Origin of the sequence: Wolbachia endosymbiont (group A) of Volucella inflata (genome assembly GCF_947250665.1) — a bacterium.
In the GTDB taxonomy this organism is placed as follows: Bacteria; Pseudomonadota; Alphaproteobacteria; order Rickettsiales; family Anaplasmataceae; genus Wolbachia; species Wolbachia pipientis.
On the sequence record NZ_OX366338.1, the window covers coordinates 1,326,444 to 1,441,786 of the forward strand.

At 35.5% G+C, this 115,343-nt stretch carries 104 protein-coding genes, 4 tRNA genes and 22 pseudogenes (1 of these 130 only partly in view); 65 read left to right on the forward strand and 65 right to left on the reverse strand.

Features of this window, described 5'->3' with window-relative positions:
* Positions 1 to 177: the final stretch of an NAD kinase gene (locus OOK85_RS06755; protein WP_264702985.1), read on the forward strand. 618 nt of this gene lie to the left of the window's left edge; 177 of the gene's 795 nt are visible here — the last part of the coding sequence; its start codon lies off the left edge, out of view; its stop codon occupies positions 175 to 177.
* 509 nt (positions 178 to 686) lie between these two features.
* Here OOK85_RS06755 and OOK85_RS06765 read toward each other — a convergent pair.
* Positions 687 to 830 carry a hypothetical protein gene (locus OOK85_RS06765; RefSeq protein WP_264702987.1) on the reverse strand — a complete coding sequence of 48 codons (144 nt, stop codon included), beginning with the start codon at positions 828 to 830 and terminating at the stop codon, positions 687 to 689.
* A gap of 4 nt (positions 831 to 834) precedes the next feature.
* Positions 835 to 1,587 (reverse strand): IS5 family transposase, encoded by a 753-nt coding sequence (locus OOK85_RS06770; protein WP_264702853.1) that lies wholly within the window; start codon positions 1,585 to 1,587, stop codon positions 835 to 837.
* Between the two features lie 79 nt (positions 1,588 to 1,666).
* Between OOK85_RS06770 and OOK85_RS06775 the strand changes: the two are divergent.
* Both OOK85_RS06775 and OOK85_RS06780 read left to right on the forward strand, forming a co-directional pair.
* Positions 1,667 to 2,017: pseudogene (locus OOK85_RS06775) on the forward strand (hypothetical protein); the annotation flags it as partial.
* Positions 2,018 to 2,178: 161 nt separating this feature from the next.
* A complete protein-coding gene (locus OOK85_RS06780; RefSeq protein WP_264702259.1) occupies positions 2,179 to 2,931 on the forward strand; it encodes an IS5 family transposase in 753 nt (250 codons plus the stop codon).
* A 204-nt stretch (positions 2,932 to 3,135) separates the two neighbouring features.
* Here the strand turns inward: OOK85_RS06780 and tnpC are convergent.
* The 4 genes and pseudogenes from tnpC to OOK85_RS06800 form a co-directional block, all read right to left on the reverse strand.
* A pseudogene (tnpC, locus tag OOK85_RS06785) lies at positions 3,136 to 4,498 on the reverse strand (IS66 family transposase).
* A gap of 205 nt (positions 4,499 to 4,703) precedes the next feature.
* Positions 4,704 to 6,971, reverse strand: coding sequence for a polyribonucleotide nucleotidyltransferase (gene pnp, locus OOK85_RS06790; protein ID WP_264702989.1), 2,268 nt, complete (start codon positions 6,969 to 6,971; stop codon positions 4,704 to 4,706).
* Positions 6,972 to 6,985: 14 nt separating this feature from the next.
* Positions 6,986 to 7,258 (reverse strand): 30S ribosomal protein S15, encoded by a 273-nt coding sequence (gene rpsO, locus OOK85_RS06795; protein ID WP_006279944.1) that lies wholly within the window; start codon positions 7,256 to 7,258, stop codon positions 6,986 to 6,988.
* Positions 7,259 to 7,270: 12 nt separating this feature from the next.
* On the reverse strand, positions 7,271 to 7,531 hold the full coding sequence (locus OOK85_RS06800; protein WP_264702991.1) for a hypothetical protein: 261 nt from the start codon (positions 7,529 to 7,531) through the stop codon (positions 7,271 to 7,273).
* Between the two features lie 145 nt (positions 7,532 to 7,676).
* Here OOK85_RS06800 and OOK85_RS06805 point away from each other — a divergent pair, with 145 nt between their 5' ends.
* Together OOK85_RS06805 and OOK85_RS06810 are read left to right on the forward strand one after the other, a co-directional pair.
* Positions 7,677 to 8,429, forward strand: coding sequence for an IS5 family transposase (locus OOK85_RS06805; protein WP_264702259.1), 753 nt, complete (start codon positions 7,677 to 7,679; stop codon positions 8,427 to 8,429).
* Entirely contained in the window at positions 8,417 to 8,572 is a 156-nt protein-coding gene (locus OOK85_RS06810; RefSeq protein WP_264704233.1) for a hypothetical protein, read from the forward strand. The genes OOK85_RS06805 and OOK85_RS06810 overlap by 13 nt, the downstream gene beginning before the upstream one ends.
* On the opposite strand, the gene OOK85_RS06815 is transcribed toward OOK85_RS06810, so the two are convergent.
* Positions 8,504 to 8,695, reverse strand: a complete 192-nt coding sequence (locus OOK85_RS06815; protein ID WP_264704220.1) for a hypothetical protein — start codon at positions 8,693 to 8,695, stop codon at positions 8,504 to 8,506. The two genes, OOK85_RS06810 and OOK85_RS06815, sit on opposite strands and share 69 nt — an antisense overlap.
* Positions 8,696 to 8,800: 105 nt before the next feature.
* Between OOK85_RS06815 and OOK85_RS06820 the strand changes: the two are divergent.
* Positions 8,801 to 10,199: pseudogene (locus OOK85_RS06820) on the forward strand (IS4 family transposase).
* 7 nt (positions 10,200 to 10,206) lie between these two features.
* On the opposite strand, the pseudogene OOK85_RS06825 reads toward OOK85_RS06820, so the two are convergent.
* Positions 10,207 to 10,792 (reverse strand): annotated as a pseudogene (locus tag OOK85_RS06825) (DUF6444 domain-containing protein); the annotation flags it as partial.
* Positions 10,793 to 11,247: 455 nt separating this feature from the next.
* Here OOK85_RS06825 and OOK85_RS06830 point away from each other — a divergent pair.
* Positions 11,248 to 12,273 (forward strand): extracellular solute-binding protein, encoded by a 1,026-nt coding sequence (locus tag OOK85_RS06830; RefSeq protein ID WP_264702994.1) that lies wholly within the window; start codon positions 11,248 to 11,250, stop codon positions 12,271 to 12,273.
* Between the two features lie 203 nt (positions 12,274 to 12,476).
* Positions 12,477 to 13,361, forward strand: a complete 885-nt coding sequence (locus tag OOK85_RS06835) for an aspartate carbamoyltransferase catalytic subunit (RefSeq protein ID WP_264702996.1) — start codon at positions 12,477 to 12,479, stop codon at positions 13,359 to 13,361.
* 836 nt (positions 13,362 to 14,197) lie between these two features.
* Here the strand turns inward: OOK85_RS06835 and OOK85_RS06840 are convergent.
* The 4 genes and pseudogenes from OOK85_RS06840 to OOK85_RS06855 all read right to left on the reverse strand — a co-directional run bounded on the left by OOK85_RS06840 (position 14,198) and on the right by OOK85_RS06855 (position 17,037).
* On the reverse strand, positions 14,198 to 14,950 hold the full coding sequence (locus OOK85_RS06840; protein WP_264702164.1) for an IS5 family transposase: 753 nt from the start codon (positions 14,948 to 14,950) through the stop codon (positions 14,198 to 14,200).
* Positions 14,951 to 15,030: 80 nt separating this feature from the next.
* Positions 15,031 to 15,960 (reverse strand): annotated as a pseudogene (locus tag OOK85_RS06845) (recombinase family protein); the annotation flags it as partial.
* Positions 15,953 to 16,147: pseudogene (locus OOK85_RS06850) on the reverse strand (DUF2924 domain-containing protein); the annotation flags it as partial. The pseudogenes OOK85_RS06845 and OOK85_RS06850, both read right to left, overlap by 8 nt.
* A gap of 30 nt (positions 16,148 to 16,177) precedes the next feature.
* Positions 16,178 to 17,037, reverse strand: a protein-coding gene (locus OOK85_RS06855; RefSeq protein ID WP_264702431.1) for an IS630 family transposase whose coding sequence is annotated in 2 segments (ribosomal slippage) — positions 16,178 to 16,713 and positions 16,713 to 17,037 — 861 coding nt in all. Because the reading frame shifts where the segments join, the coding sequence is not laid out codon by codon here.
* A 60-nt stretch (positions 17,038 to 17,097) separates the two neighbouring features.
* Between OOK85_RS06855 and OOK85_RS06860 the strand changes: the two are divergent.
* The 5 genes and pseudogenes from OOK85_RS06860 to OOK85_RS06880 all read left to right on the forward strand — a co-directional run.
* Positions 17,098 to 17,385 (forward strand): annotated as a pseudogene (locus tag OOK85_RS06860) (phage BR0599 family protein); the annotation flags it as partial.
* Positions 17,386 to 17,414: 29 nt separating this feature from the next.
* Positions 17,415 to 17,501 (forward strand) — tRNA-Ser (locus OOK85_RS06865).
* 769 nt (positions 17,502 to 18,270) lie between these two features.
* Complete coding sequence (locus tag OOK85_RS06870) at positions 18,271 to 19,023, forward strand: IS5 family transposase (RefSeq protein ID WP_264702164.1); 753 nt, start codon at positions 18,271 to 18,273, stop codon at positions 19,021 to 19,023.
* A gap of 14 nt (positions 19,024 to 19,037) precedes the next feature.
* Positions 19,038 to 19,706, forward strand: a pseudogene (locus OOK85_RS06875) (transposase); the annotation flags it as partial.
* A 237-nt stretch (positions 19,707 to 19,943) separates the two neighbouring features.
* On the forward strand, positions 19,944 to 20,819 hold the full coding sequence (locus OOK85_RS06880; RefSeq protein WP_264704221.1) for a recombinase family protein: 876 nt from the start codon (positions 19,944 to 19,946) through the stop codon (positions 20,817 to 20,819).
* Here OOK85_RS06880 and OOK85_RS06885 read toward each other — a convergent pair.
* Positions 20,785 to 21,537, reverse strand: a complete 753-nt coding sequence (locus tag OOK85_RS06885; protein ID WP_264702164.1) for an IS5 family transposase — start codon at positions 21,535 to 21,537, stop codon at positions 20,785 to 20,787. The two genes, OOK85_RS06880 and OOK85_RS06885, sit on opposite strands and share 35 nt — an antisense overlap.
* Positions 21,538 to 21,613: 76 nt before the next feature.
* On the opposite strand from OOK85_RS06885, the pseudogene OOK85_RS06890 reads away from it, so the two are divergent.
* Both OOK85_RS06890 and OOK85_RS06895 read left to right on the forward strand, forming a co-directional pair.
* Positions 21,614 to 22,176: pseudogene (locus OOK85_RS06890) on the forward strand (transposase); the annotation flags it as partial.
* Between the two features lie 190 nt (positions 22,177 to 22,366).
* Positions 22,367 to 23,317, forward strand: a complete 951-nt coding sequence (locus OOK85_RS06895; RefSeq protein WP_264702189.1) for an IS481 family transposase — start codon at positions 22,367 to 22,369, stop codon at positions 23,315 to 23,317.
* Here OOK85_RS06895 and OOK85_RS06900 read toward each other — a convergent pair.
* Positions 23,279 to 23,518 carry a helix-turn-helix domain-containing protein gene (locus OOK85_RS06900; RefSeq protein WP_319803678.1) on the reverse strand — a complete coding sequence of 80 codons (240 nt, stop codon included), beginning with the start codon at positions 23,516 to 23,518 and terminating at the stop codon, positions 23,279 to 23,281. The two genes, OOK85_RS06895 and OOK85_RS06900, sit on opposite strands and share 39 nt — an antisense overlap.
* A gap of 637 nt (positions 23,519 to 24,155) precedes the next feature.
* Here OOK85_RS06900 and OOK85_RS06905 point away from each other — a divergent pair.
* Positions 24,156 to 25,043 (forward strand): Rpn family recombination-promoting nuclease/putative transposase, encoded by an 888-nt coding sequence (locus tag OOK85_RS06905; RefSeq protein WP_264703000.1) that lies wholly within the window; start codon positions 24,156 to 24,158, stop codon positions 25,041 to 25,043.
* Positions 25,044 to 25,060: 17 nt separating this feature from the next.
* Entirely contained in the window at positions 25,061 to 25,573 is a 513-nt protein-coding gene (locus OOK85_RS06910) for a pyrimidine dimer DNA glycosylase/endonuclease V (RefSeq protein WP_264703003.1), read from the forward strand.
* A gap of 338 nt (positions 25,574 to 25,911) precedes the next feature.
* Here the strand turns inward: OOK85_RS06910 and OOK85_RS06915 are convergent, their stop codons facing one another.
* The gene (locus OOK85_RS06915) at positions 25,912 to 27,300 is read right to left on the reverse strand and encodes a DUF1601 domain-containing protein (RefSeq protein WP_264703005.1); all 1,389 of its coding nucleotides are present in this window, start codon (positions 27,298 to 27,300) and stop codon (positions 25,912 to 25,914) included.
* Between OOK85_RS06915 and OOK85_RS06920 the strand changes: the two genes are divergently transcribed.
* The 3 genes and pseudogenes from OOK85_RS06920 to OOK85_RS06930 all read left to right on the forward strand — a co-directional run.
* Positions 27,292 to 28,242: an IS481 family transposase gene (locus tag OOK85_RS06920; protein WP_264702189.1), complete on the forward strand. Its 951-nt coding sequence runs from the start codon at positions 27,292 to 27,294 to the stop codon at positions 28,240 to 28,242. The genes OOK85_RS06915 and OOK85_RS06920 overlap by 9 nt on opposite strands.
* Positions 28,243 to 28,370: 128 nt before the next feature.
* On the forward strand, positions 28,371 to 28,979 hold the full coding sequence (locus OOK85_RS06925) for a group II intron maturase-specific domain-containing protein (RefSeq protein WP_264703007.1): 609 nt from the start codon (positions 28,371 to 28,373) through the stop codon (positions 28,977 to 28,979).
* A gap of 622 nt (positions 28,980 to 29,601) precedes the next feature.
* A pseudogene (locus tag OOK85_RS06930) lies at positions 29,602 to 30,748 on the forward strand (IS110 family RNA-guided transposase); the annotation flags it as partial.
* Between the two features lie 8 nt (positions 30,749 to 30,756).
* Here OOK85_RS06930 and OOK85_RS06935 read toward each other — a convergent pair.
* The gene (locus tag OOK85_RS06935; protein WP_264702259.1) at positions 30,757 to 31,509 is read right to left on the reverse strand and encodes an IS5 family transposase; all 753 of its coding nucleotides are present in this window, start codon (positions 31,507 to 31,509) and stop codon (positions 30,757 to 30,759) included.
* A 78-nt stretch (positions 31,510 to 31,587) separates the two neighbouring features.
* Here OOK85_RS06935 and OOK85_RS06940 point away from each other — a divergent pair.
* The 8 genes and pseudogenes from OOK85_RS06940 to OOK85_RS06975 all read left to right on the forward strand — a co-directional run.
* Positions 31,588 to 32,388 (forward strand): annotated as a pseudogene (locus OOK85_RS06940) (IS110 family RNA-guided transposase); the annotation flags it as partial.
* A 492-nt stretch (positions 32,389 to 32,880) separates the two neighbouring features.
* Positions 32,881 to 33,192: pseudogene (locus OOK85_RS06945) on the forward strand (nuclease/transposase family protein); the annotation flags it as partial.
* A 222-nt stretch (positions 33,193 to 33,414) separates the two neighbouring features.
* The gene (locus OOK85_RS06950; protein ID WP_264703011.1) at positions 33,415 to 33,726 is read left to right on the forward strand and encodes a hypothetical protein; all 312 of its coding nucleotides are present in this window, start codon (positions 33,415 to 33,417) and stop codon (positions 33,724 to 33,726) included.
* Positions 33,727 to 34,362 (forward strand): hypothetical protein, encoded by a 636-nt coding sequence (locus OOK85_RS06955; RefSeq protein WP_264703013.1) that lies wholly within the window; start codon positions 33,727 to 33,729, stop codon positions 34,360 to 34,362.
* Between the two features lie 63 nt (positions 34,363 to 34,425).
* Positions 34,426 to 34,503 (forward strand) — tRNA-Arg (locus OOK85_RS06960).
* Between the two features lie 82 nt (positions 34,504 to 34,585).
* Positions 34,586 to 35,704 (forward strand): molecular chaperone DnaJ, encoded by a 1,119-nt coding sequence (gene dnaJ / locus OOK85_RS06965; RefSeq protein ID WP_264703015.1) that lies wholly within the window; start codon positions 34,586 to 34,588, stop codon positions 35,702 to 35,704.
* A 208-nt stretch (positions 35,705 to 35,912) separates the two neighbouring features.
* A complete protein-coding gene (locus OOK85_RS06970) occupies positions 35,913 to 37,547 on the forward strand; it encodes a ribonuclease J (protein WP_264704223.1) in 1,635 nt (544 codons plus the stop codon).
* Between the two features lie 5 nt (positions 37,548 to 37,552).
* Positions 37,553 to 38,815 (forward strand): Tol-Pal system protein TolB, encoded by a 1,263-nt coding sequence (locus tag OOK85_RS06975; RefSeq protein WP_015588777.1) that lies wholly within the window; start codon positions 37,553 to 37,555, stop codon positions 38,813 to 38,815.
* Between the two features lie 312 nt (positions 38,816 to 39,127).
* On the opposite strand, the gene gatC is transcribed toward OOK85_RS06975, so the two are convergent.
* Positions 39,128 to 39,481 carry an Asp-tRNA(Asn)/Glu-tRNA(Gln) amidotransferase subunit GatC gene (gatC, locus tag OOK85_RS06980; protein WP_264703019.1) on the reverse strand — a complete coding sequence of 118 codons (354 nt, stop codon included), beginning with the start codon at positions 39,479 to 39,481 and terminating at the stop codon, positions 39,128 to 39,130.
* Positions 39,471 to 40,397 (reverse strand): ribose-phosphate diphosphokinase, encoded by a 927-nt coding sequence (locus OOK85_RS06985; RefSeq protein ID WP_182365918.1) that lies wholly within the window; start codon positions 40,395 to 40,397, stop codon positions 39,471 to 39,473. The genes gatC and OOK85_RS06985 overlap by 11 nt, the downstream gene beginning before the upstream one ends.
* A 436-nt stretch (positions 40,398 to 40,833) precedes the next feature.
* Between OOK85_RS06985 and OOK85_RS06990 the strand changes: the two genes are divergently transcribed.
* Both OOK85_RS06990 and OOK85_RS06995 read left to right on the forward strand, forming a co-directional pair.
* The gene (locus tag OOK85_RS06990; RefSeq protein ID WP_264703025.1) at positions 40,834 to 41,586 is read left to right on the forward strand and encodes an IS5 family transposase; all 753 of its coding nucleotides are present in this window, start codon (positions 40,834 to 40,836) and stop codon (positions 41,584 to 41,586) included.
* A gap of 721 nt (positions 41,587 to 42,307) precedes the next feature.
* Positions 42,308 to 43,093, forward strand: coding sequence for an enoyl-ACP reductase FabI (locus tag OOK85_RS06995; protein WP_264703027.1), 786 nt, complete (start codon positions 42,308 to 42,310; stop codon positions 43,091 to 43,093).
* Here the strand turns inward: OOK85_RS06995 and secD are convergent.
* Together secD and OOK85_RS07005 are read right to left on the reverse strand one after the other, a co-directional pair.
* Complete coding sequence (gene secD, locus OOK85_RS07000; protein ID WP_264703029.1) at positions 43,090 to 44,598, reverse strand: protein translocase subunit SecD; 1,509 nt, start codon at positions 44,596 to 44,598, stop codon at positions 43,090 to 43,092. The genes OOK85_RS06995 and secD overlap by 4 nt on opposite strands.
* Before the next feature lie 175 nt (positions 44,599 to 44,773).
* Positions 44,774 to 45,232, reverse strand: a pseudogene (locus tag OOK85_RS07005) (IS630-like element ISWpi11 family transposase); the annotation flags it as partial.
* A gap of 70 nt (positions 45,233 to 45,302) precedes the next feature.
* On the opposite strand from OOK85_RS07005, the gene OOK85_RS07010 reads away from it, so the two are divergent.
* A complete protein-coding gene (locus tag OOK85_RS07010) occupies positions 45,303 to 46,055 on the forward strand; it encodes an IS5 family transposase (protein ID WP_264702164.1) in 753 nt (250 codons plus the stop codon).
* Positions 46,056 to 46,235: 180 nt separating this feature from the next.
* Here OOK85_RS07010 and guaB read toward each other — a convergent pair whose 3' ends face one another.
* Both guaB and rsmA read right to left on the reverse strand, forming a co-directional pair.
* A complete protein-coding gene (gene guaB / locus OOK85_RS07015; RefSeq protein ID WP_264703031.1) occupies positions 46,236 to 47,729 on the reverse strand; it encodes an IMP dehydrogenase in 1,494 nt (497 codons plus the stop codon).
* Positions 47,730 to 48,212: 483 nt separating this feature from the next.
* A complete protein-coding gene (rsmA, locus tag OOK85_RS07020; RefSeq protein WP_264704224.1) occupies positions 48,213 to 49,025 on the reverse strand; it encodes a 16S rRNA (adenine(1518)-N(6)/adenine(1519)-N(6))-dimethyltransferase RsmA in 813 nt (270 codons plus the stop codon).
* A 78-nt stretch (positions 49,026 to 49,103) separates the two neighbouring features.
* On the opposite strand from rsmA, the gene OOK85_RS07025 reads away from it, so the two are divergent.
* The 3 genes from OOK85_RS07025 to OOK85_RS07035 all read left to right on the forward strand — a co-directional run bounded on the left by OOK85_RS07025 (position 49,104) and on the right by OOK85_RS07035 (position 51,106).
* A tRNA-Thr gene (locus tag OOK85_RS07025) sits at positions 49,104 to 49,176 on the forward strand.
* Between the two features lie 24 nt (positions 49,177 to 49,200).
* Entirely contained in the window at positions 49,201 to 49,926 is a 726-nt protein-coding gene (locus OOK85_RS07030) for a triosephosphate isomerase (protein ID WP_264703033.1), read from the forward strand.
* A gap of 427 nt (positions 49,927 to 50,353) precedes the next feature.
* On the forward strand, positions 50,354 to 51,106 hold the full coding sequence (locus OOK85_RS07035; RefSeq protein WP_264702259.1) for an IS5 family transposase: 753 nt from the start codon (positions 50,354 to 50,356) through the stop codon (positions 51,104 to 51,106).
* Between the two features lie 17 nt (positions 51,107 to 51,123).
* Here OOK85_RS07035 and dprA read toward each other — a convergent pair whose 3' ends face one another.
* Complete coding sequence (gene dprA / locus OOK85_RS07040) at positions 51,124 to 52,212, reverse strand: DNA-processing protein DprA (protein WP_264703035.1); 1,089 nt, start codon at positions 52,210 to 52,212, stop codon at positions 51,124 to 51,126.
* Positions 52,213 to 52,273: 61 nt separating this feature from the next.
* On the opposite strand from dprA, the gene OOK85_RS07045 reads away from it, so the two are divergent.
* The 4 genes from OOK85_RS07045 (at position 52,274) to OOK85_RS07060 (ending at position 54,875) form a co-directional block, all read left to right on the forward strand.
* On the forward strand, positions 52,274 to 52,648 hold the full coding sequence (locus OOK85_RS07045; protein ID WP_264703038.1) for a ferredoxin family protein: 375 nt from the start codon (positions 52,274 to 52,276) through the stop codon (positions 52,646 to 52,648).
* Positions 52,649 to 52,763: 115 nt separating this feature from the next.
* Positions 52,764 to 53,069, forward strand: coding sequence for a hypothetical protein (locus OOK85_RS07050; RefSeq protein WP_264703041.1), 306 nt, complete (start codon positions 52,764 to 52,766; stop codon positions 53,067 to 53,069).
* 113 nt (positions 53,070 to 53,182) lie between these two features.
* Positions 53,183 to 54,136, forward strand: coding sequence for a D-alanine--D-alanine ligase (locus OOK85_RS07055; RefSeq protein ID WP_264703043.1), 954 nt, complete (start codon positions 53,183 to 53,185; stop codon positions 54,134 to 54,136).
* Positions 54,117 to 54,875, forward strand: a complete 759-nt coding sequence (locus OOK85_RS07060) for a cell division protein FtsQ/DivIB (RefSeq protein WP_264703045.1) — start codon at positions 54,117 to 54,119, stop codon at positions 54,873 to 54,875. Before OOK85_RS07055 ends, OOK85_RS07060 begins: the two co-directional genes overlap by 20 nt.
* A gap of 110 nt (positions 54,876 to 54,985) precedes the next feature.
* Here OOK85_RS07060 and OOK85_RS07065 read toward each other — a convergent pair whose 3' ends face one another.
* Positions 54,986 to 55,108, reverse strand: coding sequence for a hypothetical protein (locus tag OOK85_RS07065; protein ID WP_264703047.1), 123 nt, complete (start codon positions 55,106 to 55,108; stop codon positions 54,986 to 54,988).
* Between the two features lie 228 nt (positions 55,109 to 55,336).
* Here OOK85_RS07065 and OOK85_RS07070 point away from each other — a divergent pair, with 228 nt between their 5' ends.
* Positions 55,337 to 56,287 carry an IS481 family transposase gene (locus tag OOK85_RS07070; protein WP_264702189.1) on the forward strand — a complete coding sequence of 317 codons (951 nt, stop codon included), beginning with the start codon at positions 55,337 to 55,339 and terminating at the stop codon, positions 56,285 to 56,287.
* On the opposite strand, the pseudogene OOK85_RS07075 reads toward OOK85_RS07070, so the two are convergent.
* The 9 genes and pseudogenes from OOK85_RS07075 to OOK85_RS07115 all read right to left on the reverse strand — a co-directional run.
* Positions 56,285 to 56,644, reverse strand: a pseudogene (locus OOK85_RS07075) (phage portal protein); the annotation flags it as partial. The gene OOK85_RS07070 and the pseudogene OOK85_RS07075 sit on opposite strands and share 3 nt — an antisense overlap.
* Before the next feature lie 77 nt (positions 56,645 to 56,721).
* Entirely contained in the window at positions 56,722 to 56,988 is a 267-nt protein-coding gene (locus OOK85_RS07080) for a type II toxin-antitoxin system RelE family toxin (protein WP_264703049.1), read from the reverse strand.
* Positions 56,985 to 57,242: a hypothetical protein gene (locus tag OOK85_RS07085; RefSeq protein ID WP_264703051.1), complete on the reverse strand. Its 258-nt coding sequence runs from the start codon at positions 57,240 to 57,242 to the stop codon at positions 56,985 to 56,987. Before OOK85_RS07085 ends, OOK85_RS07080 begins: the two co-directional genes overlap by 4 nt.
* 39 nt (positions 57,243 to 57,281) lie before the next feature.
* On the reverse strand, positions 57,282 to 57,515 hold the full coding sequence (locus OOK85_RS07090; protein WP_264703053.1) for a gpW family protein: 234 nt from the start codon (positions 57,513 to 57,515) through the stop codon (positions 57,282 to 57,284).
* Positions 57,508 to 59,340, reverse strand: coding sequence for a phage terminase large subunit family protein (locus OOK85_RS07095; protein WP_264704225.1), 1,833 nt, complete (start codon positions 59,338 to 59,340; stop codon positions 57,508 to 57,510). The genes OOK85_RS07090 and OOK85_RS07095 overlap by 8 nt, the downstream gene beginning before the upstream one ends.
* The gene (locus OOK85_RS07100; RefSeq protein ID WP_264703055.1) at positions 59,337 to 60,818 is read right to left on the reverse strand and encodes an ankyrin repeat domain-containing protein; all 1,482 of its coding nucleotides are present in this window, start codon (positions 60,816 to 60,818) and stop codon (positions 59,337 to 59,339) included. The genes OOK85_RS07095 and OOK85_RS07100 overlap by 4 nt, the downstream gene beginning before the upstream one ends.
* A 2-nt stretch (positions 60,819 to 60,820) precedes the next feature.
* Complete coding sequence (locus OOK85_RS07105; protein ID WP_264704226.1) at positions 60,821 to 61,300, reverse strand: hypothetical protein; 480 nt, start codon at positions 61,298 to 61,300, stop codon at positions 60,821 to 60,823.
* 13 nt (positions 61,301 to 61,313) lie between these two features.
* On the reverse strand, positions 61,314 to 62,537 hold the full coding sequence (locus OOK85_RS07110) for a DNA modification methylase (RefSeq protein WP_264703057.1): 1,224 nt from the start codon (positions 62,535 to 62,537) through the stop codon (positions 61,314 to 61,316).
* Between the two features lie 113 nt (positions 62,538 to 62,650).
* Positions 62,651 to 62,740: pseudogene (locus tag OOK85_RS07115) on the reverse strand (Holliday junction resolvase); the annotation flags it as partial.
* Between the two features lie 78 nt (positions 62,741 to 62,818).
* Between OOK85_RS07115 and OOK85_RS07120 the strand changes: the two are divergent.
* Positions 62,819 to 63,571: an IS5 family transposase gene (locus OOK85_RS07120; protein WP_264702164.1), complete on the forward strand. Its 753-nt coding sequence runs from the start codon at positions 62,819 to 62,821 to the stop codon at positions 63,569 to 63,571.
* Here the strand turns inward: OOK85_RS07120 and OOK85_RS07125 are convergent.
* Entirely contained in the window at positions 63,537 to 63,968 is a 432-nt protein-coding gene (locus OOK85_RS07125; protein WP_264702385.1) for a Holliday junction resolvase, read from the reverse strand. The two genes, OOK85_RS07120 and OOK85_RS07125, sit on opposite strands and share 35 nt — an antisense overlap.
* 225 nt (positions 63,969 to 64,193) lie before the next feature.
* Here OOK85_RS07125 and OOK85_RS07130 point away from each other — a divergent pair, with 225 nt between their 5' ends.
* Genes OOK85_RS07130 through OOK85_RS07145 form a run of 4 tightly spaced genes read left to right on the forward strand, consistent with a single transcriptional unit; the run spans position 64,194 to position 67,297 of the window.
* On the forward strand, positions 64,194 to 64,541 hold the full coding sequence (locus OOK85_RS07130) for a hypothetical protein (protein ID WP_264702383.1): 348 nt from the start codon (positions 64,194 to 64,196) through the stop codon (positions 64,539 to 64,541).
* Positions 64,542 to 64,567: 26 nt separating this feature from the next.
* Positions 64,568 to 65,320 carry an IS5 family transposase gene (locus tag OOK85_RS07135; RefSeq protein ID WP_264702381.1) on the forward strand — a complete coding sequence of 251 codons (753 nt, stop codon included), beginning with the start codon at positions 64,568 to 64,570 and terminating at the stop codon, positions 65,318 to 65,320.
* Positions 65,308 to 66,279: a hypothetical protein gene (locus tag OOK85_RS07140; RefSeq protein ID WP_264703059.1), complete on the forward strand. Its 972-nt coding sequence runs from the start codon at positions 65,308 to 65,310 to the stop codon at positions 66,277 to 66,279. The genes OOK85_RS07135 and OOK85_RS07140 overlap by 13 nt, the downstream gene beginning before the upstream one ends.
* Entirely contained in the window at positions 66,245 to 67,297 is a 1,053-nt protein-coding gene (locus OOK85_RS07145) for a hypothetical protein (protein WP_264703061.1), read from the forward strand. The genes OOK85_RS07140 and OOK85_RS07145 overlap by 35 nt, the downstream gene beginning before the upstream one ends.
* Positions 67,298 to 67,881: 584 nt before the next feature.
* Here the strand turns inward: OOK85_RS07145 and OOK85_RS07150 are convergent.
* Complete coding sequence (locus tag OOK85_RS07150) at positions 67,882 to 69,300, reverse strand: AAA family ATPase (protein WP_264703067.1); 1,419 nt, start codon at positions 69,298 to 69,300, stop codon at positions 67,882 to 67,884.
* 850 nt (positions 69,301 to 70,150) lie between these two features.
* Between OOK85_RS07150 and OOK85_RS07155 the strand changes: the two are divergent.
* Positions 70,151 to 70,348: pseudogene (locus OOK85_RS07155) on the forward strand (IS481 family transposase); the annotation flags it as partial.
* Positions 70,349 to 70,366: 18 nt separating this feature from the next.
* On the opposite strand, the gene OOK85_RS07160 reads toward OOK85_RS07155, so the two are convergent.
* Positions 70,367 to 71,119 (reverse strand): IS5 family transposase, encoded by a 753-nt coding sequence (locus OOK85_RS07160; RefSeq protein ID WP_264702164.1) that lies wholly within the window; start codon positions 71,117 to 71,119, stop codon positions 70,367 to 70,369.
* A 76-nt stretch (positions 71,120 to 71,195) separates the two neighbouring features.
* Between OOK85_RS07160 and OOK85_RS07165 the strand changes: the two are divergent.
* Positions 71,196 to 71,954 (forward strand): annotated as a pseudogene (locus OOK85_RS07165) (IS481 family transposase); the annotation flags it as partial.
* Positions 71,955 to 72,223: 269 nt separating this feature from the next.
* Here the strand turns inward: OOK85_RS07165 and OOK85_RS07170 are convergent.
* Positions 72,224 to 73,367: pseudogene (locus tag OOK85_RS07170) on the reverse strand (IS4 family transposase).
* 347 nt (positions 73,368 to 73,714) lie between these two features.
* Between OOK85_RS07170 and OOK85_RS08045 the strand changes: the two are divergent.
* Positions 73,715 to 74,628, forward strand: a pseudogene (locus tag OOK85_RS08045) (IS110 family transposase).
* 64 nt (positions 74,629 to 74,692) lie between these two features.
* On the opposite strand, the gene OOK85_RS07180 reads toward OOK85_RS08045, so the two are convergent.
* From OOK85_RS07180 to OOK85_RS07190, 3 genes are all read right to left on the reverse strand, one after another.
* A complete protein-coding gene (locus OOK85_RS07180) occupies positions 74,693 to 75,037 on the reverse strand; it encodes a DMT family transporter (RefSeq protein ID WP_264703071.1) in 345 nt (114 codons plus the stop codon).
* 16 nt (positions 75,038 to 75,053) lie between these two features.
* Entirely contained in the window at positions 75,054 to 75,368 is a 315-nt protein-coding gene (locus OOK85_RS07185; protein WP_010082606.1) for a DMT family transporter, read from the reverse strand.
* Between the two features lie 99 nt (positions 75,369 to 75,467).
* Complete coding sequence (locus OOK85_RS07190) at positions 75,468 to 76,574, reverse strand: D-alanyl-D-alanine carboxypeptidase family protein (protein WP_264703074.1); 1,107 nt, start codon at positions 76,572 to 76,574, stop codon at positions 75,468 to 75,470.
* 654 nt (positions 76,575 to 77,228) lie between these two features.
* On the opposite strand from OOK85_RS07190, the gene OOK85_RS07195 reads away from it, so the two are divergent.
* The 3 genes from OOK85_RS07195 (at position 77,229) to OOK85_RS07205 (ending at position 80,194) form a co-directional block, all read left to right on the forward strand.
* Complete coding sequence (locus OOK85_RS07195; RefSeq protein ID WP_264702164.1) at positions 77,229 to 77,981, forward strand: IS5 family transposase; 753 nt, start codon at positions 77,229 to 77,231, stop codon at positions 77,979 to 77,981.
* A 359-nt stretch (positions 77,982 to 78,340) separates the two neighbouring features.
* On the forward strand, positions 78,341 to 79,063 hold the full coding sequence (locus OOK85_RS07200) for a reverse transcriptase N-terminal domain-containing protein (protein WP_264703076.1): 723 nt from the start codon (positions 78,341 to 78,343) through the stop codon (positions 79,061 to 79,063).
* A 15-nt stretch (positions 79,064 to 79,078) separates the two neighbouring features.
* Positions 79,079 to 80,194: a group II intron maturase-specific domain-containing protein gene (locus tag OOK85_RS07205; protein ID WP_264703078.1), complete on the forward strand. Its 1,116-nt coding sequence runs from the start codon at positions 79,079 to 79,081 to the stop codon at positions 80,192 to 80,194.
* A 150-nt stretch (positions 80,195 to 80,344) separates the two neighbouring features.
* On the opposite strand, the gene OOK85_RS07210 is transcribed toward OOK85_RS07205, so the two are convergent.
* Both OOK85_RS07210 and OOK85_RS07215 read right to left on the reverse strand, forming a co-directional pair.
* Complete coding sequence (locus tag OOK85_RS07210) at positions 80,345 to 80,980, reverse strand: DnaA ATPase domain-containing protein (RefSeq protein ID WP_077188602.1); 636 nt, start codon at positions 80,978 to 80,980, stop codon at positions 80,345 to 80,347.
* A 129-nt stretch (positions 80,981 to 81,109) separates the two neighbouring features.
* A complete protein-coding gene (locus OOK85_RS07215; protein ID WP_319803668.1) occupies positions 81,110 to 82,174 on the reverse strand; it encodes an AI-2E family transporter in 1,065 nt (354 codons plus the stop codon).
* A gap of 263 nt (positions 82,175 to 82,437) precedes the next feature.
* Here OOK85_RS07215 and ispD point away from each other — a divergent pair, with 263 nt between their 5' ends.
* The 3 genes from ispD to OOK85_RS07230 all read left to right on the forward strand — a co-directional run bounded on the left by ispD (position 82,438) and on the right by OOK85_RS07230 (position 86,824).
* Positions 82,438 to 83,631, forward strand: coding sequence for a 2-C-methyl-D-erythritol 4-phosphate cytidylyltransferase (ispD, locus tag OOK85_RS07220; protein WP_264703081.1), 1,194 nt, complete (start codon positions 82,438 to 82,440; stop codon positions 83,629 to 83,631).
* Positions 83,632 to 85,240: 1,609 nt separating this feature from the next.
* A complete protein-coding gene (gene mraY, locus OOK85_RS07225) occupies positions 85,241 to 86,221 on the forward strand; it encodes a phospho-N-acetylmuramoyl-pentapeptide-transferase (RefSeq protein WP_065094848.1) in 981 nt (326 codons plus the stop codon).
* A 6-nt stretch (positions 86,222 to 86,227) separates the two neighbouring features.
* Positions 86,228 to 86,824: a ribonuclease HII gene (locus OOK85_RS07230; protein ID WP_015589381.1), complete on the forward strand. Its 597-nt coding sequence runs from the start codon at positions 86,228 to 86,230 to the stop codon at positions 86,822 to 86,824.
* 14 nt (positions 86,825 to 86,838) lie between these two features.
* Here the strand turns inward: OOK85_RS07230 and virB9 are convergent, their stop codons facing one another.
* The 3 genes from virB9 to OOK85_RS07245 all read right to left on the reverse strand — a co-directional run bounded on the left by virB9 (position 86,839) and on the right by OOK85_RS07245 (position 88,584).
* Entirely contained in the window at positions 86,839 to 87,624 is a 786-nt protein-coding gene (gene virB9, locus OOK85_RS07235; protein ID WP_064125428.1) for a P-type conjugative transfer protein VirB9, read from the reverse strand.
* Positions 87,625 to 87,811: 187 nt separating this feature from the next.
* Positions 87,812 to 88,267: an outer membrane lipid asymmetry maintenance protein MlaD gene (mlaD, locus tag OOK85_RS07240; protein WP_264703084.1), complete on the reverse strand. Its 456-nt coding sequence runs from the start codon at positions 88,265 to 88,267 to the stop codon at positions 87,812 to 87,814.
* Between the two features lie 2 nt (positions 88,268 to 88,269).
* Positions 88,270 to 88,584, reverse strand: a complete 315-nt coding sequence (locus OOK85_RS07245) for an NADH-ubiquinone oxidoreductase subunit NDUFA12 family protein (RefSeq protein WP_264703086.1) — start codon at positions 88,582 to 88,584, stop codon at positions 88,270 to 88,272.
* 64 nt (positions 88,585 to 88,648) lie between these two features.
* On the opposite strand from OOK85_RS07245, the gene OOK85_RS07250 reads away from it, so the two are divergent.
* From OOK85_RS07250 to purF, 4 genes are all read left to right on the forward strand, one after another.
* Positions 88,649 to 90,115 (forward strand): proton-conducting transporter transmembrane domain-containing protein, encoded by a 1,467-nt coding sequence (locus OOK85_RS07250; protein ID WP_264703100.1) that lies wholly within the window; start codon positions 88,649 to 88,651, stop codon positions 90,113 to 90,115.
* A gap of 53 nt (positions 90,116 to 90,168) precedes the next feature.
* Positions 90,169 to 91,272 (forward strand): rod shape-determining protein RodA, encoded by a 1,104-nt coding sequence (gene rodA / locus OOK85_RS07255; RefSeq protein WP_264703102.1) that lies wholly within the window; start codon positions 90,169 to 90,171, stop codon positions 91,270 to 91,272.
* A gap of 111 nt (positions 91,273 to 91,383) precedes the next feature.
* A complete protein-coding gene (locus OOK85_RS07260) occupies positions 91,384 to 92,136 on the forward strand; it encodes an IS5 family transposase (RefSeq protein WP_264702164.1) in 753 nt (250 codons plus the stop codon).
* Positions 92,124 to 93,536: an amidophosphoribosyltransferase gene (purF, locus tag OOK85_RS07265; protein WP_264703104.1), complete on the forward strand. Its 1,413-nt coding sequence runs from the start codon at positions 92,124 to 92,126 to the stop codon at positions 93,534 to 93,536. The genes OOK85_RS07260 and purF overlap by 13 nt, the downstream gene beginning before the upstream one ends.
* A gap of 19 nt (positions 93,537 to 93,555) precedes the next feature.
* On the opposite strand, the gene OOK85_RS07270 is transcribed toward purF, so the two are convergent.
* The 6 genes from OOK85_RS07270 to rsfS form a co-directional block, all read right to left on the reverse strand.
* On the reverse strand, positions 93,556 to 94,065 hold the full coding sequence (locus OOK85_RS07270) for a DNA-3-methyladenine glycosylase (protein ID WP_264338836.1): 510 nt from the start codon (positions 94,063 to 94,065) through the stop codon (positions 93,556 to 93,558).
* 390 nt (positions 94,066 to 94,455) lie between these two features.
* Positions 94,456 to 95,436: a Holliday junction branch migration DNA helicase RuvB gene (ruvB, locus tag OOK85_RS07275; protein ID WP_264703107.1), complete on the reverse strand. Its 981-nt coding sequence runs from the start codon at positions 95,434 to 95,436 to the stop codon at positions 94,456 to 94,458.
* Entirely contained in the window at positions 95,433 to 96,014 is a 582-nt protein-coding gene (gene ruvA / locus OOK85_RS07280) for a Holliday junction branch migration protein RuvA (protein ID WP_264338838.1), read from the reverse strand. The genes ruvB and ruvA overlap by 4 nt, the downstream gene beginning before the upstream one ends.
* Before the next feature lie 320 nt (positions 96,015 to 96,334).
* Entirely contained in the window at positions 96,335 to 97,285 is a 951-nt protein-coding gene (locus tag OOK85_RS07285; RefSeq protein ID WP_264702189.1) for an IS481 family transposase, read from the reverse strand.
* Between the two features lie 547 nt (positions 97,286 to 97,832).
* On the reverse strand, positions 97,833 to 99,083 hold the full coding sequence (gene tyrS, locus OOK85_RS07290) for a tyrosine--tRNA ligase (RefSeq protein WP_007548582.1): 1,251 nt from the start codon (positions 99,081 to 99,083) through the stop codon (positions 97,833 to 97,835).
* Positions 99,084 to 99,314: 231 nt separating this feature from the next.
* A complete protein-coding gene (gene rsfS / locus OOK85_RS07295; RefSeq protein ID WP_319803669.1) occupies positions 99,315 to 99,632 on the reverse strand; it encodes a ribosome silencing factor in 318 nt (105 codons plus the stop codon).
* Between the two features lie 179 nt (positions 99,633 to 99,811).
* On the opposite strand from rsfS, the gene OOK85_RS07300 reads away from it, so the two are divergent.
* The 3 genes from OOK85_RS07300 to OOK85_RS07310 are packed head-to-tail and all read left to right on the forward strand — an operon-like array spanning position 99,812 to position 101,674.
* Positions 99,812 to 100,429, forward strand: a complete 618-nt coding sequence (locus OOK85_RS07300) for an AAA family ATPase (protein WP_264703112.1) — start codon at positions 99,812 to 99,814, stop codon at positions 100,427 to 100,429.
* 34 nt (positions 100,430 to 100,463) lie between these two features.
* Positions 100,464 to 100,910, forward strand: coding sequence for an RNA pyrophosphohydrolase (locus OOK85_RS07305; RefSeq protein ID WP_007548581.1), 447 nt, complete (start codon positions 100,464 to 100,466; stop codon positions 100,908 to 100,910).
* On the forward strand, positions 100,907 to 101,674 hold the full coding sequence (locus OOK85_RS07310; RefSeq protein ID WP_006280340.1) for a TatD family hydrolase: 768 nt from the start codon (positions 100,907 to 100,909) through the stop codon (positions 101,672 to 101,674). The genes OOK85_RS07305 and OOK85_RS07310 overlap by 4 nt, the downstream gene beginning before the upstream one ends.
* Before the next feature lie 27 nt (positions 101,675 to 101,701).
* Here OOK85_RS07310 and mdh read toward each other — a convergent pair whose 3' ends face one another.
* The 7 genes from mdh to OOK85_RS07345 are packed head-to-tail and all read right to left on the reverse strand — an operon-like array spanning position 101,702 to position 105,552.
* Entirely contained in the window at positions 101,702 to 102,652 is a 951-nt protein-coding gene (gene mdh / locus OOK85_RS07315) for a malate dehydrogenase (protein ID WP_264703117.1), read from the reverse strand.
* A 3-nt stretch (positions 102,653 to 102,655) separates the two neighbouring features.
* Positions 102,656 to 103,228: an NADH-quinone oxidoreductase subunit C gene (locus OOK85_RS07320; protein WP_264703119.1), complete on the reverse strand. Its 573-nt coding sequence runs from the start codon at positions 103,226 to 103,228 to the stop codon at positions 102,656 to 102,658.
* Positions 103,221 to 103,736 (reverse strand): NuoB/complex I 20 kDa subunit family protein, encoded by a 516-nt coding sequence (locus OOK85_RS07325; protein ID WP_096617324.1) that lies wholly within the window; start codon positions 103,734 to 103,736, stop codon positions 103,221 to 103,223. Before OOK85_RS07325 ends, OOK85_RS07320 begins: the two co-directional genes overlap by 8 nt.
* Before the next feature lie 3 nt (positions 103,737 to 103,739).
* A complete protein-coding gene (locus OOK85_RS07330; RefSeq protein WP_006279576.1) occupies positions 103,740 to 104,093 on the reverse strand; it encodes an NADH-quinone oxidoreductase subunit A in 354 nt (117 codons plus the stop codon).
* An 18-nt stretch (positions 104,094 to 104,111) separates the two neighbouring features.
* Positions 104,112 to 104,480, reverse strand: a complete 369-nt coding sequence (locus OOK85_RS07335) for an HIT domain-containing protein (RefSeq protein WP_264703122.1) — start codon at positions 104,478 to 104,480, stop codon at positions 104,112 to 104,114.
* A gap of 3 nt (positions 104,481 to 104,483) precedes the next feature.
* Entirely contained in the window at positions 104,484 to 104,741 is a 258-nt protein-coding gene (locus OOK85_RS07340; protein WP_264703124.1) for a hypothetical protein, read from the reverse strand.
* Positions 104,742 to 104,757: 16 nt separating this feature from the next.
* On the reverse strand, positions 104,758 to 105,552 hold the full coding sequence (locus OOK85_RS07345; RefSeq protein ID WP_264703126.1) for a hypothetical protein: 795 nt from the start codon (positions 105,550 to 105,552) through the stop codon (positions 104,758 to 104,760).
* Positions 105,553 to 105,735: 183 nt separating this feature from the next.
* On the opposite strand from OOK85_RS07345, the gene OOK85_RS07350 reads away from it, so the two are divergent.
* Together OOK85_RS07350 and OOK85_RS07355 are read left to right on the forward strand one after the other, a co-directional pair.
* Entirely contained in the window at positions 105,736 to 107,265 is a 1,530-nt protein-coding gene (locus tag OOK85_RS07350) for a UDP-N-acetylmuramoyl-tripeptide--D-alanyl-D-alanine ligase (RefSeq protein ID WP_264703128.1), read from the forward strand.
* Between the two features lie 50 nt (positions 107,266 to 107,315).
* Positions 107,316 to 108,266, forward strand: coding sequence for a complex I NDUFA9 subunit family protein (locus OOK85_RS07355; RefSeq protein WP_264703130.1), 951 nt, complete (start codon positions 107,316 to 107,318; stop codon positions 108,264 to 108,266).
* 8 nt (positions 108,267 to 108,274) lie between these two features.
* Here OOK85_RS07355 and OOK85_RS07360 read toward each other — a convergent pair.
* The 7 genes and pseudogenes from OOK85_RS07360 to OOK85_RS07390 all read right to left on the reverse strand — a co-directional run bounded on the left by OOK85_RS07360 (position 108,275) and on the right by OOK85_RS07390 (position 112,523).
* A tRNA-Arg gene (locus OOK85_RS07360) sits at positions 108,275 to 108,348 on the reverse strand.
* 418 nt (positions 108,349 to 108,766) lie between these two features.
* Positions 108,767 to 109,519 carry an IS5 family transposase gene (locus tag OOK85_RS07365; RefSeq protein WP_264702164.1) on the reverse strand — a complete coding sequence of 251 codons (753 nt, stop codon included), beginning with the start codon at positions 109,517 to 109,519 and terminating at the stop codon, positions 108,767 to 108,769.
* Between the two features lie 81 nt (positions 109,520 to 109,600).
* Positions 109,601 to 109,795, reverse strand: a pseudogene (locus OOK85_RS07370) (phage tail protein); the annotation flags it as partial.
* Position 109,796: 1 nt separating this feature from the next.
* Complete coding sequence (locus OOK85_RS07375; protein WP_264703132.1) at positions 109,797 to 110,111, reverse strand: head-tail joining protein; 315 nt, start codon at positions 110,109 to 110,111, stop codon at positions 109,797 to 109,799.
* Positions 110,108 to 111,444, reverse strand: a pseudogene (locus OOK85_RS07380) (IS110 family RNA-guided transposase). The gene OOK85_RS07375 and the pseudogene OOK85_RS07380 overlap by 4 nt, the downstream one beginning before the upstream one ends.
* Positions 111,445 to 111,710: 266 nt before the next feature.
* Positions 111,711 to 111,845, reverse strand: a pseudogene (locus OOK85_RS07385) (TrbC/VirB2 family protein); the annotation flags it as partial.
* A 324-nt stretch (positions 111,846 to 112,169) separates the two neighbouring features.
* Positions 112,170 to 112,523, reverse strand: a complete 354-nt coding sequence (locus OOK85_RS07390) for a TrbC/VirB2 family protein (protein ID WP_264703135.1) — start codon at positions 112,521 to 112,523, stop codon at positions 112,170 to 112,172.
* A 134-nt stretch (positions 112,524 to 112,657) separates the two neighbouring features.
* Here OOK85_RS07390 and OOK85_RS07395 point away from each other — a divergent pair, with 134 nt between their 5' ends.
* The 3 genes from OOK85_RS07395 (at position 112,658) to OOK85_RS07405 (ending at position 115,149) form a co-directional block, all read left to right on the forward strand.
* Positions 112,658 to 113,473 carry a YihY/virulence factor BrkB family protein gene (locus OOK85_RS07395; RefSeq protein WP_264703137.1) on the forward strand — a complete coding sequence of 272 codons (816 nt, stop codon included), beginning with the start codon at positions 112,658 to 112,660 and terminating at the stop codon, positions 113,471 to 113,473.
* Positions 113,460 to 114,215, forward strand: coding sequence for an SDR family oxidoreductase (locus OOK85_RS07400; RefSeq protein ID WP_264703139.1), 756 nt, complete (start codon positions 113,460 to 113,462; stop codon positions 114,213 to 114,215). Before OOK85_RS07395 ends, OOK85_RS07400 begins: the two co-directional genes overlap by 14 nt.
* Before the next feature lie 181 nt (positions 114,216 to 114,396).
* On the forward strand, positions 114,397 to 115,149 hold the full coding sequence (locus tag OOK85_RS07405; protein WP_264702164.1) for an IS5 family transposase: 753 nt from the start codon (positions 114,397 to 114,399) through the stop codon (positions 115,147 to 115,149).
* Positions 115,150 to 115,343 lie beyond the last annotated feature (194 nt).

The window sequence follows — 115,343 nt, forward strand, 5'->3', positions numbered from 1 at the left end:
CAAATTGACATTAACGACACAAAAAACCGTCCAGCACTTGTAGTATCAGATTACAAGGAGTTTCATAATATATCACAGATAAAAATACAAAAAGACCACGAAAACACAATAACTTTGCTTTTTGACAAAGATTACCCTCTGAATGAAAGGATCTTTGATAGACAATTTCTATACTAATAATGTATCTGTTCAGATACATGGCTAATGTACAAATATTGAAACAAAAATTCCAGTGCCCCTGTGATGTCATTCCAGTGCTTGACACTGGAATCCAGCTTTTGATCGAAAATGTTGTATAGTACACAATCAAATTTTCTGGATCCCAGTGTCTGGGCACTGGGATGACACCCATTTGTTCCTATAGTTGTCTTTTCTCGTCTACCTTATTTTGCCACTCTGCTAAACAGATACATTATCTGTAAATTGGTATTTACTACATCTTAATAACTATAGCGTAATCAATGCAGCATAGTAATTAACTTTGTAGTGAATATGCATGGGTCAGTCGAAAAATCAACAGTAAAATTAACTTCTTACGAACAAACAGGTGAAAATAGCAAGATAACACTAAAAGATCCACAATCGCCTGAAGAAGCAGGAAATGCTATCTCAAGTGTACTGAATGTAGTACCACGTGTGCAGGGAATGTCACATGAAGAATCAGATGATGAGGAAGTGGATCCTACTTATGCATCTGTAAATCGACAAAAAGATAGTGATGGAGCACCACCGATTTTGCCAAAAGCTCCAGGTTTACAAGACAAAGAAGACAAAAATTTGTTTGATCTTAGTACTGAAGTACTACCTCCTTCCCTAGGCTCTGTGGACAAAATTTTAGAGAAGCCATACAAGAGCTCCAACAAAATTGAGAAAACCCATAAAAACCTCAGCAGTTTTATCAAATCTGGAAAAAATGCGCCTAAAATTTTTAATTTTACCAAAAAAACACTCAATCAAATGACGTTCTTTGTAGATATGCTCATCGTAATACCTTTGCACTTTTCGATTCCGTTTTGGCGGAATAACTACTGTACATCCCTTGTCTTCAAGACTTGTAACAAAGGCATTGCTATCGTAGCCCTTGTCAGCTACTACAGTAGAGTTATAGATACTTTCGGTCAACACTTGTGCCTGCGTAATTTCATTTCTTTGACCAGGAGTCAGAGTAAATTTAAGTGGATTTCCAAGTGCATCGACAAGCGCATGTATTTTAGTTATAAAGCCACCTTTGCTCCTCCCTAAAGCTTCTTGATCCTTGGAGTTTTTTGTATATCCAGATGAACATGGATGGCCTCGGATGATCGTACCGTCGATTATAGCAACTTCTAAATCAGGCTCTTGTTTAGTATATTCAAGCAATTTTTTCCAGACATCTCTTTCACACCATCTTTTAAATCGCTTATGTATACTCCTGTAATTACCATAAGTTTTTGGTAAAAGTCTCCATTGGCAACCACTTCGCACTATGTACCACACTGCCTCTATGAATATTCTTAAACGTTTTTCATCTTTGCTGTGCATTCCTTTTACGCTTTTTATGAACTCTAAAATTTGTTTCCAATTTTCCTCTTTGATGTAATATTGCATATGGTAGTTTCTCCATTTTTTACCTATTAGGCTAAACTACCATCTTTTTCTCTCTTTTCATATTTTTTGTCCACAGAGCCTAGGGCTACTTGCAACACATGGTGTTAATGGTGTACAAAAATTTTACCAAAACCCTTTGACTAATAACATAGGATTATCATTACTTATAGGTTCTGGTATACTTGCATTACTCATTGTGGGTTTTGGCATACATTATTATAGAAAAACAAATTGCACTAATCTTATATATTCGCAGGAAAAGATTGACCCTGAAAGCGTTAACAAGAAATTCATTGAAGAAATAAAACACGAAAGAACAAATGTTCTTGGGGAAAACCACGGTAAAGACGCTAAACGCAGCAGCTTAACGCTTGAGCAAGTTGTGGTTCAATCTCATAATTGTAAGGATGTTGCTTATAGTGTCGGTTAATAAAATGCATGATATAGCTAGTGCAGCCCTACGTCATACCGCCGCAGACCGTCATACCGCGATTCATTCGCGGTATCTCTAGGCTCTGTGGACAAAAAATATGAAAAGAGAGAAAAAGATGGTAGTTTAGCCTAATAGGTAAAAAATGGAGAAACTACCATATGCAATATTACATCAAAGAGGAAAATTGGAAACAAATTTTAGAGTTCATAAAAAGCGTAAAAGGAATGCACAGCAAAGATGAAAAACGTTTAAGAATATTCATAGAGGCAGTGTGGTACATAGTGCGAAGTGGTTGCCAATGGAGACTTTTACCAAAAACTTATGGTAATTACAGGAGTATACATAAGCGATTTAAAAGATGGTGTGAAAGAGATGTCTGGAAAAAATTGCTTGAATATACTAAACAAGAGCCTGATTTAGAAGTTGCTATAATCGACGGTACGATCATCCGAGCCCATCCATGTTCATCTGGATATACAAAAAACTCCAAGGATCAAGAAGCTTTAGGGAGGAGCAAAGGTGGCTTTACAACTAAAATACATGCGCTTGTCGATGCACTTGGAAATCCACTTAAATTTACTCTGACTCCTGGTCAAAGAAATGAAATTACGCAGGCACAAGTGTTGACCGAAAGTATCTATAACTCTACTGTAGTAGCTGACAAGGGCTACGATAGCAATGCCTTTGTTACAAGTCTTGAAGACAAGGGATGTACAGTAGTTATTCCGCCAAAACGGAATCGAAAAGTGCAAAGGTATTACGATGAGCATATCTACAAAGAACGTCATTTGATTGAGTGTTTTTTTGGTAAAATTAAAAATTTTAGGCGCATTTTTTCCAGATTTGATAAAACTGCTGAGGTTTTTATGGGTTTTCTCAATTTTGTTGGAGCTCTTGTATGGCTTCTCTAAAATTTTGTCCACAGAGCCTAGATCCCGCTAACACGTAGCGGGATGACGATTGTCAGGGTAGCACCTCCCTCCCCTGTCATCCAAGTAGCTGACACTGGGATGACAAAAAAAGGAGCACTGGAATGACATCACAGGGGCACTGAAATGACATCCTCCTAGTAGAGATCGCTTTTGTAATTGCAACATTCACGTGTATCTGTTCAGCTAAGCGGTGTAAGAGATGATAGATAAGAGGTTTTGGAAAGGATTGAGACCCCTTTGTTTCCATGTCAAGTATAATGAAATTATCCGTTCAAGGAATGCATTTCCCCGCTTCGATTGGGTAAAATATGAATTTTTGCGATAAACGACATAATGCCGAATTTGCTGTTCAGCATGGTTATTTGTCAGCGGAATATTTTCTGGGTCATCTAAAAATTTCTACATCATTCTTTCAGATTTCAAAATATTCTTTGCAACTCGAGAAGCTCCAATTGCTTCAGGTAAGCGAGATATTTCCTTCAAATAATACCTTGTACGTTTTCGCAATTTTCTTGCACGTCTGGCAAATCTTAAAATGTCTATCTCATTTTTTAGTAAAGCTTTTTTTAGTGCAAATAATTCAGTAGCGACATCTCTTACATAACAGCCAAGAATCTTAACTTCAATGTTCCAGCTATGAGCCAGCCTTTCAAAATCTCTTATTAAATAAGCCCAGCAGATTTGCCTTTTCTTATCATTAAAGTAGTTGTAGGCTGAATATCTATCAGTTACTATCAAACTATTGCGATTGCAAAATGTGCTGTCTTGCAAAACCTTCATTCCTCTTGATTCTGTCAATTTTACAAAACTTGCCGTATTGCTTGCAAACATCCAACACCAGCCAAGTTTTCCTTTGTTATAGTGACTGGTTTCATCGATATGCAAAACCTCACTTCTGCTTATTTCTTGTTCGATTTGCTCATATGTTTTTTCGCATTTTAATGCAACTCTGTGTTCACTATTTGATATGCTGCCAACACTTATGTTCAAATTAAAAATGTCATTTATGATACTAGCCACTTCACGCTTTGAGTTTTTGTAAAATCCGCTGAGTGCTGCAATTATAGACTTAACCCTTGGACCAAATGTATCTGGCGTAACACCTTCTGGTAACTTGCTACTTTTTCTTTTTCTGCATCTCCGACAACGACCATGTTCCAATTACTACATAAGGCCTAATTTCCGGAAGATCAACTTTTTGGTGAACATAAGGTTTTTCGCATATTACAAGCTCTCCTCCGCATTCGCAAATATTAGGCAACTCTATTTTTACTACTTTATCCGCTTCCATTGTGGCATGAAAATTTCCTTTATGCCCAACCTGATCGCCAACATTCCTTTCGCTTTTTGGCTTGTCCTTTTTTGTTTTGTACAATTCTTTAGAGCTCGGTAGAGATGAATTTTTCGAGTTTAAACCAAGCCTTTCCTTTAATTCAGCGTTCTCTATCTTTAAAGCTTTATTTTCTGCTTTTAAGTTTTCTATCTCTGCTTCCAGTTTTTCTATTTTTTGCTGTAAATTTTTGCAAAGTTCTAAAAGGTTTACCACATTACCTCACTTTTGCTCTATGATTATCTTTTTAGATCACTTTGTCTACCTTATTCTACCACTCCGCTGAACGGATACCTTGAGTTAGCTATAGCTAACACCACAATTGTACTAACATTGTGATTTGAGAACAACCTTCATCAGAAAGGGTGTCATTCCAGTGTCAAGCACTGGAATGACGAGAGGTAACGCAAGAAGTTTACTCTTAATAAAAACCTGATGATGAATCATTATTACCAAATTTCGGCCTATTTCTGTTGCTGAAACGAGGACGAGGAGGCCTCTTATGGTGACTTCCTCCAGGTTTTCTACTAAATGAATTATTGTAATAATTATCCCTGTCATTTGGACCATCTTTCCTTTCCTCGTTGTAAAGCTCACCTTCAAAAAACTCTCCCGTCTCTTGATTAACCCGACGTCTTGACAACTTTGGACACCCACCTTTTTCGAAGTCAATTACTAGTGCTTTGAAAGTATCATCTTGTTTAAGTATGCTCTCTATAGAATCTATGTGTTCATTAGCTACTTCACTTATGTGCATTTTTCCTTTTCTGCCATTAAGAAATTCAAGCTCTACAATAGACTTCTCTATTCTTACAACCTTGACATCAACTATAGAACCTTGTTCTAGTTCTGTTATTGAATCAATCATCATACTCTTTGCAATTTCAGCTTCAGTGCCACTCGTAGCAAAAACAGAAACTTTACCATCATCTCCTATTTCAATTTTTGCATTACTTCTTTCACACACACTGCGTATATTTTTTCCCTTAGAACCTATAGCAGCAGAAATTTTGTCTTTATCTATGTAAAATGATAACATCCTTGGTGCATGGTCTTTGACGTCATCACTGTGTTCTGAAATCACTGCATTCATTTTTTCTAAAATATGTAATCTTCCAGCTTTTGCCTGTTCTAAAGATTTTTCAACAATTTCAAAGCTTATACCAGAAATTTTCATGTCCATTTGTAGCGCCGTAACCCCTTCACTAGTTCCTGCTACTTTAAAGTCCATATCACCAAGATAATCTTCATCACCCAATATATCGGAAAGTATCACATACTCGTCTTTATCTTTAATAAGGCCCATAGCAACTCCAGCAACAGGGGCCTTTATTGGCACACCTGTATCCATTAAAGCAAGAGAAGTCCCACAAACTGTTGCCATAGAAGAAGAACCATCAGACTCCAAAATTTCAGACACTACTCTTATTGTATAAGGAAATTCAGATTTATCGGGTAAAACAGGATGAATTGCTTTCCAAGCAAGTTTGCCATGACCGATTTCTCTTCTTCCTGGTGCACGTGCAGCAGAAGTTTCTCCAACAGCAAATGAGGGAAAGTTATAATGCAACATGAAATGCTCACGTCTATCCCCTTCAATATCATCCACAATTTGCTCATCTTGAGTAGTGCCAAGAGCAGTAACAACCAGTGCCTGAGTATTGCCTCTTGTAAATAGTGCAGAACCGTGAGTTTTGGACAGAATATCAACTTCAACTTCTATCTGACGTATCTCATCATGCTTACGACCGTCTATCCTTACACCTTTCTTCCTAATTATTTCACGTACTAAAGATCTTTCAAAGTTTTTTACTGCATACATAATTAACTTTTCGTCTTTTCCAGTTTCTTTAAGAGTATTCAATATATTCTCTCTGATCGCTTCTAAAGCTTGAACTCGCTCTTGTTTTACTGCTTGCGAATATGCTTTTTCAAAATCTTTACCGTATTTTTCGAGCTCTTGTGTTATATCTGATGTATCAATAGGAGCAAAGCTCTTAGGTTTATTGCCAATTGTATCAGCAAACTCTTTTATGAGCTTAATGACAGGCTTAAGGTGTTCATGGCCAAATTTTATTGCATTAAAAACATTTTCTTCAGAGAGCTCTTTCACTTCTGATTCAACCATTAAAATTGAATTTTCATCACCAGACAAAAACAGATCCAAGCTGCTTGCTTTCATCTCTTGAACAGAAGGGTTGAGTACATAGTTATTATTTTCATCACAACCAACCATCACTCCAGCTATAGTAAAGTGAAAGGGAACACCAGAAATTGCAAGAGCTGCAACAGCACCAATCAATGCTGGCACTTCAGGAGGATTGACTGTATCATAAGTTAATAGATTGCACACCACACTAATTTCATCATGAAATCCTTCTGGGAATAGTGGTCTTATACTTCTATCTATTACTCTTGAGATTAAAGTTTCTCTATCAGATGGCTTGCCTTCTCTTTTAAAAAACCCGCCAGGGATCTTACCCATGGCATAGCTTTTTGCGATAAACTGCACATTTAAAGGTAGGAAATCAACGCTTTCTTCCTTCTTTTTACGTACAACAGTTACTAAAACAGAAGTATCACCGTAATTTACAACTACTGAACCATGAGCTTGGCGTGCTATTTTTCCTGTTTCTAAAGATAAGGCACGACCACCCCACTCTATAGATTTTTTTATAATTTTAAACATATTAAATTCCTCGATTATTTTCTAATGCCTAACTTCTCTATTAATTCCTGATAGGCTTCATTACCAAATTTACGCTTTATATAATTTAAGTGCTTGCGTCTTCTACCTATCAATATAAGTAAACCACGCTTAGAGTGATGGTCATGCTTGTGCACTTTAAAATGCTCAGTTAAGTTACTGATCCTCTCGGTCAAAATTGCACATTGTACAAAAGATGAGCCTGTATCATCTTCTTTAATTGCATATATATTTATCAAACTCTTTTTCTTTTCGGATGTTATCGACATCTAAACCTCATTTTAAATATTAAAAACACGAATAGGTTTCACACAACCATAAATAAAACTGCAGATTGCAATAGGTACACTACCCACTATCGTACAACAAATATCATAATTCTTTAAATTACGCAAGTTATTTAATACAACTTCCTGACCTTTTCTGATTTTCCCCGCATCTTCTAGGGAAATTTCAACTTTGAACATCGATTTTAAAGCCGATTCAATGGGGATGACGAAACTTTTTGTATTACTCCCTGTCACTCCATCATCTTCTGTCATCCCAGTGCTTGACACTGGGATCAAGCCTATTTCATCACGAACATTGTTTTTGACATATGCTCCTAGGCTCTGTGGACAAAAAATATGAAAAGAGAGAAAAAGATGGTAGTTTAGCCTAATAGGTAAAAAATGGAGAAACTACCATATGCAATATTACATCAAAGAGGAAAATTGGAAACAAATTTTAGAGTTCATAAAAAGCGTAAAAGGAATGCACAGCAAAGATGAAAAACGTTTAAGAATATTCATAGAGGCAGTGTGGTACATAGTGCGAAGTGGTTGCCAATGGAGACTTTTACCAAAAACTTATGGTAATTACAGGAGTATACATAAGCGATTTAAAAGATGGTGTGAAAGAGATGTCTGGAAAAAATTGCTTGAATATACTAAACAAGAGCCTGATTTAGAAGTTGCTATAATCGACGGTACGATCATCCGAGCCCATCCATGTTCATCTGGATATACAAAAAACTCCAAGGATCAAGAAGCTTTAGGGAGGAGCAAAGGTGGCTTTACAACTAAAATACATGCGCTTGTCGATGCACTTGGAAATCCACTTAAATTTACTCTGACTCCTGGTCAAAGAAATGAAATTACGCAGGCACAAGTGTTGACCGAAAGTATCTATAACTCTACTGTAGTAGCTGACAAGGGCTACGATAGCAATGCCTTTGTTACAAGTCTTGAAGACAAGGGATGTACAGTAGTTATTCCGCCAAAACGGAATCGAAAAGTGCAAAGGTATTACGATGAGCATATCTACAAAGAACGTCATTTGATTGAGTGTTTTTTTGGTAAAATTAAAAATTTTAGGCGCATTTTTTCCAGATTTGATAAAACTGCTGAGGTTTTTATGGGTTTTCTCAATTTTGTTGGAGCTCTTGTATGGCTTCTCTAAAATTTTGTCCACAGAGCCTAGAATCTTTTGTCCATTACATGATTTGTAAGTATTTGTATATCTGGATCCCAGTGTCAAGCACTGGGATGACATCGGAGAGTAAGTTGTTGTGTTTTTTTAGTAAGTTGCTCAATTGTCACTGATTCATTTTCTCTAAAGTCACCTACCATAGTTCTTCTTAATTTTGTAATGTGTCCAAAACAATTTAATGCAATTCCAAGATCACGAGCAATTGATCTTACATATACACCACTACCGCATATCATAGAAAAATTTGCACTATTATTTATCTTACTATTACCCACAAATATAAATGGACTAAAAAGTAAAATATTACAATATTAAAGTTTGCAAATATTGAGGGTATAAAAATGGCAAACGAGAGTAATGAATGGGCTAAAAATGAATTTGGAGATGCTGTACTTGGAGATAAAAGATTAACTGACCGATTAGTAAAGATTGCTGATAGTTTGATAAGTTTACCTGAAAGCTCAATTAATGAGGCATGCGGAAGTTGGTCAGAAGCAAGAGCAGCATACCGTTTTTTTCAAAATGAGAATGTAAAAGAAGGTGATATTTTAGCTACACATATTAATAAGACGGTTGAGAGAACAAAAGCTCACAAGAGGGTTCTTGTCATTCAAGATACCAGTTACATTGTATATAATAACCATAAAAAAACAAGCGGATTAGCAAATTTGTCCAGTTATGATACTGCAAAAGGTATTATAATGCATACAGCTCTTGCCGTTAGTATAGAAGGTTTGGTACTAGGGATACTAGATCAAAAAGTTTATTCAAGACCTGAAGAAACTGAGAACCTTAAAAAAAAGAGCGATCGCATTGAAGATAAAGAAAGCGTAAAGTGGTTGGAAACTTTAAGAAAAACAAATAATATTATTGATCCAACTCAAACTGAGACTATAACTGTATGCGATAGAGAAGCAGATATATATGACTTTTTTGAGCTTACACATAATCTTAATTCGGCAGTGCTAGTTAGAGCATGCAGAGATAGAGCAGTAAATAGAAAATCTCGATATCCTGAAAAAGGTGAGCAGAAGTTATGGGCATTTATTAAATCCTCTCATTGTGCAGGTACGGTAGAAGTTGAAGTTCCTGTAAAAGATAATAAGCCAAAAAGAACAGCACGTTTGGAAGTTAGATTTGGAAAGTTTATGACGAATCCATCTAAGAATAATATTAGGCATAAGACGGAAGAACTACCTAAATTACCACTTTATGCAGTTTATGTTGTTGAGAAAACTTCCCTTCCCTTAAAAAAAACCGCTAGAATGGATGCTATTAACGAATCTTTCAGTTAATACTTTCGATGAAGCTGTTGAAAAAATTAGTTGGTATTGCCTTAGATGGAAAATAGAGATATTACATAAAATTTTAAATCCGGTCTCAAAGTTGAAGAATGTAGGCTTGGAATAGCAGAAAGACTAATGAGATATCTAACAGTTGTGAGTATTATTGCTTGGAGGATCTTCTTTATTACATCAATTGCAAGAGCTAACCCAACATTACCATGTACTACCTTATTAGCTGAAGAGGAATGGAAAGTTTTATACGTTAAAATACACAGAAAACCATGTCCAAGTGTAGTTTCCAACATAAAAGAAGCTGTTTCATGAACTTGGAGGCCATTTAGCAAGAAAAAATGACCCAGAACCAGGACCTTATGTTCTTTGGAAAGGGTGGAGACGTCTCTTTGATCTAGCAGAAGGATGGAGACTTGCTCATGAACCTCATATTTGTGGGTAATAGTAAGATTTGATATGCTGCCAACACTTATGTTCAAATTAAAAATGTCATTTATGATACTAGCCACTTCACGCTTTGAGTTTTTGTAAAATCCGCTGAGTGCTGCAATTATAGACTTAACCCTTGGACCAAATGTATCTGGCGTAACACCTTCTGGTAACTTGCTACTTTTTCTTTTTCTGCATCTCCGACAACGACCATGTTCCAATTACTACATAAGGCCTAATTTCCGGAAGATCAACTTTTTGGTGAACATAAGGTTTTTCGCATATTACAAGCTCTCCTCCGCATTCGCAAATATTAGGCAACTCTATTTTTACTACTTTATCCGCTTCCATTGTGGCATGAAAATTTCCTTTATGCCCAACCTGATCGCCAACATTCCTTTCGCTTTTTGGCTTGTCCTTTTTTGTTTTGTACAATTCTTTAGAGCTCGGTAGAGATGAATTTTTCGAGTTTAAACCAAGCCTCTCTTTCAACTCAGCGTTCTCAATCCTCAAGGCCTTATTTTCTGCCTCTAACTCTTCTATCCTCCCTTCCAACTTTTCTATTTTTTGCTGTAAATTTTTGCAGAGTTCTAAAAGGTTTACCACATTACCTCACTTTTGCTCTATGATTATCTTTATTATCTTGCTTTGTCTACCTTATTCTACCACTCCGCTGAACGGATACAATTTACTAAACAGAAAAAAAGGCAAAAGAAACCCTAGGGTAGCTAGTTATTCACTATCCATTTTTTAAGTTGGCGTTTTTTAATGTTTTAAATAGCGCATTTCAGCTTATATTAGGTAAAAACCTAGAAATTTTATAAAGACATAAGGTGCACATAGTGCAAAAAATTAAGCATGATTTACGCCAAATACATTAAGTTTTTTGTCATTAATCCACTGCAGAGATTGCGAAGATAAATAAATAGCTTCAGTGTTATAATAAGGGGGCTGGCGAAGCTTGTCAAGGAAGTTTTTATGATTTATCTAACGAACTTTACACTTGCTAAAGTTGTACCATCTTGGTAACTTTAACTGAAAGAAGTTATTTTTTATCCAATATGAAAAAAGCCTTTATATTCACATCCTTAATAGCAATTATATTGATAGTTATTACTTATTTATACAGAAACGACGGAACTAATGACTCACAAGTGGTAAATGTTTATTCATCGCGCAAAGAAGAATTAGTACGTACTTTGTTTGATGAATTCACGAAAAATACAGGCATTAAAGTACGTTACATCATTGATGATTATTCTCAGCTACTTTCACGAATAGAAAACGGTGGTGAAGCTGACTTATTTTTGACTGCTGATGCAATCAACTTAATTCTAGCAAAAAAAAGAGGACTTTTATCTCAAGTAGATTCAGAGGTTTTAAAAAGTGTTATACCTGCAAGATTTAAAGACAGTGAAGATTATTGGTTTGGTCTTACAAAAAGAGCTAGGATATTGGTTTACAATAAAGAGTCAGTAGACCCTAAGGACTTAAGTACTTATGAAGATTTAGCAAATGAAAAATGGAAAGGAAAAATATTAGTGCGTTCTTCTACAAGTCCATATAACAGATCGTTAATTGCTTTTATGATTGCAAATAATGGTTTTGAAAAGACGAAAGAATGGGTAAGCGGAATTGTGAGCAATATGGCAAGAAAACCAAGTGGTGGTGATACTGATCAAATTTACGCCGTAGCAGCTGGTGAGGGAGATGTTGCAATAGTAAACAGCTACTACTTTGCGAGAATTCTTTCATCAGAAAATAAAAAGAATGTTGCAGACAAGCTAGGGGCTTTTTTTCCTAATCGCAACGATCACGGTGTAATGGTAAACATCAGTGGTGCAGCAGTAACAAAAAACGCAAAAAACAGGGAAAATGCTATAGTCTTATTGGAATTTTTAGTAAGCAAGCAGGCTCAAGAGTTATACGCTAAAAAAAACCAAGAATATCCTATTATTGAAGGCGTTGAAACTTCCGATATACTAAAATCTTGGGGAAATTATTCACAAAGTGATTTGCCTCTAAGTGAACTTGAGAAGCATCTTTTTGAGGCTGTTATGATAGCGGATGAGTGTAAGTGGAAGTAATCCCCAGCGCCACTAAACATTGGGATGAAAGATTTATGCTAATATACCTTACTCTTGACTCGCTGAACTTTTTCTTCCTTCTAACTTAATTTTGACTTTACTATCTTTTTCCGTTCTTTCACCAAAACAATTGCTGCACAAGAAGTCTATTGAAAAAAGGTAATAAGAAAGTAGAATAGGTTCAAGTAGTTGAAAAGGAAACTATGAACAAGAGAAGGAATTTGTTAAACATCTCAGACCTTACAGTCGATGATGTAGAAAATATAACTAAGTTGGCCAACCAGTACCTTAAAAAAGAAGTTGCAAATAGTCATATCTTGGAAAATAAGACAGTAATAAATTTATTCTTTGAAGATTCAACGCGTACACTTGCGTCTTTTGAAATAGCAGCAAAAAGCCTTGGAGCAAATGTTGTAACTTTGCCAATAAGATCTTCTTCTATTAACAAGGGAGAAGATCTAAAAGACATGATCAAAACATTAAATGCAATGAATCCTGATTACATAATAATCAGGCATAAAAGTAGTGGTATCATTAATACACTGGCAAAGTATGTTAACTGCTCGCTAATCAATGCAGGCGATGGAAGTAGTGAACATCCAACTCAAGCTCTTGCAGACTATCTTGTAATCAGCAATCACAAAAAGCAAATAAAGGACCTCAAAGTTGTGATATGTGGAGATATTCTGCACAGCAGAGTTGCAAGGTCAAATATAAGGTTGCTAAAAATGTTTGGAGCAGAGATAAACTTGGTCGCACCACCAACTTTGATTTGTAAGCATTTTCCTGAAGTAGCTTCAGTCCATTATTCATTAATTGAAGGTATAAAGGATGCTGACGTAATTATGCTTTTGAGATTGCAGAAAGAGCGCATGAATAATAGTTCTTCAGAGAAAGAATATTTTTATTTGTATGGACTTGATTCACAAAAGCTATCATACGCAAAACCAGATGCGATTGTTATGCACCCAGGGCCAATAAACAGAGGGATTGAGATTAGCAGTGATGTAGCAGATTGTGTTATTTTACAGCAAATAGAATTCGGATTGGCAATACGTAAGGCAGTGCTGCACTATTATAGATATTAAAAAATGCTACACAACTAATGCGAAAGAAGGGTTTTTTCATGAAATGACGAGAATGGCCACTAAGATGTTAAGGCTGAGGATATGATGTGGAATTTTTTACGAAAGCCTGAAGTCAACCAACAACCTTGCAGAACGGCAAATTAGACGGCTATCGTAAAAACAGCTTTTTCACCTGGTCAGAATGTGGGGAAAGGTTCGTGAAAAGAATGTTGTCGATATTTTTGACATCACGTCTCAATGGCCAAAATCCCTTCCAAAAGTTACGACTGCTTAGTTCTTTATTCATTCTCACAATCCGTGAACGGTTACAATCTGGATTCCAGTGGGCTTTGTTGCATCGCTAGCTATGATGGATTAAAGATAAAAAAGATAGGGAATATCAGTAGCTTATTATTCTGGTATTTATAACAAGAACGGTCAATGAATACCTAAATTTGAGTAAAAGAAATTTCACTACCATTTACCAATCCGGCTAAAATTCAAGAATTTCAATGCTTTAGCTATTTTCAATAGAATTAAATTTATTAATATAAATAACAAATTACTATTCTTAAATTTGATCAGATTGATTGCAAAAAAACAAGATTTTCAATAGGTTGCTTATAATCCTAACTATAGTTAGCCTTTCATAAGTAGCGATGCAACAAAGCCATTCCAGTGTCAGCTACTTTCATAACACCATATTACCTTAACAAAAGCAAATGTTCGTACAGATGTGCATCAGCTACTTTCATCTGCCACCTGCAAATTGCAATGTTCGTACAGTTAGTGCGACCCGAAAGTCGTGATTTTGTGATGGTTAAATTCCATCTTCCCTAGGCTCTGTGGACAAAATTTTAGAGAAGCCATACAAGAGCTCCAACAAAATTGAGAAAACCCATAAAAACCTCAGCAGTTTTATCAAATCTGGAAAAAATGCGCCTAAAATTTTTAATTTTACCAAAAAAACACTCAATCAAATGACGTTCTTTGTAGATATGCTCATCGTAATACCTTTGCACTTTTCGATTCCGTTTTGGCGGAATAACTACTGTACATCCCTTGTCTTCAAGACTTGTAACAAAGGCATTGCTATCGTAGCCCTTGTCAGCTACTACAGTAGAGTTATAGATACTTTCGGTCAACACTTGTGCCTGCGTAATTTCATTTCTTTGACCAGGAGTCAGAGTAAATTTAAGTGGATTTCCAAGTGCATCGACAAGCGCATGTATTTTAGTTGTAAAGCCACCTTTGCTCCTCCCTAAAGCTTCTTGATCCTTGGAGTTTTTTGTATATCCAGATGAACATGGATGGCCTCGGATGATCGTACCGTCGATTATAGCAACTTCTAAATCAGGCTCTTGTTTAGTATATTCAAGCAATTTTTTCCAGACATCTCTTTCACACCATCTTTTAAATCGCTTATGTATACTCCTGTAATTACCATAAGTTTTTGGTAAAAGTCTCCATTGGCAACCACTTCGCACTATGTACCACACTGCCTCTATGAATATTCTTAAACGTTTTTCATCTTTGCTGTGCATTCCTTTTACGCTTTTTATGAACTCTAAAATTTGTTTCCAATTTTCCTCTTTGATGTAATATTGCATATGGTAGTTTCTCCATTTTTTACCTATTAGGCTAAACTACCATCTTTTTCTCTCTTTTCATATTTTTTGTCCACAGAGCCTAGATGATTGTTACATACATAGTATCGATATCTCTTATTCTCCTTTTTTGCATATGTCAGTGTCATATTTACACCGCAGCTCTTGCACTTAATTATTCCCTTTAGCAGCGCTTCCTCATATTTTGCTTTTCTATATGGTTGATTCTTTATTAATTTCTGTACTTTTTGCCATTTTTCTTCCTCTATTATTGCCTCATGCTTTCCCTCATACTGTTTCTCATAATGCCGTATTTTTCCCATATATATTGGATTTGTTATTATTCTTCTCACCGTTGCCTTTTTAAAGATATCTGATTTTGTTCGATATCCTTCTCTGTTTAACTCTCTTGTCAGTTCTGCCATTGACTTCAGCTCCACATATCTTTCAAATATATGCTTCACTGTCTTTGCTTCTTTCTCATTGATTATTAATTCCTTATCTTTTACATCATACCCAAGTGGCAAAGTTCCACCCATCCATAACCCTTGTTCTTTTGATGTTGCTATTTTATTTTTTACTCTCTCTACTATCATCTCTCTTTCTAGTTGTGCTGCTCCTGATAACACTGTTTGTACAAACTTTCCCATTGGCGTATTATTGTCAAATATCTGCGTTACTGCTATAAAATTTACTCGATGCCTTCTAAAAAATGACGTTACTTCAATGCTGTCTTTTGTTTCCCTTGATAACCTGTCTAGCGTATATACTACCACACAATCTACTTCTCCTGTCTTTACATCTTCAAACAACTCCTTTATCGCTGGTCTTTCTAAATTTTTCCCTGAATATCCTCCATTATCGTACCTTTTGGCCAATGCTACCCAGCCTTCTTTGCTCTTTATATACTTTTCACATGCTACTCGCTGCGCATCTAAACTATTAAACTTTTGCTCCAGACCGTCTTCATTTGACTTTCTCGTATATATTCCACATCTTATCCCTTTACACATTTTCCTTTCCCTTTTGATCACGCAAACCAAATAGGAGCGGCCCATTGTAACTCATTCCCATTATTTTTCCAGCTACTGCTGACAATGACGTGAAAAATTCTTCTCGGTAGATTAAACCCTTATCTGTTACCATTACTGTATGAGTCTCTTCCCCTCTCTCTAGTATTAATTCTGTCCCTTCTACTGGTATAGCTCTTTTCATAATAGTCCGGAAAGTTCATAGAAAAGCAGAATCAACAGCATGACGAAAAGATGTGAATAGAGGAATGTTTTTCCTAGCTCTGTTTTTTATAGCAAACCAATGATGCTCAATTTTGTTAAAATCGGGAGAATAAGGCGGTAGATATAAAATTTCTGCACCAACTCCTTTAGCAAGTTCAGTAATCTTATTAGACTTATGAAAAGTAGCATTATCAAGGATAACAGTTTGTCCAGGTTCCAAAATCGGTGTTAGGAACTGCTCAAACCATTTATTAAAGATATCCATATTACAGTGGCCTTCAAATGTTAACGGAACAACTATTTTTCTGCCGTTTAAGGCTGCAATCATACTGATTCGTTGAATTTTTTTACCAGATTTTAGAGCATAAAACCGCTGTCCTTTCTGAGAATATCCATAGGGATAGTCTTCGGTATTATCAATACCAGATTCATCTATATATACTAAGTTTTGAGGTTCTTTTGTTGCTATAATTTTCAAAAATTCAGCACGTTTTTCTTCATTCCTTTCTTTGTATCCATATGTCTTTTTTTGCGTGTGAGTCCAATTTTTTTAAGAGCTCGATGAATCGTTGGGATACTAACATTACTCCAAAGCTTAGCCATTTCCGATAGAGTTTTTCCACCATGTTTTTTGGCAAATTCAGTAAATTTATTCCAGTCGGTAATTTTGTGATTATAACCTCCATTTCCAAGTTTTTTCGACTGAAAATCTCCTGTTTCTTTTTTTCTTTGCTGCCACTCCCATAATGTAGTTCTTCCAATTTTAAATCTTGCTGCTACCGTTTCTCTGCTTTCCCCTTCGTCTAGCACTTCCATTGCTTTTTTTCTTAAATCATAACTATATGCTGCTGGCATACTTACCTTCACTACTATAAACTCTTATTTTAACCCGTTTGGACCATTATGAAAAGAGCTATAATAGACGAAAGAAGATTTGAAGACACGAATTTAACTGAGAGTGATGAATATTATAAGCACGGAGTAGTGAAATTCTTTGGCTCAACAGCGTTTGAAGGTGTAGTAAAAGAATATAAAAATAAAGTAGTTACGTTGTTTACTTCGCCTCCATACCAAATTTCTGCTGGAGATAAATATTCAATACTTGCAGGTTGCGATAAAACATTTCCAACTTGCAGAAGCAAGTTTAACAATACTGTAAATTTTCGTGGTGAACCCTATATACCAGGTTTTTATATTGTTTAGCAGCACAATTTTCAATATCATGAATACATGGAAAGGTGGCTGAGTGGTCTAAAGCACACGCTTGGAAAGCGTGCACATATGAAAATATGTCGGGGGTTCGAATCCCCCCTTTTCCGCATATTACTTCTAGAATAGTATAAAACCCTCGGTCGCGCACAGTTATCTAAGTGGAGAAAGTCACCTCTCCCCACTCGACTTCAAAACCGGACTTGTGACTTTCACCACATCCGGCTTCTCTCTAACTTGGTGTTTGTTATACATACTTCTCCATGTAATTAACATTTCAAAGCTTGGTAAATTTGTTTTTATAGCTTAAATACAGCATTCTCTATATTACTAGAGAAGTCGTATTCATTCATACCTAACACTTAATGTTGGCTCATAACATATTAACCACTACTCACAACTTTACCTTCCAAATTACAGTGTCCACGTCAGCATATCTTAAACATTACTTTAGGCCTTGGCTTCTTAGACAATCCCTCATTATAGGTGCATACGGGTGGCTCCCTGCTTAAAGAATAAGAGCATCTATAATGTTACTCCGTTCCATGAAATTGTTTCATGTTAGACTTAGGTTCCAACTTTTTGCCGGGAGATGGGAAACATCTTAATCAGACCAGTCAAGTTCTAATTATCCACTTTCTCCGTACCTTTTGGTCTATGCGTTAACCAACCTTATTTCGCATATCGTTCGTTACGACAATTCAGGCATTGGTTCCTCTCGTAACCATATCTAACTCTGTTTGCAGGGATTCACTATAAGGTTTAGTGTTACCTGCTTTTATCTCATGCTTGCATCCTAGGCTCTGTGGACAAAAAATATGAAAAGAGAGAAAAAGATGGTAGTTTAGCCTAATAGGTAAAAAATGGAGAAACTACCATATGCAATATTACATCAAAGAGGAAAATTGGAAACAAATTTTAGAGTTCATAAAAAGCGTAAAAGGAATGCACAGCAAAGATGAAAAACGTTTAAGAATATTCATAGAGGCAGTGTGGTACATAGTGCGAAGTGGTTGCCAATGGAGACTTTTACCAAAAACTTATGGTAATTACAGGAGTATACATAAGCGATTTAAAAGATGGTGTGAAAGAGATGTCTGGAAAAAATTGCTTGAATATACTAAACAAGAGCCTGATTTAGAAGTTGCTATAATCGACGGTACGATCATCCGAGGCCATCCATGTTCATCTGGATATACAAAAAACTCCAAGGATCAAGAAGCTTTAGGGAGGAGCAAAGGTGGCTTTACAACTAAAATACATGCGCTTGTCGATGCACTTGGAAATCCACTTAAATTTACTCTGACTCCTGGTCAAAGAAATGAAATTACGCAGGCACAAGTGTTGACCGAAAGTATCTATAACTCTACTGTAGTAGCTGACAAGGGCTACGATAGCAATGCCTTTGTTACAAGTCTTGAAGACAAGGGATGTACAGTAGTTATTCCGCCAAAACGGAATCGAAAAGTGCAAAGGTATTACGATGAGCATATCTACAAAGAACGTCATTTGATTGAGTGTTTTTTTGGTAAAATTAAAAATTTTAGGCGCATTTTTTCCAGATTTGATAAAACTGCTGAGGTTTTTATGGGTTTTCTCAATTTTGTTGGAGCTCTTGTATGGCTTCTCTAAAATTTTGTCCACAGAGCCTAGCAAAGTCTGATAGATCAGATGCAAGAGCTCTTGCTCAATATGGATTTGAACGCCATAGAACTATCTCTCTATTTGTACCTACCTCTACAGAACAATCAACTTTGGCTGCACTTTGTCAACGTCGTGATGATATTACGCAAATGAGAACTCAAGAAAAATGCAGACTTGAAGCACCGGAAAATGATCATATAAAAGAAAGCTGTCAAAAGACCATTGAGTTTTTCGATAGTCAAATAAACGAACTCAATGATACTATACAAAAGATTATTGATGAAAGCCGCGAATTACAACAACGCCAAAAAATTCTTAAAACAGTTCCTGGAATAGGTAAAAAGTTATCACAAGATTTTTTGTGTTTAATGCCAGAGCTTGGTTACTTAAACAGAAAAGAAGTAGCAAGTCTTGCCGGAGTTGCACCGCATCCAAAAGAAAGTGGTAAAGCTGTTGGTTACCGAAGGATTACAGGTGGTAGAAGTAACGTTCGTTCAAAGCTCTTTACAGCCGCTATGGCTGCTACAAGGTCAAAATCTATACTTGGCGCCTTTTATTCTAAGCTTGTTGAAAGTGGTAAGAAGAAGATGGTGGCTATAACAGCCCTAATGCTTAAAATTATAGTAATTGCTAATACAAGACTTAAAGAAGCAATTAATTTGCATACTTAAAAATCTTCACAACGGTAACTGAAATCGGCTAATGAATATGTGCGTCCACACAGACTTAAAGCACATATTCATTAGCTTAAGCAGAAATTGCTGTGGTAGCTGTTTGATATAAAATTCTATTTCTATGACAAACGGGTTTTTATTGCCCATATAATTTGCAAAATTACACAAATAAAAAAATTTTTAAAAAACATAGTTGATACAATAGCAAGCCAAATTACTGCTATAGAGAATAAGATTAGTGCTGATGGACATAAATTACTAAGTGAATATAAATTTATTGATAATTGTTATAGTGGCTCTGATATAATACGTCCTAGTTTAGAAAAATTAAGAGATCAAATAGCAGAAGGTAATATTAATAAGGTTTATATCCATTCTCCTGATCGTTTGGCTCGCAAATATGTACATCAAATGTTATTAGTTGATGAATTTAAGAAATTGGGTGTAGAAACAGTTTTCTTGAATTGTCAAATTGACGATAATCCAGAATCTCAATTACTATTACAAATACAGGGTATGATAGCAGAATATGAACGTGCAAAAATTATGGAACGAAGTCGTAGAGGCAAGATTCACGCAGCCAATAAAGGCAGTATAAATGTAATGAGTGGAGCTCCTTATGGCTATCGTTATATAAATAAGCATATAGGAGGAGGACAAGCCTTTTTTGAAATTAATGAAGAGGAAGCTGAAGTCATTCGTAAAATGTTTTTTTGGGTGGGAAGGGGAAGAGTAAGCATTGGAGAAGTATGTCATAGATTAAGAGCTATGTCCATCGTAACACGAACAGGAAAAAGGTATTGGGATAGGAGTGTAGTCTGTCGTCTATTACAAAATCCTGCTTATAAAGGACAAGCAGCATTCGGTAAAAAAAAGCTAGGAGTAAAATTAAAACACGTAAGACCACAGAAACGCTCTTGTGAGCAACTGAAAGACAATTATTCTACTTTTCGTACTGATAAAGAAAATTGGATTTATATTCCTGTACCTAATATTATAAACGAAGATTTATTTGATATAGTTCAAGAACAGCTAACTGAAAATAAAAGAATAGCTAGGCTCTGTGGACAAAATTTTAGAGAAGCCATACAAGAGCTCCAACAAAATTGAGAAAACCCATAAAAACCTCAGCAGTTTTATCAAATCTGGAAAAAATGCGCCTAAAATTTTTAATTTTACCAAAAAAACACTCAATCAAATGACGTTCTTTGTAGATATGCTCATCGTAATACCTTTGCACTTTTCGATTCCGTTTTGGCGGAATAACTACTGTACATCCCTTGTCTTCAAGACTTGTAACAAAGGCATTGCTATCGTAGCCCTTGTCAGCTACTACAGTAGAGTTATAGATACTTTCGGTCAACACTTGTGCCTGCGTAATTTCATTTCTTTGACCAGGAGTCAGAGTAAATTTAAGTGGATTTCCAAGTGCATCGACAAGCGCATGTATTTTAGTTGTAAAGCCACCTTTGCTCCTCCCTAAAGCTTCTTGATCCTTGGAGTTTTTTGTATATCCAGATGAACATGGATGGCCTCGGATGATCGTACCGTCGATTATAGCAACTTCTAAATCAGGCTCTTGTTTAGTATATTCAAGCAATTTTTTCCAGACATCTCTTTCACACCATCTTTTAAATCGCTTATGTATACTCCTGTAATTACCATAAGTTTTTGGTAAAAGTCTCCATTGGCAACCACTTCGCACTATGTACCACACTGCCTCTATGAATATTCTTAAACGTTTTTCATCTTTGCTGTGCATTCCTTTTACGCTTTTTATGAACTCTAAAATTTGTTTCCAATTTTCCTCTTTGATGTAATATTGCATATGGTAGTTTCTCCATTTTTTACCTATTAGGCTAAACTACCATCTTTTTCTCTCTTTTCATATTTTTTGTCCACAGAGCCTAGTTGCACTTTGTCAACGACGTGATGACATTACACAAATGAGAGTTCAAGAGAAATGTAGACTGAAAGCACCTGAAAACGAGCATATAAAAGAAAGTTGCCAAAAAACCATTGACTTTTTTAACGGTCAGATAAATGAGATCAATAATGCAATACAAAAAATCATTGATGAAAATCTAGAGTTACAAAAGCGCCAAAAAATACTTAGAACAGTACCGGGAATAGGTATCAAGTTATCTCAAGATTTTGTATGCCTGATGCCAGAACTTGGCTACTTAAACAAAAAAGAAGTTGCAAGTCTTGCTGGAGTTGCCCCGCATCCAAAAGAAAGCGGTAAAACTATTGGTTACCGAAGGATAACAGGTGGTAGAAGCAATGTTCGTGCAAAGCTTTTTACTGCTGCTATGGCTGCTGCAAAGTCTAAATCTGTACTTGGTGCTTTTTATTCTGATCTCATTGGTAGAGGTAAAAAAAGATGGTAGCTATAACAGCTCTAATGCATAAAATTATAGTGATTGCTAATGCAAGACTTAAAGAAGCAGTCAACGTAAATTTTTAAAATCTGTATAGAAAATAGGTTGATGAATATGTGCGCCCACACAAATTTAAAGCACATATTCATCAACCATACGGTCTAAGCAGTGGTAGTTGTTTGATATAAATTTCTTTCTGTAGTAAACTAGGTGTACAGTCCCAGAGTGTGATGGTATGATAAAATATGAGAAAAAAATACCATCAAAGGAGGAGTTATGGGACAAATATTACATGGGTGCGCCAAAACAACACAGACGATTCGTAGAGCAATACAAAATAGAAAAGAGAGCATAGCAAAACTCTCCAAGCATTATAACCTTAATCCAAAAACTATTATTAAGTGGAGAAAACGTTCATTTACGAAAGATGCTGATATGGGTCCAAAGCGTCCAAGATCGACTGTTTTAACGCTAGAAGAGGAAGCTATAATAGTTACATTTCGCAAGTATACACTACTGCCACTAGATGATTGCCTTTACGCTCTGCAGTCTACAATTCCGCATTTGACTCGCTCTAGCTTGCATCGTTGTTTACAAAGACACAACATTAGCAGATTACCAACTGTTGATGGAGAAGTTAAGTCAAAAAAGAAATTCAAACAATATCCTATCGGTTACTTTCATATTGATATTGCTGAAGTTAGAACTGAGGAGGGCAAATTACATTTGTTTGTTGCTATTGATAGGACATCCAAATTTACCTATGTTGAGTTGCGTAACAGTGCTACAAAACCCATAGCTGCTGAGTTCTTACGTAATTTGATTAGAATTTTACCGTATAAAATCCATACTATTTTGACAGATAACGGTATACAATTTACAAACCAGAAGCGTCATAAGTATGCTTTCCAACATATATTTGATAGAGTTTGCGAAGAGAATGTTATTGAACATCGTTTGACAAAAGTTAGCCATCCTTGGACGAATGGGCAAGTCGAGCGTATGAATAAAACTTTAAAGGATGCTACAGTTAAGAAGTATTACTATCAATCGCACCAGCAACTTAAAGAACACCTTTATAACTTTGTTATGGCTTATAATTATGCAAAGAGACTCAAAACTCTTAAGGGTCTTACTCCTTATGAATTTATATGTTATCAGTGGACACAGTCTCCAGAATTATTTATACTAAATCCACACCATCACACTCTGGGACCATACACCTAGTACTTTTCGTCTAGGAAATAGAGTTCCAGCCTTAATTGAGAATGCGTCCGCTAGTCTTTTTAAGTCTGCAGTTGGAATACCTTGTACCCCTTGTTCATATTTTAGCAGCGTGTAATATTTTATGCCTGTTTTGTCTGCTAAATCTTTTATGGTATATTTTTTTTTAACCTCCAGCTTCTTACTTTTTGTGCTATTTTGTATCTTACAGGATTAATATGCTTTGCTATCATTACTAGTTGCTAACGATCACTTCTTTCACGGAAACAACCATGTATACCTCATCGTAAGCGCTTACACAAATTTGTATCTGAATAAAAACATTAATTTCTTTATACTCGCTGCAGCTTTGATGGTTTTCTGTTCTTGGTTTCCTTTCTCGCAAGCCTGTCTGCTTCCTCGTTTGCCAGTGTACATTACTACTTTTTTTGTATTCATACTTACTCAGATATAACTTCAATTGTAAAATTTTCCACTAAAAATTATTGAATACTATTTTTGAGTTATTTATAACAAGGGTGTGGGAGGTTAATCTCACGGTGTTAGGTAATTGAGTTTTTACGCTCGTATTTTTATTAGGCTCCCACACCAAAAAGCGTATCTTTGATGTCTCCTACAGCTCCAAATTTATGACATCCATTTGCTGGTCTTTTAAGGAGCTTTACAGAAGGGTTAGTAAAAAGATCTATAAAAGGACATCTAAAGCAAAGAATGCGATTCTAAGCCCACCTCTGAAGGTCATTTTTTTCTCGAAGCTTAAAAAAACAAAACTCAATATAAAAACGTTGAATATTTCTTCAGAATTGTGTATAATTATTAATGCTTTTTAAGGTTCTTTCTTATGACTTTTTCTAAGTTCCTCGATCCTAAATATGACCTGCCCTTCAAACGAGTGTTCGGCACCGAAAAAAATAAGAAGATTCTTATCCACTTTTTAAATGACATCTTAGGGTTTACTGGTGTTAACACAATTCAAGATGTTAAGTTTCTTAGCACTATTATGGATCCTGAGATTGCTTCTGATAAACAGAGTATTGTTGATGTCCTCTGTAAGGATTCTTTCGGGAATAGATATATTGCAGAGATGCAGCTCGCTCGTGACAAGGGCTTTGAAAAACGTGCACAACTTTATGCTTCTAAAGCTTACTCAAGACAATCTGGCAATTACATTGATTTTAAGAAAGTATTCTTTATTGCTATTTCCAACAGTACGCTATTTCCTACAGAGGTTGAGTATATTTCCACTCACAATATACGTGATGTAAAGACTAACGGACATTACTTAAAAGATTTTCAATTTGTCTTTATTGAGTTGCCTAAATTTACAAAGAACAAAGTAGAGCAACTAGAGAGTACAGTAGAAAGATGGTGTTTTTTTTTCCGGTATGCAGAAGATACTACAGATGAAGACCTAAAAGATATTGCAGAAAAATCACCAATAATAAAGCTTGCATATGATGAATTAGACAAGTTTAGTTGGGAAGAAGAGGATCTAGCAGCATACGAAGAAAGAGTATTGAGTGTACAGAAAGAAGCTGCTATTTGGGAACAACGCCTTGATGATGCTCGAGATGAAGGTAAAGAAAAAGGCATCCTCATCGGACATGAAAAAGGCAGAAAAGAAAGGGAAATTGAAGTCGCAAAAAACCTACTTAAAGCAGGTGTTTCTATTGATATTATAGCTCAAACTACTGGTCTTACAGTTAACGAAGTCAAAGACTTAAGCTAATTCTATCTTTGGGTGTGATGAACATCTTTGTACTAGATGAAAACCCAGCAATTGCAGCGCAAATGTTATGTGATAAGCATATAGTAAAAATGCCATTAGAAACTGCTCAGTTATTAAGTAATGTTTTTTCAATAGCATTAAAAGCGCCAAATCCTTTTGTCAGTACCACAGATCAGAATATAGCAGTTCCATATAAACTCACTCACAGCAATCATCCTTGTTCTTTATGGGCTAGGCAATCGAAAGGGAACTTTTGTTGGTTGATAGAGTATGGAAAAGAATTGTGTAAAGAGTATACACAGCGATACAAAAGAAAGCATAAATCAGAGGAAGTAATAGATTGGTGTGATAGTAATAAGGATTTACTCATTTTTCGATCAACTGATATGCAAGCTTTTATACAAGCACTGCCCGATCGGTATAAATGTAGTAGTCCTATAAAAGCTTATAGGGAGTATTACCTACAGGAAAAGATGAGATTCGCTAAGTGGGAAAATGGCAGAGGAGCACCAGATTGGATAAGTGGCTAAAAACTCACTTAGGCCGGTATCTCTATGGAAATGTTCAAAAAAGCATACGCGTCAAGTTAAGGCCCAATATAGCACCATTTAAACTTGTTTATTACATTTATTTTTTGGGAAATTTTGATCTAAAATAAGATAATTCTTTTAGAAGAGTCTATAAATTACTAGCTTTATTGCTTAATATTTAAAATAATTTTTATCACTTTTCTTTTTCCTTATGCTACTTCCCTTAACTTGACGCGTATGCTTTTTTGAACATTCCCCAGCTATAAACAGTGTCTTTCCTAATGCGGAAGTGCAGATGTGTATAGTACATCAGATATACATCTTACTGAAGTCTGTGGTTAAAATGTTGCACCACTTCCAGGTTTATTTTCTTTTTTTAACTGACCAACACCTCTACCCCTACCTCTACCAGGAGTCGTAAGCTTCTCTATTTGTGAACCATTCATGCTAGTATTAGGATTATGGCTAGGTCTTGAAAGATTCGTGACTTTCTTTTCCTCTTCTCTCTCCTGCTTTTTGGGTAATTGGCTGGATCCAGATATACTTCCATCCTTACCGGAGAAAGGCTGTACTCGTAATGTTGCACCACTTCCAGGTTTATTTTCTTCTTTTGACTGACCAACACCTCTACCTCTACCAGGAGTCGGAAGCTTCTCCATTTGTTTTGTTAAATCATTCATGCTAGTAACTGGTCTTGTTGCACCATTTAAAGCAGTTCCAGGTTCATTTGACTGACCAACATTGCTAATCTCAAGATTCCCCATTTTCCTCTCTAATCCTTTATCCTCTGACTGACCAACAAGGAGTTTTTGAAGAGCATCTTTATCCTCTATTACTTCCAACCCCATCAACTTATTTGTTATTATCTCTGATATTTTGTTATTATATTCACTACCTAGTTTCGATAATTTTTTAAATATTGTAATAAGACTCTGATCAAACTTTCCTCTTAAGTTAGATTTATCCTCTAACTCATTTATAATATTAACAAAACCCTTTAGGCCAGATAAAATATTTTCTTTTGGCTTATTCCCCTTCAAGTCACTATCTCCACTTTTATCTATACTAGTACTTAAACATTCCATTAAAGGAACTAGCATTTTACTTTCAGATGTTATTAAATTTTTTAATTTCAGCTTTGGTAAATCAGTAATAATTTGAGAAGTGAATCTTATATTATCTAAAATATTATCTTCTTCATTTTGCTTCTGAGCAATAGCTTGAACTTGTTCTTTCAGCTTGGCCGTGAGAGATTTGAATTCATTAGTATTCCATCCATCATTACTCCATTTCAATAAAGCACTATAGATCTTAGCGATGCCCTTAAGATTATAGCCTTCTATGCAACTTCCTCTCTCTGCTAACTTAACAATGAGAGACTTTAATTCCTCCTGCTCATTACTTATCCACTTATTACCAAGAATATTTAGCTTCGAGAAGGCATTAAAGGTATTGGCAATATCCTGGGAATTAAATTGTGTAGATGATTGAATTCCTTGCTTTGCTAGATTAACAATGAGATCCTTAAACGTCTCTTGGTGACCTTCCCACCGTGAATCATGAAAAACATCCAACTTCGATAAGGCATTAAAGGTATTGGCAATATGCTGAGAATTAAATTGTGTAGATGATTGAATTCCTTGCTCTGCTAGGTGTACAGTCCCAGAGTGTGATGGTATGATAAAATATGAGAAAAAAATACCATCAAAGGAGGAGTTATGGGACAAATATTACATGGGTGCGCCAAAACAACACAGACGATTCGTAGAGCAATACAAAATAGAAAAGAGAGCATAGCAAAACTCTCCAAGCATTATAACCTTAATCCAAAAACTATTATTAAGTGGAGAAAACGTTCATTTACGAAAGATGCTGATATGGGTCCAAAGCGTCCAAGATCGACTGTTTTAACGCTAGAAGAGGAAGCTATAATAGTTACATTTCGCAAGTATACACTACTGCCACTAGATGATTGCCTTTACGCTCTGCAGTCTACAATTCCGCATTTGACTCGCTCTAGCTTGCATCGTTGTTTACAAAGACACAACATTAGCAGATTACCAACTGTTGATGGAGAAGTTAAGTCAAAAAAGAAATTCAAACAATATCCTATCGGTTACTTTCATATTGATATTGCTGAAGTTAGAACTGAGGAGGGCAAATTACATTTGTTTGTTGCTATTGATAGGACATCCAAATTTACCTATGTTGAGTTGCGTAACAGTGCTACAAAACCCATAGCTGCTGAGTTCTTACGTAATTTGATTAGAATTTTACCGTATAAAATCCATACTATTTTGACAGATAACGGTATACAATTTACAAACCAGAAGCGTCATAAGTATGCTTTCCAACATATATTTGATAGAGTTTGCGAAGAGAATGTTATTGAACATCGTTTGACAAAAGTTAGCCATCCTTGGACGAATGGGCAAGTCGAGCGTATGAATAAAACTTTAAAGGATGCTACAGTTAAGAAGTATTACTATCAATCGCACCAGCAACTTAAAGAACACCTTTATAACTTTGTTATGGCTTATAATTATGCAAAGAGACTCAAAACTCTTAAGGGTCTTACTCCTTATGAATTTATATGTTATCAGTGGACACAGTCTCCAGAATTATTTATACTAAATCCACACCATCACACTCTGGGACCATACACCTAGAGCTAAAGCCATCAAAAACGAGAATAACTCATACTCTAAAGGGAGAAAAGCCAGGTTTTGACTTTCTGGGGTTTACGGTAAGACAATATCCAGTAAATCGTGGTAAGAGAAGCCATAAAACAATAATTATGCCAAGTCGCGAATCCGTGAAACAGCATACATGGGTCATCAAACACAAACTGAAGAAATTGCGTGGTGAATCGCAGGGAGCAGTAATAAAACACATTAACCCAATTATTAGAGGATGGTGTCAATATTACACTTCAGTAGTATCATGTAAGATATTTAGTTTGTTAGATCACATTATGTTTGGAAAACTTTGGAAATGGGCAGTATATAAACACCATAACAAAGGAAACCGCTGGATCAAGGAAAAATACTTTAAAAAGTATGGTAACGATAATTGGCGATTTATGACAAGTAATGGAGTAAATCTTACCAGACATGGAGATTACGTTATAAAACGGCATACCAAGGTGAAAGGAACCAAGACACCATATGATGGTGATTGGGTATACTGGGGTAATCGTCTGAAGAGAGTACCAGATAAGCCAACAAGAGTAACAAATTTATTGAAGTTACAACAGGGTAAGTGTGATTATTGTCAACTTTGGTTTAAAAATGATGATATTTTGGAAGTACATCACAATGACCAAAACAAGAAAAACAATATAACCAAAAACTTATCTTTGTTACATGGACATTGCCATGATAATTTACACAGAAAGTGTGCATGACAAGCACCAAATTGCAGAGGAGCCGTATGACGGTAACCTGTCACGTACGGTTCTGCAGTCGAGTGGGGAGAGGTGACTTTCTCCACTTAGATAACGTCGCTATAGCGTAACATACTGGTAGAGTAACTACAAGGTGGTGAGGCACAGAACAACTCTACCGGTATGCGCTTTCTTAGCATGTAAAGGTTAGTATATCAAAAAGAAATATGCAAGAGGTGACTTTCTCCACTTAGATAACGTCGCTATAGCGTAACATACTGGTAGAGTAACTACAAGGTGGTGAGGCACAGAACAACTCTACCGGTATGCGCTTTCTTAGCATGTAAAGGTTAGTATATCAAAAAGAAATATGCAAGCATCGAACAGACGAAATCTGTCAAATCAGAAAGAAACACACAAATTTAAGTTTTTAGTAGTTTTCAAGTATAGTTGTACAGGAAGCGCCTCTGCAGTTATGACCGACATTTTCAATGGTGCCTAAGTGCCCGTATGCAAGGATGGTTTTGGAAGGAACGGTCAAATCATTGATGGAGTCATTTAGACTACCTCGGTTAGGAGATTGTACTATCAACCGTTCCAAGCTGAAGCGTTTCCCTATTACAAATTATATGTAGGAGTTACCATGAAAAAAGTAAAAAGTAAATTAGAAATAGTGAATCCTAATGCAGCAGGAATAGACATTGGTTCAGCTGTACACTATGTGTGTGTACCTGAAGGAAGAGATGAACAACGCGTTCAGAAATTTGGCTGCTTTACTGAAGACCTTCATAACTTAGCACAGTGGTTGAAAAAGTGTAAAGTTACAACAGTAGCTATGGAATCAACAGGAGTATATTGGATTCCTTTATTTCAAATACTTGAGTCATACAAATTCGAGGTAAGATTGGTAAATGCACGGCATGTAAAGAATGTACCTGGTAGGAAGTCTGACGTTCAAGATTGCCAATGGCTCCAACAACTGCATAGCTACGGACTGCTTCATGGATCGTTTAGGCCAGATAATCAGATGTGTGTATTGCGCAGTTACGTGCGGCAACGCAAAAATCTCACTGAAAGTGCATCTACACATATTCTGCGTATGCAGAAGGCATTAATTCAAATGAATATACAATTACACAAGGTTATTAGTCATATTACTGGGATAACTGGTATGAAAATCATTGAAGCTATAATTGAAGGCGAAAGAGATCCTGAGAAATTGGCTAAATTCAGGGATGCACGAATAAAAAATGATCAGTCTACTATTGCAAAAGCGTTAGCTGGTGACTATAGAGAGGAACACTTATTCACGCTAAAGCAAGAATTTGAACTATATAATATTTATCAAGAAAAAATAGCAGAATGTGATAGAAATATTGAAGCCTATTATAAAACGTTTGAAACAAAGTCTTGTGAAAGCAAACAGCTAAGTAAGCAAAAGAATAAAAATAGCAAAAGTAAGCCAAGCTTTGCTTTGTATGAGGAACTGCACCGAATAACTGGTATGGATTTCACTAAAATTCCTGGATTTGATGTATTAAGTATACAAACCATAGTTTCAGAAGTTGGTATAAACCATAGTAAATGGCCAACAGAAAAGCACTTTTCATCGTGGTTGGGACTCAGTCCTGCTAATAAAGTTACAGGGGAAAAAGTGTTTAACACAAGAACACGTAAAGTCATTAACCGTGCTGCAAATGCTTTGCGAATAGCTGCTCATTCTGTAGGAAATAGTAAAAGTGCGTTGGGTGCATACTACAGAAGATTGAAAAAACGACTAGGCTCTGTGGACAAAATTTTAGAGAAGCCATACAAGAGCTCCAACAAAATTGAGAAAACCCATAAAAACCTCAGCAGTTTTATCAAATCTGGAAAAAATGCGCCTAAAATTTTTAATTTTACCAAAAAAACACTCAATCAAATGACGTTCTTTGTAGATATGCTCATCGTAATACCTTTGCACTTTTCGATTCCGTTTTGGCGGAATAACTACTGTACATCCCTTGTCTTCAAGACTTGTAACAAAGGCATTGCTATCGTAGCCCTTGTCAGCTACTACAGTAGAGTTATAGATACTTTCGGTCAACACTTGTGCCTGCGTAATTTCATTTCTTTGACCAGGAGTCAGAGTAAATTTAAGTGGATTTCCAAGTGCATCGACAAGCGCATGTATTTTAGTTGTAAAGCCACCTTTGCTCCTCCCTAAAGCTTCTTGATCCTTGGAGTTTTTTGTATATCCAGATGAACATGGATGGGCTCGGATGATCGTACCGTCGATTATAGCAACTTCTAAATCAGGCTCTTGTTTAGTATATTCAAGCAATTTTTTCCAGACATCTCTTTCACACCATCTTTTAAATCGCTTATGTATACTCCTGTAATTACCATAAGTTTTTGGTAAAAGTCTCCATTGGCAACCACTTCGCACTATGTACCACACTGCCTCTATGAATATTCTTAAACGTTTTTCATCTTTGCTGTGCATTCCTTTTACGCTTTTTATGAACTCTAAAATTTGTTTCCAATTTTCCTCTTTGATGTAATATTGCATATGGTAGTTTCTCCATTTTTTACCTATTAGGCTAAACTACCATCTTTTTCTCTCTTTTCATATTTTTTGTCCACAGAGCCTAATGCTTTAGTGACTTTAGAAAATACAGGGAAATATGAGCTTGGCTTATCACATTTTCTTACCGACAAAAATATTGCCGTGCATCGAGCTAATACTCGTAAAGTAAAAAGCTTTATTTTATCTCACGGAACTTTAGCAAAGTCTGATAGATCAGATGCAAGAGCTCTTGCTCAATATGGATTTGAACGCCATAGAACTATCTCTCTATTTGTACCTACCTCTACAGAACAATCAACTTTGGCTGCACTTTGTCAACGTCGTGATGATATTACGCAAATGAGAACTCAAGAAAAATGCAGACTTGAAGCACCGGAAAATGATCATATAAAAGAAAGCTGTCAAAAGACCATTGAGTTTTTCGATAGTCAAATAAACGAACTCAATGATACTATACAAAAGATTATTGATGAAAGCCGCGAATTACAACAACGCCAAAAAATTCTTAAAACAGTTCCTGGAATAGGTAAAAAGTTATCACAAGATTTTTTGTGTTTAATGCCAGAGCTTGGTTACTTAAACAGAAAAGAAGTAGCAAGTCTTGCCGGAGTTGCACCGCATCCAAAAGAAAGTGGTAAAGCTGTTGGTTACCGAAGGATTACAGGTGGTAGAAGTAACGTTCGTTCAAAGCTCTTTACAGCCGCTATGGCTGCTACAAGGTCAAAATCTATACTTGGCGCCTTTTATTCTAAGCTTGTTGAAAGTGGTAAGAAGAAGATGGTGGCTATAACAGCCCTAATGCTTAAAATTATAGTAATTGCTAATACAAGACTTAAAGAAGCAATTAATTTGCATACTTAAAAATCTTCACAACGGTAACTGAAATCGGCTAATGAATATGTGCGTCCACACAGACTTAAAGCACATATTCATTAGCTTAAGCAGAAATTGCTGTGGTAGCTGTTTGATATAAAATTCTATTTCTATGACAAACGGGTTTTTATTGCCCATATAATTTGCAAAATTACACAAATAAAAAAATTTTTAAAAAACATAGTTGATACCAGATAAGCCATTAAGAGTAATAAAACTATTGAAGTTACAACAAAGTAAATGTGATAATTGTAGACTATGGTTTAAAAGTGATGATACAATAGAAATACATCACAAAGACCGGAATAGACGAAACAATATGATCAAAAACTTATCTTTGTTACATGGACATTGTCACGATGAATTACACAGGAAGTGTGCATGAAAAGCACCAAATTGGAGAGAAGCCGTATGAGGCGCAAAGTCTCACGTACGGTTTTGAAGTCGAGTGAGGAGGGGCGACCTTCTTCACTTAGACAACAATATGCAGATGAAACTACGGAAGAAGACTTAAGGAAAATAGCAGAAAAAGCACCAATAATAAAGTTAGCCTACGATGAATTACACAGGTTTAGCTGGAATGAAAAAGATTTAGTAGCATATGAAGAAAGAATAATGGATCTACGTAAGGAAGAAGCCATTCTTGAATACAAACTTGAGGAAGGTATAGAGAAAGGAAAAATCGAAGTTGCAAAAAATTTACTTAAAGCTGGTGTATCTGTTAATTTAATAGCTGAATCCACTGGCCTTTCTCAAGCTGAAATTGTACAGCTTAAGCAAGAAGTGGCCTAAGTATCACGGTTTTCAGGGCTTTTTTAGCTCGGCAGTGGTCTGAAAAGTCCATTTTTCACTTTATAAAATGTTTATATTTTACCACCTACTTTATTTGAATAAGTTCTTCTGCCGCACTCTGAACGGATACTTGAATCAGGCTCAAGTTGACAATTAGATGTTATCTTGTTATAATAAGTAAGTAAGTATTTATTAATTTAATCTTAACTTAAGAGGGTATTTATGGTAGCAAGTTATAGTGTTTTAAAAAGGTATGCGTTAGCCTATATAAAGAAATCTGGTAGTAACAGTGATGTTAAAGAGTTTTTACAATTTTGTAATACGCAAAATACCACAAATTGGAGTGAGGAGAATTTTAAAAATGCGTATGAAAAATTTACACATCCAAATTCAAGCAATAGGCACGATACAGGAAGCAGAAATGATCAATATAACGCAGGGAATAACGCACAACCTACAGGCTCTCAGATTACACATATACATGTACACAATAGAGGTTTAGACTTTTGGGATTATTTGCTATTACAATGCTGAATGGATTCTTTATTCGGTGGACGTGGTCACACTACGGTTAATAATATAACGAATATTAACAATGGTAATACCACTCATCAAGGGAGAAAAGAGAATAAAAAAGAATCAGAAGACAGTAGAAAGCTATTAGCTTTGGGTATAGTAGCTGCAGTTGTGTGTGTTGCTTTCCATGCTGGTATGTGTTTTTGGTATAACAGCAGCAGAAAAGTGGCTAGAAAAGAAGAAAAAATAGATTACCTGGATAGTAAATTTAAAACGTTCAGAAATATAGAATTTGCGGTTGGCGTTGTTTCTTTGGCAGCTTTGGTAGCTTGTGCTGTTTACCCAGTCTTACCAGTGTGGGGTTTAGCTATCCTTGGCGTTAATTCTCTCGTATGTTTTGCTGGTGGTTTAGCTTTTCATATGAAGCATGAGGAAGAATCAGAAAATATCGAGAAAGCTAAAGGAGCGGTAGATAGCTGTCTTAGACAAGGGCATGGTTATGGAGATTCTTCTCGTTATGATGCACCACCTCCTTACTTTTCTCAAGATCCTAATACTACTCCAACTGCTCCTCCTTGTAGTGAATTTGATAATCTTAATGCGAAACGGCAGTTTGAGAATTGTGAGGGGCTCACGTATGATAGAAATAAATAGTTTTATTTTTAGCCAAATTAATTGAATCAAGCCACAAAATCTGCTAAAGTTAACTTTGTGAAAGCACCCTTAGCTCAGTTGGATTAGAGCATTTGACTACGGATCAAAAGGTCGGGCGTTCAAGTCGCTCAGGGTGCACCACATTTTATAGGAAACAGAAGTCACACTTGAAATTAATATATGTAATACCTATCTTTAAAGGTTAAGCACTAAACTATTATATATGAGCAAAAAAGACTACTATGATCTGCTGGAAGTAGGCAGAAATGCCAGTATTGATGAGATAAAAAAAGCGTATAAAAAATTAGCATTAAAATATCATCCTGATAGAAATCCTTGCAATCAAGAAGCAGAGGAAAAATTTAAAGAAGTAACAGCTGCATATGAAGTTCTGTCTGACTCTGAGAAAAGGGCAGGCTATGACCGTTATGGCCACGAAGGTGCTTCTGGTGGATTTCAAGGCTTTAGCTCTGCAGGAGATTTTAGCGACATATTCAATGACTTCTTTGGTGGAGGATTCGGTGGTGGTGCAAGTAGATCGAGAGCAAAAAGAAGTGCAACAGGAGTATCTGGAGCAGACCTACGTTATGATCTTGAAATTACCTTAGAAGATGCATTTAAAGGAATACAAGCGCCTATACATTATGTGACAAATGTAAAATGTGATACATGCCAAGGCACAGGTGGCGAAGGAGCAATTAAACCAGTTCAGTGCCACACATGCCAGGGGAGCGGTAGGATTAGAACTCAACAAGGCTTTTTTACCATCGAAAGAACATGTACTACATGCTATGGGGAAGGAGAAATAATACAAAACAAATGTAAGAAATGTGGTGGAAGTGGACGTAGAAGAGATGAAGTAAATATATCCGTTTCAATTCCAAAAGGCATAGAAGAAGGAGCTAAGGTAAGGATAAGTGGTAAAGGAGAAGCTGGAACAAAAGGTGGAAAAAGTGGAGATTTATACGTATACGTGAAAATAATTTTCCATAAAATCTTTGCTAGAAATAAAGCAGATTTACATTGTAAAGTGCCTATAAGAATGACACTAGCAGTGCTTGGTGGTGAAATCGATATTCAATCAATTGATGGAGCTAAAATAAAAGTAAAGGTCCCTGAAGGCACTCAAACTGGTACCAAACTACGTTGTAGGGAAAAGGGTATGCCATATATGAACTCACATGCTCGTGGTGATTTATACGTACAGGTAATAGTTGAGACTTTAAATCCAAAAAATTTAACTAAAAAGCAAATTGAACTATTAAAAGCGCTTGAAGAAGAGGAAAATGCAAGTGTACAACAGCAATCTGAAGGGTTTTTTAGTAAAGTAAAAAAAAAATAAGAAATCTGCTAAATGACATAAAGGGATAACTGTTTACGGGTTTTCATTTAATCCTGCAATTCTTTGACCTTATTAATGGAAAACTTAACAATAGTGTTATTATTAGCCAACAGAAACTTCTTAGTTCCTTAAAACTATGTAAAAGCAATAAATTTCTTTATTTAAGGTCGAAGTTTTGCTATTCTCAAGTTTTAATAATTTAAATTTAATGAATATAAACAAAAATGAGTTTTTATTTCTTCCGCTTGGGGGAGTAGGAAGAATCGGGATGAATGTTAGCCTATATCATTACCAAGGTAAGTGGATTATGATCGACCTTGGTGTTGGTTTTGCAGATGAAACTATGCCAGGTGTTGAGCTGCTCATTGCTGATATAGATTTTATTGCTCAAAGAAAAAAAGATTTACTTGGAATAATAATTACACATGCGCATGAGGACCACTGCGGTGCAGTGCCCCACTTGTGGGAAGAGTTGCAGTGCTCCATATATACAACAAAGTTTACGGTTAATTTTCTTAAAGAGAAACTAAAAGAATCTCGATTGGAAGGTATAGTGCCTGTGAAAGAGGTGGACATAAATGGCAGCACAAATTTGGGTCCTTTTACCATCGAGTTTATAAATGTAACTCATTCAATTCCTGAGGCAAATTCAATATTAATTAGCACTGAAATGGGTAGTGCACTCCATACCGGAGACTGGAAATTTGATCCAAAACCTGTTGTTGGATTAACTTCTAATATGGAGCGCCTAAAAGAAATTGGCGATAAAGGTGACCTGCTTGCAGCAATTTGCGATTCAACCAATATATTAAGCAAGCATCACCCTGAGTCAGAAGGTGAAATTTATAATAATATTTATAACATAATAAAGCGGTCTAAAAAATTAGTTGCTGTTTCGCTATTTGCTTCAAATGTGGCACGAATTGAAACGATAAGCCAAGCTGCAAAAGCACTAAATAGAAAAGTAGTTTTACTTGGTAGATCTTTATGGAGAATAGTGAAAGTTGCGCAAGATAGTGGTTATTTAACTGATTCTCCTCAGTTTCTTGAAGCAAAGGAAGCAGTAAATTTTCCAAGGGAAAAACTGGTGCTACTTTGCACAGGTTGTCAAGGTGAGCCACTGGCAGCAACTTCAAGGCTTGCTAATAAGAGTCATCAAGCATTTAAAATGCAGCAAGGTGATACCATGATCTTTTCGTCAAAAATCATTCCTGGAAATGAAACTCGTGCGCACAACATGCTCAATGCCTTTATTGAGATTGGGGTAGAAGTTATCACTGAAAAAACAGAGCATGTTCATGCTTCTGGGCATCCAACAAGAGAAGAGCTAAAGGAAATGTATTCTTTAATAAAACCGAAGATGTCTATTCCAGTTCACGGCGAATATATTCACACGCATGCACATGTAAAATTTGCTAAAGAGTGCGGTGTGGCAAAAGCAATAATGATTGCACCAGGTGATATTGTTAATTTGGAGAACGGAGAAAAGGTTGATTCAATTGATGTTGACTACTTTGGTATTGATGGTATGTTGCTACGTCATCCGGAGAGCAGTGTTATAAAAATGCGTAAAAGAATGAGAGATGCCGGAGTTATTGTGGTAACAGCAGTTGTAAACAAGAAAAATAAATTGCTTGCTAAACCAAAAGTATTTGTACCTGGTGTTTTTGAAGTGCTAGAAGATGCAGCTACCATACAGAAAATTGTCAAGAAAGTTGAGTCGTTGTTTAGTTTGCAGCCAACAAAAAAAATTAAAAATAAGATTGAAAGTTCAATATTGAGTATCTTAAAGGAATATTTACTAAAAAGACCTATAATTGAGGTTCAGATAGAACAGGTATGAAATGAATGAAGCTATTCGTTCATCTGGTGTTATTTATTTCGTTATTTATTCCTTATTTTACAAAAGCTGCTTTATATGTTGATATAAAAAAAAGCAGTGTTGGTAACATTGGTCTTGTTGTATCTAAATGTACATGTAAAACAGCGTTGGAAAGCGAATTAAGCGAAAATATTGCAAAGGTAATAGGAACAAATTTATCTAATTGTGGCTTATTTAATGTAAAACGTGGCGCGGAAGCTGAATCTAAATCTTGGAAAAGCGATACTGTAGTCACAGTAAGTTTAAGCGAAATATCTGGTAGTGCATTAGAGCTATCATTTCGTTTATTTGACACTTTTACAAAAAGAGAATTACTTACTCAGTCAGTTGTTTTTCCAGCAAAAGACTGGAGAAAAATTGGTCACCTCGTTTCGGATGTGATACATGATAGATTAATTGGTGAGAAAGGGCACTTCAACACAAAAATCACGTATATCGCTGAAGAAAAAGATAGCAACTACAAATCTGTGCGTAAAATTGCTGTGATGAATCAAGATGGAAGTAATATAAAATACTTAACAAATGGCGATAGATTTGTGTCAACACCGAGATTCTCACCAAATGGAAAGGGTATTGTTTATATCTCGTACGCAAATGGTAAAAGTTATATAATATTAAAAAATTTAAAAGATAACACTGAATCAATAATCAGCGCATTTGAAGGAGTTGTTTCTGCACCAAGATTTTCTCCCGATGGTAAATCTCTTTTAATTTCCCACTCATTGGGTGGTGAAACGAATATATTATCTTTGGATTTAAGTAGTAAACGAACAAAAAAAATTACTAAAGGTTCAGCTATAAGCACTTCTCCCTCTTTTTCTCCAGATCAAAAGTATATGGCTTTTAGTTCTGATATAAGTGGGAGTCAGCAACTGTACGTTATCGATTTTACTAACAAAAGTAAAAAACCTAAAAGAATTAGTTTTGGAAGTGGAAGATATGCTACGCCTGTTTGGTCGCCAAAAGGAGATCTGATAGCTTTTACAAAGATTCAGTCAGGAAAATTTTACATAGGAGTTATGAAGCCAGATGGCAAAGAAGAACGTCTGCTTTCAGAGGGGCATAAAATTGAATCCCCGGCATGGCTACCAAATGGTAGAGAAATCATTTTTACAAGAACAGAATCACCAAGCAACTCTAAACTATATTTAGTAGACTTAGTAAAGAAAAATCAAAAAATGGTTTCCACTCCCACAAATGCTTCTTTACCGGATTGGTCTTATTTTTGAAAGTAGATTTATTGTATCTGTTCAGATGCATGGCTAATGTACAAATACTGAAACAAAAATTCCAGTGCTCCCTTTCTTGTCATCCCAGTGCTTGACACTGGGATCCAGATTGGGCACTAAGTTGGTAAACACGAAAGCGGTTAATCCTCTACAACGTTTTTGATGGAACTGTGCAAAAGGACTGGATTCCAGTGTCAAGCACTGGGATGACACCCATTTGTTCCTATAGTTGTCTTTTCTCGTCTACCTTATTTTGCCACTCTGCTGAACAGATACGATCTATTATAGGTTTGATATGAGCCTTATTTTACCTTAATCATTTATAACCTTTGGCACTACGAAATACCCATGCTCAGGTTTTGTATTGGACAATATCTCTTTTTTAATGTTTTGAGAATTTATAACATCATCGCGTACATGAATGTCCTTGTCTATACTGCCATAACGCATAGGAGAAATACCTTCAGTATTAACTTGCAATAAAGTATCATGTATCCAATCCAGCATTGTCAGTTCTTTGGAGTAGTGATCAATCTCGTCATTTGATAACTTAATCCTTACAAGCTGTGCAATTTTAAGCATTTCTTCTTTGGTAATTGTTATTTTTCTCTTATTAGCAAATTCTATTAGTGAAGTAATAACATCTTCTGTTGACTTAGCTGGCATTTCTACCTCCTTGGATGAAGTGAGTTAAAATATTTACAACCGAAACAACTTCTATTTTACCAGTTTTTTCAAGTTTGTGAAGTATGGTATCCGTAATCACTAATTTATCTAAAGAAGAGGAAGAGATTTTCTCAACTGCACTTCCTGAAAGCACACCGTGTGTGATGCATGAAGTTACGGACTTTGCTCCGTAACTTTTTAAAGCAAGAGCTGCATTACACAACGTTCCACCAGAGTCAACTATATCATCAACAATGACACAATTTTTATTCGCAACTTCTCCTATTATGTTCATTACTTGAGATGTGCCTGCTCTCTCCCTATATTTATCTACTACAATAATCTTATCACTTAACCCTATCTTGTACTTTTCCTCTAAAGTCTTTGCAAAAGCACGTGCTCTGCCAATTGCTCCAACATCAGGTGCAACAATTGCCAAATTTTCTGTGTGTATAGAGTCAACAAATGCTTCAAAGCAGTTCAAATTAGTTATCGGTACATCAAAGAATCCTTCAATTTGACTTGAGTGCAAATCAATAACTGCAACACTACTTGCACCTGCAGTTTGAATAAGATTTGCAACTAATTTGGCACTTAAAGCAGACTGCACATTATTGTTCTTGATAATTCTATCTTGCCTGCTATATCCATAATAAGGAATAATTACTACTATCCTTTTGGCTCCTAATCTATTTACTGCATCAATTATGAGCAGAAGCTCCATAAGGTTATCATTCACAGGGGGAGAAAGAGATTGTATTATATATACTTCTTGATTATATAGATCATTTGCTACTTCTACATTTACCTCGCCATCGGTAAACTTTGATATCCAAGCAGAGGATGGTTGAACATCTAGCCGGTTAACTACTGATTCCCCTAATTCCTTACTAGCATTACCTATTATTATCTTCATAACGCACTAATTGAGTTTTTAAGATTATACAAAAATTGTGAAATAATTGAAATGTAAGTGTCTTTATCTAGCATTCTTGTCGGTGAATTAGGTACCTCTTGTACAATGACCTGTCATTTTCACGCGTTGTTTCAATATACAGACCCAAATTGAAACAACTATACAAAATCCTGCTTATGTTTCAAGATAAATGACTTTAATGAAATATAATTTATCTAGTCATTTGTATCTGCTAACATACTACACTTCCCATTGTAGAGCCTCTGCAACTTACTGAAATTTATAATCGCTTTATAAAAAGCTTTATACTCTTTGCTTAATTGGAGGTGCTACCTCTGCACTTTCTGCTCTGTCTAGGCTCTGTGGACAAAAAATATGAAAAGAGAGAAAAAGATGGTAGTTTAGCCTAATAGGTAAAAAATGGAGAAACTACCATATGCAATATTATATCAAAGAGGAAAATTGGAAACAAATTTTAGAGTTCATAAAAAGCGTAAAAGGAATGCACAGCAAAGATGAAAAACGTTTAAGAATATTCATAGAGGCAGTGTGGTACATAGTGCGAAGTGGTTGCCAATGGAGACTTTTACCAAAAACTTATGGTAATTACAGGAGTATACATAAGCGATTTAAAAGATGGTGTGAAAGAGATGTCTGGAAAAAATTGCTTGAATATACTAAACAAGAGCCTGATTTAGAAGTTGCTATAATCGACGGTACGATCATCCGAGCCCATCCATGTTCATCTGGATATACAAAAAACTCCAAGGATCAAGAAGCTTTAGGGAGGAGCAAAGGTGGCTTTACAACTAAAATACATGCGCTTGTCGATGCACTTGGAAATCCACTTAAATTTACTCTGACTCCTGGTCAAAGAAATGAAATTACGCAGGCACAAGTGTTGACCGAAAGTATCTATAACTCTACTGTAGTAGCTGACAAGGGCTACGATAGCAATGCCTTTGTTACAAGTCTTGAAGACAAGGGATGTACAGTAGTTATTCCGCCAAAATGGAATCGAAAAGTGCAAAGGTATTACGATGAGCATATCTACAAAGAACGTCATTTGATTGAGTGTTTTTTTGGTAAAATTAAAAATTTTAGGCGCATTTTTTCCAGATTTGATAAAACTGCTGAGGTTTTTATGGGTTTTCTCAATTTTGTTGGAGCTCTTGTATGGCTTCTCTAAAATTTTGTCCACAGAGCCTAGAATAGTGGACTCATTGCCCGGTATATCGAATAAGTCATGGTTTTTATATTTTTTACCCATTAGATATTTATCCCTAAACATTCTCAATTTATGAGACAAGCTGATATCACGTATTAATAGCTCATAATTTATTTTATTACTGGCAAATTGTGCAGTGCGGAAAACTTTTACTTTTGTCCTGATATCTTCTCCTTTAGCATCAATTAAGGAAAAATCTATCACTTTAGGTAATATATCAAGTAAATCGTGCCCATTTTCGGTATACTCTAAATAATTCTTCATGTTGTCAGCTGCTCTTGCACTTAAAATATTGATTAACGGCTTATTAAGTAAATTCCCTTCCTCGTATTTTAACAAATTCCTTGCGGCTTGATTGAGCCCTAAAATTAACACGTTTTTTTCTTATTATCCTGACAAACAGATACCACAGCATCATCTTTTCTTCTTGCAGTTATGAAATCATCCATACTTTCATTCTATACAGCGTATTTATAAGTATAATAAGATTATATTAAGATTTACTTACTTATTAATATGCTTAATTGGGTATAGGCAAAATGTCATATGAGATGGCTTTGTTGTAGAAGAATCAAGATTACTGTTTATAGACTTCAAGTTACTGCAAAAAATATTTTAAAACATAGTGATATCTTGACTTTACCTAGTTAATATTCCAAATTATAAAAAAACAGATAGTTCTATGACGACAAGTCTATTACAAGGCAAAAAGGGATTAATAACCGGAATAATAAATAAGAGATCAATAGCATACGGTATAGCAAAAACTCTCTCAAAGCACGGAGCAGAACTTGCAATCACCTACCAGAATGAAATAATAAAAGAAAAACTATCACCAATAGCAGATGAACTAAATGTGGAGCTAATATTACACTGCGACGTTTCAAATGAAAAAATCATAGATAACGCTTTCGAAATAATAGAGAAAAAATGGGGTACTCTTGACTTTTTGGTGCATGCAATAGCATTCTCCGATAAAAATGAGTTAGATGGTAAATATGTCAATACTTCACTGGATAACTTCCTCAATGCAATGCATATATCGTGCTATTCTTTTACTGCTTTAGCGCAAAGGGCTGAAAAAATGATGTCAAATGGTGGTAATTTACTTACTTTATCTTATTATGGCGCTGAAAAAGTTATGCCAAATTATAACGTTATGGGTTTATGTAAAGCGGCACTTGAAGCAAGTGTAAAATATATAGCATGTGATCTCGGGCCACAAAATATCAGAGTAAATGCAATTTCCGCTGGTCCAATCAGAACTTTAGCATCTTCTGGAATAAGCGATTTTCACTCCATATCAGAATGGAATAGAAATAACTCTCCGCTCAGACGCAATGTTACAATAGAGGATGTTGGCAAGGCAGCGTTATACTTATTAAGCGACTTAAGTAGTGGCACTACTGGAGAAATTTTGCACGTTGATTCAGGATATAACGTTGTGGGAATGAAGGTAGTTGACTAACAAAGCACTAGTTCCTTCGGGTTCATACACAACTCTATCAGGAGTTTTGTGACTGTGATTGCAGAAAACATCGAACATAAAATTCCTATTGATAGAGTGACAGAAAAGCCTCTTATTGCTCCACTGCCAATAATGAACATTATTCCTGCAGCAATTAATGTAGTGATATTTGAATCCAGTATTGTCTTTATAGCGTTTTTAAACCCTTCTTCAATAGCACGTTCCACTCTCTTGCCAGATTTGATTTCCTCACGAATTCGCTCAAATATTAAAACATTTGCATCCACCGCCATACCAACAGTAAGTGCAATACCGGCAATTCCAGGTAAAGTTAGAGTTGCTTCAAGCAGAGTGAGAATTGATAATATAAGAAGTACATTAGAAAAAAGTGCAACAGAGGCCAATACACCTAATTTGCCGTAAGTGATGATTATAAATAAAGCCACGGCTATAATAGAGATTGTTGCTGCCATTTCCCCTGCCTTTATTGATTCTTCTCCAAGACTTGGGCCAATGTTTTTTTCTTCAATTATTTTAAGTGGTGCTAGCAGTGCTCCAGATTTTAAAAGTATTGCAAGTTCGCTTGCTTGTTTTTCAGTGAAATTACCGCTAATTTCTCCCTCTCCATTTAAAATTGGCTCACGTATTGTAGGTACTGTTAAGACTGTGTTATCCAGAACAATTGCAAAAGGTTTTCCCACATTTTCTTTAGTGATTTTTGCGAATCTTTTACTCGCTATGCTGTCAAATTTAAAATGCACTGTTGGTTTACCTAAGTGATCAAATCTAACTGATGCGTTAACCAGCGAATCACCACCTATTTCAGTTTTGCGGAATATTGGATAAGAATTACCTAAAGAATCCTTGAGCATGACAGTGGTTTCATGGTCTATATCCTGCACCTTGGCTATGTTAGTGTTTGCCAAATGAAAAGCTAGCTTAGCAGTTTTGCCAAGCAGAGATTTTATCTGCTTGGTATCTTCTACTCCAGGCACCTGCACTAATATTTTATTCTGCCCTTGTTTTTGAACGCTGACTTCCTTTGTGCCAAGTTTGTCCAAACGGCGCTGGACATTGTTTATTGATTCTGCAGCTACTTCACTGATCAAAGAATTTTTATAATGGGGTTTATACGAAATGAGAATCGAAGAATCTTTTCTATTTAGCTCTAAATTTGGATTTATCGCATTAATCAACACAGATGCTTTTTTATAATCATCAATATTATTTAAAGTTATAACGCTATTTTGTACGTTAGATTCAATATTTTTTGTTAGCAATGTCTCTTTTATTTCGTTAGCTAGCATGCTTAGCTTTTCCTTAAAATAGAAGTCTAAGTCTATGTTTAAAAGCAAAGATGCCCCTCCTTTCAGGTCAAGGCCTAAGTTTATTCTTTTTTTCGAAATAAAAAGCTTATTATCAAAGAAATTTGGCAGTGTTATGTATAAAGCAAATAAACAGATGCATAATACTGAAAAAGATTTGACTATAAGTCTGTTGTACATAAGTTGTAGGTTTAAAATTGTAATAATTGATTGTAAGTTAAAAATAGATTTTTGTAAAATTCTCTATTTGACCTTACCCAGAAAAAGTAGAGAGAAAGTTAAGACGTTTTTATCATGAGAATAAATTGTGCAGGAATGCAATAGTTATAGCTCTTTTCATAATAGTCCGGAAAGTTCATAGAAAAGCAGAATCAACAGCATGACGAAAAGATGTGAATAGAGGAATGTTTTTCCTAGCTCTGTTTTTTATAGCAAACCAATGATGCTCAATTTTGTTAAAATCGGGAGAATAAGGCGGTAGATATAAAATTTCTGCACCAACTCCTTTAGCAAGTTCAGTAATCTTATTAGACTTATGAAAAGTAGCATTATCAAGGATAACAGTTTGTCCAGGTTCCAAAATCGGTGTTAGGAACTGCTCAAACCATTTATTAAAGATATCCATATTACAGTGGCCTTCAAATGTTAACGGAACAACTATTTTTCTGCCGTTTAAGGCTGCAATCATACTGATTCGTTGAATTTTTTTACCAGATTTTAGAGCATAAAACCGCTGTCCTTTCTGAGAATATCCATAGGGATAGTCTTCGGTATTATCAATACCAGATTCATCTATATATACTAGGCTCTGTGGACAAAAAATATGAAAAGAGAGAAAAAGATGGTAGTTTAGCCTAATAGGTAAAAAATGGAGAAACTACCATATGCAATATTACATCAAAGAGGAAAATTGGAAACAAATTTTAGAGTTCATAAAAAGCGTAAAAGGAATGCACAGCAAAGATGAAAAACGTTTAAGAATATTCATAGAGGCAGTGTGGTACATAGTGCGAAGTGGTTGCCAATGGAGACTTTTACCAAAAACTTATGGTAATTACAGGAGTATACATAAGCGATTTAAAAGATGGTGTGAAAGAGATGTCTGGAAAAAATTGCTTGAATATACTAAACAAGAGCCTGATTTAGAAGTTGCTATAATCGACGGTACGATCATCCGAGGCCATCCATGTTCATCTGGATATACAAAAAACTCCAAGGATCAAGAAGCTTTAGGGAGGAGCAAAGGTGGCTTTACAACTAAAATACATGCGCTTGTCGATGCACTTGGAAATCCACTTAAATTTACTCTGACTCCTGGTCAAAGAAATGAAATTACGCAGGCACAAGTGTTGACCGAAAGTATCTATAACTCTACTGTAGTAGCTGACAAGGGCTACGATAGCAATGCCTTTGTTACAAGTCTTGAAGACAAGGGATGTACAGTAGTTATTCCGCCAAAACGGAATCGAAAAGTGCAAAGGTATTACGATGAGCATATCTACAAAGAACGTCATTTGATTGAGTGTTTTTTTGGTAAAATTAAAAATTTTAGGCGCATTTTTTCCAGATTTGATAAAACTGCTGAGGTTTTTATGGGTTTTCTCAATTTTGTTGGAGCTCTTGTATGGCTTCTCTAAAATTTTGTCCACAGAGCCTAGATCTTTTGCTATTTTTGTACTTGCTTGACCTGTTTCTTTAACCAGCTTAACAGCTTCTAATTTGAATTCTGCTATATATTCTCTTCTATTTGTCATATTTTGAAAAAACGTTTTATTTTACTCCAAAAACGTCTTAACTTTCTCTCTACTTTTTCTGGACTACTCCGAATCGGTTGACAAATTGGACGTTTGATAAGCATAATTTGGAGCTTCTTGTGTAATGACTATATCATGAGCGTGACTCTCTCTTAATCCTGATGCAGTAATAGTAACAAATTTACAATTTTTTTTCATCTCTTCTATATTCCTATTACCAGTATACCCCATTGCAGCTTGCAATCCGCCAATCAATTGATGGATTACTCCTGAAGCTGGACCTTTGAATGGAACTCTTCCTTCCACTCCTTGTGGAACTAATTTGAGTTTTGAATCTTTATCTTGAAAATAACGGCTAGCTGAACCTCGTTTCATTGCACTAATAGATCCCATTCCTCGATAGCCTTTATATGCTCTGCCCTTATACATAATAATCTCACCTGGGCTTTCGTCAGTGCCAGCAAAAATCGAACCAATCATCATAGAGTCAGCACCAGCTGCAATAGCTTTTGCAACATCTCCTGAGTATTTTACCCCACCATCAGCAATTAGTCTGACGTTTCTTGCTCTACACGCCTCTGCAACATTCTTGATTGCAGAGAATTGTGGCACACCAACACCTGTAACTATTCTGGTTGTACAGATTGATCCTGGTCCTATTCCAACCTTCACTGCATCAACACCCGCATCAATCAACGCTTCAGCAGCCTCCTTTGTTGCAATGTTTCCACCAATTAATTGCGTATTCGGATACATCTTTTTTATTTCCCTAATGGTATTGATAACGTTTTCGGAATGACCGTGAGCAGTATCCACAACAACTACATCAACTTCTTCTCCGATCAAAGCTTCACATCTTTCTATACCATCTTTTTTACCAGTGCCAATTGCAGCGGCAACTCTGAGCCGCCCTTTACTGTCTTTACATGAATTTGGGTATCTATTGTATTTTTCAATGTCTTTAACCGTAATTAAACCTATACAACAAGAATTTTCATCTACAACCAAAAGCTTTTCTATTCTATTTTCATGCAACAATTTCATTGCTGAGGCACTATTTACTCCCTGCTCCCGCACTGTCACTAACTTATCTTTTGTCATCACTTCGGAAACTTTTACATTTATGTTCTGGTCTTCAATAAACCTCACATCTCGGTTAGTTAAAATTCCAACTAACTTGCGTTGATTGACTACAGGAATGCCAGAATAATTGTGCTCTCTCATTAATGAAATTGCTTCCGCAACTGTTTTATCCGGTGAAATCGTGATTGGGTTATACACGATCCAACTTTCATATTTTTTCACCCTTCTTACTTCTAAAACTTGTTCATCTATTGATAAATTCTTATGTATGCAACCTATCCCTCCATGTTGGGCAATAGCTATTGCAAAGCCCGATTCAGTAACAGTATCCATCGCAGAGGATATGAGAGGGATATTTAGTTCTATACTATTTGTTAAATAAGTTTTTGTATCTGCATCGTAAGGTAATATATCAGAATAGGCTGGCAAAAGAAGTATATCGTCAAACGAATAACAAGCTTCCATTTTTTTCATAGGCTTTATTTAAAGCTTATACGCCAATTAATTAAATTGCAATAGGGCTTTTGCAAAATTAGCTATAGCTAAAGCAATTTAGGTTTACCAAAATATATTTATAGTTAGACTAGTAACTATAGGTGATGCCTTAAGTTGTCATTCCAGCACGTGACGCTGGAATCCAGCTTTTATAAGCTGGATCCTATGGTCAAGCCCACAACTGTACGAATATTGTCTAGCAGGAGGGTGTCATCCCAGTGCCCAGACACTGGGATCCAGAAATTTTATTAAGTATAAAAGTAGCCGTTTTATGTTAAAATACAACGTTTTAATGATTATGAAAAAGCTGGATTCCAGACTGGAATGACATCGTTTACTATGTGCCATATTGCAATGTTCGTACAGTAAGCCATAGGATGACAGAAGCGGAGCTATAGAAGCCGGTGTGGCTCTGTCGTATAGCTCTAACTGTTTTTAGGGGATAGAAAGGCTATATGGTTGCTAATATATTTTATTGTAAAATAAGCATTCTACATTATTTGCCAGCAAACAAAACTGCTCAATGGTTAAGTCTTCTGGACGCTGGTTTCCACTCAATTTAGCGTTTTCAAGGACAGTTTCAGCGTGGTTCGTTATATTTTGCAAGCTATTTCTCAGCATCTTTCTTCTTTGAGAAAAAACAGCACGTGTTAATCTTGTTAAGGTTTCCAAATTTACTGCAAATTTTGGGATAGGCAAAGGATTTACTGTAATTACTGAAGAATGTATTTTTGGTCTTGGAAAAAACTCTTTAGGTTCAATATCAAATTCCTTTTTTATATCACATAGTAACTGGCTTAGCACTGATAAGGAACCATAATCTTTAGAATTGGGTCTTGCCGTAATGCGATCTGCTACCTCTTTTTGAAACATTAATGTCAAGTTCGTAAAAAATTTTATATTATTTAACCACTTTAAAAATAACACTACCGAGATATTGTAAGGCAAGTTAGCAATAACTTTAACTGGGCGCTCTATCAGCTCTTCTTCTGTAACATGTAGTGCATCCGCTTCTATAATTCTATACTTTCCTTGATGCTCATTTAGCAGTTGGTCATGGTGTTTTACTAAATCTCTATCTTTTTCTATAGAAAGTAGAGACTTTGGATTATGCACCAATATTTCTCTTGTTAATGCACCATATCCAGGACCAATTTCAATGACATTAAAATTTTCCAGACTACCAGCTAAAGCGACGATTTTTTTTGTTATCTCACTCGATAAAATAAAATTTTGCCCTAGACTCTTTTTTGGCTTCAGTAAAAATTTTTTCATATTATTTTCATTATACAGTATTTTAAAAATTAGTTGACTAAAATTCATTGATAATTGTATATTATTAATGTGTTTAACGCCGGCTTAGCTCAATTGGTAGAGCAACTGACTTGTAATCAGTAGGTTGTCAGTTCAAGTCCGACAGCCGGCACTCTCACTCATATAAGTAAAGTTGATGTCCTTTTTAATAGTAGCAAATTGGAAAATGAATGGAATGCGTTCTTCATTTGTTGACTTTATAGGCAAACTTAACGACAAGAGCAACGAAATTACCTCTAAATTAGTAATTTGCCCTCCTTTTACGTCATTTCCAAGCAGTATAGAGTTGAACAATAATATTAATATAGGAGCACAGAATTGCCATCATAAAAAGTTCGGTTCTTACACAGGTGAAATTAGCGCAGAAATGTTAAAAGAACTAGGGTGTACTTACGTAATACTTGGGCATTCTGAAAGGGCCAATGAAAAAGATAGTGAAATAAAACTTAAGTCGGAAATAGCAATAGAATCAGGCTTATACCCAATTATCTGTGTAGGTGAAAATTCAGAAGATTATAAGAATGAAAAAACAAAAGAAGTAATAGAATATCAATGCAAAAACCGCTTGCCAACACACGGTGAATATACCGTAGCATATGAGCCAATATGGGCAATAGGCACAGGTCATGTGCCAAATAATGATGCAATTGCTGAGGTGATAGAGGTAATAAAATTGTGTACTAGTAAAAAACACATTATATATGGTGGTTCAGTCAGTTCAGAAAATATAGAAAATTTGTTAAATATTTCAAATTTATCAGGAGTTTTAATTGGCAGTGCAAGCTTAGATTTCGATCACTTTTATAAAATCATACAACAGGTTGAAAAAAAGTTTTCTCTTATCAATTCTAAAAGTAGATAAAAGGGAATTACTCACTATAGGAATAGGGCTATCACGGGCGTCTCAGTAGATTCCGCTAATGCGTACTCCCTCGTCATAACGTCACGGTATCCGCTAACACGTAGCGAGATGACGGTTGTCAGAGTGACACTGGTTTCCATACAAAAGTGGTGTCATCTAAGTAGCTGATACTGATTTCTATCCAAGACGCCAGTGCCCAGACTACTTGGATCCAGAAGACTTAATTTCAACCAAGTGGCTGCATAATAAAGGCTGGATTCCAGCGTCACGCGCTGGAATGACATCTTTCTTGGTGAACTCAAATCATAATGTTCGTACGGTTGTGGGCTTATAGCTAAAGTAATCTAGGCTCTGTGGACAAAAAATATGAAAAGAGAGAAAAAGATGGTAGTTTAGCCTAATAGGTAAAAAATGGAGAAACTACCATATGCAATATTACATCAAAGAGGAAAATTGGAAACAAATTTTAGAGTTCATAAAAAGCGTAAAAGGAATGCACAGCAAAGATGAAAAACGTTTAAGAATATTCATAGAGGCAGTGTGGTACATAGTGCGAAGTGGTTGCCAATGGAGACTTTTACCAAAAACTTATGGTAATTACAGGAGTATACATAAGCGATTTAAAAGATGGTGTGAAAGAGATGTCTGGAAAAAATTGCTTGAATATACTAAACAAGAGCCTGATTTAGAAGTTGCTATAATCGACGGTACGATCATCCGAGCCCATCCATGTTCATCTGGATATACAAAAAACTCCAAGGATCAAGAAGCTTTAGGGAGGAGCAAAGGTGGCTTTACAACTAAAATACATGCGCTTGTCGATGCACTTGGAAATCCACTTAAATTTACTCTGACTCCTGGTCAAAGAAATGAAATTACGCAGGCACAAGTGTTGACCGAAAGTATCTATAACTCTACTGTAGTAGCTGACAAGGGCTACGATAGCAATGCCTTTGTTACAAGTCTTGAAGACAAGGGATGTACAGTAGTTATTCCGCCAAAACGGAATCGAAAAGTGCAAAGGTATTACGATGAGCATATCTACAAAGAACGTCATTTGATTGAGTGTTTTTTTGGTAAAATTAAAAATTTTAGGCGCATTTTTTCCAGATTTGATAAAACTGCTGAGGTTTTTATGGGTTTTCTCAATTTTGTTGGAGCTCTTGTATGGCTTCTCTAAAATTTTGTCCACAGAGCCTAGAAAATTAACGATATTTTATTCCCCGGTGAACGCTCTATTTTGTTTTCCAACTCTAGTTCCAAAAGAGCCATTAGAGCTATGTTGGTAGAAAGTCCGCTTGCTAATATAAGTTCATCTATATCAACAGGTACAGAGTTAATATGATCAACTATAACAGATTTTGCCTGTTGTAATTTTTCTTGTTTTTGGTTAACAGCATAGTGCTCAACATCAAATAGGTTTTTTTGCTGCGGAGGTAAACTAAACCTAACACTTTCTATTATGTCATCAGCGGACTCGATAAGCTTAGCACCGTTTTTAATTAAATAATTACTACCACTACAGCGTGAATCTAAAGGGAAACCAGAAACTGCAAACACCTCTCTCCCTTGATTTAAAGCAAAATCTGCTGTTATTAGAGAGCCAGAACGTTTCGACGCTTCAATCACTGCAACACCCAGCGATAGACCAGATATAATTCGATTCCTTTGAGGAAAATATTGAGGCTTTGGTTTAGTAGCAAATGGAAGCTCAGTAACTATTAATCCGCCATTCTCGGTGATTTTTTTGTATAGATCAAAATTCTCTTTTGGGTACACCACATCAATCCCACTTGCTGTAACAGCAATAGTGGGATGATCTTTGTATATTACACTGTTTGCTGCAGTATCGATTCCTCTTGCAAGTCCAGAAACAATAACAAAACCAGCTTCGCTTAAATCAAGTGCCAACTTATTGGCAAAATTTCTTCCATTTATTGAAGAGTTACGCCCACCAATTATTGCAATTATCTCGCGGCTTAATAATGATACATCACCAAGCGCAGTTATTGCAGGAGGACAACTAGAGATATTTCTTAAAAGATCAGGGTAATCTGGGTCACATGCGGGTATAATTTTAGCTCCAATTCTTTCTGCATTATTGATTTCTTCTCGTGCATCTTGAATGCCATACACCTTATTATTAGCCACCCTATTGAGATATTTTAGCACCTCATCTAGCGATCCATGTGTTCTTAGTATACTAAAAAACTTTATTGGTCCTATAGTTCTAGCCAAGCTTAACCATACTTCTAATTCTTTGTTGTTCAATTTATTTATCTTCATAAAAGACTTGAATTTCTTATCAATTTAGTGTACCCAAGATAATACAAATATACAGTGTTTTATGACGCATTTTGTTACAGATAAATGCATAAAATGTAAATATACGGACTGTGTGGAAGTATGTCCCGTTGACTGCTTCTATGAAGGTAAAAACATGCTCGTGATTAACCCAGATGAATGTATTGATTGCGGAGTGTGCATACCTGAGTGTCCAGTAGATGCAATTGTAACTGATGATTCCATAAAAGATATTTTAGAACTAGATGAAGAGTTGCTGAGCAGCGAACAAAAAACTTTCAAGTCATTTTACAACATAAACTTAGAATACTCACAAAAATGGCCAAATATCACAGCTAAAAAACAACCTCTCTATACTGCAGAAGAGTATAAGGAAAAAAAGGATAAAACAACTTATTTTGATGAAAATTTAGAATAATATTAACAAAGAAAAAGATCAGACTCCTTGCATAACCATATGAAAAACTAGCAACTCACTCTTCTTTGTCATTCCAGCGCGTGACGCACAATCGTACGAACATTGCAATTTGCAGGTGGCAGATGGTGTCATGCAAGTAGCTGACACTGGTTTCCATCCAAAAGGGCAGTGCCTTTATGATGTCATCCGAGTAGCCCCTATGATGTCATCCCAGTGCCTCTATGATGTCATCCCAGTGCTTGACACTGGGATCCAGAAAAAAGAATGGTGTCATTCCAGTGCCCAGACACTGGAATCCAGACTTTCCGTAAAAACGTTATATTTTAACATAACACTTTATATGCTCACCAACTTAGTGCTAATCAAAATCCTGGATCCAAGTAGTCAGGGCACTGGGATGACATCATTTGTTGTATCTTAACAAAACAAACGTTCGTACAGTTGTGCATAGGATAGAGCTATAGAATTTTTCAAAGCGTTTTTTCTATTGAAGATAAGAGCATCTTTTATATATGCTATATAGTAAAACATAGAATGCTTATGGTTCCAACTATAGCAATTTTAAGTGGTGGATTTTCTTGTGAGAGAGAAATATCACTTATGAGTGGAAAAGCAGTAAAGAAAGCGCTCGATAGCCTTTCATATAATGCAATAGAAATAGATGTTGACAGCAATATTGCTGAAAAGCTTAAAAAAATTAATCCGGGCCTTGCTTTTATCGCTCTGCATGGACCTTATGGTGAAGATGGCTGCATTCAAGGTTTATTGGAAATCTTAGGTATAAAATATACACACTCAGGAGTTATGGCTTCGGCTGTTGCTATGAACAAGGCAATGTCAAAGCATATATTCCGGTCCCTTAGTATTGATACTCCAAAAGGTTATGTAATTAGCCGAGAAGATGTACTAAAAAATAATATTAAAATCGATTATCCGTACGTCTTAAAACCAATTAATGAAGGTTCAAGTATTGGAGTGTACATAATTTTCTCGCACGAGGATTACTTAGAACTGAAAGATAATAGTTCTACTATAATGGAAAAGATGATCGTAGAAGAATACATACCGGGCATAGAGTTACATACTGCTGTATTGCTGGATGAAGCAATTGGCACTATAGAAGTACGACCAAAAAATAAATTCTATGATTATGAAGCAAAGTATACAGATGGATTTGCAGAACATATATTTCCTGCTGAAATTCCTAACAATATATATAAAATGACCTTGGAACACGCACTGAAAGTTCATCAATTTTTAGGATGCAAAACTATTTCCCGCTCAGATTTCCGTTATAATCCCAAAAATAACACTGTAAAAATGCTTGAGATTAATACACATCCTGGCTTTACTGAGTTATCGTTAGTGCCAGAAATTGCAAAATTGGCAAAAGGAATCAATTTTAATGAATTAGTTAAAATTATTATTGAAGATAGTTTGCAGCACAAAAATATTAGGGATTTAAGTCATGTTGAGCAGTATTGCTAGAAGCCAAAGGAGTTTTTTGCGTAAGTGTGCCTTGGTTATTATCACAGCACTTTTTCTTACGCTAATACTTTACAGCTCACTTGATAAAATAATAAATCGATTTAATTACTACTTTACTTGGTATAATGACTGCCTATCTAGTTTATTACTCAGTAGTGGATTTTCAATCGACGAAGTAGTCGTGAGCGGCAATAAATTTACAAACAAAAAGGATATTCTAAGTTTGACAGATAGAACGCAACCTATCCTGTATATATCACTTTCAAAACTTGCCGGTAACATACAATCCGTAAGCAGGTGGATAAAACACGTAAGAGTTCACAGAATTTTGCCCAATACTCTACACATTAATATAGATGAGCATAAACCGTTTGCTCTCTGGAAAGATAATAACAAAACCTCGGTAATAGATTTTGAAGGTAAAGTGATCGTAGATGACTATCTAGTAGATGATCTTGTTGTAATTACAGGACAAAACTCGTTATCAAACCTAGAATTTGTTAGAGATGTGTTGGAGAGTAAAACTCAATTAAGAGACCACATTTCTTCTTTTGCTTATATAGGGAATAGAAGATGGAATATCATACTTGATAACGATTCCACAGTAAAACTGCCTGAAGATAACCCTTATAGTGCATGGGACTATTTAAACCACTTACACAATACAACTGATTTTACTTTCAGCGATTGGAGTATTATTGATATGCGTATTACTGATAAAATCTTTGTGAAGAGGTGATCTGCTGTCATCCAAGCAGCGGGATACTTAACCGTCATACCGCGATTCATTCGCGGTATTCAGCCGTTAACAAGCAGCGGAATGACAGCAATCCTACGTCATACCGCGATTCATTCACGGTATCTCTTGGCATAGATCCCGCTAACACGTAGCGGGATGACGGTTGTCAGGCTAGCTGTCATCCCAGTAGCCTCCTTTCTCCTATCATCCCAGTAGCCTCCTTCTCCTGTCATCCCAGTGCCCTCTACCTTGTCATCCCAGTGCCCAGACACTGGGATCCAGGAAAAAGAATGGTGTCATGAAAGTAACTGACACTGATTCCTTTATGATGGTGTCATCCCAGTGTCAAGCACTGGGATGACAAAAAAAGGAGCACTGGGATGACACCCTACTAGGTGTACAGTCCCAGAGTGTGATGGTATGATAAAATATGAGAAAAAAATACCATCAAAGGAGGAGTTATGGGACAAATATTACATGGGTGCGCCAAAACAACACAGACGATTCGTAGAGCAATACAAAATAGAAAAGAGAGCATAGCAAAACTCTCCAAGCATTATAACCTTAATCCAAAAACTATTATTAAGTGGAGAAAACGTTCATTTACGAAAGATGCTGATATGGGTCCAAAGCGTCCAAGATCGACTGTTTTAACGCTAGAAGAGGAAGCTATAATAGTTACATTTCGCAAGTATACACTACTGCCACTAGATGATTGCCTTTACGCTCTGCAGTCTACAATTCCGCATTTGACTCGCTCTAGCTTGCATCGTTGTTTACAAAGACACAACATTAGCAGATTACCAACTGTTGATGGAGAAGTTAAGTCAAAAAAGAAATTCAAACAATATCCTATCGGTTACTTTCATATTGATATTGCTGAAGTTAGAACTGAGGAGGGCAAATTACATTTGTTTGTTGCTATTGATAGGACATCCAAATTTACCTATGTTGAGTTGCGTAACAGTGCTACAAAACCCATAGCTGCTGAGTTCTTACGTAATTTGATTAGAATTTTACCGTATAAAATCCATACTATTTTGACAGATAACGGTATACAATTTACAAACCAGAAGCGTCATAAGTATGCTTTCCAACATATATTTGATAGAGTTTGCGAAGAGAATGTTATTGAACATCGTTTGACAAAAGTTAGCCATCCTTGGACGAATGGGCAAGTCGAGCGTATGAATAAAACTTTAAAGGATGCTACAGTTAAGAAGTATTACTATCAATCGCACCAGCAACTTAAAGAACACCTTTATAACTTTGTTATGGCTTATAATTATGCAAAGAGACTCAAAACTCTTAAGGGTCTTACTCCTTATGAATTTATATGTTATCAGTGGACACAGTCTCCAGAATTATTTATACTAAATCCACACCATCACACTCTGGGACCATACACCTAGAGCTTGTAATCCATAAAAATCACTTACTCCGCTACTGTCTGCTTCATCTGTCCATCTTAGCCATAATTCTTGTACTTTCTTTCGAAATTCTCCATCTCTTGCTTTTGATTGTGGTTTTATTCCTGTTCCAATAGAGTTACTTACTATTGTATCAATGATATTTGCTGCATATGGATTTTTTCTCACCATGTCACGTGATCGACTACGTAAAGTTTCAAGGCTTTGAGACAGCAAATTGTTTATACTTCCTAACTCTGGTTGAAAGTGAAAAAATCTTCTTCCTGAGCCTGCTGCATCCCAGGCTGAGCTTTTTATCTTTGGTTTATTAAATAGTTGTTTGAATGATTTGAGTAACATTTAGCCCCTTGAGTATGCAACAAGTTGCTGCACAAATTTGAGTGATTTTATTTCAATTTACACTCCAGTAAGTTTTGCTATCTTTTATAAATTGTATCCCTATGTCCTATTTCGGTGATAGTTACCGTATATTCTAGCTTAGCTATTTTATAAATAACCCTGTAATTACCTACCCTTAGTCTCTTACTACCTACTAACCTACCACTCAATGGCTTACCAAGATTAATCGGATCAATTGTAAGACGCTCGTCTATAGCTCTTCTAATTCTTGATCTTATTGTTGGTGGTAAAGTAAGGAAATCTTTCTCAAGAACCTTTTCCGAATAGATAATACTGTATTTCACTCATCTTTAATTGTCTTTGCAGATAATACTTTATCCCAGTCAACATCCTCATTTTTCACCGTCTTTGCATCTGGCATATCACGTTCTTTTATGATTTCAGCCATCTCTTTCTCTGCCTCGAATTCTTCCTTCACAAGACACACTAAAACTTCTGGTATAGTTTTATTCCATGTTTTTGCAACCTCTGTAAGATACTGAGCAAATTCCCCCTCAAAACTTACATTAACATTCAGCCTTTCTTGACCTTGATCCATATTTTAACTATAAAACACCAATTTTAAACTATAACATTTTTACACAATTTTGTCAATCCCCTTACTTGTCGCAATCACAATTCTTCTCTTCGGTCTCACACCTGCAACTTTCAGTTCAGCTTTAATACGTTGCCGTAGATTCAGCAAATCATTTATCTGAACTTCAGCATATCTCACAACATGGTCACCATATGCAATTGATACTACTCGCTCTCCGCTTTGCAGCTTCTTTATCGCTTCTTCAATTTGAACTAAATACTCTTCGTTATACATTTTCCAACCACTTACTCTGTCTTACTCTTTTAGGCTTTTTACTTTCCATTTTTCCACTCAAACTATTCCATTTACTCTCTGGCCATCTGTCTATTCCCAGTGCTATCGATGCTGCTCTTGCGTAAATTCGACAATCAAGTACTTCATTTCTTTCTCTTACCTTTTGCCACTCTTGTTTGGTGTATCCTTTCACTACCTTGCTGACTAATTGCTCTTCCGTTAGCTGCTTAAAATATTCAGGTGCATACTCGGGAAAATGACAATATCCTGCTGGCACTTTCTCTTTTTCCCCGTTTTTTAAAACATTAAGTAGCTGAAAAAGCTCTGACTTTAATATCGATACTCCAACTGGCCATAGCTTTATTCCTCTCTTTAGCTTTTGACCACCAACTGTTATATCTACTCTACTTGGGCTGCTAAGTGGTACTAGCGCTTTGGTTACACCTTTGACTGCCATTACTCTTCCACAGCCTTGATGACCTCTTACCCAGTTGTATACTTCCTGCGTTGCATAACCTGCATCAACTGCCATCATGCTTATCATGTATTCAAGCCCATTTTCACCGATAAAATGATGATTTAAGAGCTCAGAGAGTTTTCTCCATACTTCCCCACCTCCTGTATCTCCTTCAAATACTCGATAATCTATTGACCAATTTTCACGGCTTTTTCCCCATGCGACAACTTCTACTTCTAAACGATCTTTTTGTACATCAACACCTGCTGTGAGTACCACTTCGCCTTTTGGTACTGTGCCTGCGGGAAAAAATTCTCTCCTGTTAAATAGTTGCTTCCAGTCCGGTACTTCTCCTTTATCTACCCAAGTTTCTCCAAGCGTTGTATTTATCCAAACTTTCAGTAATTGTTCACTTTCTTTGGCATGGAGAAAATCTTCTACTGCTTGTTGCCAACTATACCAGCCAACTGGACTATAAAGACTTGAAAGATGAAATCCTTTTTTCTCACCTTTCATTGGATTAGTAGCTCTCCATTCTCCACGGTCAAGCATCTCTGTCTTTTGATGATTTTCTATCTTTTCACCACATTCTATACATATATAGTGTGCTGTATTTGGATTTTTATCTTCCCATTTTATTTGTGACCATTTTAGAACTTGATAGTAATTACAATATGGACATGGTACAAAAAAATATCTCTTATCTGTTGCTTCGAATTCCTTCTCAATTCTGCTTATTCCATGAATCGTTGGTGTTGATACTAAAAAAATCTTTCGCCGTGCAAAAGTGTTAGTTCGAGCAATACTGAGCAGTACTGGATCTCCTTCTCCTCCTGAATCTCCTGGATAGGCATCTATTTCATCAAGAAAGAGATATTTTACTGGCATAGATCTCAGTCCTACACTGCTGTTTGCTCCGGTTATTACTACTATTCCACCTGGAAATTCCTTACTTTGTACAGTATTGCCTGAGTCTCTTGATCTTGGGTCTTTTACTTTACTCTTTAAACATGGTGTACTCTCTATTAACGGCGCAAATCTTCCCTTCGACCAACGTTTCCCCATTTCAACTGTTGGCTGTACTACTAGCATTGGTCCTGGTGTTTGATCGATGATATAGCCAATCCAATTGTTGCCAGCTTCTGTTCCCCCAATCTGCGCTCCTTTCATGAATACTACTTTTTCTGCTGGTGAGGACGGAGAAAGTGAATCCATGATTTCTTTTAAATAAGGAGTTCTTTCCGTTCTCCATTTACCTGGCTCTGATGCTGCAGTTGCTGCTAAAACTCGATACTCATTCGCCCACTCTGATACTTTAAGTTGCGGGTCTGGTCTTAAACCTTCAGAAAAAGATGTGGCGTATATCATTGTCTGCATCTACTCATAATTGCAACATTATTAACAGTAGAACTACACTCTTCCAGTTCCATAAACATCTTTTTCTGAAATTCGTTTTCTATATATCTTTTGCTCATCTCACTTATCATTATTGCTATAACAAGCGCAAATACCCCTGTTATTGTTGCAAAAATGATTGCACTGCTTATTGCTGTTACCGTTAAACCTATATATGCTGCCATTGCTACTGCGCTAACTGTAATACAGATGCAGATAATATTATTATGTTTTTTCATCCTTTTATCTGCTATTTCTCTCTGTGCTATATATTTATTATGAAGGGTTGGAAAATTAACAACGGTATCTCTGCAGAGTAACGCTCCATTTTTTTCATTAAATAAAACTTTAAGTAATTCTAAATTATTTGACTTGATTGCTAAGTGCAAAACAGGTGTATAGTTTGCTCCTTTTTTCAGTAGTAATTTTACTACATGTAAATGTCCTTTTTCTGCAGCAAGGTAAATCGGTGATAGATCTTTATTATTTGAAATATCAATATCAATTTCTTCCTTTAAGATTGCATCTACAAGCTCAATTTCTCCTTTCTGTCCAGCTAAATGCAATAGACTATTCTTCTCAGAACCATATTTATTGCTCATCAAAGTCTTCTTTATCTCAGGTCTATTTTTAGCGTAATCAAATGGTGTCTTGCCGCTATCGTCTTTTACCAGAGGATCTATATCTTCTCGCGTTAGTAAGACCTCTATTGTTTTAAGTCTTTCAGCGTAATGTAGTGGTGTTTTATTTTCGTAGTCTTGCAAATTGACTTGAGCATTAGGCTCCCTTATTAAGCATTTGAGGATATCAAGACATAAGTCTCTTTCATCGTAATTAGTATTACTTACAGCTATATGAACAGGTGACAATTTCATTGAGTTTTGCCCTATACGTGCGCTATTTACATCTGCACCTAGCTTTAGCAGTAACTTTACTATCTCCAACTTTTTATTATTAACTGCATAGTGCATTGGTGTCTGATTTCGTGCATCAAAAACCTCGATTTCAGCATTTCCTTCTCTTACTAAAATTTTTACAACTTCTACATGTCCAATACCAGCTGCCAAATGTAATGGTGTATGAAATATTGCATTGCACGAATTAACATCAATGCCTCTATTTATTAGGTACCTTACAGCATGTACCTCACCCACCATTGCAGCTAAATGAAGTAAGCTATCTTGTTCTGATCCGTATTTGTTATTAATTAGCGCTTTTAATATTTCTGCTTTTTTCCCTTCTTTGGCGTAATCAAGAGATGTTTTACCATCATTATCTTCCACAAAAGGATTAATGTTCTTCTTCGTGAGTAACAAATCCACCATGCTTAATTCGTCAAACTCTATAGCGCAATGTAGTGGGGTTTTTCCGTTTAACCCTCTAACATTTATATCTACTCCTGGTTGATTAATGAGGCACTTTATTAATTCTAAACTTAACTTAGCAGACATTATTAAAATTTAGCGTTAGATAATTCTTCAAGTGAGTTTGTAATCTCTTCAGTGAGCGCCATATGAATCTTTTCAGTGTCACTCAGTGATGCAAGTAGCGCTGAAACTCTATTTGGAATATTAAGCAGATTATTACGTACAACTCTTGCTACATTAAATGCATCGCGCTTTACTTCCTCTACTGCTACAAGTTCTCCTATCTCAGCCTTAGCTTTTGCCTCAAGCAGTTTACCTCGTTCCATTTCATTTTTTATTCGCGTTTTTAGCAACATCGTGGAAAGGTTACTTGTATTTTCGTTTTCTGGATTTTTCCTCCTCAATGGCTGGCTTGGATCTCTGATTGTTTCTATAGCCCTATTTGCTTGTTCTCGGTCAATGAGTCCATCCTCCAATTCAACTATTCCTTTCTTTACTAGATAACAGACATATTGCTTTGATACTCCTATCTCTCTTGCCCATTCCGTTTGTGTGATCCTTTCCACTTTTTTTGCCCCTTTATTGCTGTTTTTCTTCTTGAATTTGTGCAAAAGTTTTGCCAGTACCAGAAAGAATTGCCTTCCTACCTGTGTACACTTGCCAACGTTTTATCGTTACATCTACAAATTTTGAATCTAGCTCTATTGTCCTGCAGATTCTTCCTGTTCTTTCACATGCAATTAGTGTGCTGCCAGAACCACTAAATGGATCAAGTACTATGTCTCCTGGTCTGCTGCTGTTTACTATTGCTCTCTCCATTAGCTCTACTGGCTTCATTGTTGGGTGCAGTGAGTTATGTATTGGCTTATCATAAAACCACAGATCACTTTGATTTCTACCGCCATGCCACTCACGTTTATTGCCGCTTTTCCATCCATAGAGTATTGCTTCGTATTGTCTTTGATAATCAGACCTGCCTAGTGTAAAATGATTTTTTGCCCAAATGATAAATGTCGACCATTTTCCTCCTGCTTCTTCAAATACTTTTTGCAACGTTGAAAACTCTGATGATGATATGCAGATGTAAATTGCACCTTTCGTATATGCTAAAATATGAGTGCAAATATCATAGAGAAAAAGTTCGTACTTTTCACCTTGATTATCGTTTAATATTTTTTTATCTTCTCTCTCTTGGCTACTACCATAATCAACGTTATATGGAGGATCACAAACAGTAATATCTGCCATTTTGTCATCTAACAGCGCTTTATATGATTCAACTACAGAGCTATCACCACAATAGATTCGATGATTTCCTAAAATCCAAAGATCACCTGGTTTTGTTATTTCTACTTTTTTGTCATCAACAGCTAAATCAGAAAGATCTTCTTCTTCATTATCTAAATTATCAAGAAAGTTTTGAACTTTTTCCAATTCAAATCCTGTCATTTTTAGATCAAACTGCAAATCTTCTAACTCTTGAATTTCCACTTTTAAAAGATCATCGTCCCACTTTGCCCAATTAGCTGATTGATTTGCAAGTAGTCGAAAAGCTTTAGTTTGTGGTTCATTTAAATTATCACTTAAGACTACGGGAATGCTCTCCATACCAAGCTTTCTTGCTGCTTTAAGTCTTAAATGACCATCAACCACAGTTCCATCGCTTTTTGCAACTATTGGAATACGAAAACCAAATTCCCTGATTGAAGCACACATTCTGTTGACCACATCGTCATTTTTACGTGGATTACGCTCATATTCGATGAGATTTTGAGTAGGATAGTAGTGGATTGCTAAATTCATATAATTTAAATCCTTAATAATTAAAAAGTTAATAATTAAAATATCTCTGACGCTAAAGAAGGCCTGGGGTCAGCACCACCAAACCCGCTATCCTGGCTGAAAGGACCCACTTTTTATGGATTTCTCAGCTTATTAATATCTTTACCAAAGTCCATAACATAGAACATCAAAGCTAAAGCATCTGCTTGATTATCATCTCTAGGCTCTGTGGACAAAAAATATGAAAAGAGAGAAAAAGATGGTAGTTTAGCCTAATAGGTAAAAAATGGAGAAACTACCATATGCAATATTACATCAAAGAGGAAAATTGGAAACAAATTTTAGAGTTCATAAAAAGCGTAAAAGGAATGCACAGCAAAGATGAAAAACGTTTAAGAATATTCATAGAGGCAGTGTGGTACATAGTGCGAAGTGGTTGCCAATGGAGACTTTTACCAAAAACTTATGGTAATTACAGGAGTATACATAAGCGATTTAAAAGATGGTGTGAAAGAGATGTCTGGAAAAAATTGCTTGAATATACTAAACAAGAGCCTGATTTAGAAGTTGCTATAATCGACGGTACGATCATCCGAGGCCATCCATGTTCATCTGGATATACAAAAAACTCCAAGGATCAAGAAGCTTTAGGGAGGAGCAAAGGTGGCTTTACAACTAAAATACATGCGCTTGTCGATGCACTTGGAAATCCACTTAAATTTACTCTGACTCCTGGTCAAAGAAATGAAATTACGCAGGCACAAGTGTTGACCGAAAGTATCTATAACTCTACTGTAGTAGCTGACAAGGGCTACGATAGCAATGCCTTTGTTACAAGTCTTGAAGACAAGGGATGTACAGTAGTTATTCCGCCAAAACGGAATCGAAAAGTGCAAAGGTATTACGATGAGCATATCTACAAAGAACGTCATTTGATTGAGTGTTTTTTTGGTAAAATTAAAAATTTTAGGCGCATTTTTTCCAGATTTGATAAAACTGCTGAGGTTTTTATGGGTTTTCTCAATTTTGTTGGAGCTCTTGTATGGCTTCTCTAAAATTTTGTCCACAGAGCCTAGGTGAAAAACTTTTTTCACGTATCGCTTCAATAACTTCACTCTTACTTGCATTGCCTTTGCCTGCTATGAAGCATTTTATAGTTTTAACATTAACACCTTGGTAGGGAATATTGTTCTCTTCACACCAAGCAGAAAGGTGTGCTAAAAACCCTCCATAGATATGTGCAGCATCAGTTCCTAGGTGTCTTCTCACCTCCTCAAAGTACACTACAGAAATGTCTTTCAAAGAATTGAGCAAGTTACGAAAGTTTAAGAAGCACATTCCACCTCCACTGAAACGACTACCATGAAAGCTTTTGCTTCCACTTTCAATTACTCCATCTGTTAAAATTGCCCAGCCTGTTTGTTTGCCGAGGTCCAGTGTTAGGATTGACATTTATATTCAGAATTTGTTTCGCTAGGGTACGTGAAGCCTATATAATATATATTCAGGATTTGAAAAATTTTTGTCCAAAAAATCTTCTTCTTAAGCAAACTTTTTAGAAAAAACTTGGTTAAAAATCAGTAAACAGCCATTGCATAATTATTGGTCAAGACTTTTAGATTTTTATCTTAACTATTTAAATAGTCTATTATGCTACTATGATGTGGTTAGTTTCTTATGAAAATTTATCCAAATTGTAAATTTTGGGAAGATGATTTAGAAGTCCCTGTTAACCATTTGCTTGATCGTTTTCACAATACAAAAACACGTCAGTCTTGGATAGATTCACTTTCTGGTAAGCAATTAAATATTATTTTTCAAAACTCCTTTAAAGATAAATTAAACGCTCAACTCTTTGATGATGAAAGTTACGATAATACATCTGTACAATACAAACGTAAAGTGATTGCTAATTATTCCGATTCTCTCGTTACTTACTACTTGATTACCTGTTTTGACCATGCAAAACTAGGCTCTGTGGACAAAAAATATGAAAAGAGAGAAAAAGATGGTAGTTTAGCCTAATAGGTAAAAAATGGAGAAACTACCATATGCAATATTACATCAAAGAGGAAAATTGGAAACAAATTTTAGAGTTCATAAAAAGCGTAAAAGGAATGCACAGCAAAGATGAAAAACGTTTAAGAATATTCATAGAGGCAGTGTGGTACATAGTGCGAAGTGGTTGCCAATGGAGACTTTTACCAAAAACTTATGGTAATTACAGGAGTATACATAAGCGATTTAAAAGATGGTGTGAAAGAGATGTCTGGAAAAAATTGCTTGAATATACTAAACAAGAGCCTGATTTAGAAGTTGCTATAATCGACGGTACGATCATCCGAGGCCATCCATGTTCATCTGGATATACAAAAAACTTCAAGGATCAAGAAGCTTTAGGGAGGAGCAAAGGTGGCTTTACAACTAAAATACATGCACTTGTCGATGCACTTGGAAATCCACTTAAATTTACTCTGACTCCTGGTCAAAGAAATGAAATTACGCAGGCACAAGTGTTGACCGAAAGTATCTATAACTCTACTGTAGTAGCTGACAAGGGCTACGATAGCAATGCCTTTGTTACAAGTCTTGAAGACAAGGGATGTACAGTAGTTATTCCGCCAAAACGGAATCGAAAAGTGCAAAGGTATTACGATGAGCATATCTACAAAGAACGTCATTTGATTGAGTGTTTTTTTGGTAAAATTAAAAATTTTAGGCGCATTTTTTCCAGATTTGATAAAACTGCTGAGGTTTTTATGGGTTTTCTCAATTTTGTTGGAGCTCTTGTATGGCTTCTCTAAAATTTTGTCCACAGAGCCTAGAAGTTACTGTCAGTGAAATTGCAAGATCTGCATTAACTACGGAACTCATGAAATCCTACCTTGTAAAAAATAATAATAAATATGATAAGAAGTCTTTGCTGTTTCTACTGTTTCATGCAGATTACAATCTTTTAAAGTCTGTCTATCACTTTGAAAAAATACAAAGAAAGAGTTTCATGTCTTTTGCCTTACAAAAAATACCAAGACGACCAAGTACTCCATTTAAAGACTTTATCTCAGAGGAAATCATACAACAAATACTGAAAGAAGATAACATTAAGAGAAATGACAGTTTCGAGAATCAACTACAAGGTTTCTTCTATCATCAGAATCGTTTATATGTGTTAATACGCAAAGCTAGCGATATAGATTTGTTGTTAAATTCAAACAAAGTTATTCATGGCCATAAGGCAGAATGGATGATTTTGGATTTTCTACTAAATGGCACTCAGGTAGATCTTGGTGCTAGAAATATTGGTCAAGCTATAGAAATAGCAAATAGCATTGTAAGTTGTTACTTTGGCTGCGAATGTATTTTTGTAGATGTGCAGGATAAAAACTTCGCGGAACAGGTGCATAAATTTATAGAAACTTGTATTAATGAATCTGATTCAAATATTCGTGTTTTTGAGTTAAAGTTTCAGTCAAATCGTTTCAATTACAGCTATACTAATATCACTTTGACTGTCGCTCCATATGATCCTATTGCACCGGAATTGCATGTTTTAAAGCCGTTTGTAGGAGACATAGTGCCATTTATAGAGTCGATTAAAGTAATATTTCAAGGCAAAAAGATAGGCTTATTTTTCAAGCGAAGTGATGAGTACATAGCAATTTACTACTCTGAACATCCTCTGAATAAAAGGGAAAGAGAGGATTTTAAAGCATACATAAAACAATTTTATGGTCTTACAATCTTGCCAAGAGCAAATCTCTGATCTTCTTAATTCTGGCAGCTCTTGGGTTAATCCAAATCAAAATTACATCGAAGCAGCAAGGTATTTGTCAGATCTTGAATTAATTAAGATGCAAGAGAGGTCTTACATTATCTGCTCTCGTAGACAAGATAAATTAGATTGGCCCAATATAGTTGATCCATGCTGTAACAATGAGATTTTCATTGATGAGGACTTTAACGAAGCATGCGATAATATAATTTGTGAAAATTGCAACCGTGATATTTTACCTAATACCTACAAGAAGCAAAGATTTCACCGCTTATCTGTATATTTAAACCCAGAGAAATTTATGAATTGGTTTGAAGGTCAGCTAAGTGATACAAATTTTATGTGGCAAAAAGTGGAAAGTGGAGTTTATCATGTTGGTGGACAAGGTAAGATTGTAAGTTTAATCATACTTGATTTTTGCACCAATCCAACATTCTTAACGATAGATAAGCTTAAAGCTAATCCAACTGTATTAATAATACTGAGAAAAAATCCATCAAACATACCTCTTGATTTGCCCATAGTAAAAATGGTTGACCTTTTCTTTCAGCATAAGACTTTAATTGAAGTATTCCAAGAAGCAGCACAAAGAGGAGTACTAGAGTTCATACCAAATACTTCAATGCAAATCTTACATACTGCGTACACTCCACTTAATCTAATTGAACCTCCTAAAGCGAAGGAATTACTAAAGTTGCAATTGATAGAGGGCTCACTTTACGTAAACAATATAGAGATTCTAAATAAGAAAGCTGTAGCATGTATGAAAGTTTTTCGCATATTATTTGAACAATTTTTGAATGATTGTAAAAAAGAATTACCTCCTGAAAAACACATGTTGCTTAGCATAACTGAAATAGAAAAGCGCCTAAATCTTGATCCAGAAGCAGATCCAGAACATCACATCAGAAAACCACTAAACACAATCCAAAGAACAATAAAAACCACCTTAGCTAAAAAGTTAGGACTAAGCATCGAACGCAATGATGTGATTCAAACAGTTGGTTGACCTGGGTCATCGCGTAAAGATTATGGTTACCGTATTAACCCTTTTACTGTGGTAGTTCGTTAACTGTGTTGAAGAGAAGTAAAAGATGTTATAATGGAAAAAGTAAAATTTGTGACAAGGCTTGTGATCAAGTTTTAAAGAAGCGTTCTTTGGTTGGTATTTTACCCTAAAGTTACATCTAGCTTTAAAACAAAGTTTTTACCTCATCTAAAAAAATACAAATTCTCAATTACGTAACTTACCAAAAGCCTAAATTACTTCATTTCTTTTGCTTTCTTCAATCTTTTCTACTTTGTTTGTTTGCCGACTTTTGTGTTTGAAGCACATCTACACTCAATGCCCCTATACTAATATATACCGGATTTCTCACCACTTTTTCCGGGAGTTTCTGAAAAAAAGTTAAAATAATTTTAAGACAGCTCAGAAATTAAAGAGAGCCTAAACTTTAAGAACCCGCTGAACGGAACTCCTAGACACCTTACTATTTGAGTTGTTTCCATTTTGGAAATAACTGCTTATTTGAGTTGAGAGGCAATTACATGAGCTTTTGATAAAAACAGCCCCCCCTATATTCAGAAAAACCATTACTTACAATTCAATAATTTTCCAAAATCAATTATATGTGAAAAGTAACCACTATCTATAACATCATCACTTACATCATTAACGTGGATAAGTACTGGACGACATGAAAAACCTTTTGGACGATTTAGTGTATCTATTTTCTTTTGTACCTCTTGTATTATTGAATGACCAATTTTATCTTTTGAAAATTTGATTTCGCAAATGTAGAGAGTGTTAAACTTCGTTTGAATCATATAATCAATTTGACAACCTGCACTATTACGCGTTCTCTTCTGAAAAAATGGATTCTCGCTTATTATTCCATCAATTCCTAAGATATTATGTATACTCTTTCTATTGTTCAGCACCAAATTTTCAAATTGAAGCCCAATAATTGTATACCACTCTGGTAAGAACCCTATAGAATAGGTGTCACGACTAATTTTTCCTAGATCTTTTTCGATATATTTTAGATAAAACCTTAAATAATTATCTTGAAGTCTGTACCTCCTGAGTCGTGAATCAGTACCAGTTTTTATACTCCAAGTATGATCCTTTGCAATAAAACCAGCAAGCTCAAGTTCATATAGATACTCAGAAATGCGTCCATGTCTTACGATATTTAAAGTAGCACAAATTTCTTCTTGTTCTTTAGCTCCAGTAGAAAGAGCTCTGACTATTTGCTTATAAAAAGCAGTTTTTCGCATGAATAAATCTGAGAATATTTGATTAAATTCTTCAACTAAAAACCCACCTTTTGTAAAACAAAGCCTTTTAATATTTTCTTCAGCACTATGTTTAAAATTTACCTCCTCTAAATACTTTGGAATTCCGCCAGTTACTGCAAGCACCTTAAACTTTTCATATGCTGAAATATTTTTTGGCCAAAATTCGTTGCAATCAGAAAGCGATAATTCTCCGAGTGTTAAAGTTAACGATATTCTTCCTACGAAACCAGTACCACTAAGTATATTTTTCTCGATCCAGGATGAAGCTGATCCACAAACAACGAAAATTAGCTTGTTATTATTTTTTAGCTGTGTATCCCAAAAATTTTTTATTTTGCCTAAAAAGGTTGGATCTTTTGAGCCCATCCAAGAAATTTCATCAAACAGCAATAATATTTTTCCTGATAGTAGACGTTCACCAACTGCCCATAGTAAATCGCTCCAGTCATCATACCTAGCAAAAGATGTATTAAATTGTCTAGCAACTTGTCTAGAAAATTCATTAAGTTGGTAGGACATTGTAGTATGCTTTTCTGGTGGCAAACCTATAAAGGAGTAATATTGCTCGAAATACTTACCGAACTCTTGAATTAAACGACTTTTTCCTATACGACGCCTTCCTTTGACTACTACAAAAGATGCAGTATTTTTTTCTGTAAGCTCCAGTAGTTGTTTTAACTCAGTTTGCCTACCAATAAATAATGGAGACATAAAACACAAAATATAAATCTTTGTCTCCATTATACGAGATAAAATTAGAGACGTAAATAAATAAATTTTGATCTTTGTCTCCACTTCAAGCGGTTTTTGTAGCTTCTGTTTCTTCTTTTATAGCAACAACTTCAAACTTTTTTCTTTAACTTCACCTACAATTTATTTATAAAGATTATCTAAAATATTTCCTTGAGAGTTTTAGATAAAAGTCGTTATATTTCAATAAGACCTCCAAAATAACCAGCTCTTGTTGTATATATTCACCTAAATTACAAAAACTGTTCACTTTTTTGAAAAAATATTTTACAACAAATAAAAAACATGATAAAATGAGGCAAGGCTTTTTGTAGTAAGTAAAAGTTTAAGGTAAAAGGTAATTTAGAAATGCCTCATAATCGAGTTTTAAGCTACCTTACATAAGTAACTTAGGTCTTAGTAGTATAATTGTACCCTGGAGTCGTGTAATCACTTTAAATCCGCACTAAATGCAATTGTCTCAAAGTTGTATTTTTTTCATTAAATTTAAGTAATGTTTTGTGGTAATCTATCTAGGTCTTCTTTATTTCTATTTATCCAATATATTTTATATTTATTATTACTGTTATTATTTATTACTATTATATATATATAATATATAAGGGTTTTAGGAAGCTAGAATCCGCCTCACTGGCTGACTTTAGACATATGGTTTCTAGGAACGCTTTTAGGAACGTAGGTAAAAAAGCTAGCTCTCACGCAAAATTTAGATTCCTGATTTCTAATTACTGATTTAGGAACCTAGGTGTACAGTCCCAGAGTGTGATGGTATGATAAAATATGAGAAAAAAATACCATCAAAGGAGGAGTTATGGGACAAATATTACATGGGTGCGCCAAAACAACACAGACGATTCGTAGAGCAATACAAAATAGAAAAGAGAGCATAGCAAAACTCTCCAAGCATTATAACCTTAATCCAAAAACTATTATTAAGTGGAGAAAACGTTCATTTACGAAAGATGCTGATATGGGTCCAAAGCGTCCAAGATCGACTGTTTTAACGCTAGGCTCTGTGGACAAAATTTTAGAGAAGCCATACAAGAGCTCCAACAAAATTGAGAAAACCCATAAAAACCTCAGCAGTTTTATCAAATCTGGAAAAAATGCGCCTAAAATTTTTAATTTTACCAAAAAAACACTCAATCAAATGACGTTCTTTGTAGATATGCTCATCGTAATACCTTTGCACTTTTCGATTCCGTTTTGGCGGAATAACTACTGTACATCCCTTGTCTTCAAGACTTGTAACAAAGGCATTGCTATCGTAGCCCTTGTCAGCTACTACAGTAGAGTTATAGATACTTTCGGTCAACACTTGTGCCTGCGTAATTTCATTTCTTTGACCAGGAGTCAGAGTAAATTTAAGTGGATTTCCAAGTGCATCGACAAGCGCATGTATTTTAGTTGTAAAGCCACCTTTGCTCCTCCCTAAAGCTTCTTGATCCTTGGAGTTTTTTGTATATCCAGATGAACATGGATGGCCTCGGATGATCGTACCGTCGATTATAGCAACTTCTAAATCAGGCTCTTGTTTAGTATATTCAAGCAATTTTTTCCAGACATCTCTTTCACACCATCTTTTAAATCGCTTATGTATACTCCTGTAATTACCATAAGTTTTTGGTAAAAGTCTCCATTGGCAACCACTTCGCACTATGTACCACACTGCCTCTATGAATATTCTTAAACGTTTTTCATCTTTGCTGTGCATTCCTTTTACGCTTTTTATGAACTCTAAAATTTGTTTCCAATTTTCCTCTTTGATGTAATATTGCATATGGTAGTTTCTCCATTTTTTACCTATTAGGCTAAACTACCATCTTTTTCTCTCTTTTCATATTTTTTGTCCACAGAGCCTAGAAGAGGAAGCTATAATAGTTACATTTCGCAAGTATACACTACTGCCACTAGATGATTGCCTTTACGCTCTGCAGTCTACAATTCCGCATTTGACTCGCTCTAGCTTGCATCGTTGTTTACAAAGACACAACATTAGCAGATTACCAACTGTTGATGGAGAAGTTAAGTCAAAAAAGAAATTCAAACAATATCCTATCGGTTACTTTCATATTGATATTGCTGAAGTTAGAACTGAGGAGGGCAAATTACATTTGTTTGTTGCTATTGATAGGACATCCAAATTTACCTATGTTGAGTTGCGTAACAGTGCTACAAAACCCATAGCTGCTGAGTTCTTACGTAATTTGATTAGAATTTTACCGTATAAAATCCATACTATTTTGACAGATAACGGTATACAATTTACAAACCAGAAGCGTCATAAGTATGCTTTCCAACATATATTTGATAGAGTTTGCGAAGAGAATGTTATTGAACATCGTTTGACAAAAGTTAGCCATCCTTGGACGAATGGGCAAGTCGAGCGTATGAATAAAACTTTAAAGGATGCTACAGTTAAGAAGTATTACTATCAATCGCACCAGCAACTTAAAGAACACCTTTATAACTTTGTTATGGCTTATAATTATGCAAAGAGACTCAAAACTCTTAAGGGTCTTACTCCTTATGAATTTATATGTTATCAGTGGACACAGTCTCCAGAATTATTTATACTAAATCCACACCATCACACTCTGGGACCATACACCTAGTAATATAGAGAATGCTGTATTTAAGCTATAAAAACAAATTTACCAAGCTTTGAAATGTTAATTACATGGAGAAGTATGTATGACAAACACCAAGTTAGAGAGAAGCCGGATGTGGTGAAAGTCACAAGTCCGGTTTTGAAGTCGAGTGGGGAGAGGTGACTTTCTCCACTTAGATAACTGTACACAGCGCTAAAATCCGAAAAGGACCAGCTCATGCACTGAAATAAATCGTATCCGTTCAGCCAATGGCGTCAACTTAAGAACTTTCATTAGCAAACTCTCCTAAAGACATGATGGCGTTTAGGCTTATCTACTTTATTGCGGCTGTCCCGGTCGGATTTTAACTTTAGCGCGTATACTTAAAAAGGGCTTGAAAGTTTTTTGGCGCAATAAGTACCTGATAGAGTTTCTGCCTCATTACACCAAATAAAACTGAAAAATTTAAACGATACTCAGTAATTTGATCTGGGTTCCAAGGCCCTTGTGCATCACACATATGAAGCGATAATATATTGCACATGACCAAGTTTGCCCAAAATTCTTGTAATACAGCCTCTCCAGAAAAATTCTCTAACTCTGCTCCTACTTTGAGTCGTTTATAGCACTCCTCTATGTGCCACCTTAACACATAAGCTTTGCTCCAAAGTCTCGGTCAAAAACTCTGTTTCTCAGTTGGCTAATGTCAGCACTATAACTCTTACTTTCTGTCCTTTCATTTTATTTTTTAGCTTTTCATTTTCTAATATAAAATCAAAATCTAATTCGCCAGCGTTCCCATAGCTTACTATAATTTCTTTTTTGCAAGCGAAAAATAAAATCTACTTCCAAATCATAATGCTGCTGAATGAATTTTACTGAAGACGATCATAGATAAATAATTTGATTTAATAAACGCATTTGAGTGATAACTTCGGGTAATTGCTCTGCCGCCAACGTTTGTTCACCTATATTCCAAGCTGCAAGACGAGCACTACAAATCAGCGAAGTACACAAATCAACAAACAAATTGCCAATGGCGGCATTGTGCCTGTTGTTCCATTTGGTTCAAACTCGGATACAATTTCCCCAGAGCTGGGTAATCTCATACCAGAACCATCTGCTGCAATAAGTCTATAGCCTCTCCAACTCAGGTTCATCCTGATAGGCTGTTTGGATGCTTAAATTCTTGAAAGCCTGTATGGCAAATCTTATACCTTGCTTTAGAAAAAGCTTGCTTTGAGGGTACATGTCAATGGCTCCATAAGTTCACATTCTATTCCCAAACTTTTTTTAACTAACTTTAAAATCATAGAAAATACTGTCGAAAAAGGAAGTTTTCTTGTTCGTGTAAAACTCAACACAATGGATTTTCTGAAAAGTTTTCGAGTATATTATATTTTTAATTTGTAGAATAAGGTTTTTTCCTTTTTGCATACTTCACCTAAAAAGGACACATTTTAGACTTCTTTGTTGAAATAAAACAGAAACAAAAGTGCTGTCCCTTGCACTCTTTGGATAATTTAATGATAAAAAATTTAGAGAGAAATTTTATACACTATCGCTGATATTTTTCCTTAAGTTGACGCCATTGTGTGAACGGTTACGGTTTCCCGTCTTCACCATGCTGTGTCTGGATCGGTTGGTAAAAACCGTTGGAATCTTAGTACACTCCTGGCTTAAAGCAAAATGTAGTACGAACGGTAGGTGGATCTAAAAGATCGAATTACAATCCTGTATACAGCATTTTGCATTATTGTTTGATTATATTTATAGGTACAAAAATGGCTAGAATAATTTTCATGGGAGTAGATGTTTCCAAGGAAGCATTGGACATCTCAATTAATGGCAAGCATAAGCGCATAGCAAACGTGAGTGATGCTATATCTAAGTTTATAGAAACAAATATAGTCGATTTACCCATCAAATTATGTGTAAACTGGTGGCTATGAAAAGCTCATTATAAAATTGTTGCAAGATAACTGTCCATAAAGCTCACCCGAATCGGGTATATGCATTTGCCAAAGCTTGCAATCATTTTGCAAAAACTGATAAGTTAGATGCTAAATTACTGGAAAAATACGCTGAATTTGTCAGTAAAGACGGTGAAGTAAAAGGATGTATAATTTCACAAAAGCAAGAGGAATTAAAGGAGCTGGAGGCAGTTGAGCGTAATTTAAATGATGCAATTCATGCAAACAAGTGTCGCCTGCAAAGTGCGACGGGAAAAGCTAGAGAATACATAGAAAGACAGATAGGGTTTGCTGAAAAACAATTGAAAGAAATTAGGCAAGACATAGAAGACGCAATAGCTGAATTGAAAGGAAAAAATGAGCTTTTAATCAGCTATAAAGGTATTGGATCAAAGACGGCGAGCGTTCTACTGACAGAGGTGCCTGAGCTTGGTAGATTAGAGAATAGAGAAATTGCATGCTTAGTTGGAGTTGCACCTAAAACTAGTGAAAGTGGAAGAAAAGTTGGCAAAGCTCAAATCAAAGGAGGCAGGTTTTATGCAAGGAAAGCACTATACATGTCAGCTCTTGTTGCTATGCGCCACAACAGAAAAATGAAAGCGTTTTATCAGCGTTTGGTTGATTCTGGCAAAGCTGCTAAGGTTGCATTAGTTGCTGTCATGAGAAAAATTATCGTTTGTTTAAATGCCATGATAAAAAATAACAACTTTTATCTTGACTCTTAAGACGGTAGATTCCAATTTGCATGACAATATGGAGTATCTGCTTCTTTCATCCCAGTGGGATCTTTTATTCCATTTTATCAGCAGTTTGTTTTGCAGTATCAAACAATTTTAATCCTATAATCCCGAATGTAACTAAAATAAAGCATATTACTTCGAATAAATTAACTGGTTCATCAAATAGGTAAACTCCAAGTATCGAAGCTCCTATAGCGCCCACTCCAGTCCAAATTGCATAGCATACTCCGATAGGTATAGAACGTGTAGCGAGCGAAAGTAAATATGTACTAAGAGCCATGGAGAGTATGCTAATTATTGATGGTACGAGATGAGTAAATCCATAACTATGCTTAAGTGTTATGACCCAGAACACTTCAATTAGTGACGATAAGAGTAAATATATCCAATTCATGCATAAATTTTTAGGTTTAAATAGAGAGCTTTAGCCCTATGCTTCCTATTACAATTAAAACGATACATAAAACTTGAGATAAATTAATATTCTCTGTGAAAGTGGTTGCACCAATTATAGTTATTCCAATTGTGCATATTCCAGAGGAAACTGCATAGCATACTCTAATAGGTAGAAAGCATGCTGCAAGAGATAAAAAATAAATGCTAATGATCATAATTACCAATGTTGCAATCGAAGGCACAACTTTAGTAAAACTGTTACTAAACTTTAGCGTTACAGCCCACAGTATCTCTAGGATACTAGACAGCAACAAATATAACCAGCACATTTTCGTAACATTTCAATCTTGTATTGTAACAGAAATTGTTAGTTAAAACTACACTAAAGTGCAATAAATCTCTCTTTCGAAATTGCTTTAATATCAAACTTAAAATAACATCCTAAAAAACTTTTCTACGAAATTTAATTCCTGCACGTCATTTGCTGCATAAAGTGGTGTAGTTTGTTGCTCAATACCTGGTATTTCTACAAAAACTTTGCCCACTTCTTGACCTTTTTTAATTGGTGCAGGTATCATATCTTTATATTCGATACGCACCTTAATTTGGTCATGCAATTTGCGGTTGTAAGTTATGGTAACATCGTTTGCAACTGTAATAGGCACTTTTTTATCTTTTCCATAGAGAACATTTACTTTCTCAACTACACTGCCTCTAGCGAATATTTTCTTGGTGTTAAAATGATTTAAGGAATATTGTATCAGTCTTTTTGCTTCTTCTATTCGCTCTTTCTCAGTGTTTAAACCATTTACAACAGCAAAAATTCTCCTATCATTTCGTTTTGCAGATGCTACAATGCCGTAACCACCAGCATTTGTATAACCGGTTTTTAAACCGTCAACCCCAATATCATGAAAAAGTAGAAGATTTTTATTCTTTTGTACAATTTCATTATATGTCAAATATTGTTCAGAAAATAAATCATAATATTCAGGAAAATCGGTGAAAATCCTTTTTGCCAGCATTACCAAGTCTTTTGCACTCATGAAATGATCTTCGTCTGGCCACCCACTTGAGTTGACAAAATGACTGTCATTCAGATTCAAATTTTGTGCAACCTCATTCATTTCAGCCACAAAATTCTCTTCTGATCCTGCAATACCCTCGGCTAGTGTTATGCAGGCATCATTGCCTGAGACTATTGTAATTCCTTCAAGTAATTCCCTCACCGTAACGGATTGACCTTCTTTCAAAAACATAGAAGAGCCTCTCCTTTCCCACGCTTTTCTACTTACTCGAAATTTATCCTCCATGTGTATTATTCCAGCTTTTAGATAATCGAAGGCTATATACAAAGTCATTAGCTTGCTCATTGAAGATGGGGCCATTTTTTCATCAGAATTATGGTCAAAAATGAATGAGTCTGAAGCTAAATCTAAGACTACTGCTTGCTTTGCTTTGGTTCTAAACTGGTATGAGTATGAAGAAAAAGGAAGTATAAAAACTAATAGCAAAATTACCAATCTGCTTAACATATTTATAATTTTAAATTTACAGTGTACTAATTAATAGTATAATTTTACAGGGGCATTTCAATAGATCTCTTACATAAAAATTCCTTGACACCCTTCGCCAGCCCCCTTATCATGACAGTGAAGCTATTTATTTATCTTTGCAATCTGTGCAGGTTAATGACAAAAAACTTAGGGTATTTGGCGTCTCATGTTTAATTTTTCGCACTACGTGCATCGCATGTCTTTAGAAATTTCTAGGTTTTTACCTATATAAGCCGAAACGCGCTTACAAAGCGTTTAAGACAGCAAAAAACGTCAAATTGACAAGGGAGAATTTGAATGCTAGCTACTACGGGGTTTCTTTGCCTTTTTTCCTGCTTGGTAAATTTCTTAAACACTTACGGTGTAGGTTAGTTGCAAGTTAAAAGCAGCTAAATCGCTCTTAATCAAGCGTTTTAGAATAAAAAAAACGCCGATATTTTAGTACATAGTAAATAGCCAACCACCACGGGGCTTCTTTTGCCTTTCTTTTCGTTTGGTAAATTTCTTAATATTTATAGCTAACATGAACAAACATTTGAGAGTAACTTCCGCTAGGCTCTGTGGACAAAAAATATGAAAAGAGAGAAAAAGATGGTAGTTTAGCCTAATAGGTAAAAATGGAGAAACTACCATATGCAATATTACATCAAAGAGGAAAATTGGAAACAAATTTTAGAGTTCATAAAAAGCGTAAAAGGAATGCACAGCAAAGATGAAAAACGTTTAAGAATATTCATAGAGGCAGTGTGGTACATAGTGCGAAGTGGTTGCCAATGGAGACTTTTACCAAAAACTTATGGTAATTACAGGAGTATACATAAGCGATTTAAAAGATGGTGTGAAAGAGATGTCTGGAAAAAATTGCTTGAATATACTAAACAAGAGCCTGATTTAGAAGTTGCTATAATCGACGGTACGATCATCCGAGGCCATCCATGTTCATCTGGATATACAAAAAACTCCAAGGATCAAGAAGCTTTAGGGAGGAGCAAAGGTGGCTTTACAACTAAAATACATGCGCTTGTCGATGCACTTGGAAATCCACTTAAATTTACTCTGACTCCTGGTCAAAGAAATGAAATTACGCAGGCACAAGTGTTGACCGAAAGTATCTATAACTCTACTGTAGTAGCTGACAAGGGCTACGATAGCAATGCCTTTGTTACAAGTCTTGAAGACAAGGGATGTACAGTAGTTATTCCGCCAAAACGGAATCGAAAAGTGCAAAGGTATTACGATGAGCATATCTACAAAGAACGTCATTTGATTGAGTGTTTTTTTGGTAAAATTAAAAATTTTAGGCGCATTTTTTCCAGATTTGATAAAACTGCTGAGGTTTTTATGGGTTTTCTCAATTTTGTTGGAGCTCTTGTATGGCTTCTCTAAAATTTTGTCCACAGAGCCTAGGGTGCAAGCATGGATTAAAAAGGGATAATATTAAACTTTGTAATAAATCCCCCTAAGAAAGTTAGATATGGTTACGAAAGGAACTTATGTCAGAATTGTCGTTATTCGTGATATGCGAAATAAAGTTGATACGCATAAACCAAAAGGTACGGAGGAATGAATAATTGGAATGAGAAGGTCTAATTAAGATGTTTTCAATCTCCCGGCAAATAGTAAGAACCTAAGTCTAACGTGAAACGATTTCATGGAACGGAGTAACCACATGGAAGCTCTTATTATCCTTTGTTTAAAAAGGATAACTAAGAAGGTGGCCCACTGAATGCTTCTATGTGGAGGGATTGTTTAAGAAGCTAATGCCTAAAGTAATATTTGGGATATGCAGACGTAAACACTGTAGTTTGGAAGGTAAAGTTGTGAATAGTAGTGAATATGTTATGAGCCAACAAAATGTTAGGTATGAATGGAATGAAACTCCCTGGCGTAAGCTGGAGAAATCTTCATTTAAGCTACAAAAACGAATTTACCGAGCTTCTAAATGTAATGATATCAAGAAGATGCATAAACTTCAGAGATTATTACTAAAATCAACAAGTGCAAGAATGCTCGCTGTTAGGAGGGTAACTCAGGATAACAGAGGGAAAAAGACTGCAGGTATTGATGGAAAGTCTAATCTTAATAAAAAGGAAAGATTGCTATTAGCAAATTCTTTAAATATAAGAGAGAAGGCAAAGCCATCAAGACGGGTATGGATCCCAAAATCTGATAGGCCATCGGAGTATCGCCCGCTCGGTATTCCTACAATAGCAGATAGAGCAAAGCAAACACTTGTCAAAATGGCACTAGAACCGGAATGGGAAGCAAAGTTTGAGCCTAACACTTACGGTTTTAGATCTGGTAGATCGTGTCATGATGCAATAGCAGCTATATTTATCGCACTTGGTCAGAAAACAGCATTTATATTGGATGCTGATATTTCCGGATGCTTTGATAATATTAAACATTCTGCACTGCTCGAAAAACTTAATACCACACCAACTCTAAAGAGAATTATAAAAGGATGATTGAAAGCAGGCATTATGAAAGATAAAAAGTTTAATCCCACTAAACGTGGCACAATTCAAGGTGGAACAATTTCTCCATTACTTGCATGTGTAGCACTATATGGATTAGAACAAAATATCAAAGAAGAACTTAAGGAAGAACTTTTCCAACATGCGAAAAAGAAATATGGTAGAGTATCTCGCAAACAGGCACAAAATTCAGTTAGTGTAATTACGTACGCCGATGATTTTGTGGTTTTACACGAGAGCGAAGAACTTGTCCTGAAGGCAAAGGTTCTAATTGAAAAATGGCTAAAACCCGTCGGATTAGAATTAAAGTCATCAAAGACAAGAATTGCACATACACTAAAATCCCTAAATGGGGAAAAGCCAGGATTTGATTTTCTTGGATTTTCAATAAGGCATTATCAAACACGTCAAAATAAGAGTGGTTACAAGTTATTGATTAAACCAAGTCGTAAATCTATAAGCCAACACTTGTTATCTATTAAACATAAGCTTAAAGAGTTGCGAGCAGCACCACAAGAAGCTGTAATAAAAGAACTTAATCCAATAATAAGGGGTTGGAGCCAATATTACACCTCGGTAGTCTCAAGTAAAGTCTTTAACTTATTAGACTACTCTATGCATAACAAACTTTGGAAATGGGCTGTCTATAGACACCATGACAAAAGAAGGTGTTGGGTCAAAAGAAAATACTTTAAAAAGTATGGTAGCGACAATTGGAGGTATATGGTAAGTAACAAGCTATATCTTATTAGACATAGGGATCATGCTATTAAACGACATATCAAAGTAAATGGAAATAGGTCTCCGTATGATGGAGATTGGCCATACTGGGGGAATCGTTTAAGTAAACTACCAGGAAAATCATCGCGAGTAATAAAATTACTGAAGTTACAGCAAGGTAAATGTAATTATTGTTATCTTTGGTTTCGGTTTGATGATTTAGCACATGTACATCATCAAGATCGCAATAGACGCAATAATAACATGAAAAATCTATCCTTGCTTCATAAGCACTGCCACGATCAATTACATGGAAGTATGCATGATAAGCACCAAATTAGAGAGAAGCCGGATGATGGGAAACTATCAAGTCCGGTTTTGAAGTCGAGTGGGGAGAGGTGACTTTCTCCACTTAGATAACAGCTGTATCTATCTATATTTATTATAACATAACATTGATTATAATTCTAACATGGACAGATAGAGATTTCAATTACGTTAGTGTTATGGGTGTTAATAAATTTTTAATATACACCTTTACAAAAGAAGAAATCAAATGGCATCTTTTTTTAATAAAGTGCTAATAAAAGGAACGGTCACATTCGACCCTATAGATTCATTATCTATCTTCTCTATAATTTTATCAATGCTATAGAAAGAACGTTCTATTCTTGCTAAAATATAATTAATCACTTTTAAATCAATTTTTAACTGTTTATCTGAAAATCGTTTTATTAGCATAATTCTTAATAATTCCTCGCTTGCAGGCAAAATTTTTACGCTGATAGTTGATAATATTCGAGAACTTAAATCTCTTAATTTGAAGTTAAGCTTTTTTGGTGAAATTGAAGAAGTGATTAGCAGCCTCTTGTCACTTTCTTTCATGTAATTGTAACAATGTAATAACATTGCTTCATCTTTAATGTTTTGTACGTCTTCTAAAATAAAAGCATCGCTATACCTAATCTCGCTTACGAAGTTATTCACATTGATAAAAATTGCATCGTTTATTGATTGCCAAATATGAGCAAGATGAGTTTTACCGGAGCTTTTAGGTCCAAAAAGAATCAGACATTTCCAAGATAAATCATTAACTACCGAATTATACACGTGCTTATTTTCATCTAAGACGATGTAATTTTGCCGACTATAATCAGCTTGATTGTTGTTAAATAAATTTAATTGCACGTTGAACCTCTTACGTAACCTCTTTCTGGTAGTAATTTTTGCGCAGAAATTTACTTACGCTCCTCAAATGTGTCAGGTATTCTGGGCTCATTTCTCCTCTTACCATAAATTGATTATGCAAAAGGTCTGTTAGCCGTTTTTATAAAGCTCACTTTTAAAATATTTATTGATTGCATATTCTACTGATACATTGAACATTGCTATTATTGGAATAAAAAGTAATATACCTATAAATCCAAAATATGAAGCGCATATAGTAATTCCCAGAATAATTACAGTTGGATGTATATGAACTTTTTTTCCTATTAATAAAGGAACTAATATGTTTGAATCTATTAATTGCCCAACACCAAATAATAGCAAAACAGCAGCACTTTCAAACCATCCACTAAATTGAGTGATAGCGCTCAAAAACCCAATAATGGTATATAATAATGGCCCTACGTAAGGTATGAACGTTAACATTCCTGATAAAATTCCAATAACAATAGAGTGTTTCAATCCGATTATGCTCAGGCTTACAGAGTAAAAGATCATCATGACAATACATACATTTACCTGCCCCTTTAGATAATTAGATATAATGAAATCCACTTTGAAAAAATAATCTGCAATTTTTCCCCTGTAAGGAATAGGGATTAATTTATTAGCTTTTTCTATAATTAAAGGCCAATCACGTAATATATAGAAAAACACTACAGGAGTAATCACCATTAATGATACCGTGTTAAAGCTTGAACTTAACACTTGGATTATAAAGTTACTAGCAATATCAAGAGCATTCATGAAATAAGATACATAGTTGCTGTAATTTTCTGCTAGATTTTTAGATAAGTGATCAAATAAGCTATCCTCGATTTTTATATTAAGAAATTCTAATACAGAGGGGATTACTTTAAGCTTTAATGAAGGCACTCTACTCACTAAGAAATTTAATATTGAAGTAATTTGAACATATATAATAGGTAAAACAAATGTTATGACTAGTATAAAAGCTATTAATAAAACAAGTATTATAAAAATTACAGAACATGAACGTGGTATTCTATACTTTTCAAACTTGACTACTAGCGGATTAAACAAATATGCAATAATAATAGATATTAAACATGGAAAAATCATAGGACGCATCAGGAATAACATCCCTATTATAAAAAGCAGTATGAAACAAATAGTTATATGACGTTTTTGCATGTGTTTAGCATAGCTAATTTACTGAAAAATATGCAATTTATTTTTCCTATGTTGAAAGTATTTTACGATTTGTAATACTATCGTTTTTTACTAAAATTTAGTTGTTTAATCCGCAGGCAAAGATAGATTTTGAGCTCTCTAAATATCTCTTTTGCTATTATAATTATGCTAGTTAATAGGGGAAGTAACTTTTATATGATGTCAGAAATTTTATTTTTCGGAAAGAATCTTGGATAGAGAGGAAAGCTTCTACAAAAAGAAATATGTGCGCTAAGAAATACAAAATAGCAGCATTAATAGTTGCAGCGGGAGTAGGCAGTAGATGCAATTCTACGATTCCTAAGCAATATATAAAACTGGCAGGTAAATCTGTTTTATTTCATACAATTAAAAGATTTCTGGCTAACCAATATATAGATTACATAAGAATAGCAATTAATAGAGACCATGAAAGTTTCTATGAGAAAGCTATATCACTAATTACAGACACTAAATTACTAAGCCCTGTATACGGAGGAGAAAACAGGCAAAGTTCAGTTAAACTAGGGCTTGAAAGCTTACAAAAAGTTAACCCAGATTTTGTAGTTATACACGATGCTTGTAGGCTTTTTGTGTCAGATGTTCTGATAGATAACTTGGTTGAATCTATGATTAATGATCAATATACAGGAGTAGTTCCAGCAATAGAAGTTGAAGACACTATGTCATTGGTGAGTAATAGTTTTATTGAATCTACGATTTCAAGAGGAAAGCTCAGAGCCATACAAACCCCTCAAATTTTTAATTTCAAAGAATTATTATCATGCCATCAATCAGTCAAAGAATTTACTGACGATTCATCACTAATGGTAGAGCACAAAAAACATGTTGCGATTACTAAAGGTGAGAAAAGCAATTTTAAGTTAACCACAAAAGAGGATATCAATATGGCAAAGCTTCTTTTTGAAGAGCCAAAATTTCGTGTCGGAGCCGGTTATGATATACATAAGTTCATTAAAGTTCAAAATGGTGCTGAAAGCTTTATAAAAATTTGCGGTGTGAAAATTGAGCACAACATGGCAATAGAAGCACATTCAGATGGTGATGTTGCAATACATGCAATCGTTGATGCAATACTCGGAGCACTGGGATGTGGCGACATAGGAGAGCACTTTCCTCCTAATTCCTCTGAATGGAAAGATTGCAATTCATCTCACTTTCTTGACTTTGCTGCTAAAAAAGCAAAAGAAAAAGGGTACAGCGTGTCTAATTTAGATATTACTATAGTTTGTGAAGAGCCTAAAATATCGCCTTACAAAGTAGAAATGAAGAAATTCATATCAAAAGCATTAGAAATTGATGATGAATTTGTAAATATCAAAGCAACCACTGCAGAGAAATTAGGTTATATTGGAAGAAATGAAGGAATAGCAGTGCATGCTTCTGTGTTATTGCATACAAACTTTTATTGGGAATAGAAACGAAAAAACTTACTTGACACCCTTCGCCAGTCCCCTTATCATGAAACTGAAGCTATTTATTTATCTTCGCAATCTGTGCAGGTTAATGACAAAAAACTTAGGGTATTTGGTGTCTCATGTTTAATTTTTCGCACTACGTGCATCGCATGTCTTTAAAAATTTTTAGGTTTTTACCTATATAAGCCGAAACGCGCTTACAAAGCGTTTAAGACAGCAAAAAACGTCAAATTGACAAGGGAGAATTTGAATGCTAGCTACTACGGGGTTTCTTTGCCTTTTTTCCCGCTTAGTAAATTTCTTAATATTTATGGCTAAACGACAATCGTCATCCCGCTACTTGTTAGCGGGATCTAGAGATACCGCGGCGGCATGACGTAGGACTGCTGTCATTCAAGTAGCTGACGCTGGAATCCAGCCTTGCTGTAATCTCATCAAGAATGTTGTGTTTTAACATAAGATCAGCCACTTTTATGCTTACCAACTTAATAAAATTCCTGGATCCAAGTAGTCAGGCTACTCGGATGACACCTTCATAAAGTGAAATGAGATCCCGCTAACAAGCAGCGGGATGACGAGAAAGGGGCTACTCGGATGACACCCTCATAAAGTAAAATGAGATCCCGCTAACAAGCAGCGGAATGACGGGAAAAGAGGTGCTGGGATGACACCTTCACAAAGTGAAATGAGATCCCGCTAACAAGCAGCGGGATGACGGGAAAAGAGGTGCTAGAATGACACCGTTTACTATGTAACATCTCATCATATCACAATGTTCGTACAGTTGGTGCGACCCGAAAGTCGTGATTTTGTGATGGTTAAATTCCATCTTCCCTAGACATCGGGGATAATGTATGTCTCACATTTTAGAGAGTGGCAACCTCTAGGATGCAAGCATGAGATAAAAGCAGGTAACACTAAACCTTATAGTGAATCCCTGCAAACAGAGTTAGATATGGTTACGAGAGGAACCAATGCCTGAATTGTCGTAACGAACGATATGCGAAATAAGGTTGGTTAACGCATAGACCAAAAGGTACGGAGAAAGTGGATAATTAGAACTTGACTGGTCTGATTAAGATGTTTCCCATCTCCCGGCAAAAAGTTGGAACCTAAGTCTAACATGAAACAATTTCATGGAACGGAGTAACATTATAGATGCTCTTATTCTTTAAGCAGGGAGCCACCCGTATGCACCTATAATGAGGGATTGTCTAAGAAGCCAAGGCCTAAAGTAATGTTTAAGATATGCTGACGTGGACACTGTAATTTGGAAGGTAAAGTTGTGAGTAGTGGTTAATATGTTATGAGCCAACATTAAGTGTTAGGTATGAATGAATACGACTTCTCTAGTAATATAGAGAATGCTGTATTTAAGCTATAAAAACAAATTTACCAAGCTTTGAAATGTTAATTACATGGAGAAGTATGTATGACAAACACCAAGTTAGAGAGAAGCCGGATGTGGTGAAAGTCACAAGTCCGGTTTTGAAGTCGAGTGGGGAGAGGTGACTTTCTCCACTTAGATAACTGCGTCAGGCTATAGGATGACAGAAGTTGACTTTATTAGCTATAGGTGGTATGACACTTAGTCAATTTAAGTAAGCAGATGATCTTAGCTACAAAAGTATTTTTTACCTCATTTGTTTTTGGGTTTATTCTTTTTCCCTATTTTATAAAGCTTCTAAAAAAAATAAGCAAAGATGGGCAACCAATTAGATCATGTGGACCAGAAAGTCATTTAATAACAAAAAAGAATGTACCACCTATGGGCGGAATAATAATACTGATTTCTTCTTTATTACCAATTTTACTCTGGGCTCAGTTAACACCAGAAATTTTGCTGCTGATATTGATAACTCTATTTTTTGCTCTACTTGGATTTATTGATGATTATTTAAAATTGAAGACAAATCACTATCGAGGTTTAAGTGCAAAAACCAAAATACTTATTCAGTTTATTGTTGCTCTGGTTGGTGTGTTTATACTTAAGCTATACTCTGCTGAAGGTTTTACAAAAACGTCCCTATTTAAAGGAGTAATAATAGATTTTGGCTATCTATATGTTCCGTTTGCTGCGTTTGTAATTGTCGGCTCTTCTAATGCTGTGAATCTCACAGATGGTTTGGATGGCCTTGCTGCAACTCAAGTTATCACTTCCTTTGCTTTTTTGGGGCTAATTGCATATATAACTCAGGCAGATATGAATATTACTTTATTCTGCATTGCATTTATAGGAGCTATTCTAAGTTTCTTGTGGTTTAACACACATCCAGCAAAAATATTTATGGGTGATGTTGGTAGCTTGTCGGTAGGTGCGGCTTTAGGGTTAACTAGTGTCCTAATTAAAAGAGAAATGCTTTTTGCCATTATTGGAATAATCTTTGTAATAGAGACTCTATCTGTTATTATTCAGATATCATATTTTAAATATACAAAGTTTAAATATGGAGAAGGAAAAAGAGTTTTTCTTATGGCACCAATACATCATCACTTTGAGAAGAAGGGATGGTCAGAAAATGCAATCGTTATGAAATTTTGGATAATTTCTATTATCTGTTCAGTTTTTACTATAACTTTCTTATTATAAAAACCTATGAAATACCCAGACTTTACATTAGAAAATAAATTATCAGGAGTGATAGCAGGAGTGGATGAAGTTGGAAGAGGTCCGCTAGCTGGTCCAGTAATATCCGCAGCCGTAGTGTTTATTGATAGAAATACAATTATTGATGGAATCAACGACTCGAAAAAGTTGACTCCTCAATGTAGGCAAGTCCTATATGAAAAAATAATATCCGTTGCAAAATTTGGTATAGGAATGGCAAGCGTAGAAGAAATAAATTCATACAATATCTTGCAAGCAACAAAACTTTCAATGAAACGTGCGTTGATAGACTTGGACCTAGAGTTAGATTATGTGCTAGTTGATGGTAATCAACCACCTGAAGTGAAATGGCAAGTGAAATCCATAGTAAATGGTGATAATTTGAGTACATCAATTGCAGCAGCTTCAATCGTTGCAAAAGTTACGAGAGATCGGCTTATGCAAGAATTGCACAATAAGCATCCTGAATATAATTGGTATAAAAATAAAGGATATGGGACAAAAGAGCACCTTAACGCTATTGGCCTTTATGGAATTACAGAACATCATAGAAAAAACTTTGCACCCATATCTCGGGCATTATAGCCTTTAGATAGTAATCACTTACCTTTTTTGAAAGGCATGTTTTCATTAAATAGGCAAACTGTACTCGATCCATTCCTTAAGGTAAACACTGAACTTACCCTTTCGATTATCAGATAGTTGTCAACTGTACGGAAATTTACTAAAGACTCATATCCTGCAGAATCAACCATAAAAACTGCCGGGAAATCAGAGTTTATTTTATTGAATTGTAGATATGTAAATTTTCCATCATCAAAAACCTTGATTGGTATTATTGACTGACTGCCTTTAACGTGCGAGATGGAATAATTAAAATTTAAACCCTTCTTTACAACTTCAATATCGTTTATATCAGGAATAATGGTATGACTAGCTTGTTCGAGGATATCACCGTTATTTGTTGTGTAAATCTCATCACTGCTAAATAGTGGATAAAGAAACCTTACTTCATATGCTAATCTTGGATCATCTAGTCCAGTTGCTTCTTCAGCATGAAGTTCAAAGTAATAAACTCTTTTATTGGTAATTATAGTTGCATTAGTATCGGCAATATCATCTATAGGCTTAATAAACAATCTGTTACCTTGAGGAAGGAGTTGCCAACCAGTTGAATCACCCATTGAAAGGTTTTGTATTACCTCCCCTGGTTCAAACAATATACTGGACTGATAACCATAAAAACCCGTATACTTATGTATAGCCTGTGGGTTATAATTTATTACCTTTATGTGATTATCTCCAGCTATTGAACGTGGCTCCTGTTTTGCAAGTGCGTCACTACCACAGAGGAACAACAGTACGGCAAATAGTAAACCAATCATAATATCAAAATAAATTAATTTTTATTTTATCATTGATAGACATGCACTGCAACTGTTAAGCTATACTATAAACCCTAATTATAGGTTAGCAAGGGGTAGAAAAGGCAAGAAATAAGGCAAACTCCTTAAATACTTTAGAACTACAGGAAACTTCACCTGAACGGATATACTTGGAATCCTGCCATTTTCACTTCGTAAACATACCAAGAATTCTGTCCATTATTCCACCCATATTTGCTTCAGCTTGAGTATACTCTATTTTACCACCGTGCAAGATTAGTTTAATATCTGATCCAGGTGATATATTAACAAATTTACTGCCAACAACTCCACTGCTAGTGATCAGAGCTGAACTATCAATTGGCAATTTTATGTCTCTGCTTATACACATATCGATTCGTGCTACATAGGTAGCTTTGTCAAGTGATACACCAGTTATGCTTCCAACATCTACACCAGAGATCTTGACACTATCACCAACTCCTATACCGTTAGCGTTAGCAAAAAGACCATATATTTTATAGCAATCCTTATAGTTTTTCTTTATGTAAGATAGCTTATCAATAGCAAAGAAAATCAGAAAAATAGTGAAAATTAATACAAATAATCCAGCGGTTATTTCAAGTATATTTGACCTTCGCATCTTTAGTTATCAGGACTCCAGCTTTTATAGTAATTTTTCACTTTTTGGTTTGGATAGTATGCATCTTTTGTACCCGTTAAATTAGGAGTATGTTTTACTTTTCTTTTTTTATTATTAACTGGTACTACATTATCAGTATAGTGAATCCATATATGCCATTCCGGAGGCACTGTTGTAGGCTCAGAGACACTGCTATATATAACCCACCTTTTTCCTTTACTTGATTCATAGTAAGAATTTCCATTTTCATCTCTTCCTACAAATTTATCTTCTCTTCGTAATAGGCGTTTTATTGCGTTACAAATTTTAGATAACATAAGAGTATTAAAACAAAAAGTATTATATATACTAATACTTTAACGATATATTAACAACAATTTAATGCAATTACCAATTTTACAAGTTATTATCCCAATAATTGCATCAATGTTTTGCTTTCTTGCCAAGAAACACAAGGTATCTTGGTTTATTTCTTTTATTGCAACAACAATCACTCTTATCATTTCATCGATACTACTCATTAAAACATATAAAGGTGAAATTATAACTTATCACCTTGGAAATTGGGCTCCTCCGCATGGAATAGAGTTAAGAATCGACGTGTTAAATTCCTTAATTCTAACCCTAGTGAATTTTATAGCGCTGATTAGTGTGCTTTATAGCTTTTATATTAACGAAAAAGAGATTAGCAAAAACAAAATCACTGGTTTTTACTCTCTATTTCTACTGTGCTTAAGCGGACTGCTCGGGATTCTAGTAACAAACGACATATTTAACCTTTACGTTTTCTTGGAAATTTCATCTCTTTCTTCTTATGTATTAGTTTCAATGGGAAGGGATAAAAAAGCCTTGGTTGCAGCATTTGAATATCTAATTAGTGGAACAATAGGCGCAACATTTTATTTATTTGGCATCGGGCTCTTGTATTCAATGACTGGAACGCTCAATATGTCTGACATGGCTGAAAGAATAGTTCCATTATACGATAACAACATCATAAAACTTGGCACGTTGTTCATTTTTGTTGGTCTCTCAATCAAAATGGCACTGTTTCCATTAAGCAGGTGGCTGGTTAATGCATATAGTGAGGTGCCAAGTTTCATTAGCATATTCTTTTCAGGCACAGTGACAAAAGTGATGATATATGTTTTCATCAGAATCTTTTATACTGTTTTTCATCAAAATTTTTTCTTGTTTAAGCCGCTACTGGACAATGTGATAATTATCCTCGCACTTTGCGCTATTGTATTTGGGTCGATATTTGCAATAACCGCAAAAGACATAAAAAGACTGCTTGCTCACTCTAGTATTAGCCAAATTGGTTATATAATTTTAGCACTGAGTTTTAACTCAAAAACAGGTGTATTTGCAGCAATTCTTCACATAGTAAACCACAGCATAATAAAAACATCTTTATTTATGGCTGCAGGATGTATTTCTTACAAATTTGATACAACAAAAATAGAGAATTTATCGGGACTCAAGAAATCAATGCCTTATACAGCACTTGCGTTCACTCTACTCAGTTTAGCATTAATCGGTGTGCCTTTAACAAATGGCTTTGTAAGCAAGTGGTATATAATGAAAGCAATTATCGAATCTCGCGCGTGGATTTCCCTGACAGCTTTTGCTGCCGGTTCTTTTCTTGCACTAATATACATGTGGAAGATGGTAGAGAAAATGTATTTTGAAAATGATTCAACGTCACGCACTAGAATGACACTAGGCAAAATTAATGATGTGCCATTTCCTATGCTTTTCTGTCTATTGTTTATGGCAGCTTTAACAGTAGTAACTGGAATATATAGCACTCCAATTCGGTTAGTAGTTGAGAAGTTGGTTTTTTGATTTTTATCTTTGTTTCATATTTTACTATACTTTAAGGTTATAAGGTCTTTATTGTGGGTAGGCTGAAGAAGATTCATTGGTTATTAGTCATTAACGTGATAGCGCTGTTTTGCGTTGGCATTGTTGTTCAATACTCTTCTGCTGGAGGAAAGTGGGTGCCATTTGCGATTCACCAACTGGTCATATTTTCCTTCTTTTTCCTACTCGCTATAGCTATGTCATTCATAGAGCTAGATTTTTATTTGAAGTACGCCTACTTTTTTTATACAGCAGCAGCGATTTCACTATTAGCAGTAAATTTTTTTGGCTCACACATAATGGGTGCAACAAGGTGGATAAGAATTGGATCAATTAGTTTGCAACCATCAGAATTTGCAAAAGTAGGCTTAATACTTGCGCTTGCTCGCTATTTTGATAAGCAGAGTATGTATAAAATGATGGAATTTAAAAGATTGCTTAAGGCACTTATAATTATTTTCTTACCCGTGTTCTTGGTGTTAAAGCAACCTAATTTAGGCACAGCTATGATAATGTTATTTATAGGGATGTCAATTATATTCACAGCAATAATAAAAAGATCTCATTCGATAATATGTGGAACGCTTGGCATTTTTGCAGTACCAGCTATTTGGCCTTTTTTACGTCCTTATCACAAGCAAAGGATATTGTCATTTTTGGATTCATCAGTGGATCCACTTGGAATAGGTTATAATGCGCAGCAATCTCAAATAGCTATTGGTTCAGGAGGTTTGCTTGGTAGGGGCTTTGTTAACGGAAGTCAAACTCAACTTGGATTTTTGCCGGAGAAACGTACAGATTTTGCTTTTGCAGTGCTGAGTGAGGAATGGGGATTTTTAGGTAGCATGGCTTTAATTTTACTCTATACTACATTGCTTGCTATAATGCTCTCTATTGCTTATAGGTCAAAAAATTATTTTTCTAAGTCGGTATCTATCGGCATTTTTGCCTTTTTTAGTGCTCATTTCTTTATAAACATCGGAATGACAATGGGCCTCTTACCTGTAATAGGCGACCCATTGCCATTTCTGTCCTATGGAGGAAGTACAACTGCTGCAAGCTTAATATGTATAGGGCTATTGCTAGCAATAAAAGCAGATGAACAACAAAATACTTGTATTTTACCTATGCTAAAGTAAAATTTAACTTTACTTAATAGTTTTTATGCTAGGCTCTGTGGACAAAAAATATGAAAAGAGAGAAAAAGATGGTAGTTTAGCCTAATAGGTAAAAAATGGAGAAACTACCATATGCAATATTACATCAAAGAGGAAAATTGGAAACAAATTTTAGAGTTCATAAAAAGCGTAAAAGGAATGCACAGCAAAGATGAAAAACGTTTAAGAATATTCATAGAGGCAGTGTGGTACATAGTGCGAAGTGGTTGCCAATGGAGACTTTTACCAAAAACTTATGGTAATTACAGGAGTATACATAAGCGATTTAAAAGATGGTGTGAAAGAGATGTCTGGAAAAAATTGCTTGAATATACTAAACAAGAGCCTGATTTAGAAGTTGCTATAATCGACGGTACGATCATCCGAGGCCATCCATGTTCATCTGGATATACAAAAAACTCCAAGGATCAAGAAGCTTTAGGGAGGAGCAAAGGTGGCTTTACAACTAAAATACATGCGCTTGTCGATGCACTTGGAAATCCACTTAAATTTACTCTGACTCCTGGTCAAAGAAATGAAATTACGCAGGCACAAGTGTTGACCGAAAGTATCTATAACTCTACTGTAGTAGCTGACAAGGGCTACGATAGCAATGCCTTTGTTACAAGTCTTGAAGACAAGGGATGTACAGTAGTTATTCCGCCAAAACGGAATCGAAAAGTGCAAAGGTATTACGATGAGCATATCTACAAAGAACGTCATTTGATTGAGTGTTTTTTTGGTAAAATTAAAAATTTTAGGCGCATTTTTTCCAGATTTGATAAAACTGCTGAGGTTTTTATGGGTTTTCTCAATTTTGTTGGAGCTCTTGTATGGCTTCTCTAAAATTTTGTCCACAGAGCCTAGATGAAATGCGTGAGGAGTGTGGAGTATTTGGCATAAGTTGCAACCAAAGTGCTGCTTTTAACTCTATACTTGCTCTCCACGCTTTGCAGCATAGAGGTCAAGAGTCTTTTGGCGTAGTAACCAGTAACAACGATAAGCTGCACTCTTATCACTTTCAAGGTCAAGTGAGCAGCGTATTTGATGATATAGATGAAATAAAGAAATCCTTACCTGGAGATTGTGCAATAGGTCACGTTCGATACTCAACAAGTGGTAATAAGTTTGGAGTGCAGCCCATGCTTGGCAAAAGTGGCAAATTTGGGGATTTTGCCATAGCACATAATGGTAATTTAATTAATATTTCTCCAATACGCGAACAATTAATTAAACAAGAGTGCGTTTTTCAGTCAGATATTGATACAGAAGTAGTAGTGCATCTGACAGCAAGCGGTGAAAAAGATAGCTTCTTAGAGAGTTTTATATATGCATTAAAGCAAATACAAGGTGCTTATTCTTTTGTGGCAATCAATCAAGAAGTAGTTATTGGAGTACGTGATCCGTCTGGAATCAGGCCTCTTGTTTTAGGGAAGTTAAACGGTTCTTATGTTCTTGCATCTGAAACTTGTGCTCTTGATATAGTAAATGCAGAGTTTGTTAGAGAAATAGAACCAGGTGAGTTAGTCACCATTGATCGAAATGGTAATCTAGCTTCAGCATTTCCTTTCCCACAGCAAAAATCAAGTTTTTGTATTTTTGAATACGTTTATTTTTCAAGACCAGACAGCATAATGGAGAATAGGTCCATATATGATATAAGAAAAGAAATAGGAAAAATACTTGCAGAAGAGAGCCCACCAAAAAACAATATGGATATGGTTGTACCAATACCTGATTCTGGAATACCTGCAGCTATTGGATATGCAAAGCATTCAGGGTTACCTATGGAACTGGGAATAATTCGTAATCATTACATAGGAAGAACTTTTATACAACCAACCGCTGAAGTACGTAAAGTTAGAATAAAATTAAAATTCAATGCTAATAAGCACATTTTGAAAGGTAAAAACATAATTTTAATAGATGATAGTATAGTGCGTGGTAGTACGTTAACAAATATAATAGTTATGTTAAAGGATGCAGGAGTAAAAGAGATTCACCTCAAAATTTCAAGCCCACCAATTAAGCATTCTTGTTTTTATGGAATAGATACGCCAGAGTGCAAAGATTTAATTGCTGCAAATAAATCTGTAGAGGAAATTAAGGAAGTTATAGGAGTAGATAGCCTAGCCTTCTTGAGTATTGATGGACTATATCAGGCTGTTAAAGCAGAAAAGCGTAACAATGCTACACCACAATATTGTGATGCTTGTTTCACTGGTGATTATCCGATTGGCAAATAGTCTACGCAAGGTCTTAAGTTTAGAAAATCTTAAACCGCCAAAATTTCTCTTGGCCTTTACTAATTCCGATTCTCGGGGTGCAAATATAATCTGGTTTGAGGTAAGATTCATAAACACAAAATTCGTGGCTTATAGTAAGGTCCTGTTTGTTATGTTCTTTTGTAATATTTAATCTTTTACACAATATTCCTGGCCCACCTAAATTTGCCTCAAGCGGTTCAATGAGCTTTAATCCCCGTATTAACACTGCTGCTGGGAACCCTTCTGCTTCTGTTACAATATTTAAACAGTAATACATTCCATATATAAAGTACACGTATGAAAACCCCGGCATACCAAACATTACTGAGGTTCGGTTAGTATAACCCTTAGCTGCATGACAAGCTGGGTCACTCATTCCTATATAGGCTTCAACTTCGGTTATTATTCCACTAAAGTTAGAAAATTTGAGGATTTTTCCCAATAACTCTCCAGCTACAGTTAAGGTCGGCCGCTCGTAGAAATTTCTTGGTAGTATTGTGCTACCCATTTTTTATTTTTGTTCTGAGGTTCTATATAGAATTCAGTTTAAGAATTTCTGGATCCCAGTGTCAAGCACTGGGATGACAAGAAGGGGAGCTACTTGAATGACAAGAAAATGGTACTGGCATAATAAGAAAGAAACACTGAGATGGTGAAAGAGAGAATATACGCGAGCAGCACCCATAGGGTAGCGCGTGACGCTGGAATCCAGTTTTTTCCTATTACCACAAACCGTAGCTTAATTAGTTAGAATAGCATAACTAGCAAGTACGAAATGGAGAAGTTTTAATTTGAACTACAGTTTCATTACTATCTAACATATATGCCTCCATTATTTTTAATATATAAATATTAGCATATAGATATCATGTCAACTAGTCAATATAAATTATGATGTTTAATGTTGAAAGCTCAAATACTCCTTTGCTTGGTCGGTTAGAACGCGTCCTCTTGGTGTGCGCTTTACAAAACTAATTTTGATTAAATAAGGTTCTACTGTTTCTTCAATATTGCCAACATCCTCAGATAGCGCAATAGATATAGTGTCAATTCCAACAGGTCCTGAGGTGTTGAATAAAAATCTTAGATAATGCACATCAAGTTTATTGAGTCCTATTTTATCTACACCCAATTTTAGCAATACAGAATCAGCGACTTCATAAGTGATTTTTTTATCATCTTTCACTTCAACAAAATCCCTTATCCTTCTGAGTAACCTCAAAGCAATTCTTGGAGTACCGCGCGCACGGCAGGCAATTTCCCGTGCAGCACCCTCTTCAATTTCAGCAGAAAGAACTCTTGCGCCTCTTTTTATAATATCGACTAGCTCCTCAAAAGAATAAAACTCAAGATGCAAAGGAATGCCAAAACGATCTCTGAGTGGCGCAGAAAGTAATCCAAGCCGTGTAGTTGCTCCAATTAGCGTAAATGGTGGTAGATCTATCCTTAAAGTGCGAGTAGATGGACCTTCACCTACTAATATGTCCAAGCAAAAATCTTCCATAGCAGTATATAAAACTTCTTCGATGCTGCGATTTAATCTATGGATTTCGTCGATAAATAGAACATCTTTTGCATTTAAAGTGGTAAGCACTGCAGCCAAGTCCCCAGCTTTACTAAGTAAAGGACCAGAAGTTGCGCGAAAGCTAACTCTTAATTCTTTAGAAACAATTTGTGCTAAAGTTGTTTTGCCAAGCCCTGGAGGACCGTACAATAAGACGTGATCTAAAGCTTCAGTTCTCGTCTGTGCAGCGTTTATAAACACTTTTAAATTTTGTATTAAGTCTTTTTGCCCGACAAAATCATCAAGTTGCTCAGGCCTGATATTAATATTGCGCACATCTTCAGTATATTCTTTACCGCACGATATTGATTTCATAATGTTAAGAGCTCCTTAAGCGCCATGCGAATAATATCCTTAGTGTCCAGGTTTGACGATTCGTCTTGTATTTTTTTTATCGTATCATAAGCTTTCATTTTTTCATACCCAAGATTGATCAATGCTGAAAGGGCATCTTCATTAATTGGATTAAAGTTATTGTTATTTATTTCTAGTTTACTTACTTTGCCACTCAATTCAGTGATGATTCGATTTATGAGTTTCAAGCCAAGTCCACTCATCTTGAGTGTTACTTTATCTTCATTCATAATTGCCAAAAATAGCTGTTCTGGAGTTAATTTACTCAAAATTGACATTGCAGTTTTATAGCTAACACCGCTTACTTTAACTAGCAACCTCAAGCACTGCTGTTCTTCTTTGCTTATAAAACCATATAGCTGAGTAGTGTTTTCTCTGTTATTTGCATAGGTTTCGATAAGTAATTTGATTCTACTTCCAATTGCACAAGCACTTAAAGTTTTGGCTGAAAGATACACCATATAGCCAACATCATTCACATTCAGGATTATGTGATCGCTGCGCACTTCATCAACTATTCCACTTAGATTTCCTATCATTTTTAGTACTATATAGGGTTCAGTTTAAATACTCCTGGATCTTAGATCAAGCAAACGAACATTATAACAGGGAAACGTGGCTAAAAAACCACTTAACACCCTTCGCCAGCCCCCTTATCATGAAACTGAAGCTATTTATTTATCTTCTCTGTACAGATTAAATGACAAAAAAACTCAACGTATTTGGCGTCTCATGTTTAATTTTTTGCACTATGTGTACCTTATGTCTTCACAACATTTCTAGCTATATAAGCTAAAACGCGCTTATAAAGCGTTTAAGACAGTATAGAACGCCGATTTGCAGGATTAGAGAGTGACAACTAGGTGTATGGTCCCAGAGTGTGATGGTGTGGATTTAGTATAAATAATTCTGGAGACTGTGTCCACTGATAACATATAAATTCATAAGGAGTAAGACCCTTAAGAGTTTTGAGTCTCTTTGCATAATTATAAGCCATAACAAAGTTATAAAGGTGTTCTTTAAGTTGCTGGTGCGATTGATAGTAATACTTCTTAACTGTAGCATCCTTTAAAGTTTTATTCATACGCTCGACTTGCCCATTCGTCCAAGGATGGCTAACTTTTGTCAAACGATGTTCAATAACATTCTCTTCGCAAACTCTATCAAATATATGTTGGAAAGCATACTTATGACGCTTCTGGTTTGTAAATTGTATACCGTTATCTGTCAAAATAGTATGGATTTTATACGGTAAAATTCTAATCAAATTACGTAAGAACTCAGCAGCTATGGGTTTTGTAGCACTGTTACGCAACTCAACATAGGTAAATTTGGATGTCCTATCAATAGCAACAAACAAATGTAATTTGCCCTCCTCAGTTCTAACTTCAGCAATATCAATATGAAAGTAACCGATAGGATATTGTTTGAATTTCTTTTTTGACTTAACTTCTCCATCAACAGTTGGTAATCTGCTAATGTTGTGTCTTTGTAAACAACGATGCAAGCTAGAGCGAGTCAAATGCGGAATTGTAGACTGCAGAGCGTAAAGGCAATCATCTAGTGGCAGTAGTGTATACTTGCGAAATGTAACTATTATAGCTTCCTCTTCTAGCGTTAAAACAGTCGATCTTGGACGCTTTGGACCCATATCAGCATCTTTCGTAAATGAACGTTTTCTCCACTTAATAATAGTTTTTGGATTAAGGTTATAATGCTTGGAGAGTTTTGCTATGCTCTCTTTTCTATTTTGTATTGCTCTACGAATCGTCTGTGTTGTTTTGGCGCACCCATGTAATATTTGTCCCATAACTCCTCCTTTGATGGTATTTTTTTCTCATATTTTATCATACCATCACACTCTGGGACTGTACACCGCTAACACGGGATTTCTTTTGCCTTTTTTTCTGCTTAGTAAATTTCTTAAACATTTAAACTAAGGTGAGTTGCATTTAAAAGCAGCTAAATTGCAGTGTTTAAGACTTTAAAGAACGCCAATACTGAAAATAGATAGTAACCGGGGCTTCTTTTGCCTTTTTTTTCATTTGGTAAATTTCTTAAATATTTATGGCTAAAGTAACTTAGGTTCACCGACAATCGTCATCCCGCTACTCTTTAGCGGGATCTATGCTAAGAGATACCGCGAATGAATCGCGCGGTATGACGGTTTGTGGTGGCATCTCGTCATCCCGCTACGTGTTAGCGGCTAAGAGATACCGCGGCGGTATGACGTCTTAGCCATAGATTACCTGATCTCACCATCTTTCCGGTTGTTTTATACATAATTCTCGGATTTTGAAAATTTGCTCCATATCTAATTTCTCACTTGTATAAAATTTGTTTTCTTACTTCGAGACCTAATCTACCACAACTTTTATATGGCGTTTCTTTCCTGCAGATAATTTTATAAATGGCTGATCTTTAAAGCTCTCGAAATTTATTACATGATCAATATTGTTTACAACATTATCATTAATCTTGCATCCGTTGCCCTGTATTAAACGCTTTGCAGCGCCTTTTGAAGGTTCAAAACCAGTGTCATGTAGTAGGTCTACTAAGGATATGCCGCTTGCAACTTGTTCTTTTTTTATGATGTAATCAGGAAGTAGTGAGCTATCTTCATTCTCAAAAGCAGAAATTGCAGCAAATTGTGCAAGTTCCGCTTCTTTGTCACCATGACATATTTTTGTCACTTCTGTTGCCAAGACCTTTTTTGCTTCATTTATTTCTTGATCCTTTAAAGACTCTAATTTTCTAATCTCATCAATTGGCACATCAGTGAGCAATCTTAAAAAACGTCCAACATCTTGATCATCAACGTTGCGAAAATATTGCCAGTAGTCGTAAGGCTTTAGCATATTATCATCAAGCCACACTGCTCCACTTTCAGTTTTGCCCATTTTTTTTCCTTGTGCATTTAATAAAAGAGGCATGGTAAGGCCAAATAGCTCAGGTAAATTCAACTTTTTTCCAAGTTCAATTCCGTTTACTATATTTCCCCACTGGTCTGACCCTCCAATCTGCAGACGACAATCATATTTTTTGTTTAATTCAATAAAGTCGTAAGCTTGCAATAGCATGTAATTAAATTCCAGAAAGCTTAAGGTTTGCTCTCTATCCAGCCTGGTTTTCACACTATCAAAACTTAGCATACGATTTACAGAAAAATAAGCTCCTATATCACGCAAAAAATCTATGTATTTTATGTTATCCAACCAATCTGCGTTATTTACTATCATTGCACCAGTCTTGCTGTCATTAAAAGACACCATTTTCTCTAATATTCTCCTTATACTGGATGTATTTTGATTGATGTTCTCTACAGGCAAGATGCTTCTTGCTTTATCTTTGAAGGATGGGTCACCAATTTTTGTTGTGCCACCTCCAAGTAAGACTATCGGCTTATAACCAAATTTTTGTAGGTGACAGAGCATCATAATCTGAATTAGGTGACCAGCATGAAGACTTGGTGCTGTGCAATCAAACCCAATGTATGCAACTATATAATTGCTCTGCAATAATAATTGATCTAGTCCTTCAATGTTTGTGCATTGGTATAGGTACCCTCTTTCTTGGATGAAATTTAAAAATTCAGATGCGTGTTTCATTTTATAAACCCCAGTCTATCCTGTCATTAATGCCGAAGGTAACCCTAATAGAGAAGCCAGTGCCCAGACACTGGAACTTAATTATAAACAAGCACACTATACAACGTTTTCGATGAAATTGCATGAAAAACTGGATTCCAGTGTCAGCTACTTTCATGACACCACTACCTGTGCAGGAGTTGCCTTCAAAATTACAACGTTTGTGCAATTGTGTACCAGCTATCTGGATAATCAATTCCATAACTCTTCTATTTTATAATACTCCCTTACTTCCGGCCTGAATATGTGAACCATTATGCCTTGAAAATTCAAAACCACCCAATTGCCTTCATCCATACCTTCTACATCTATTTTATCATGTGGCTTGAGGCTTTTTATTACTTGCTCAGCTAAAGCTTTAACGTGACGGCTTGAATCACCAGATGCAATAATCATATATTTTGCAATAACGGTTTTATTCTGCACATCAAAAGTTACTATATCATGACCTTTATTTTGATCTATTATCTCTTCAATTGTACTTCTTATCGATTCCATATTGCTAAGCATTGTTTACAGGTTATATGATTCATTTATAATCATATACTCAAAATTTCTAAATATGAACTATTTTCAATGCAACTACTTGTTAAAGGTATTACCTGCATCTATTTTATCATCATGTTTTTAGCATGTACAATGTATATACTTTTTATATAATTGAAAATAGCTTTTTACTAGTATTCATTATGGGCAAGACTCTCATCTACTTAATCGGCTTTCCAGGCAGTGGTAAGTTTACTACTGCAAAGGAACTGTGTAAAATCATTGGTGCAGTAATAGTAAGCAATAATCTATTCAATAATATTATATTTGATATTGTTAAATTACAAAACGCTGAAGTTCCAGATGACCTATGGGAAAAAATTTTTGCAGTTAGGGAAAATGTATTAGCAATACTGGAAAAACACTACGTAAAATCAAAACATTATATATTTACAAATGAATTGATAGAGGGTGATCCCTATGACCAAAGATTATATAACTCAGTGGTAAATTTAAATAAAAAAATGGACATGGAAATTTTTTCTGTAGTATTACATTGTAATAATGAAAAACTAGTAAGACGTGTCCAATCAGAAGAGAGATATCAGGAAAATAAAATTACTGATCCGGATTTTGCTATAAAGAAAATTGAAGGGAAAAGGCTATTTATACCTGAGGGTTCGCTTGAAATTGATAACTCGAACTTGAGTGCAAAGGAAGTTGCAAAGAAAATTGTTGAAGAGATGAAGAAAGAAAAAAATGGAAAATTAATTAAAACTTCTGTAACAAATCATTTAAAAACAGAGTGTACTCGTGGTTGAGCAGAAAGATAAGTACCGTCCTTGTGTTGGCATAATGCTATTTAACAGACAAGGACATGCCTTTATTGGAAAACGCTTTGATAGCGATTCTTACTGGCAGATGCCACAAGGAGGTGTTGATGATGGTGAGGAACTGGAACAAGCAGCGTTACGTGAGTTGCTAGAGGAGGTTGGTACTAATAAAGTAAAGGTTATAACTAAAAGCAAGGATTGGATATACTACAACTTGCCTGAAGAAGTTATACCAATATGCTGGAATGGAAAATATTCTGGTCAAAAGCAAAGGTGGTTCTTAATGAAGTTTTGCGGAGAGGATGAGGACATTGATATTAATTATACTGGTCATCCAGAGTTCAAAGAGTGGCGTTGGCAAGGTATAGATAGTTTAGTAGCTAGTGCTATATCATTTAAAAAAGAAGTTTATAAAACAGTGATAGAAGAGTTTTCTTCTATAATAAAAGCCTCAACAATAAGCTCATGATAGTAGATTCTCATTGCCACTTGATTTATTTTTCTGACGATGAAATACCAAAAGTAATTTCAAGGGCAGAGCAAAATGGTGTAAAGGTTTTGCATAACATATGCGTAAGCATTGACGATGTTCCTAAGTTATTAAAAATTTCTTCATCCTATGATCAGGTCTACTCCTCTGTTGGTATACATCCGCTTGATGCTGCTATAGAAAACGGTGAGTGTATACATGTTGATGAATTAGTTGAATTTACCAAGAACCAAAAGGTAATTAGTATCGGTGAAACCGGGTTAGATTTTTATAAATCTGACAACAAAGACAATCAGAAAAAAAGTTTTGCATTACATATAGAAGCGTCAAGAATAACTGGACTACCTTTAGTTATTCACACAAGAAGCGCTGATAATGAGATGATCGATATGTTAAGGTCAGAAATGAAAGCCGGTGCTTTTAGTGGAGTAATGCACTGCTTTGCTTCCTCTAAAGAACTTGCTTATCAATCTATAGATTTGGGGTTATGTATTTCATTTTCTGGAATTATTACTTTTAAAAATGCGAGCTTACTCAGAGAAATTGCACAAAATGTACCACGCGAGCGTGTTTTAGTCGAAACTGATGCACCATATCTATCACCTGAGCCTTATAGGGGAAAAAAGAATGAACCAGCAATGGTGAAATACGTTGTTGATTGTTTGGCAGAGTTGTGGAATGAGTCACCAGAACAAGTAGCGAAGGTAACCACAAGCAACTTTTTTAGGCTGTTTGAGCTATAAAGAAGCTCTATAAAACCATTAATTTGCTTATGAACCTAAAGATTTCACCAGCTCTCTCACCGAGTTTACAGACTTATTAAACATTTCTTGTTCACTATCATTCATTTTAACTTCTAGGATCTTTTCAATTCCGTTTTTTCCAATAATTACAGGAACACCAATAAACAAATCTTCTACACCATATTCACCATTAAGGTAAGCAGCACATGGTAATATGCGCCTCTTATCTTTTAAATATGATTCTAACATGCATATAGCTGAAGATGCAGGAGCGTAGTATGCAGATCCAGACTTAAGCAGATCAACTATTTCTTTACCGCCATTGCGAGTGCGTTCAACTATTTCATCGACTTTTTTCTGTGTGATAAGACCCATATCGATAATTTGAGTAAGTGGAACTCCAGCAACTGAAGCACAATTGATTAGTGGTACCATAGTGTCGCCATGTCCTCCAAGCACAAAAGCAGATATATCTTCAACTGAGATATTTAACTCACTTGCAAGAAAGTAACGAAAACGGGAAGAATCAAGCACTCCTGCCATGCCAACAATCATATTAGTTGGAAGGTTTGAAAATTTATGCACCACTGAAACCATGGCATCCAAAGGGTTGGTAACCACTATTACAAACGCGTTTGGAGAATATTTTTTAATATTTTCGCCAACCTCCTTCATTACTTTAGCATTGGTTTGCAGGAGGTCATCCCTGCTCATTCCAGGTTTTCTAGCGATGCCAGCGGTTATTATAATTGCATCGGAGTTTTTTATGTCTTCATACCTATTTGTGCCAGTAATATTGACATTAAATCCGTCAATAGGGGATGATTCTGCTATGTCGAGTGCTTTACCTTGTGGTATTCCATCACTAATATCAAGTAAAATAACATCACCGAGTTCCCTTAGTGCAATCATATGGGTGAGAGTTCCACCGATATTTCCTGCACCGATTAAAGATATTTTTTTTCTTTGTACTGTCATTTTCTACTCCTTTGTATTTACTTTTATGGTTTTACCTTCCCAAGGCGATAAGCTATCAAACATACGAAAATCTTGCGGTAAATCTATAGGATTATACACAACCTTTTTTGTCTCTATATCATATCTTGCTTCCTCATAACCAGTGAGAGGGAAATCTTTTAACATTGGATGACCTTTGAATCCATAGTCTGTTAGAATCCTACGCAAATCAGGGTGATCAGAAAACTCTATTCCATACATATCAAACACTTCACGCTCAAACCACAAAGCCGTACTAAATATCTTCGCTACACTTGGAGGCATGTCGCTTTCACATAACTGAAGCTTTATGTGTACTCTAATATTATGCACAATGCTGAGCAGATTGTATATTAGCTCGAAACGCTTCTCTCTATCTGGGTAGTCAACCCCAAAAATATCAACTAACAGTTCAAACCTACACTTTTCATCATCACGTAGAAAGAATAGGTGCTTTTCAATTTCATCTAAAGTTGAATATATTACAATAATGCCATCATCTTTTTGAATGCACTCGCACTTGGTCTTTTTTTGTATATACTTTGCAGTTTTATCCATGCTTTATATTCTGAGTTCGTTTTATTTTGTTTTGTAGGCATAGCATTCCATATAGCAACGCCTCAGCGGTTGGTGGGCATCCAGGGACATACACGTCAACTGGCACAATTCTATCACAGCCTCGGACTACTGAATAAGAGTAATGGTAATAACCACCACCATTTGCACAACTTCCCATGGAAATAACATACTTCGGGTCTGCCATTTGATCATAAACCTTGCGCAATGCTGCTGCCATTTTATTAGTTAGTGTGCCAGCAACAATCATCACATCTGATTGACGTGGGCTTGCACGAAACATTATACCATATCTATCAAGATCATAACGGCTGGATGCAGTATGCATCATCTCAACTGCGCAACATGCAAGACCAAATGTCATTGGCCACAATGAACCAGACCTTGCCCAATTCATTACATAATCTGTTAAATCACCAAATTTAGTGACAAGAAACCCTTCTTTTTTATAACGACCCCAGTCATCATTAGATAGAATTTGATTTGTCATAAACTACTCCCACTCTAATGCACCTTTACACCATTCATAGATAAAACCTATAGTGAGTATTGCAAGAAATACCATCATAGACCAAAATCCACCATAGCTTATCTTAGATAAAGAAACAGCCCAAGGAAAAAGAAAAGCAATTTCTAAGTCAAATATTATAAATAATATTGAAACTAGGTAAAATTTAATGTCAAAATTTTTTCTTGCACTGGATAGTGGATTGAAGCCACACTCATATGTGGAAAGCTTTTCACCATCTGGCTTACTCACTGCAAGAAACATAGGCAATATACCTAAAGCAAAAGATACTACAATTGATACGCAGATAAAGATTACTATGGTTAAATATTCGCTCATTTAACAAAACATATAACACTATGAGTTTACATGCTTTCCTAACTTTTTACCACCTAAAATATGCACGTGAAAGTGTGGTACAACCTGCTCTCCATTTTCACCGTAGTTAGTGACTAATCTATATCCTGTTTTTTCTAGATTATATTTGTGTGCTATCTCTCTTACAGTTTTGAAGAAATCCGCTATCTCCTCTTCAGGAGCTTTTAGAATGAAATCATCATATGAAATATATTGATTTTTTGGTATAACTAAAATATGAACTGGTGCGTCAGGGTACTTATCATGAAAAGCTAGTACATTTTCATTTTCATGTACCTTCTCACAAGGTAACTCACCTCTTAATATTTGAGCAAAGAAGTTATCGCTATCATAAACTTCATTGCTCATATTTTAAGAGCGACCTTTCCCTCTTTCTTCGTTTTTCTCTACATTAGGTGTAGATAGTGGTTTTATTGTTTCACCAGAAGCATCTTCAAGATTTAAAGAGCTTACAAGTTCCCTTACTTTTACCATGTCCTGCTGTTCTTTCAAAGAGGTTTCTATTCCACTTACCCTTTTTCCAGTAATAACTCCTGGTTGTAAGTGATACATATCCCCAGGAACAGTGAGACTATGATGTCTTTCCTCTATTTTTTTAGCTTCACTCATAATACTCCCCTATAACTTATTTTTGCATTCCACAACTTTGCGACTTACCTGGCTTTATAGCTTCTTGCGCCCATTTTTTCTCACCTGAAGCTATAGTTACTGAAGGCTGACCAGCCTTTAGTAACCCTTCGCTACTTGTAAGTCCTGCAGGTTTCGTAGCTTCTGATGACTGCTTTTGATTATCATATTCCTTATACAATTTTTCTGCAATACCATACAGCAATTTTAAGTCTGTGTGAACTTTAAATTCTCCACCAGTAATTTTTGCTAGATCTTTAAGGTTACCGTCAACTTTTTGTTTAATTTCTTCAATAGCAAGCTTTTTTATCTCCTCTGGACTCTTTCCTTTATAGTCAGTTTTAATGTCTTCAATTATTTTTTTAACATCAACTTCAATTACAATTTTATTTTCTTCTCTATGTATAGTGATGTTTGAATACTCACTTTTTAGTGCTTTTATTTTATTCAATTGTTCATCATTCAAATAAGGTATATCTCCCGTCAGAGTTCTTGACACTAAAAAACTTACCTTTCCTATCCCTTTCTTTTGCTCTGTTATTTGTACACCAAGATCCTTACTAGCCTGTGTGGTTTCTATAGGTGGATCATATTCCCTTTCTTCTTCAGGTACATCTATACCAACAGCTTTCTTTAACGAAACTGTAGCATCATGTTTCATTTCACCCGTTGAAGCAAACGGCTTCTTTATAGGGTAAATAAGTGCTTTAGGCACAAGAGCAAACACCCGACCTGTAGCTTCTACACCTGTTTTAACTGCTCCGCCTATCTTAGCCCAAATAGATTCTGCCATACATACCTCCAAGGTAGTTTCTATAACTAAATACATTTTAATTATAGACGAAAAAATTTAAACTTCTATATCCATTATAAGATAGAATTATAGGGATTGCAACCATTATTTGCACATTGTCTAAAACATGTAGTATTTTCGCTACTTTTATTGTTCAATTTATTATAAAGAATACTCTAAATTATGTTTAAATGGAACACAAATAATATCATTGATGCAACTGGCGGAAGAGACGTAAATGGTTGTAATTGGATACATAGCTCAAATATTTCAACGGACACAAGAAGCATAAAAAAAGGTGATTTATTTATTGCCCTCAAGGGAAAGAATTTTGATGGCCATAATTTTTTGCATGAAGCGTTTTTAAAAGGGGCTGTCGCTGCAATAGTGAGTGAGGGTAAATATAAAAGTTTCCCTCTCATTATTGTACAAGATACCCTGAAAGCTTTGCATGATATGGCATCATACTACATTAGAAATGTTCTTATTGATGCTAAAGTTATTGCAGTTACAGGCAGTGTCGGGAAAACCACTACAAAGGATATGCTGCATACTGTTTTATCGCAATATGGAGTGTCCCATGCAAACGAAGGTAACTTAAATAATAATATAGGATTGCCTTTGACAATTCTGAAAGCTCCAAAAAACTGCCAGTACTTAATTCTTGAAATGGGAATGAATAAAGCTGGTGAAATAAAAGAATTATCAAAAATTAGTAATCCGAATATTGCAGTTATTACCAACATCGAACCTGCACATACTGAAAATTTTTCATCACTATTTGACGTTGCACAAGCGAAGTTAGAAATTCTGTATGGTATGAAAAATAACGGTACTTTGGTTTTAAGCAGAGATAATAAATATTATGATTATCTCTCATCACACGCCAATAGAAATGTAATAAGCTTCGGTAAAGATAAAAATGCTGAAGTTTGTTTACTAAACTTAATAAGAAACGATGAATCTTCTGTCATTTCAGCACTATCTTCTGTCATCCCAGTGCCCAGACACTGGGATCCAGGAAGTTCAATTGCAAATGAGCATATCAGACGGTTGTATAATAAAGACTGGATTCCAGCGTCACGCGCTGGAATGACATCAAACCGAGTTGCTAATAGATTAAGTTTAAAAATCAGGCTGAGTGATAATCAAATTATAAACTGTAATTTACGTGTACAAGGTGAGCATTTTGCTTATTCGCTACTTGCTGTTGCAGCAGTTGTGCAAAGCCTCGGACTTGATTTATCAAAATTACCACTTGCACTTAAGAATTTTAGTGTAGCGAAAGGTAGAGGCAATATTCATAAGGTCAAATACAATAGAAAATATATACATTTAATTGATGACTCCTATAACGCCAGCCCTGCTTCGATGAAAACTGCAATAAAAACTTTGAGTACATATTCTAATCAGAGAAAAGTAGCTTTGCTTGGTGATATGTTGGAACTTGGTGATGAAAGCATAGAGTTTCATACAGATTTGGTTAAGATTATCACAGAAAATAATATAGATAAAATTTATACAGTTGGTAAATTTATGTTAGAATTGCATGAGCTTTTGCCAGATAATATAAGAGGCGCGCATTTTAATGATTCTAATCAATTGAAAAGTGATTTAGCTAACATTATTCAGAATAATGATGCAATTCTAGTTAAAGGCTCACGAGGAATGAAAATGGATCTTATTGTACGGGAATTCATAATAGAATATTAAGCAAAATCATTATATTAATTTATAGTAACAAATTATTAGGAACTTTAATTGTGAAAAAACGTGTAATTATTTTTGGTGGAACGGGGTTTATAGGGAAACACATCGTAAGACGCTTGGCAGCAGAAGGATATTTAATAAAGATATTCACTCGTAATCAGGAAAAAGCTGCTTGTTTAAAATTGTGTGGCAATTTAGGACAAATATCAATATTTAAAGGCGATTTTTTTGATGAAAAATCAGTTCTGGATGGTATGGAAGAATGTGATTTAGCTATAAACTTAGTGGGAATATTATATGAAGCAAAAAAGCACGATTTTTACGCTGTTCACGTTAAAATAGCTGAAAGGATAGCAAAAGCTGCAAAAATGAAAAATGTACCTATGATGATACATTTTTCTGCTATGGGAATAGAAAATAGCAAGTTGTCAAAATATTCCAAAAGTAAATTGGAAGGTGAAAAAGCTGTAACTTCAGCATTTCAAGAAGCAATAATAATTAGGCCAAGCCTTGTATTTGGTAAAGAAGACAACTTCTTTAATAAATTTGCAAGATTAGCAACTATTCTTCCTTTCTTACCACTAATTGGCAATGGAACGACTAAATTTCAGCCCATATGTGTAACAGACTTAGCTGAAGTGGTATATCGTATTATCAGTTTTAATAAGCAAGACAAGAAAATTTATAACATGGGTGGACCAAAGGTTTACTCTTTCAAAAGCTTATTGAAGTTTATTCTGAATGTTACTAACAGAAAGTGTTTGTTGATCAATGTATCTTTTCCAATGGCAAAGTTAATAGCTTTCTTTTTAGAAAATAAAATTATTTCTATGCTGCTAAAACCAATAACCGGAGATACGAACCCTGTGCTTACTCAAGATCAGGTGAAAGTTATGATGAATAGTTCAATCGAAAAGTCAGTTGACCTTGAAACAATGAAGGTTCGACCATTAGCAATTGAAAATGTGGTGCCAGAGTACTTGAAGATTTATAGAAAGTATTGATAAAAGAGTGTGCCCGGTGGGATTCGAACCTACGACCCACAGCTTAGAAGGCTGTTGCTCTATCCAGCTGAGCTACGGGCACACAACATATATAAAATGCTTCTTAGTACAAGTGAAGTCAAGTACTTCGTGTGAATATGATGTTTATCTTGCGACACCTTGTCATTGCAGTTGTGTGTCACGCGCTGCTGAAATTGGATGCGAGAAGTCTATTTATTTTAGAAAATATTATATAGAAAGTTGCTTAACAAACTACGCCAGCGCCCTTATCATGATACTGAAGGTATTCAGTTATCTTCATCTGTGCAGATTAAACAGCAAGAAAACAACGTAGTTGGCGTCTTATTTTTAATTTTTTGCACTATGTGCACCTTATGTCTTCACAACATTTCTGGGTTTTTACCTATATAAGCTGAAACGCGCTTATAAGTTGTTTAAGACAGTATAGTACGCCAATTTGCAGGATTAGAGAGTGACAACTAGGCTCTGTGGACAAAATTTTAGAGAAGCCATACAAGAGCTCCAACAAAATTGAGAAAACCCATAAAAACCTCAGCAGTTTTATCAAATCTGGAAAAAATGCGCCTAAAATTTTTAATTTTACCAAAAAAACACTCAATCAAATGACGTTCTTTGTAGATATGCTCATCGTAATACCTTTGCACTTTTCGATTCCGTTTTGGCGGAATAACTACTGTACATCCCTTGTCTTCAAGACTTGTAACAAAGGCATTGCTATCGTAGCCCTTGTCAGCTACTACAGTAGAGTTATAGATACTTTCGGTCAACACTTGTGCCTGCGTAATTTCATTTCTTTGACCAGGAGTCAGAGTAAATTTAAGTGGATTTCCAAGTGCATCGACAAGCGCATGTATTTTAGTTGTAAAGCCACCTTTGCTCCTCCCTAAAGCTTCTTGATCCTTGGAGTTTTTTGTATATCCAGATGAACATGGATGGCCTCGGATGATCGTACCGTCGATTATAGCAACTTCTAAATCAGGCTCTTGTTTAGTATATTCAAGCAATTTTTTCCAGACATCTCTTTCACACCATCTTTTAAATCGCTTATGTATACTCCTGTAATTACCATAAGTTTTTGGTAAAAGTCTCCATTGGCAACCACTTCGCACTATGTACCACACTGCCTCTATGAATATTCTTAAACGTTTTTCATCTTTGCTGTGCATTCCTTTTACGCTTTTTATGAACTCTAAAATTTGTTTCCAATTTTCCTCTTTGATGTAATATTGCATATGGTAGTTTCTCCATTTTTTACCTATTAGGCTAAACTACCATCTTTTTCTCTCTTTTCATATTTTTTGTCCACAGAGCCTAGTTTTCGCCTTAAAAATTCTTAGCCTTCTTCTCATTAACGTCAATTTTATCTTCTTTTCCTCACTGATTTCCTTAGCTGCTTGCGCTTTTAACCATAGTGCCGTTTTGTTTAATGCCTTTACCGTTGCTAATTCTACTTTTCTTCTTTTAGCATTTACACTTTCTATTACCTCAACTTCTATATGAACAGACATTTTATACCCCAGACGCTTTTATTTTCCACGTTATTCCAGACTTGTCTCTAAGTGGCGGTGAGTGTACTTTATATCTTCGATCACCTATAACAAAAACATCTCCTACTATTGGCTTTAACACATCAAACGCACTTACTTCTAACGCTAAAGTTTCTTCCACAAATTGTCCTTCACCAATCTCGTATAATTTATCTGGCTGTTGCTTTAATACTTGTACCATGTACGCCTTATTTTTCGACTCATACAAAGCTACTTCTCCTAAATGGGCAAAACAATCTTCTAATAATCGCTTAATATTCTCTCCTAAGAAACTCACTCAACTAACTCTTCTTGTTGAACTAATATGTAGCCAAATTCGCTCGCTTTTTTGATCAAATTTTTTACAGTTCTATCTTTATAGCGTGTTTCATAGTATTCCATTCCTTTTTCTACATATTCCTGTCCGTATTTGAGCATACTATAAAATATGCATGCCATTTTTCTTGCAGTAGCTGTTATTGCTTTTGGTGCTCCTAGTCGTTTTTTCAATCTTCTGTAGTATGCACCCAACGCACTTTTACTATTTCCTACAGAATGAGCAGCTATTCGCAAAGCATTTGCAGCACGGTTAATGACTTTACGTGTTCTTGTGTTAAACACTTTTTCCCCTGTAACTTTATTAGCAGGACTGAGTCCCAACCACGATGAAAAGTGCTTTTCTGTTGGCCATTTACTATGGTTTATACCAACTTCTGAAATTATGGTTTGTATACTTAATACATCAATCCAGGAATTTTAGTGAAATCCATACCAGTTATTCGGTGCAGTTCCTCATACAAAGCAAAGCTTGGCTTACTTTTGCTATTTTTATTCTTTTGCTTACTTAGCTGTTTGCTTTCACAAGACTTTGTTTCAAACGTTTTGTAATAGGCTTCAATATTTCTATCACATTCTGCTATTTTTTCTTGATAAATATTATATAGTTCAAATTCTTGCTTTAGCGTGAATAAGTGTTCCTCTCTATAGTCACCAGCTAACGCTTTTGCAATAGTAGACTGATCATTTTTCATTCGCACGTCCCTGAATTCTGCCAATTTTTCAGAATCTCTTTCGCCTTCAATTATAGCTTCAATGATTTTCATACCAGTTATCCCAGTAATATGACTAATAACCTTGTGTAATTGTATATTCATTTGAATTAATGCCTTCTGCATACGCAGAATATGTGTAGATGCACTTTCAGTGAGATTTTTGCGTTGCCGCACGTAACTGCGCAATACACACATCTGATTATCTGGCCTAAACGATCTATGAAGCAGTCCGTAGCTATGCAGTTGTTGGAGCCATTGGCAATCTTGAACGTCAGACTTCCTACCAGGTACATTCTTTACATGCCGTGCATTTACCAATCTTACCTCGAATTTGTATGACTCAAGTATTTGAAATAAAGGAATCCAATATACTCCTGTTGATTCCATAGCTACTGTTGTAACTTTACACTTTTTCAACCACTGTGCTAAGTTATGAAGGTCTTCAGTAAAGCAGCCAAATTTCTGAACGCGTTGTTCATCTCTTCCTTCAGGTACACACACATAGTGTACAGCTGAACCAATGTCTATTCCTGCTGCATTAGGATTCACTATTTCTAATTTACTTTTTGCTTTTTTCATGGTAACTCCTACATATAATTTGTAATAGGGAAACGCTTCAGCTTGGAACGGTTGATAGTACAATCTCCTAACCGAGGTAGTCTAAATGACTCCATCAATGATTTGACCGTTCCTTCCAAAACCATCCTTGCATACGGGCACTTAGGCACCATTGAAAATGTCGGTCATAACTGCAAAGGCGCTCCCTGTACAACTATACTTGAAAACTACTAAAAACTTAAATTTGTGTGTTTCTTTCTGATTTGACAGATTTCGTCTGTTCGATGCTTGCATATCACTGATGATGTTGTATCATTTGTATCAACAAAAGTAGAACTAGTAGTAGGACTAGAACCAGTAGCAGCATTTGCATCAAATGCAAAGGAGAGAATTAAAGCTACAAGTAGAAGAAAATTTTTCATTACACCCTCCAATCATTTCTGTCCTAAGTTAGATTATTCTGCAATTTGAGTAAAAGGTAAGGGTTTTAGTAAACTTGTCATCCTATCAGTTTATAAAAATTCCTGGATTTCAGCGTCACGCGCTAACTTAAATTGTTCAATATAACCATAAATTTGTTTCAGTAAACCTAATTTAGGTTAGTTATACTTTCAAAACACAACGTTCGTGAATGTTGCCTTCGCTTGATAAGTTAAGAGAATTTATTAGGTAGTCATAGACACTGAAAGTGGTAAGTTTTACCACTTTCAAGTAAAGAAAACTACGTTTTGTGCCTCCAATAATTTCTATGGATGAGCCTCTACTGCACCGTCTCTACAAATCACACCTCCTGGTGTGATTTTTGAAACGACTACAGGAGCGCCAAAAAACACAGCAGTAAATGCACCGAGTGCAAAAAGAGCTGGCCACGGCATTCTGCCGAATATCGCGAGCAATGCTGCACCAATTATCACTATTGTGATCATTGGTCCACCTATGCCGTGAGTATAGCCTATTATCTTGCATATCACTGATGATGTTGTATCATTTGTATCAACAAAAGTAGAACTAGTAGTAGGACTAGAACTAGAACCAGTAGCAGCATTTGCATCAAATGCAAAGGAGAGAATTAAAGCTACAAGTAGAAGAAAATTTTTCATTATGCCTCCATAATTTCTATTTAACGCTGGATTATCCTTCACTTTGATTAAATTTAAGTAAACGGTGAGGATTTTTTTGCTTAAAAGTATCCTTTATTTCATTTAGAATACTTTTCTTGGTTCATTTATATTACATGCTACAGAAATTTTACAGCATCGTTTATTGCCTTTATCGTGCTTTGATTGACACAATTTATAATGATGGAGTGGAGCACGCGGGGTATTTATCATTTTTAATTCTGTTATCAATATTCCCTTTTCTCATCGTTTTAATAGCTGTGGCGTCAACATTCGCAAGTTTCTTAGACCAGTATAACATTGGCTGGGTATTTATCATTGATAACATGCCACAGGATATTTTGGCATCTTTGATGCCGCGTATCAGAGAGATAATATCAGGCCCGCCACAAAGCTTACTAACTTTGGCAATTGTAGGTGCTGTTTGGACCGCTTCATCGACAATTGAAGGGCTTAGAACAATACTCAATAAGGCCTATAAAGTTCCGGTTTCGCCGCCTTATATATTAAGAAGAGTACTAAGTATATTACAATTTTTAGTGATCACACTTATTATAACTCTAACTATAGTGTTCTCTACATTAGTGCCGATGCTAATTGATTTTTCCTATCAGGGGATTAGTTATACTAAATATCTCCTCATTGAATTTGTACTTTTCACAGTAGTCTCTTGGCTATATTTTATGTTGCCAAACATAAAACAAAACTTATCAGACGTATTTCCTGGAGCTTGTGTGGCTGTTATTCTTTGGACGATTTCCGCTTCAGCTTTCAAGCAATACTTAAAAGCTTCCTTTGATCAACTGAATTTGATATATGGAAGTTTAGGTGGTGTGGTAGTGTCATTACTATTTTTTTATATGCTAAGTTTGATTTTTATATATGGAGCAAAATTCAATTTTCAGCTAAAATATTTCAATGGATCTCACTAAGGAGAAAGAAATGGGTAAGTTAGAAGGTAAAGTAGCTTTAATCACCGGAGCTTCAGGTGGAATAGGCTCTGCTGTTGCAAAAAGGTTTATAAGAGAAGGTGCATGTGTGATTCTGATTTCAAGATCTCTTGATAATCTCAAGCCACTATATAATGAAATTGAAGAGCTTGAAGAATTTAAAGAAGGCTCTGTAAAACTAATTCAGCTTGATCTTTTAGACTTTGAGAATGTAAAGATACTGACAAACATGATAGAAAGCCTGAAATTATCAGAATCTGGAGCACTTGATATATTAGTTGCGTGTGCTGGAATTTTAGGCAAACTGAACCCTATTCACGACTGTGAGATTGAAGAGCTACAGAACGTAATGAGTACAAATTTTACTGCCAATTGGTACTTACTAAAAAACTTAGATCTAATGCTAAAAAAGTCTAATGCTGGAAGAGCGATATTCATGACCTCAGAGGTGACACTTTCTCCTTCCTCTTACCCATATTGGATGCCGTATGCTGCAAGTAAAACTGCACTAGAAATAATGGTGCAAATATATGCATCTGAAACAAAGCATACAAAATTATGTGTAAATGCTGTATACACGGAAGGACCTGTGGGTAGTGAGCAGGCGTTTCCTGGATCTGAATTTGTGTCACCTGATGAACTAACAGACAAATTCGTGGAATTAGCTTCTGAAAACTGCAGCGTATCAGGAAAAATCTTACCGCTTAGCAAATCTCCCGAATAAATTACACTAGGAAGAGTGTCATGCAAGTAGCTGACACTGGTTTCCATCCAAAAGGGTGTCATCCAAGTAGCCCCTTCGGTGTCATTCCAGTCTGGAATCTAGGCTCTGTGGACAAAAAATATGAAAAGAGAGAAAAAGATGGTAGTTTAGCCTAATAGGTAAAAAATGGAGAAACTACCATATGCAATATTACATCAAAGAGGAAAATTGGAAACAAATTTTAGAGTTCATAAAAAGCGTAAAAGGAATGCACAGCAAAGATGAAAAACGTTTAAGAATATTCATAGAGGCAGTGTGGTACATAGTGCGAAGTGGTTGCCAATGGAGACTTTTACCAAAAACTTATGGTAATTACAGGAGTATACATAAGCGATTTAAAAGATGGTGTGAAAGAGATGTCTGGAAAAAATTGCTTGAATATACTAAACAAGAGCCTGATTTAGAAGTTGCTATAATCGACGGTACGATCATCCGAGGCCATCCATGTTCATCTGGATATACAAAAAACTCCAAGGATCAAGAAGCTTTAGGGAGGAGCAAAGGTGGCTTTACAACTAAAATACATGCGCTTGTCGATGCACTTGGAAATCCACTTAAATTTACTCTGACTCCTGGTCAAAGAAATGAAATTACGCAGGCACAAGTGTTGACCGAAAGTATCTATAACTCTACTGTAGTAGCTGACAAGGGCTACGATAGCAATGCCTTTGTTACAAGTCTTGAAGACAAGGGATGTACAGTAGTTATTCCGCCAAAACGGAATCGAAAAGTGCAAAGGTATTACGATGAGCATATCTACAAAGAACGTCATTTGATTGAGTGTTTTTTTGGTAAAATTAAAAATTTTAGGCGCATTTTTTCCAGATTTGATAAAACTGCTGAGGTTTTTATGGGTTTTCTCAATTTTGTTGGAGCTCTTGTATGGCTTCTCTAAAATTTTGTCCACAGAGCCTAGTCTTTATTATGCAGCCACTTATTTAAAGTTAAGTTTTCTGGATCCCAGTGTCTGGGCACTGGGATGACACCTCTGGGCACTGCCGTCATAAAGGAACCAGTGTCAGCTACTTGAATGACATCATTTGCTGTGCAATTTACCTTCAAAAATGAATGTTTGTACAGCTGTGTGTC

Coding starts and splice junctions, on each gene's coding strand:
- ruvB (WP_264703107.1), bottom strand. CDS start 95,436: ATGAAATCAATATCGTGCGGTAAAGAATATACTGAAGATGTGCGCAAT.
- OOK85_RS07145 (WP_264703061.1), top strand. CDS start 66,245: ATGGTCTTACAATCTTGCCAAGAGCAAATCTCTGATCTTCTTAATTCT.
- OOK85_RS07215 (WP_319803668.1), bottom strand. CDS start 82,174: ATGCAAAAACGTCATATAACTATTTGTTTCATACTGCTTTTTATAATA.
- OOK85_RS07285 (WP_264702189.1), bottom strand. CDS start 97,285: ATGGGACAAATATTACATGGGTGCGCCAAAACAACACAGACGATTCGT.
- OOK85_RS07330 (WP_006279576.1), bottom strand. CDS start 104,093: ATGAGCGAATATTTAACCATAGTAATCTTTATCTGCGTATCAATTGTA.
- dnaJ (WP_264703015.1), top strand. CDS start 34,586: ATGAGCAAAAAAGACTACTATGATCTGCTGGAAGTAGGCAGAAATGCC.
- OOK85_RS07400 (WP_264703139.1), top strand. CDS start 113,460: ATGGATCTCACTAAGGAGAAAGAAATGGGTAAGTTAGAAGGTAAAGTA.
- OOK85_RS07260 (WP_264702164.1), top strand. CDS start 91,384: ATGCAATATTACATCAAAGAGGAAAATTGGAAACAAATTTTAGAGTTC.
- OOK85_RS06830 (WP_264702994.1), top strand. CDS start 11,248: ATGAAAAAAGCCTTTATATTCACATCCTTAATAGCAATTATATTGATA.
- OOK85_RS07205 (WP_264703078.1), top strand. CDS start 79,079: ATGAAAGATAAAAAGTTTAATCCCACTAAACGTGGCACAATTCAAGGT.
- OOK85_RS06975 (WP_015588777.1), top strand. CDS start 37,553: ATGAAGCTATTCGTTCATCTGGTGTTATTTATTTCGTTATTTATTCCT.
- OOK85_RS07340 (WP_264703124.1), bottom strand. CDS start 104,741: ATGAGTGAAGCTAAAAAAATAGAGGAAAGACATCATAGTCTCACTGTT.
- mraY (WP_065094848.1), top strand. CDS start 85,241: ATGATCTTAGCTACAAAAGTATTTTTTACCTCATTTGTTTTTGGGTTT.
- rsfS (WP_319803669.1), bottom strand. CDS start 99,632: ATGCTTAGCAATATGGAATCGATAAGAAGTACAATTGAAGAGATAATA.
- OOK85_RS07060 (WP_264703045.1), top strand. CDS start 54,117: ATGTTGAGCAGTATTGCTAGAAGCCAAAGGAGTTTTTTGCGTAAGTGT.
- OOK85_RS07090 (WP_264703053.1), bottom strand. CDS start 57,515: ATGTATAACGAAGAGTATTTAGTTCAAATTGAAGAAGCGATAAAGAAG.
- OOK85_RS06910 (WP_264703003.1), top strand. CDS start 25,061: ATGAACATCTTTGTACTAGATGAAAACCCAGCAATTGCAGCGCAAATG.
- virB9 (WP_064125428.1), bottom strand. CDS start 87,624: ATGATTGGTTTACTATTTGCCGTACTGTTGTTCCTCTGTGGTAGTGAC.
- OOK85_RS07065 (WP_264703047.1), bottom strand. CDS start 55,108: ATGACAGGAGAAGGAGGCTACTGGGATGATAGGAGAAAGGAGGCTACT.
- OOK85_RS07135 (WP_264702381.1), top strand. CDS start 64,568: ATGCAATATTACATCAAAGAGGAAAATTGGAAACAAATTTTAGAGTTC.
- pnp (WP_264702989.1), bottom strand. CDS start 6,971: ATGTTTAAAATTATAAAAAAATCTATAGAGTGGGGTGGTCGTGCCTTA.
- guaB (WP_264703031.1), bottom strand. CDS start 47,729: ATGAAAAAAATGGAAGCTTGTTATTCGTTTGACGATATACTTCTTTTG.
- OOK85_RS07100 (WP_264703055.1), bottom strand. CDS start 60,818: ATGTCTGCTAAGTTAAGTTTAGAATTAATAAAGTGCCTCATTAATCAA.
- OOK85_RS07110 (WP_264703057.1), bottom strand. CDS start 62,537: ATGAATTTAGCAATCCACTACTATCCTACTCAAAATCTCATCGAATAT.
- ruvA (WP_264338838.1), bottom strand. CDS start 96,014: ATGATAGGAAATCTAAGTGGAATAGTTGATGAAGTGCGCAGCGATCAC.
- ispD (WP_264703081.1), top strand. CDS start 82,438: ATGTGCGCTAAGAAATACAAAATAGCAGCATTAATAGTTGCAGCGGGA.
- OOK85_RS07035 (WP_264702259.1), top strand. CDS start 50,354: ATGCAATATTACATCAAAGAGGAAAATTGGAAACAAATTTTAGAGTTC.
- OOK85_RS06870 (WP_264702164.1), top strand. CDS start 18,271: ATGCAATATTACATCAAAGAGGAAAATTGGAAACAAATTTTAGAGTTC.
- OOK85_RS07130 (WP_264702383.1), top strand. CDS start 64,194: ATGAAAATTTATCCAAATTGTAAATTTTGGGAAGATGATTTAGAAGTC.
- rsmA (WP_264704224.1), bottom strand. CDS start 49,025: ATGAAAAAATTTTTACTGAAGCCAAAAAAGAGTCTAGGGCAAAATTTT.
- OOK85_RS07140 (WP_264703059.1), top strand. CDS start 65,308: ATGGCTTCTCTAAAATTTTGTCCACAGAGCCTAGAAGTTACTGTCAGT.
- OOK85_RS06905 (WP_264703000.1), top strand. CDS start 24,156: ATGACTTTTTCTAAGTTCCTCGATCCTAAATATGACCTGCCCTTCAAA.
- OOK85_RS07245 (WP_264703086.1), bottom strand. CDS start 88,584: ATGTTATCTAAAATTTGTAACGCAATAAAACGCCTATTACGAAGAGAA.
- OOK85_RS06970 (WP_264704223.1), top strand. CDS start 35,913: ATGAATATAAACAAAAATGAGTTTTTATTTCTTCCGCTTGGGGGAGTA.
- purF (WP_264703104.1), top strand. CDS start 92,124: ATGGCTTCTCTAAAATTTTGTCCACAGAGCCTAGATGAAATGCGTGAG.
- OOK85_RS07070 (WP_264702189.1), top strand. CDS start 55,337: ATGGGACAAATATTACATGGGTGCGCCAAAACAACACAGACGATTCGT.
- OOK85_RS07120 (WP_264702164.1), top strand. CDS start 62,819: ATGCAATATTACATCAAAGAGGAAAATTGGAAACAAATTTTAGAGTTC.
- OOK85_RS06835 (WP_264702996.1), top strand. CDS start 12,477: ATGAACAAGAGAAGGAATTTGTTAAACATCTCAGACCTTACAGTCGAT.
- OOK85_RS06920 (WP_264702189.1), top strand. CDS start 27,292: ATGGGACAAATATTACATGGGTGCGCCAAAACAACACAGACGATTCGT.
- OOK85_RS07180 (WP_264703071.1), bottom strand. CDS start 75,037: ATGAATTGGATATATTTACTCTTATCGTCACTAATTGAAGTGTTCTGG.
- rpsO (WP_006279944.1), bottom strand. CDS start 7,258: ATGTCGATAACATCCGAAAAGAAAAAGAGTTTGATAAATATATATGCA.
- OOK85_RS06895 (WP_264702189.1), top strand. CDS start 22,367: ATGGGACAAATATTACATGGGTGCGCCAAAACAACACAGACGATTCGT.
- dprA (WP_264703035.1), bottom strand. CDS start 52,212: ATGAAGATAAATAAATTGAACAACAAAGAATTAGAAGTATGGTTAAGC.
- OOK85_RS06770 (WP_264702853.1), bottom strand. CDS start 1,587: ATGCAATATTACATCAAAGAGGAAAATTGGAAACAAATTTTAGAGTTC.
- OOK85_RS06935 (WP_264702259.1), bottom strand. CDS start 31,509: ATGCAATATTACATCAAAGAGGAAAATTGGAAACAAATTTTAGAGTTC.
- OOK85_RS06985 (WP_182365918.1), bottom strand. CDS start 40,397: ATGAAGATAATAATAGGTAATGCTAGTAAGGAATTAGGGGAATCAGTA.
- OOK85_RS07185 (WP_010082606.1), bottom strand. CDS start 75,368: ATGTGCTGGTTATATTTGTTGCTGTCTAGTATCCTAGAGATACTGTGG.
- OOK85_RS07160 (WP_264702164.1), bottom strand. CDS start 71,119: ATGCAATATTACATCAAAGAGGAAAATTGGAAACAAATTTTAGAGTTC.
- secD (WP_264703029.1), bottom strand. CDS start 44,598: ATGTACAACAGACTTATAGTCAAATCTTTTTCAGTATTATGCATCTGT.
- OOK85_RS07055 (WP_264703043.1), top strand. CDS start 53,183: ATGCTTATGGTTCCAACTATAGCAATTTTAAGTGGTGGATTTTCTTGT.
- OOK85_RS07195 (WP_264702164.1), top strand. CDS start 77,229: ATGCAATATTACATCAAAGAGGAAAATTGGAAACAAATTTTAGAGTTC.
- OOK85_RS07300 (WP_264703112.1), top strand. CDS start 99,812: ATGGGCAAGACTCTCATCTACTTAATCGGCTTTCCAGGCAGTGGTAAG.
- OOK85_RS07095 (WP_264704225.1), bottom strand. CDS start 59,340: ATGATATACGCCACATCTTTTTCTGAAGGTTTAAGACCAGACCCGCAA.
- OOK85_RS07320 (WP_264703119.1), bottom strand. CDS start 103,228: ATGGATAAAACTGCAAAGTATATACAAAAAAAGACCAAGTGCGAGTGC.
- OOK85_RS06815 (WP_264704220.1), bottom strand. CDS start 8,695: ATGATATGCGGTAGTGGTGTATATGTAAGATCAATTGCTCGTGATCTT.
- OOK85_RS06780 (WP_264702259.1), top strand. CDS start 2,179: ATGCAATATTACATCAAAGAGGAAAATTGGAAACAAATTTTAGAGTTC.
- OOK85_RS07390 (WP_264703135.1), bottom strand. CDS start 112,523: ATGAAAAATTTTCTTCTACTTGTAGCTTTAATTCTCTCCTTTGCATTT.
- OOK85_RS06805 (WP_264702259.1), top strand. CDS start 7,677: ATGCAATATTACATCAAAGAGGAAAATTGGAAACAAATTTTAGAGTTC.
- OOK85_RS06925 (WP_264703007.1), top strand. CDS start 28,371: ATGCCAAGTCGCGAATCCGTGAAACAGCATACATGGGTCATCAAACAC.
- OOK85_RS07405 (WP_264702164.1), top strand. CDS start 114,397: ATGCAATATTACATCAAAGAGGAAAATTGGAAACAAATTTTAGAGTTC.
- OOK85_RS07250 (WP_264703100.1), top strand. CDS start 88,649: ATGCAATTACCAATTTTACAAGTTATTATCCCAATAATTGCATCAATG.
- OOK85_RS07010 (WP_264702164.1), top strand. CDS start 45,303: ATGCAATATTACATCAAAGAGGAAAATTGGAAACAAATTTTAGAGTTC.
- OOK85_RS07325 (WP_096617324.1), bottom strand. CDS start 103,736: ATGACAAATCAAATTCTATCTAATGATGACTGGGGTCGTTATAAAAAA.
- mdh (WP_264703117.1), bottom strand. CDS start 102,652: ATGACAGTACAAAGAAAAAAAATATCTTTAATCGGTGCAGGAAATATC.
- OOK85_RS07335 (WP_264703122.1), bottom strand. CDS start 104,480: ATGAGCAATGAAGTTTATGATAGCGATAACTTCTTTGCTCAAATATTA.
- OOK85_RS06990 (WP_264703025.1), top strand. CDS start 40,834: ATGCAATATTATATCAAAGAGGAAAATTGGAAACAAATTTTAGAGTTC.
- OOK85_RS07395 (WP_264703137.1), top strand. CDS start 112,658: ATGCTACAGAAATTTTACAGCATCGTTTATTGCCTTTATCGTGCTTTG.
- OOK85_RS07045 (WP_264703038.1), top strand. CDS start 52,274: ATGACGCATTTTGTTACAGATAAATGCATAAAATGTAAATATACGGAC.
- OOK85_RS07350 (WP_264703128.1), top strand. CDS start 105,736: ATGTTTAAATGGAACACAAATAATATCATTGATGCAACTGGCGGAAGA.
- OOK85_RS06955 (WP_264703013.1), top strand. CDS start 33,727: ATGGATTCTTTATTCGGTGGACGTGGTCACACTACGGTTAATAATATA.
- gatC (WP_264703019.1), bottom strand. CDS start 39,481: ATGCCAGCTAAGTCAACAGAAGATGTTATTACTTCACTAATAGAATTT.
- OOK85_RS07365 (WP_264702164.1), bottom strand. CDS start 109,519: ATGCAATATTACATCAAAGAGGAAAATTGGAAACAAATTTTAGAGTTC.
- OOK85_RS06885 (WP_264702164.1), bottom strand. CDS start 21,537: ATGCAATATTACATCAAAGAGGAAAATTGGAAACAAATTTTAGAGTTC.
- OOK85_RS07270 (WP_264338836.1), bottom strand. CDS start 94,065: ATGGGTAGCACAATACTACCAAGAAATTTCTACGAGCGGCCGACCTTA.
- mlaD (WP_264703084.1), bottom strand. CDS start 88,267: ATGCGAAGGTCAAATATACTTGAAATAACCGCTGGATTATTTGTATTA.
- tyrS (WP_007548582.1), bottom strand. CDS start 99,083: ATGAAACACGCATCTGAATTTTTAAATTTCATCCAAGAAAGAGGGTAC.
- OOK85_RS07305 (WP_007548581.1), top strand. CDS start 100,464: ATGCTATTTAACAGACAAGGACATGCCTTTATTGGAAAACGCTTTGAT.
- OOK85_RS07150 (WP_264703067.1), bottom strand. CDS start 69,300: ATGTCTCCATTATTTATTGGTAGGCAAACTGAGTTAAAACAACTACTG.
- OOK85_RS06840 (WP_264702164.1), bottom strand. CDS start 14,950: ATGCAATATTACATCAAAGAGGAAAATTGGAAACAAATTTTAGAGTTC.
- OOK85_RS07345 (WP_264703126.1), bottom strand. CDS start 105,552: ATGGCAGAATCTATTTGGGCTAAGATAGGCGGAGCAGTTAAAACAGGT.
- OOK85_RS07125 (WP_264702385.1), bottom strand. CDS start 63,968: ATGTCAATCCTAACACTGGACCTCGGCAAACAAACAGGCTGGGCAATT.
- OOK85_RS07030 (WP_264703033.1), top strand. CDS start 49,201: ATGTCCTTTTTAATAGTAGCAAATTGGAAAATGAATGGAATGCGTTCT.
- OOK85_RS06995 (WP_264703027.1), top strand. CDS start 42,308: ATGACGACAAGTCTATTACAAGGCAAAAAGGGATTAATAACCGGAATA.
- OOK85_RS06800 (WP_264702991.1), bottom strand. CDS start 7,531: ATGACAGAAGATGATGGAGTGACAGGGAGTAATACAAAAAGTTTCGTC.
- OOK85_RS07310 (WP_006280340.1), top strand. CDS start 100,907: ATGATAGTAGATTCTCATTGCCACTTGATTTATTTTTCTGACGATGAA.
- OOK85_RS06810 (WP_264704233.1), top strand. CDS start 8,417: ATGGCTTCTCTAAAATTTTGTCCACAGAGCCTAGAATCTTTTGTCCAT.
- OOK85_RS07085 (WP_264703051.1), bottom strand. CDS start 57,242: ATGGATCAAGGTCAAGAAAGGCTGAATGTTAATGTAAGTTTTGAGGGG.
- OOK85_RS07190 (WP_264703074.1), bottom strand. CDS start 76,574: ATGTTAAGCAGATTGGTAATTTTGCTATTAGTTTTTATACTTCCTTTT.
- OOK85_RS07230 (WP_015589381.1), top strand. CDS start 86,228: ATGAAATACCCAGACTTTACATTAGAAAATAAATTATCAGGAGTGATA.
- OOK85_RS06950 (WP_264703011.1), top strand. CDS start 33,415: ATGGTAGCAAGTTATAGTGTTTTAAAAAGGTATGCGTTAGCCTATATA.